This is a genomic window from Embleya hyalina, from assembly GCF_003967355.1.
GTDB lineage: Bacteria > Actinomycetota > Actinomycetes > Streptomycetales > Streptomycetaceae > Embleya > Embleya hyalina.
In genome coordinates, this window is the sequence record NZ_BIFH01000014.1 from 532442 (window position 1) to 647784 (window position 115343).

The 115343-nt window shown below is 71.1% G+C and carries 74 protein-coding genes, 1 tRNA gene and 2 pseudogenes (1 of these 77 cut by a window edge); 54 read left to right on the forward strand and 23 right to left on the reverse strand.

Features of this window, described 5'->3' with window-relative positions; genetic code table 11:
* The first annotated feature begins 442 nt into the window (after window positions 1-442).
* Both EMA17_RS06630 and EMA17_RS06635 read left to right on the forward strand, forming a co-directional pair.
* Window positions 443-1843, forward strand: a complete 1401-nt coding sequence (locus EMA17_RS06630; RefSeq protein WP_126635955.1) for a M1 family metallopeptidase — start codon at window positions 443-445, stop codon at window positions 1841-1843.
* Between the two features lie 102 nt (window positions 1844-1945).
* Complete coding sequence (locus tag EMA17_RS06635; protein WP_126635956.1) at window positions 1946-3007, forward strand: hypothetical protein; 1062 nt, start codon at window positions 1946-1948, stop codon at window positions 3005-3007.
* Window positions 3008-3094: 87 nt separating this feature from the next.
* On the opposite strand, the gene EMA17_RS06640 is transcribed toward EMA17_RS06635, so the two are convergent.
* The 7 genes from EMA17_RS06640 to EMA17_RS06670 form a co-directional block, all read right to left on the reverse strand.
* Window positions 3095-4606: an FAD-dependent monooxygenase gene (locus EMA17_RS06640; protein ID WP_218042675.1), complete on the reverse strand. Its 1512-nt coding sequence runs from the start codon at window positions 4604-4606 to the stop codon at window positions 3095-3097.
* A gap of 36 nt (window positions 4607-4642) precedes the next feature.
* Entirely contained in the window at window positions 4643-5776 is a 1134-nt protein-coding gene (locus tag EMA17_RS06645) for an MDR/zinc-dependent alcohol dehydrogenase-like family protein (protein ID WP_126635957.1), read from the reverse strand.
* Window positions 5777-5910: 134 nt separating this feature from the next.
* Window positions 5911-6849, reverse strand: a complete 939-nt coding sequence (locus EMA17_RS06650; protein WP_126635958.1) for a 3-oxoacyl-ACP synthase III family protein — start codon at window positions 6847-6849, stop codon at window positions 5911-5913.
* On the reverse strand, window positions 6846-7094 hold the full coding sequence (locus EMA17_RS06655; RefSeq protein ID WP_126635959.1) for a phosphopantetheine-binding protein: 249 nt from the start codon (window positions 7092-7094) through the stop codon (window positions 6846-6848). The genes EMA17_RS06650 and EMA17_RS06655 overlap by 4 nt, the downstream gene beginning before the upstream one ends.
* Window positions 7095-7125: 31 nt before the next feature.
* Entirely contained in the window at window positions 7126-7374 is a 249-nt protein-coding gene (locus EMA17_RS06660; protein WP_246126486.1) for a biotin/lipoyl-containing protein, read from the reverse strand.
* Window positions 7371-8369, reverse strand: coding sequence for an alpha-ketoacid dehydrogenase subunit beta (locus EMA17_RS06665; protein ID WP_246126487.1), 999 nt, complete (start codon window positions 8367-8369; stop codon window positions 7371-7373). Before EMA17_RS06665 ends, EMA17_RS06660 begins: the two co-directional genes overlap by 4 nt.
* Window positions 8366-9283, reverse strand: a complete 918-nt coding sequence (locus tag EMA17_RS06670; RefSeq protein ID WP_246126488.1) for a thiamine pyrophosphate-dependent dehydrogenase E1 component subunit alpha — start codon at window positions 9281-9283, stop codon at window positions 8366-8368. The genes EMA17_RS06665 and EMA17_RS06670 overlap by 4 nt, the downstream gene beginning before the upstream one ends.
* 620 nt (window positions 9284-9903) lie before the next feature.
* Here EMA17_RS06670 and EMA17_RS06675 point away from each other — a divergent pair.
* The 10 genes from EMA17_RS06675 (at window position 9904) to EMA17_RS06720 (ending at window position 35396) form a co-directional block, all read left to right on the forward strand.
* Window positions 9904-10122 carry an MbtH family protein gene (locus EMA17_RS06675; protein WP_126635960.1) on the forward strand — a complete coding sequence of 73 codons (219 nt, stop codon included), beginning with the start codon at window positions 9904-9906 and terminating at the stop codon, window positions 10120-10122.
* Entirely contained in the window at window positions 10119-11705 is a 1587-nt protein-coding gene (locus EMA17_RS06680; protein WP_126635961.1) for an amino acid adenylation domain-containing protein, read from the forward strand. Before EMA17_RS06675 ends, EMA17_RS06680 begins: the two co-directional genes overlap by 4 nt.
* A gap of 35 nt (window positions 11706-11740) precedes the next feature.
* Window positions 11741-11971 carry an acyl carrier protein gene (locus EMA17_RS06685; protein WP_078979655.1) on the forward strand — a complete coding sequence of 77 codons (231 nt, stop codon included), beginning with the start codon at window positions 11741-11743 and terminating at the stop codon, window positions 11969-11971.
* Window positions 11972-12057: 86 nt separating this feature from the next.
* The gene (locus tag EMA17_RS06690) at window positions 12058-13245 is read left to right on the forward strand and encodes an NAD(P)/FAD-dependent oxidoreductase (RefSeq protein WP_126635962.1); all 1188 of its coding nucleotides are present in this window, start codon (window positions 12058-12060) and stop codon (window positions 13243-13245) included.
* A gap of 43 nt (window positions 13246-13288) precedes the next feature.
* Entirely contained in the window at window positions 13289-21067 is a 7779-nt protein-coding gene (locus EMA17_RS06695) for a non-ribosomal peptide synthetase (RefSeq protein ID WP_126635963.1), read from the forward strand.
* 11 nt (window positions 21068-21078) lie between these two features.
* Complete coding sequence (locus tag EMA17_RS06700; protein ID WP_126635964.1) at window positions 21079-28875, forward strand: non-ribosomal peptide synthetase; 7797 nt, start codon at window positions 21079-21081, stop codon at window positions 28873-28875.
* A gap of 4 nt (window positions 28876-28879) precedes the next feature.
* Window positions 28880-32770 carry a non-ribosomal peptide synthetase gene (locus EMA17_RS06705; RefSeq protein ID WP_126635965.1) on the forward strand — a complete coding sequence of 1297 codons (3891 nt, stop codon included), beginning with the start codon at window positions 28880-28882 and terminating at the stop codon, window positions 32768-32770.
* A gap of 70 nt (window positions 32771-32840) precedes the next feature.
* Window positions 32841-33566, forward strand: coding sequence for a thioesterase II family protein (locus EMA17_RS06710; protein ID WP_126636135.1), 726 nt, complete (start codon window positions 32841-32843; stop codon window positions 33564-33566).
* 133 nt (window positions 33567-33699) lie between these two features.
* A complete protein-coding gene (locus EMA17_RS06715; RefSeq protein ID WP_126635966.1) occupies window positions 33700-34638 on the forward strand; it encodes an ATP-binding cassette domain-containing protein in 939 nt (312 codons plus the stop codon).
* Window positions 34635-35396 (forward strand): ABC transporter permease, encoded by a 762-nt coding sequence (locus EMA17_RS06720; RefSeq protein WP_126635967.1) that lies wholly within the window; start codon window positions 34635-34637, stop codon window positions 35394-35396. Before EMA17_RS06715 ends, EMA17_RS06720 begins: the two co-directional genes overlap by 4 nt.
* 18 nt (window positions 35397-35414) lie before the next feature.
* On the opposite strand, the gene EMA17_RS06725 is transcribed toward EMA17_RS06720, so the two are convergent.
* Window positions 35415-38558 carry an AfsR/SARP family transcriptional regulator gene (locus EMA17_RS06725; protein ID WP_126635968.1) on the reverse strand — a complete coding sequence of 1048 codons (3144 nt, stop codon included), beginning with the start codon at window positions 38556-38558 and terminating at the stop codon, window positions 35415-35417.
* Between the two features lie 519 nt (window positions 38559-39077).
* Here EMA17_RS06725 and EMA17_RS06730 point away from each other — a divergent pair.
* From EMA17_RS06730 to EMA17_RS06780, 11 genes and pseudogenes are all read left to right on the forward strand, one after another.
* Window positions 39078-39389, forward strand: coding sequence for a phosphopantetheine-binding protein (locus EMA17_RS06730; protein WP_126635969.1), 312 nt, complete (start codon window positions 39078-39080; stop codon window positions 39387-39389).
* The gene (locus tag EMA17_RS06735) at window positions 39386-40633 is read left to right on the forward strand and encodes a cytochrome P450 (protein WP_126635970.1); all 1248 of its coding nucleotides are present in this window, start codon (window positions 39386-39388) and stop codon (window positions 40631-40633) included. The genes EMA17_RS06730 and EMA17_RS06735 overlap by 4 nt, the downstream gene beginning before the upstream one ends.
* Window positions 40630-41367 carry a thioesterase II family protein gene (locus tag EMA17_RS06740; protein WP_126635971.1) on the forward strand — a complete coding sequence of 246 codons (738 nt, stop codon included), beginning with the start codon at window positions 40630-40632 and terminating at the stop codon, window positions 41365-41367. Before EMA17_RS06735 ends, EMA17_RS06740 begins: the two co-directional genes overlap by 4 nt.
* A gap of 70 nt (window positions 41368-41437) precedes the next feature.
* Window positions 41438-44527 carry a type I polyketide synthase gene (locus tag EMA17_RS06745; RefSeq protein WP_126635972.1) on the forward strand — a complete coding sequence of 1030 codons (3090 nt, stop codon included), beginning with the start codon at window positions 41438-41440 and terminating at the stop codon, window positions 44525-44527.
* Window positions 44528-44581: 54 nt separating this feature from the next.
* Window positions 44582-50152, forward strand: a pseudogene (locus EMA17_RS06750) (type I polyketide synthase); the annotation flags it as partial.
* 33 nt (window positions 50153-50185) lie between these two features.
* Window positions 50186-56725, forward strand: coding sequence for a type I polyketide synthase (locus tag EMA17_RS06755; protein ID WP_443093109.1), 6540 nt, complete (start codon window positions 50186-50188; stop codon window positions 56723-56725).
* Between the two features lie 2 nt (window positions 56726-56727).
* Window positions 56728-59853 carry a type I polyketide synthase gene (locus tag EMA17_RS06760; protein WP_126635975.1) on the forward strand — a complete coding sequence of 1042 codons (3126 nt, stop codon included), beginning with the start codon at window positions 56728-56730 and terminating at the stop codon, window positions 59851-59853.
* A gap of 256 nt (window positions 59854-60109) precedes the next feature.
* Window positions 60110-63430, forward strand: coding sequence for a non-ribosomal peptide synthetase (locus tag EMA17_RS06765; RefSeq protein WP_126636136.1), 3321 nt, complete (start codon window positions 60110-60112; stop codon window positions 63428-63430).
* A gap of 14 nt (window positions 63431-63444) precedes the next feature.
* On the forward strand, window positions 63445-64224 hold the full coding sequence (locus tag EMA17_RS06770) for a thioesterase II family protein (RefSeq protein ID WP_218042677.1): 780 nt from the start codon (window positions 63445-63447) through the stop codon (window positions 64222-64224).
* Window positions 64225-64443: 219 nt separating this feature from the next.
* A complete protein-coding gene (locus tag EMA17_RS06775) occupies window positions 64444-64908 on the forward strand; it encodes a hypothetical protein (RefSeq protein WP_126635976.1) in 465 nt (154 codons plus the stop codon).
* A 75-nt stretch (window positions 64909-64983) separates the two neighbouring features.
* On the forward strand, window positions 64984-65832 hold the full coding sequence (locus tag EMA17_RS06780; RefSeq protein ID WP_126635977.1) for a DUF4097 family beta strand repeat-containing protein: 849 nt from the start codon (window positions 64984-64986) through the stop codon (window positions 65830-65832).
* A 114-nt stretch (window positions 65833-65946) separates the two neighbouring features.
* On the opposite strand, the gene EMA17_RS06785 is transcribed toward EMA17_RS06780, so the two are convergent.
* Both EMA17_RS06785 and EMA17_RS06790 read right to left on the reverse strand, forming a co-directional pair.
* Complete coding sequence (locus EMA17_RS06785; RefSeq protein WP_126635978.1) at window positions 65947-66459, reverse strand: hypothetical protein; 513 nt, start codon at window positions 66457-66459, stop codon at window positions 65947-65949.
* Window positions 66460-66711: 252 nt separating this feature from the next.
* A complete protein-coding gene (locus EMA17_RS06790; protein ID WP_371862969.1) occupies window positions 66712-67920 on the reverse strand; it encodes a serine hydrolase domain-containing protein in 1209 nt (402 codons plus the stop codon).
* 310 nt (window positions 67921-68230) lie between these two features.
* Here EMA17_RS06790 and EMA17_RS06795 point away from each other — a divergent pair, with 310 nt between their 5' ends.
* The 6 genes and pseudogenes from EMA17_RS06795 (at window position 68231) to EMA17_RS06815 (ending at window position 71707) form a co-directional block, all read left to right on the forward strand.
* On the forward strand, window positions 68231-68674 hold the full coding sequence (locus EMA17_RS06795; protein ID WP_126635979.1) for a hypothetical protein: 444 nt from the start codon (window positions 68231-68233) through the stop codon (window positions 68672-68674).
* 1 nt (window position 68675) lies between these two features.
* Entirely contained in the window at window positions 68676-69680 is a 1005-nt protein-coding gene (locus tag EMA17_RS06800; RefSeq protein ID WP_126635980.1) for a tyrosinase family protein, read from the forward strand.
* A gap of 94 nt (window positions 69681-69774) precedes the next feature.
* A pseudogene (locus EMA17_RS56325) lies at window positions 69775-69858 on the forward strand (DUF7800 domain-containing protein); the annotation flags it as partial.
* A 70-nt stretch (window positions 69859-69928) separates the two neighbouring features.
* Window positions 69929-70207 (forward strand): hypothetical protein, encoded by a 279-nt coding sequence (locus tag EMA17_RS06805; protein ID WP_174861317.1) that lies wholly within the window; start codon window positions 69929-69931, stop codon window positions 70205-70207.
* A 112-nt stretch (window positions 70208-70319) separates the two neighbouring features.
* A complete protein-coding gene (locus EMA17_RS06810) occupies window positions 70320-71156 on the forward strand; it encodes an AraC family transcriptional regulator (RefSeq protein WP_126635981.1) in 837 nt (278 codons plus the stop codon).
* Window positions 71157-71239: 83 nt separating this feature from the next.
* Window positions 71240-71707, forward strand: coding sequence for a cupin domain-containing protein (locus tag EMA17_RS06815; RefSeq protein WP_126635982.1), 468 nt, complete (start codon window positions 71240-71242; stop codon window positions 71705-71707).
* A 213-nt stretch (window positions 71708-71920) separates the two neighbouring features.
* On the opposite strand, the gene EMA17_RS06820 is transcribed toward EMA17_RS06815, so the two are convergent.
* From EMA17_RS06820 to EMA17_RS06830, 3 genes are all read right to left on the reverse strand, one after another.
* Window positions 71921-74650, reverse strand: a complete 2730-nt coding sequence (locus tag EMA17_RS06820) for a M28 family peptidase (RefSeq protein WP_246126492.1) — start codon at window positions 74648-74650, stop codon at window positions 71921-71923.
* A 229-nt stretch (window positions 74651-74879) separates the two neighbouring features.
* Window positions 74880-75239 (reverse strand): hypothetical protein, encoded by a 360-nt coding sequence (locus EMA17_RS06825; protein WP_126635983.1) that lies wholly within the window; start codon window positions 75237-75239, stop codon window positions 74880-74882.
* A 191-nt stretch (window positions 75240-75430) separates the two neighbouring features.
* On the reverse strand, window positions 75431-76357 hold the full coding sequence (locus tag EMA17_RS06830; protein ID WP_174861319.1) for an RNA polymerase sigma-70 factor: 927 nt from the start codon (window positions 76355-76357) through the stop codon (window positions 75431-75433).
* A 170-nt stretch (window positions 76358-76527) separates the two neighbouring features.
* On the opposite strand from EMA17_RS06830, the gene EMA17_RS06835 reads away from it, so the two are divergent.
* Window positions 76528-77442 (forward strand): MBL fold metallo-hydrolase, encoded by a 915-nt coding sequence (locus tag EMA17_RS06835; RefSeq protein WP_126635985.1) that lies wholly within the window; start codon window positions 76528-76530, stop codon window positions 77440-77442.
* 143 nt (window positions 77443-77585) lie between these two features.
* On the opposite strand, the gene EMA17_RS51645 is transcribed toward EMA17_RS06835, so the two are convergent.
* Window positions 77586-77750, reverse strand: a complete 165-nt coding sequence (locus EMA17_RS51645) for a hypothetical protein (protein WP_160161332.1) — start codon at window positions 77748-77750, stop codon at window positions 77586-77588.
* A 149-nt stretch (window positions 77751-77899) separates the two neighbouring features.
* Here EMA17_RS51645 and EMA17_RS06840 point away from each other — a divergent pair, with 149 nt between their 5' ends.
* Both EMA17_RS06840 and EMA17_RS06845 read left to right on the forward strand, forming a co-directional pair.
* Window positions 77900-80104: a hypothetical protein gene (locus EMA17_RS06840; protein WP_126635986.1), complete on the forward strand. Its 2205-nt coding sequence runs from the start codon at window positions 77900-77902 to the stop codon at window positions 80102-80104.
* A gap of 341 nt (window positions 80105-80445) precedes the next feature.
* Window positions 80446-82194, forward strand: a complete 1749-nt coding sequence (locus EMA17_RS06845) for an HAL/PAL/TAL family ammonia-lyase (protein WP_218042679.1) — start codon at window positions 80446-80448, stop codon at window positions 82192-82194.
* 373 nt (window positions 82195-82567) lie between these two features.
* On the opposite strand, the gene EMA17_RS06850 is transcribed toward EMA17_RS06845, so the two are convergent.
* From EMA17_RS06850 to EMA17_RS06860, 3 genes are all read right to left on the reverse strand, one after another.
* The gene (locus tag EMA17_RS06850; protein WP_126635987.1) at window positions 82568-82984 is read right to left on the reverse strand and encodes an actin-binding ADF family protein; all 417 of its coding nucleotides are present in this window, start codon (window positions 82982-82984) and stop codon (window positions 82568-82570) included.
* 68 nt (window positions 82985-83052) lie between these two features.
* Window positions 83053-83580, reverse strand: coding sequence for a GNAT family N-acetyltransferase (locus tag EMA17_RS06855; protein ID WP_126635988.1), 528 nt, complete (start codon window positions 83578-83580; stop codon window positions 83053-83055).
* 57 nt (window positions 83581-83637) lie between these two features.
* Complete coding sequence (locus EMA17_RS06860; protein WP_126635989.1) at window positions 83638-83847, reverse strand: hypothetical protein; 210 nt, start codon at window positions 83845-83847, stop codon at window positions 83638-83640.
* Between the two features lie 139 nt (window positions 83848-83986).
* Here EMA17_RS06860 and EMA17_RS06865 point away from each other — a divergent pair, with 139 nt between their 5' ends.
* On the forward strand, window positions 83987-85483 hold the full coding sequence (locus EMA17_RS06865) for a DUF11 domain-containing protein (protein ID WP_126635990.1): 1497 nt from the start codon (window positions 83987-83989) through the stop codon (window positions 85481-85483).
* 264 nt (window positions 85484-85747) lie between these two features.
* On the opposite strand, the gene EMA17_RS06870 is transcribed toward EMA17_RS06865, so the two are convergent.
* On the reverse strand, window positions 85748-86281 hold the full coding sequence (locus tag EMA17_RS06870; protein ID WP_126635991.1) for a hypothetical protein: 534 nt from the start codon (window positions 86279-86281) through the stop codon (window positions 85748-85750).
* A 153-nt stretch (window positions 86282-86434) separates the two neighbouring features.
* Between EMA17_RS06870 and EMA17_RS06875 the strand changes: the two genes are divergently transcribed.
* The 3 genes from EMA17_RS06875 to EMA17_RS06885 all read left to right on the forward strand — a co-directional run bounded on the left by EMA17_RS06875 (window position 86435) and on the right by EMA17_RS06885 (window position 88980).
* Complete coding sequence (locus tag EMA17_RS06875; RefSeq protein WP_126635992.1) at window positions 86435-86836, forward strand: DNA cytosine methyltransferase; 402 nt, start codon at window positions 86435-86437, stop codon at window positions 86834-86836.
* A gap of 187 nt (window positions 86837-87023) precedes the next feature.
* Window positions 87024-88166, forward strand: a complete 1143-nt coding sequence (locus EMA17_RS06880) for a DnaB-like helicase N-terminal domain-containing protein (protein WP_160161333.1) — start codon at window positions 87024-87026, stop codon at window positions 88164-88166.
* Window positions 88167-88485: 319 nt separating this feature from the next.
* Window positions 88486-88980, forward strand: coding sequence for a DUF6461 domain-containing protein (locus EMA17_RS06885; RefSeq protein WP_246126493.1), 495 nt, complete (start codon window positions 88486-88488; stop codon window positions 88978-88980).
* Between the two features lie 48 nt (window positions 88981-89028).
* Here the strand turns inward: EMA17_RS06885 and EMA17_RS53835 are convergent, their stop codons facing one another.
* Window positions 89029-91350 carry a hypothetical protein gene (locus EMA17_RS53835; protein WP_126635995.1) on the reverse strand — a complete coding sequence of 774 codons (2322 nt, stop codon included), beginning with the start codon at window positions 91348-91350 and terminating at the stop codon, window positions 89029-89031.
* 2211 nt (window positions 91351-93561) lie between these two features.
* On the opposite strand from EMA17_RS53835, the gene EMA17_RS06895 reads away from it, so the two are divergent.
* From EMA17_RS06895 to EMA17_RS06915, 5 genes are all read left to right on the forward strand, one after another.
* Window positions 93562-94194: a helix-turn-helix domain-containing protein gene (locus EMA17_RS06895; protein ID WP_246126494.1), complete on the forward strand. Its 633-nt coding sequence runs from the start codon at window positions 93562-93564 to the stop codon at window positions 94192-94194.
* A 293-nt stretch (window positions 94195-94487) separates the two neighbouring features.
* Window positions 94488-94706 carry a helix-turn-helix transcriptional regulator gene (locus EMA17_RS06900; protein WP_126635996.1) on the forward strand — a complete coding sequence of 73 codons (219 nt, stop codon included), beginning with the start codon at window positions 94488-94490 and terminating at the stop codon, window positions 94704-94706.
* A gap of 23 nt (window positions 94707-94729) precedes the next feature.
* On the forward strand, window positions 94730-95935 hold the full coding sequence (locus tag EMA17_RS06905) for a tyrosine-type recombinase/integrase (protein ID WP_307721527.1): 1206 nt from the start codon (window positions 94730-94732) through the stop codon (window positions 95933-95935).
* A 411-nt stretch (window positions 95936-96346) separates the two neighbouring features.
* Window positions 96347-96847 (forward strand): GntR family transcriptional regulator, encoded by a 501-nt coding sequence (locus tag EMA17_RS06910; RefSeq protein ID WP_126635998.1) that lies wholly within the window; start codon window positions 96347-96349, stop codon window positions 96845-96847.
* A complete protein-coding gene (locus EMA17_RS06915) occupies window positions 96847-97401 on the forward strand; it encodes an HD domain-containing protein (protein WP_126635999.1) in 555 nt (184 codons plus the stop codon). The genes EMA17_RS06910 and EMA17_RS06915 overlap by 1 nt, the downstream gene beginning before the upstream one ends.
* Before the next feature lie 2 nt (window positions 97402-97403).
* Here the strand turns inward: EMA17_RS06915 and EMA17_RS06920 are convergent, their stop codons facing one another.
* Window positions 97404-97874, reverse strand: coding sequence for an NUDIX hydrolase (locus EMA17_RS06920; RefSeq protein WP_126636000.1), 471 nt, complete (start codon window positions 97872-97874; stop codon window positions 97404-97406).
* Complete coding sequence (locus tag EMA17_RS06925) at window positions 97874-98632, reverse strand: helix-turn-helix domain-containing protein (protein WP_126636001.1); 759 nt, start codon at window positions 98630-98632, stop codon at window positions 97874-97876. The genes EMA17_RS06920 and EMA17_RS06925 overlap by 1 nt, the downstream gene beginning before the upstream one ends.
* Window positions 98633-99189: 557 nt before the next feature.
* Here EMA17_RS06925 and EMA17_RS06930 point away from each other — a divergent pair.
* The 9 genes from EMA17_RS06930 (at window position 99190) to EMA17_RS06970 (ending at window position 108498) form a co-directional block, all read left to right on the forward strand.
* Window positions 99190-99456: a hypothetical protein gene (locus tag EMA17_RS06930; RefSeq protein WP_126636002.1), complete on the forward strand. Its 267-nt coding sequence runs from the start codon at window positions 99190-99192 to the stop codon at window positions 99454-99456.
* The gene (locus tag EMA17_RS06935; RefSeq protein ID WP_126636003.1) at window positions 99444-100823 is read left to right on the forward strand and encodes a hypothetical protein; all 1380 of its coding nucleotides are present in this window, start codon (window positions 99444-99446) and stop codon (window positions 100821-100823) included. The genes EMA17_RS06930 and EMA17_RS06935 overlap by 13 nt, the downstream gene beginning before the upstream one ends.
* Complete coding sequence (locus EMA17_RS06940; protein WP_246126495.1) at window positions 100820-101758, forward strand: adenine nucleotide alpha hydrolase family protein; 939 nt, start codon at window positions 100820-100822, stop codon at window positions 101756-101758. The genes EMA17_RS06935 and EMA17_RS06940 overlap by 4 nt, the downstream gene beginning before the upstream one ends.
* Before the next feature lie 105 nt (window positions 101759-101863).
* Window positions 101864-104095, forward strand: coding sequence for a cell division protein FtsK (locus EMA17_RS06945; RefSeq protein WP_126636004.1), 2232 nt, complete (start codon window positions 101864-101866; stop codon window positions 104093-104095).
* Window positions 104096-104236: 141 nt separating this feature from the next.
* Window positions 104237-104518 carry a hypothetical protein gene (locus tag EMA17_RS06950; protein WP_307721528.1) on the forward strand — a complete coding sequence of 94 codons (282 nt, stop codon included), beginning with the start codon at window positions 104237-104239 and terminating at the stop codon, window positions 104516-104518.
* An 85-nt stretch (window positions 104519-104603) separates the two neighbouring features.
* Window positions 104604-105668: a bifunctional DNA primase/polymerase gene (locus EMA17_RS06955; protein ID WP_246126496.1), complete on the forward strand. Its 1065-nt coding sequence runs from the start codon at window positions 104604-104606 to the stop codon at window positions 105666-105668.
* The gene (locus EMA17_RS06960) at window positions 105665-106855 is read left to right on the forward strand and encodes a DUF3631 domain-containing protein (RefSeq protein ID WP_126636005.1); all 1191 of its coding nucleotides are present in this window, start codon (window positions 105665-105667) and stop codon (window positions 106853-106855) included. Before EMA17_RS06955 ends, EMA17_RS06960 begins: the two co-directional genes overlap by 4 nt.
* 264 nt (window positions 106856-107119) lie before the next feature.
* Entirely contained in the window at window positions 107120-107335 is a 216-nt protein-coding gene (locus EMA17_RS06965; protein WP_126636006.1) for a helix-turn-helix domain-containing protein, read from the forward strand.
* Window positions 107332-108498: a site-specific integrase gene (locus tag EMA17_RS06970; RefSeq protein ID WP_126636007.1), complete on the forward strand. Its 1167-nt coding sequence runs from the start codon at window positions 107332-107334 to the stop codon at window positions 108496-108498. The genes EMA17_RS06965 and EMA17_RS06970 overlap by 4 nt, the downstream gene beginning before the upstream one ends.
* Before the next feature lie 77 nt (window positions 108499-108575).
* On the opposite strand, the gene EMA17_RS06975 is transcribed toward EMA17_RS06970, so the two are convergent.
* Window positions 108576-108649: transfer RNA gene (locus tag EMA17_RS06975), tRNA-Pro, on the reverse strand.
* A gap of 141 nt (window positions 108650-108790) precedes the next feature.
* On the opposite strand from EMA17_RS06975, the gene EMA17_RS06980 reads away from it, so the two are divergent.
* The 4 genes from EMA17_RS06980 (at window position 108791) to EMA17_RS06995 (ending at window position 113076) form a co-directional block, all read left to right on the forward strand.
* Window positions 108791-109738 carry a hypothetical protein gene (locus tag EMA17_RS06980; RefSeq protein ID WP_126636008.1) on the forward strand — a complete coding sequence of 316 codons (948 nt, stop codon included), beginning with the start codon at window positions 108791-108793 and terminating at the stop codon, window positions 109736-109738.
* A gap of 118 nt (window positions 109739-109856) precedes the next feature.
* Complete coding sequence (locus EMA17_RS06985) at window positions 109857-110657, forward strand: helix-turn-helix domain-containing protein (protein WP_246126522.1); 801 nt, start codon at window positions 109857-109859, stop codon at window positions 110655-110657.
* A gap of 37 nt (window positions 110658-110694) precedes the next feature.
* Complete coding sequence (locus EMA17_RS06990; RefSeq protein WP_170222115.1) at window positions 110695-111672, forward strand: DMT family transporter; 978 nt, start codon at window positions 110695-110697, stop codon at window positions 111670-111672.
* Between the two features lie 153 nt (window positions 111673-111825).
* Window positions 111826-113076 carry a M28 family peptidase gene (locus EMA17_RS06995; RefSeq protein WP_126636010.1) on the forward strand — a complete coding sequence of 417 codons (1251 nt, stop codon included), beginning with the start codon at window positions 111826-111828 and terminating at the stop codon, window positions 113074-113076.
* Between the two features lie 191 nt (window positions 113077-113267).
* Here the strand turns inward: EMA17_RS06995 and EMA17_RS07000 are convergent, their stop codons facing one another.
* Window positions 113268-115343, reverse strand: the 3' portion of a protein-coding gene (locus EMA17_RS07000) for a DUF8508 domain-containing protein (protein ID WP_126636011.1). Its footprint extends 363 nt past the window's final position; the window shows 2076 of its 2439 coding nt (coding positions 364-2439); the start codon falls outside the window, past its right edge — the gene reads right to left on this strand; its stop codon occupies window positions 113268-113270.

The following is a 115343-nucleotide window of genomic DNA, read 5'->3' on the forward strand; positions in this document are numbered from 1 at the left end:
ATCCGAGTCGAGATGCCCGGGCCCGGGTCCGGAACCTGGTGGCCCGGTGGTTCGAGTCCGGGTGTTTGGAGCCCTGTTGCCCCGGTGCAACCGGCTCGCGGTCCGTGGCCTCTCGGCTCCCCGGTGCCTCTGCGTGTCCGTGTCTTCCCGGCTCCGTGAGCCGGCGCGCACGCCGGGTGGCCGGTGGTGCGCCCGCGGTGACCTCGGACGATCCCCGGTCGAGACGCCGACGCGGTGATGCCCGTTCGTCACCCGGATGACCACGCGCAACCTGTTTATCGCCCGGGAGTTCGACCGTAGAGTGATGGCCGCCGCGGCGCGCCGGGCGGTTTATCCCGTTCCACGCGCGTCGCGGTGAGTCGATCGTGCGCCACGTCGGATCCGCCGCCGCGGTGTTGCTCAGCCGAGGCGGCACCCAGCCACGACACAGGAGGCCATCACCTTGGCATCGAAGATCGCCCGTCCCCTCCTCGCCCTCGTCGCGACTCCAGTGCTCGCCGCCCTCCTGGTGGGTGCCGGAACGCACGGGGGCGCCGCCACGCCCGGTGCTCCCGGGGCGGGCGACCCGTACTTCCCGGACTCCGGGAACGGTGGAATCCATGTCGTCCACTACGGCCTCGACCTGGACTACACACCCACCACCAAAAACCTCGCGGCCACCGCCGACCTCACCGTCACCGCGACTCGGAAGCTGAGTTCGTTCAACCTCGACCTGTCCGGACTGACGGTGGACAGTGTGCGGATCGACGGCCGACGGGCCGCCTTCAGCCGCGCGGGCAACGAGCTCACGGTCACCCCGTCCCGGGCGCTGGACAAGGGCCGCAGGTTCCATGTGGTCGTCACCTACTCGGGTGTACCGGCACATGTGTACGACCCGGACGGCTCCCCGGACGGCTGGATCATCCAACCCGACGACTCGGTCTTCGTGGCCAGTGAGCCCCAGGGCGCGATGACCTGGTTCCCCAGCAACAGCCACCCGAGCGACAAGTCCACATACGACGTCGAGGTCACCGTCCCCGACGGCTGGACCGCCGTGTCCAACGGCCGGTTGCGCGACCGGCGCAGCCGCGGCGGCAAGACCACGTTCGCGTGGCGCGAGTCGCAGCCGATGGCCGCCTACCTGGCGACGGCGAGCATCGGCCGGTTCCAGACCGAGCAGTACACCACCCGGAGCGGGCTTCCCGTATACAACGCGGTCGTCCCGAGCCAGGCCGCGGCGGCCAAGCCGGTGCTCGATCAACTGCCCGCCGTGATCGAGTTCGAGAGCAGGCTCTTCGGTCGGTACCCGTTCGACGCCGCGGGCTCGATCGTGCACGACGCGCCCGACGTCGGCTACGCCCTGGAGACCCAGACCAGGCCGATCTACGACCGGGCGCCGCGGCTGGACACCCTGGTGCACGAGACGGCGCACCAGTGGTTCGGTGACTCGGTGACGCTGACGAAGTGGCAGGACATCTGGCTGAACGAGGGCTTCGCCACCTACGCTGAATGGCTGTGGGACGCCGAGCACGGCGGCCCGAGCACGGCGCAGAGGTTCGCCGCCGACTACGCCCTGCCGGAGACCGACGCGCTGTGGTCCTTCCCGGCCGGCGACCCGGGCGACGGCGGGCACATCTTCGGCAAGCCGCCGTACGCGCGCGGTGCGATGGTGTTGGAGAAGCTGCGCCAGACCGTGGGCGACCGGGACTTCTTCGCCATCCTCCGGGCCTGGGCGAGCGAACACCGGTACGGCCACGCCGACTCGGCCGGGTTCATCGCGCTGAGCAAGCACATCTCCGGCAAGAACCTGGACGCCATGTTCGCGACCTGGCTGTACGGAAGCGGCAAGCCGGCCACCCCGTAACACGATCGACGACACGACGGACCATGCCCCGAGAGCCCCGGGTCGGATGCGACATCCGACCCGGGGCTCTCGGGGCCCACCCCCCATGCATCGAGGAGAGTCGTGAACCATACGAGGAGCTTCACCCGAGGTGTACTGGCCACCGCACTGGTGGCGACGATGGTCGGCGCGACGGCACCCGCCGTCGCCGCCGGCTCCGCGACGAAAGCCTGCGCGTGGACTCCGGCCGTGCTGCCGATGCCCGCGGGCGCGCTCGCCGGCGACGTGTCGGCGACCGACGGAAGCGGTGGCTACGCGGGCACGATCTCGTACGGCGCGAATTCCGCGCAGGGCTCCCGGGCGACGTTGTGGAAGAACGGCAAGTTAACCGACTACGGATACCTGAACGTTCCCGGATACCAGAAGTGGGTCGAGGTCCTGGGCGTCGACAAGGCCGGGACGGTCGTCGCGAACGCCTTCCGAAACGGCGGACCGTCGAGCGCCGTCCGCTCGCGCGACGCCGGGCTGGAGCGGCTGCCCGAACCGCCCGGTGTCTCCGCCTCGCGGGCGACGGGCATCAACGACCACGGGGACATCGTCGGCGCGGTCGACGTCGGAACCGGCGGCGCGTCGTATTGGCGCGCGGTGATCTGGCCCGCCGACAAGCCCGGAACAGTGGTCGAACTGAACGGGTTGCCCGACGGCGAGGGTTACGCCACCGGTATCGATCAGGACGGCACCGTGCTGGTCGAGGTGGACAAGGACTTCAGCAGGAGGCCCTACCTGTGGAAGGCGGGTCGAGCGCGTGCGGCGCGCCTTCCCGCCGGGGCCACGGACGTTCTCACCCGCGGCATATCCAACGGCCGCATCATCGGCCAGGTCACGTATCGTTCGGGCAACGGCGCGCCGAGCGTGTTGTGGGATCGCGACGGCGTGCCGCGCGCCGTGTCGCGGGCCGCGGACGTCACGGGCATCAACCGCGACGGTCGCATCGTCGGTCGTACCGATGATCCCGATTGGCACGAATTCGGCGTCTGGCGGTCGTCGGCGCTCGAAGCCACGTTGAGCTACGCCCCCGACCGCGGGCTCGAATTCGCGGTCGCCGGTGACGACGGCACGATCGCCGGCCGGAGCTGGAAGATCCCCGGCGGCCGGGACGAGCCGACCGTGTGGACCTGCCGCTGACCCGACCGACCGCACGGGTGATGCCCGGTCCGGACGCCGAAGCGGGCCCGCGGCTCGACTGCCGCGGGCCCCCTCGGCGGTGGGCCGTCAGGGTCGGCGCGGCGGGCCGAACCAGGTGGTGAGGGCCTGGCGAAGGGCCCGGGTGTCCGGGGCGGTGTCGAGGTCGGCCCCCCAGGCGACGTGGCCGTCGGGGCGGATCAGGAGCGCGGCCGGGGCGGCGACCTCGCTGCCGGGCGGGACGGGCCAGTACTCGTCCTCGCTCCGGGCCTCGACGAGGTCGACCCGATCCGACCAGTCCCGGACCACCTCCGCCACCTCCGCGTCGCCCCGCAGATCGAGCAGGACCGGACGGGCCGCGTGCAACAACGCGTGGATCCGGCCGACGCCCTCGGACGTCTTGAGGTCGGCGTCGGGCACCCGCCGACCCACCAGCGCGTGGTCGCCGTCGATCGGGTACCGGATGTCCAGTGCGGTGAGCATGGCGCACAGATGCCGGTTGACGTCGTCGAACACGATGAGCGAGCCGAACACGTCGCGCAGCGCGTCCGTTTGCGGCCCGGGGCGGGTCAGGGCGGACTGCGCCCGGGTGTTGTGCAGCACCCGCTCGGCGACCGGGTGGCGTTCGTCGTGGTAGCTGTCCAACAGGTGCTCCGGCGCCCGACCGAGCACCACCGAGGCGAGCTTCCAGCCGAGGTTGACCGCGTCCTGTACACCCACGTTCAACCCCTGCCCGCCGGCCGGGAAGTGGATGTGCGCCGCGTCGCCCGCGAGCAGCACCCGGCCGACCCGGTAGCGGGCCGCCTGCCGCGCGGCGTCGCCGAACCGGGAGATCCACCGGGGGTTGCGCATGCCGTAGTCGGTGCCCGCGAGCCTGATCAGCGAGTCCCGGAGCTGCTCGAACGTCGCCGGTTCGTCGCGATCCGCGACCCGGTCGTAGGCGGACGTGATCACCCGGTACCAGCCCGGCTCGAAGCCGATCACCGAGAACTCGCCGTCCGTGCGACGCCGCGCCCAGATGTACTCCTCGTCCAGATCGGGGAGTTCGACGTCACCGATCAGCGCGGTCATGGTGGCCGGCGTGCCCGGGAACTCGATGCCGGCCAGCTTGCGCACCGTGCTGCGCCCGCCGTCGCAGCCCACCAGCCAGCGGGCGCGCAGCGTCGCGGGCTCGTCCGTGCCCAGCTCGACGGTCACCCCGGACTCGTCCTGGTGCAGCCCGGTGACCTCGGCCGATCGCCGTACCCGTACGCCGAGTTCGGCCGCCCACTCCTCGAGGAGTCGCTCGATGGTGGACTGCGTGATCATCAGCGGCAGGGGGTGCCGGGACTCGGACTCGTCGAAGTCCAGCCAGATGCCGGAGAAGTGGCCCACCGACTGGAGTTCGCCGAGCGCCAGGAACCGGTCCAGCACCCCGCGCTGGTCCAGCACCTCCAGGGTGCGGGAGTGCATCCCGCCGGCGCGCGCCTCGCCCGTGCGGTCCGCGCGCCGCTCGACCACCGCCACGTCGACGCCCGCCAGTCGCAGTTCGCAGGCCAGCATCAGACCCGTCGGCCCGGCGCCCGCGATCACCACGTCCGCGTCCATGCCGGTGTGTGCCACGTCGTTTCCCCCTGATTCCACTGCGTCTCCAACCGGTCAGAGCGGGTTCACGCGGTACATCGGGAAGTACGACCCGATCCGGGCGTTCGCGTAGTCGTCGGCCAACTCCGGTACCCGGTCGAAGTCGTAGATCACGTCCGATCCCTTCGGCGCGATCCAGCCCTCGGCCTCCTGGAAGTCGCGGATGCCCGGCGAGTCCGGCAGGCGCCACACGTGCGTGTTGACGAGGAGGTGCCGGCCGATGCTCTCCGCGCCGCGCAGGTGCGACAGGCGCATCCCCGCCTTCCAGCCGCACGTGGTGACGACCCCCTCGCGGGCCAGCGCGGTCAGGGTGATGTCGTACAGGGGCTCGCCGATGTTGTCCACGAAGATCGCGACCCCGTGGCCGTCGCTGAGTTCGTTCACCAACTCCAGGAACTCCCGGACCGACGTGCGCCGGCGCTGATGCCGCTCGCGGTCCGTGCGTTCCGCCCTCGTGGGCAGCGAGAGCGCGGGGAATCGGCGGCGATCCACCGGGGTGATGCCGTTCTCGCGCAGGAAGGCGATCCGATCGTCCGAGCCCGCCGTCATCGCCACGCGGAACCCGGCCCGCTTGGCCAGCATCAGTTCGGCGAAGGACACGCCGCCGCCCCAGCCGAAGACCAGATGGTTCGCGGGGTCGTCGTCGGCCACCTGGGTGCGCCAACACCCGTACGCCTTCTGCCAGTTGTCCCACGCAGTGAAGTACCGCCCGTACGTGGTCCACTGCGGCAGCGAGTAGGCGGTGCCGTCCGGGATCGGCAGCAGCAGCCGGGCGTCCATCTTCGTGCGCTTGGCCAGCAGGCCGATGGTGTGGGGGCAGTCGTAGGCGTAGGCCAGTTCGGCGTAGCCGAAGCGGTCGAGCTTCCCGAACGGCATGAGGAGACACAGGTCCCCTTCGCGGACCCGCACGTCCCGGCCGGGAGCGTGCACGTCGAGCACGCGTACCACGCCCAGGTTGCCGAGGACCACCGCGTCCTCACCGCGACTGCTGCACACGTCGATCGGTGAACGGGTCAGCGCGTGGTCCATGTTGGCCTCCCAGGAGCACAGGATCGGCTCCACCAGCGCCTCACCCTCCTCCAACGGGCCGAAGGCGAACCGATCGCGTTGCAACGCGCTCCCGGGACTGCCGTCGTGCGCACCGGTCATCGCACCGGAGCGCAGGACCCAGGCATCTGGCGAGTAGATGACAACCTCCTGTGATCGACTGTGTTCGCGAAGTCCTGAAGTCCCGAAGTCCCGAAGTCCCGAGTACCGAGTGCCGGAGGACCGAAATCCCGGCGCTACCCGCCGGTGACGGCCGGCACGCGGTAGCCCACCGACACCCCGCCCCATGCCTCGCCCGCGCCGTAGGCCACCGCTCCGAGTCGGCCCACGGTGGGCACGGAACCGGCCGCCAGTTCCTCGGCGAACGCCAGCGGGATCGTCGCGGACGACGTGTTCCCGGAGTGCTCGATGCGATTCACGAACGGCACGCCGAGATGTGCGGTGAAGTTGCGGACCTGCTCCAGGATGCGACCGTTCGCCTGGTGACCGACCACGACGGTCGGCGCGGGGCCGTGGTCGAAGAGGTACTGCGCCGACTCCGTCATCCGGCGCACGGCGCGGTCGTACACCTGCATCCCGTCCAGGTGGATGCCGCCGCCGTCGAGTTCGCGCATCAGCGCCTCCTGGGCGCCGTCGCAGCCCGCCACCTGGCGGAACCCCTCGAACTCCGGGCGATCCGCCAGCAATACGGCCGCGGCGCCGTCGCCGAAGATGCACGCCGTCTGGCGGTCGGTCCGGTCCACCATCCGGGACATGGCCTCCACCGAGCACAGCAGGACCGACCGCGCCGATCCCGCGTCGCACAACGAGAGCCCGGTGACCAGACCGTAGACGAAGCCGCAACAGGCCGCGTTCATGTCGAACGTCAGCACCGAGGGCCCCAGTCCGACGAGCTGCGCCACCTTCTGCGCGATTCCCGGAACCCGCTGCCGCGACGAGGTGCTGACCACGATCAGGGCGCCGATCTCGGCGGAGTCCGCCATCCCGGTCACGATCGGCGCGCAGGTTTCCGCCGCCACCTCCGCCAACGAGGCCTCGTCCGGCAGCCAGGAGCGGGACGCGATGCCGCTGCGGCGCCGGATCCACTCGTCGGTGAGGCCGATCGACGTGAAGTGGTCGTTGTCGATCCTCCGGCCCGGCTTGGCGGTGGCGATGTCGACGATGCCCGCGCTCATCCCCGGTTCGCCAACTTCACGAAATAGGTGGTGAAATCGTCCAGGAAGGCGAAGCCGGCGGTCTCCTTCAGATCGCCCTTGACCTGGAGTTCGCTCTCCAACTGCTGGTGCAGCTCGACCAGGTCGAGGGAGTCGAGGTCGAGGTCGGCGATCGGCCGGGCGAGGTCGTCGGGACCCAACGCCGGGTCGCGCTCGCGCAGTTTGGCCAGCATGGTGTCCGCGATCCGGCTCTCGATGTCGCTCATGTCCTTCTCCGTTCTCCGTCCCCGGGGGGAACTACTCGGCCGCCAACCGGTACAGCACCTCGCCGGACTTGAGGATCGTGCCCACCGTCGCGGCGTGGGCCGTGATCCGTCCGCCGCGTTCCGCCTCGATCTCGGTGCTGGCCTTGTCGGTCTCCACGACCGCGACCACGTCACCGCGCTCGACCCGGTCGCCGACACCGGCGACCCACTCGATCAACAGGGCCTCGCCGAGGCCGTGTCCGAAGCCGGGAACCTGCATGTCCTCGGAGGAATCGCTCACTTCGTCATCACCAGCACCTCGTCCTTGATCTCCTGCACACCGATCAGGTATTCGCTCTCGAAGTTCGCCGGGGGATAGACGCGGCGTTCGGGGGCCAGCCGGCGGATCGGGCCCCGGAGCGTGTCGAAACCGCGCTCGGCCACCTCCGCGGCGATCTCGGCGCCGATGCCGACGTCCTTCGATCCCTCGTGCACGATCAGCAGTCGTCCGGTGCGGGTCACCGACTCCAGGACCGTGTCCATGTCGAGCGGGGCCACCCAGCGCAGGTCCACCACCTCGACGTCGACGTCCGGGGCGAGGTCGTGCGCCGCCTCCAGCACCTCGTGGGTGATCGCGCCGAACGTGGCGATCGTCAGGTCCGTGCCGCGCCGGACGATCCGGGCCGCGGTCGGCGACCGCGCCGGCTCGGGGTCCCGCACGGGCGTGTCCCGCCGCCAGTACAGCCGGATCGGCTCGTACACCACCACGGGCGAGCCGAGCGTCACCGCGTGGCGCAACACCTGGTCGGCGTCCTCGCCGGTGGACGGGCACGCCACCGAGATGCCCGGATAGCGGGCGAACAGCGCCTCGTTGGACTCGCTGTGGTGCTCGACGCCCCGGAAGCCCCCGCCGGTCGGGATGCGCACCACCAGACTCGGGCTCACCTGCCCGTTCCACCGGTAGCCGATCCGGGACGCCTGGGTCACCAGCTGGTTCACCGCGGGATAGGTGAACCCGTCGAACTGGATCTCGCAGATCGGCACGAGACCGCTCATCGTCATGCCGACGGCCTGGCCCACGATGGTGGACTCGGCCAGCAGCGCGTCGCGTACCCGCTCCGCGCCGAAGCGCTCCCGCAGGCCCCGGGTCACCCGGAACACGCCGCCGAGGCGGCCGATGTCCTCGCCGAGAAGCAGCAGTCCCGGCTCGTGTTCGAGCAGGTCGGCGAGGGTCGCGTTGATCGACTCCGCGAAGGTGGGGGTCCGCACGGTGCTCGTCTCGACGGTGCTCGTCACGCGTACTCCTTCATCAACCGTTCGCGCATCTCCCGTACCTCGGCCTCGACGCCGTCGAGCCAGGCGGTGTCCACCACGCCCAGGCCGCTCAGCCGGGCCGCGTACGAGGTCACCGGATCCGCGGCCACGCTGCGCGCGATGTCGTCGCGGGTGCGGTAGACCTCCTGCGAGTCGGTGGTCGTGTGGCCGCGGATGCGTCCGACCTGGATCTCGACCAGATAGGGCGCGCGTTCCCCGCGGATGTGGGCGGCGGCCCGCGAGCAGGCCGAGAACACGGTTTCCGGGTCCCGACCCGAGATCCGGACCGACTCGATCCCGAAACCCCGGGCCCGCTCGGCCACCGAGGTGCGCATCTGCTCCTCGGCCGGCTTCGAGATGGCCCAGCCGTTGTTCTGGCACACGAACAGCACGGACGCCGACTCGACGGCGGCCAGGTTCAGCGCCTCCGACATGTCGCCTTCGCTGGTGGCGCCGTCGCCCACGTACACGACGACGAAGTCCTCGCGCCCCTGGAGGCGTTGCCCGATCGAATAGCCGACCCCGTGCAGCGTCTGCGCGGCCAGGACCAGCGTGTAGGGGAAGAAGCGCAACCGGTACGGATCCCAGCCGCAGAACGTGCGGCCGGCCCACTGGGCCAGCAACTCGTCCGGCGCCACGCCCCGAAGCAGTGCGATGGCATGCTCCCGATAGGTGGGAAAGACCGTCGCCTCCGGACCCACGGCGAGCGCGGAGCCGACCTGCGCGGCCTCGTGCCCCTGGCCCGACGCCCACAGGATGAGCCCGCCCTGCTTCTGGAGCCGATGCGCCTCCTCGTCGAGACCTCTCGCCACCAGCATGTGGCGCAACAACGACCGCCGTGTGTCGTCGTGCAATTCGGTCGCGTACTCGTACTCGGATTCCGACTTCAAGACCATGGATCACCAGCCGTAGGTTCGTCGATGAGCTTTCTGTCGTCGTATCGCGGTTTCGCGCGCACCATCCCCGGGACCTCCGGGCGACGGTGAACCGTACGTCGGCGGTCGGGGTGCGGCTTTTCCGGCATTTCCCCGCCCGGGAGATCGGGCCTCGGCGGGCCGGCCGCGCAGACCCGTAATCGACTGCGCGCTCTCGATCGCCTCCGGGGAGGAGATTGGCTGAACCCGAATTCGAGCAGACCCGTCCACGGGCCGATGCCCGGTCATGGTGGCACAGAACTCGGTGGGGTACAGGTCCGGTGGATGCCCGGGAGGTCGGCACTCCCGCAGCCATTGTTCGGCGCGCCCGTCGCCATTGTGACGTGGGCGGTCGGGTTCTACGGTGTGGCGTCGGAACTCCGGTGCGGCCGGTGGATGCCGGGTGTCCCGTCGACGGGACGACGCCGAACGGCGAACCCGCGTCCCGGCCCGAAGATGTGCAATATCGAGTCGCCGGCGACGGCCGGGGGTGATGATCCCCCGCCGAATTGCCATCCGAGTCGCCCCGTGATCGCCTGGGGCGGCTCGGTCCTGGCATTTTTCCATTCCCAGTTGTGTCGCGACGATCAAGGACGGTGCCCGTGAGCACGAACCCCTTCGACGACGAGGACGGCCGTTTCCAGGTCCTGGTCAATGACGAGGAACAACACTCCCTGTGGCCGGTGTTCGCCGACGTCCCCGAGGGCTGGCGGGTGGTCTTCGGCGAGGCGGGCCGGGCCGAATGCCTGGAATACGTCGAGCGGAACTGGACCGACCTGCGCCCGAAGAGCCTGCGGGAGGCCATGGCGGCGGACCGGTGATCCTGCGGGGAAAGCGGGTCGCCCTGCCGCCGGATCCCGTCGTGCACCGGCGATTCGAGGCGCACGCGAGAACCACTCCGGACGCCGTCGCCGTGCGCTGGGCCGACCGGGAGGTGTCGTACGCCGAACTGGACGTGCGGGCCAACCGGTTCGCGCACCTGCTGATCGCGCGCGGACACGGCAGGGGAGCGAGGGTCGGCCTCTGCCTCGACTACTCGATCGACCTGCTGGTCGCCATCCTCGGCACGCTGAAGGCGGGCGCGGCCTACGTCCCGCTCGACCCGGCCTACCCGGAGGCGCGACTGCGGCTGCTGCTGGGCCAGGTCCCCGATCTCGCCATGATCGTGGCCTCCCCGGCGACGTTCGCCCAGGTCGAGTCGGCGACCGTCGAGGTGGTCGTGTTCGAGGAACTGGCCGACTACCTCGACGGGCTCGCCGGCACCGCCCCCGACGTCCCGGTCACCGGGGACGACGTGTGCTACGCGGTCTTCACGTCCGGCTCCACCGGTACGCCGAAGCTGACCGCGGTGCGGCACGAGGGCTGGTTCAACCTGTTGAACTGGCTGATGCTCGAATTCGGCCTGGACTCCGGGTCGGACAACCTCGTGGTCAGCGCGTTCGGGTTCGACCTGTCGCAACGCAGCCTGATGATGCCGCTGTTCTGCGGCGCCACCCAACACCTGCTCGCCAGCCGCAACTTCGACGCCGCGATGGCCTATCGGCTGCTGAACCGACACGGGATCCGCGTCGTGCACTGCGCCTCCAGCACGCTGTACCTGCTGGTGGACTGGGAGACGGCGCGCAAGGGCGACGCGCTCACCCGGCTGGACTACGTGATCTTCGGCGGCGAGGCGCTGCACGTGGAACGGCTCGCGAACTGGATGCGCCGCGAGGGCAATACGTGCACCCTCCTGCACCAGTACGGGGTCGCCGAGTGCACGGACGTCGCCTCGTCCTACGACCTGGCCGGCTACCGGGCGGGCGAGCACGACATCGCGCCGGTCGGCAGACCCGCCTACAACACCGACCTGCACATCGTCGACGAGCACTTGCGAGGCGTCGCGGCGGGGGAGTACGGCGAGATCTGCATCGCCGGGACCAGCGTGGGCGCGGGCTACCTCAACGGCACCGGACCCGAATCCGAGCGGTTCACCACGATCGAGGTGGACGGCGAACCGCGCCGGGTGTACCGCACGGGCGACCGCGGCCACGTCGACGCGAACGGCGATCTCGTCATCGCCGGCCGGATGGACGCGCAGGTGAAGGTGCGCGGGATGCGCATCGACCCCACCGACATCGAGCGTGCGCTCGGCCGGTTGCCCGGCGTCCGGCAGGCCGCCGTGGCGGTCGGGCGCACCGATTCGGGCGACGTCGAGCTGATCGCGTTCCTCGTCCCGACCGGCGACGAACTCGCCGAGGACGACGTGCGCGCCGGCCTTCTGGAGACGTTGCCGCGAAACATGGTTCCGGCCCGGTTCGTCAACACCGCGCGGATTCCGCTGAGTCCGCACGGGAAGGTGGATCGGCCGGCGTTGATCGAGGAGTTCCGGGCGAACTTCGCCGACAGCGGCACCCCGGCATAGTCGACGGACCTTGATGACAACCGAGAGGACCTGTGATGATTGCCGAAAGAGTGCTGTCCATCTGGTGTCGGGAACTCCGGCGCGACGATATCTCCGTCGACGACAATTTCTTCGCCCTCGGCGGCCAATCCGTGATTATGGCCGGTATCCAGGGCGCGTTCATCGATGAACTGGACGTCGAGGTTCCGATGGACCAGTTGTTCCTCAATCCGACGGTGTCGTCGATTTCCGCGTACATCGAATCCATGGGCGCGACGACCTCATAGCGTCGGCCGGTCGTCCCGGCGACCACGACGACTTTCCGGCTGCGGCCGCTTCGGGATCCAGATAACCACCAAGTGAGAGAGGCACCATGTACGACGTCATTGTCATCGGTGCCCGTTGCGCGGGTTCGCCAGCGGCCATGTTGTTCGCGCGTCAGGGATATCGAGTCCTGCTCCTGGAGAAGGCACGATTTCCCCTGGACACGCTGTCCTCGCATTACATCCACCAGCCGGGAGTGGCGCTGCTCGGTCGCTGGGGTCTGCTCGACGACCTCCGCGCCGCCGGTTGCCCGCCGATCGACCACGAGAGCTACGACGGGCCGGGGGTGCGACTGGACGGCTTCTCGCTGCCGGTCGACGGCTACCGGACGACCTACGCGCCCAGGCGGTTCGTGCTCGACCCGATCCTCGCGCGCGGAGCGGTGGCGTCCGGTGTGGACTTCCGGGAGTCCTGCGCGGTCACCGACCTGATCTTCGAGGACGATCGGGTGGTCGGGGTGCGGTACACCACGCCCGAGGGCACCGAGGCGACGGACCGGGCCCGGCTGGTGATCGGCGCGGACGGCATGCGCTCGCTGGTGGCCCGCAAGGTCGGCGCGCAAAACGTCGTCGAGCACCCGCGGGCGACCTGCGTCTACTACAGCTACTGGGCCGACGTCCCGTCGAGCTTCGAGCTGTTCGAGCGGCCGGGGCGGTGGATCGCCGCGATCCCGACCAACGACGACCTCACGCTGATCATGACCTACTTCCCGCAGGACGAGTTCCCCACCGTCCGCACCGCGGTGGAGCCCGCCTACCTGGAGGCCGTGCGCACCACCAACCCCGTGCTGTTCGAGCGCATGGCGGCGGGCAAGCGCGTGGAGCAGATGTACGGCACGGGGCACCAGGAGAACTACTTCCGCAAGGCCTACGGGCCCGGGTGGGTCCTGCTGGGCGACGCGGTGCACCACAAGGACTCGATCACCGCCCGCGGGATCACCGACGCCTTCATCCAGGCCCAGACGCTCGTCGACCACATCGGCGACGGCCTGCACGACGACGCCGTGCTCAAGCGGGCGTTGCGCCGCTACGAGAACGACCTGAACAACAACTTCCTCAACCTCTACCAGGGCGTGCTCAACGTGGCCGAGCTCAAGCCCGAGGGGCGCACGGAGATGTTGCGCAAACTGGTCGGCCACCAGGACCTGATCGACCGCTACTTCTCCACGGTCTCGGGTGCGTGCTCCCTCGACGACTTCTACAACGCCGACCTCTTGACGGTGCTCGATCAGAACTGAGTGGCGGATTGCTCCTGTGTAGTTCTGCCGATTTGGAGACACAATGATTCCGTTGTCGTTCGCGCAGCGTCGGCTGTGGTTCGTGGACCGCTTCGAAGGCCCCTCGCCGACCTACAACGGCGCGTTCGCCCTGCGGTTGACCGGTGAACTGGACGTGCCCGCACTGGAGTCGGCGCTCCGCGATGTCGTCGACAGGCACGAGGTCCTGCGCACGGTGATCGTCGAGGACGGCGACGGAGTCCCCCATCAGCGGGTGCTGCCCGCCGATCACGAGCCGTTGCGCCTGCCGGTCGTCGAGGTCGCCGAGGAGGGGCGGGCGGCGGCGGTCGACGAGGTGGCCGGCAAGTGCTTCGACCTGTCCGCCGACATGCCGATCCGGGCCGGGCTGGTGCGGTGTGGTCCGCGCGAGCACACCCTGGTGGTGGTGGCGCACCACATCGCCGTGGACGGGGAGTCCTTCGGGCCGCTGTTCCGCGACCTGACCGCGGCCTTCGCGGCGCGCCGCGCGGGCGAGGCGCCGGTGTGGGAGCCACTGCCGGTGCAGTACGCGGACTACACGCTGTGGCAGCGCGACGTGCTCGGCGACGAATCCGACCCGGAGAGCGTGGCGGCGCGGCAACTCGCCTACTGGCGCGAGGGGTTGGCCGACATGGTGCAGCCGCTGGCGCTGCCGACGGACCGCCCGCGGCCGAGGATGATGACCCACCGCGGCGACGCGGTCGGGTTCGCCATCGACCCCGACCTGCTCCGCTCCGTGGAGAAGTTGGCCGCGCAGGCGGACACCACGGTCTCGATGGTCATGCACTCCGCGCTCGCGGTGCTGCTGCACCACCTCGGCTGCGGCGACGACGTGCCGATCGGTGCCCCGATCGCCGGCCGCACCGACGAGGAACTGCGGGACCTGGTCGGCTTCTTCGTCAACACCTGGGTGCTGCGCGTCGACCTCTCCGGGAACCCGACCTTCGTCGAACTGCTGCGGCGGGTGCGGGACCGGGCGCTGGCCGCCTACGACAACCAGGACATGCCGTTCGAGCGGCTGGTGGAACTGCTGAACCCGGACCGGTCCACCGCCTACAACCCGTACTTCCAGGTGATGCTCTCCTGGCAACCGCCGGTGCCGGCGCTGACCATCCCGGGTCTGGAGGTGCGCGCCGAGCGGTTGGAGACCCGAACGGCCAAGTTCGACCTGTTCTTCGACCTGCTCCCGAACGCCTCGGGCGGGGCGCGGTGCCGACTGGAGTACCGCACCGACCTGTTCGACCGGGACACGGTCGAAACCCTCGCGCGGCGGTTCGTGCGCGTGCTGGGCCGGCTCGCCGCCGACGCGGAGCGCGGGATCGGCGGGATCGACGTGCTGGACGCGGCCGAGCGGGAGCGGCTGCTCGTCACGTTCAACGACACCGCCACGACGCGGACCGAACTGACCGTCCCGGACCTGTTCGAAACCCAGGTGGCGAAGACACCGGACGCCCCGGCGATCGTGTGCGACGAACGCACGCTGACCTATCGCGAGCTGGACGACCGGGCCAACGCCGTCGCGTGGGAGCTGATCCGGCGCGGCGCCGGACCCGAGGACCTGGTGGTGCTGGCCCTGCCGCGCACCGAGGACCTGGTGGTCGGCCTGCTCGGCATCCTCAAGTCCGGTGCCGGATACGTGCCGATGGACCCGCTGTACCTCGGCGGCCGAGCGGAGACCGTGCTCGCCGAGGCGGCGCCGCGGTTCGCGGTCACCGACGCCCGGACGTGGCCGGACATGCCGGCCAACGACATCACGACCGTCGACCTGGACCGGCGCGCGGAGTGGGACCCGCCCGCGGGGGCGCCGGACGACGCGCGCCGGATCTCGCCGTTGGCGCCGGACCACCTGGCGTACGTCATGTACACCTCCGGCTCCACCGGCAAGCCCAAGGGCGCCGCGATCACCCACCGCAACGTGGTCAACGGCGTGCGGGAGCTGGTCCGCGTGCTCGACGCACCTCCCGAATGGCGGATGTTGGCCGGCACCTCGGTGAACTTCGACGTCTCGGTCTTCGAACTGCTGACCACCCTGTCCACCGGCGGCACGGCCGAGGTGGTGCCCAACGTGCTGGCCCTCGGCGAGCGTCCCGGCTGGGCCGGCCACGTGATCAGCGCGGTCCCCTCGGTGCTCGGCGAACTGGTCGGCCACCTGGAGAAGACCACCGACGTGCGCACGGTCGTCTTCGCCGGCGACATCCTCCCGGCCCGCCTCGTACGGCAGGTGCGCGAGGCGCTGCCCGGCGTGCGGATCGTCAACTCCTATGGGCAGAGCGAGAGTTTCTACGCCACCACGTTCGCCCTCGGCGGGTCCGAGGAGTGGACGGAGGGCGAGGTCGCGCCGATCGGCACCCCGCTGGGGAACATGCGCGCCTACGTGCTCGGCCCGGGACTCGCCCCGGTGCCGCAGGGTGTGGTCGGCGAGCTGTACGTGGCGGGGACCTGCCTGGGGCGCGGCTACCACGGCCGCCCGGGCCTGACCGGGGAGCGGTTCGTGGCCGACCCGTTCGGCCCGGCCGGCGGGCGCATGTACCGCACGGGCGACCTGGCCCGTCGGAACGCGCGCGGGCAGTTGGAATGCCTGGGCCGCGGCGACGGCCAGGTGAAGGTGCGCGGCTTCCGGATCGAGACCGCCGAGGTCGAGGCGGCCTGCGCGGCGCACCCCGGGATCGGCGAGGCGGTGGTGGTCGCCCGCGAGGTGCCCGCCGGCGGCCGGCGACTGGTCGCGTACGTGGTGCACACCGAAGGGGAGCGCGTCGGCGACGACGGCGCCGGCGGGATCGGCGACGTGGACGTACAGTCCGGCGCCTCGGCCGCCGAACTGCGCAGGTTCGTCGCCGCCCGACTGCCCGACTACATGGTGCCGTCGGCCTTCGTGGTGCTGGGCCGGATGCCGCTCGGGCCGACCGGCAAACTGGACCGCTCGGCGCTGCCCGAACCCGAGTTCGTCGGCGAGAGCTACCGGGAGCCGCGCACCGAGGCCGAGGCGATCGTCGCCGCGGCGTACGCGGACGTGCTCGGTGTGGAACGCGTCGGCGTCGACGACGACTTCTTCGCGATCGGCGGGGACAGCCTGCGGTCGATCCAGGTGGTGGCCCGGACCCGGGCCCGGGGCCTGGAGCTGACCACGCGGGAGATCTTCGAGTGCCGTACCGCGGCCCGACTCGCCGAGGTGGCCGGCGCCCGCCGGGACACGATCCCGGCGCTCGCGGAGCACGAGGGCGGCGGTGTCGGCCCGATGCCGTTGCAGCCGGTGGCCCGCCAGGTGTTCGAACACGGCGGCGGCATCGACCGGTTCGCCATGGCGATCACCCTGGAACTGCCCGCCGGCATCGACGCGAGCGGCCTGGCGGCGACGCTGGACGCCGTACTCGACCGGCACGACCTGCTGCGCGCGCGACTGGTGCGCGGCGACGACGGATCCTCCCTCGTGGTACGCCCCCGGGGCGCGGTGCGGGCGGCGGAGCTGATCCGCCGGGTCCCGTGCGACGGCCGGTGGGAGGAGCCGAAGCTGCTCGATCTGGCGCGCACGGAACTGGACGAGGCGACCGGACGCCTGGACCCGGAAGCCGGGACCATGGCGGACTTCGTCTGGTTCGCCGCCGAGTCGGGCGCCGGCCGACTGCTCGTGGTGCTGCACCACCTCGTGGTGGACGGCGTGTCCTGGCGGATCCTGATGGCCGACCTCGCCGAGGCGTGGCAGCAGGTCCGCTCCGGTCGTACGCCCGAACTGCCCGCCGTCGGCACCTCGGCCCGCCGCTGGGCGTCGGCCCTGGAAGAGGTGGCGCTGAGCCCCGAGCGGGAAGCCGAACTGTCGTTCTGGCGCGACATGTTGGAAGCGCCGAACCCGCCGCTGGGCACCCGCGCGTTCGACCCGGCGGTGGATGTGATGTCCACGCTCGACAGCGTGCGCGTGCAGTTGCCCGCCGACGTCACCGAGGCGGTGCTGACCACGCTCCCCGCGGCCTTCCGGGGCACCGGGACCGATGTGCTGCTCGCCGCGCTCGCCCTGGCGGTCAACCGGTGGCAGGGCGCGGAGCGCTCCACCCTGGTGCGGTTGGAGGGACACGGCCGCGAGGAGGACGTCGTCCCCGGCGCCGACCTGTCCCGGACCGTCGGCTGGTTCACCGGCATGTACCCGGCCCGGGTCGACGTGCGCGGCGTGGACCCGGCCGAGGTGTCGGCCGGCGGCCCCGCCGTCGCGCGGGCGATCAAGCTGGTCAAGGAGCAACTGCGGGCCATCCCCGACAAGGGCGTGGGATTCGCCCTGCTGCGTCACCTCAACCCGGAGACCGCCGAACAACTGGCCGAACTCCCGGTGCCGCAGATCGGGTTCAACTACCTCGGCCGGATCTCCGACACCGACGTGCCCGAACACCTGCGCGCGCAGGGGTGGGGACCGGCGTCGTCCTGGTCCGCCGAACTGGTCCCGACGCCCGACCCGGACCTGCCCGCCCTGTCCGCTCTGGAGGTCAGCGCGGTCGCCACGGACACCCCCGACGGCACCCGGCTGCAGGCCGCCTTCATGTTCCCCACCGGCCTGCTCACCCGCGAGCGCACCGCCGAACTGGCCGAGCTGTGGGTGCGGATGTTGCGCGGGATGGCCGCGCACGCCGCGCAGTCGGCGATCGGCGGACTGACACCGTCGGACAACCCGCTGGTCACGGTGGGACAGGACGAGATCGAGACCTGGGAGGAGCGCTACGGCCGACTGGCCGACGTGTGGCCGATGCCCCCGTCGCAGTCCGGCATCCTGTTCCAGGCGGCACTCGCCGACGGCTCCTTCGACGTCTACCACATGCAGTTCGTGCTGCACCTGTCCGGACACGTGGACCCGGAACGCACCCGGGCGGCCGGGCAGGCACTGCTCTCCCGCTACCCCAACCTGCGCTCCGCGTTCCTGACCGGAGCCGGCGGCGAGCCGATCCAGGTCGTGCCGGAACACGTCGACATCCCCTGGCGGCACATCGACCTGACCGGCCGCGACGAGGCCGACCAGGACGCCGAACTCGACCGCTTCCTCGCCGCGGACCGGGTCGACCAACTCGATCCCACCCGGCCGCCGCTGCTGCGCCTGGCCCTGCTCACCTGCGGGCCGCGGCGGGCCAAGCTCGTGATCACGGCGCACCACGCGCTGTTCGACGGCTGGTCGTCGCCGGCGGTGATCACGGACCTGATCCGGCTCTACTCCGGCGCCCACGAGTTGACCCCCGTCCGCAGCTACGGCGACTACCTGGCCTGGTTGTCCGCACAGGACCGGGAGACGTCGGCCGCCAAGTGGGCCGCCGAACTCGCCGGATTCGACCGGCCGACCCTGGTCGCGCCGAACACCGCGCTCCAGGAGGCGGCGTCCGCGCTGGGCCGGGTCGAGGTACCGCTGTCGATCGACAAGGGACGTGAACTCGCCCGCCGCGCCGCCGAACTCGGGGTCACCCTGAACACCCTGCTCCAGGCCGCGTGGGCGATCCTGCTCGCCAAGCTGACCGGGCAGCAGGACGTGGTCTTCGGCGCCGCCGTCAACGGCCGCCCGGCGGACCTGCTCGGCTCCGACGAGATGGTCGGCCTGTTCATCAACACCCTGCCGATCCGGGTCTTCTGCCGACCCGACCAGCGCGTCGCCGACGTGGTCACCGAACTGCAGCAGCGGCAGACCGCGCTGCTCGACCACAACCACTACGGGCTGGCCGACATCCAGCGCGGCGTCGGACTGCCCGCGCTGTTCGACACCATCGTGGTCTTCCAGTCCTACCCGATCGACCGCGAGGGCATGTTCGAGGCGAACACCTCGGCGGGCTTCACGATCGACGCCATCCGGCCGTTCGCGGGCTCGCACTACCCGCTCACGCTCAACGCCTCCGACCCCTACCTGCGACTGTCCCTCGACTACCAGAACCACCTCTACGACCGCGCCGCGGCCGAGGAGGTCGGCGCCCGGCTCGTCCGGGTCCTGGAACAGGTGCTCGTCGACCCGACGGTGCCGGTCGGCGCCGTCGACGTGCTGACGGCGGACGAACACGAGCGGCTGGTGCGCCTGGTCAACGACACCGCGCACCCGGTGGCCCCCGACACCCTGCCGGGCGCGTTCGAGGCCCAGGTGGCGCGGGAGCCCGATCGGATCGCGCTGATCGGCGACCGGGAGACGCTGACCTACCGGGAGTTCAACCGGCGCGCCAATCAACTGGCGCACTGGCTGATCGTCCAGGGCGCGGGCCCCGAGCAGACGATCGCGGTGCGGATCCCCCGCTCCGTGGACCTGATGGTGGCGATCTACGCCGTGGTCAAGACCGGTGCCGGCTACCTGCCGGTGGACACCGACCTGCCCGAGGACCGCGTGCGGCACGTACTGGACGGCGCGAAGCCGCTCCTGGTACTCGACGGCACGCTTCCGGACGTGTCCGGATACCCGGTGGTCGACCCCGAGCGCGGGTTGTCGCCGGACAACGCCGCCTACATCATCTACACCTCCGGGTCCACCGGCGGCCCCAAGGGCGTCCAGGTGTCGCACCGGTCGATCATGAACCGGCTGAAGTGGGGCCTGGCGCACTTCGACGTCGACGCCCGGGACCGGGTGCTGCTCAGCACCTCGGCGAGCTTCGACGTGTCGGTGCCCGAACTGTTCGCCCCCCTCCAGGTCGGCGCCGCCGTGGTGATCGCCCGGCCGGACGGACGCCGGGACCCGGCCTACCTGGCCGAGTTGATCCGGCGCGAGAAGGTGACCGGCGCCGACTTCGTGCCCTCCCTCCTGGAGGCGTTCGTCGCCGAACCCTCGGCCAAGGCGTGCACGAGCCTGCGCTGGATCGAGGTCGCCGGCGAGGCGTTCCCGGCCACGCTCGCGAACAAGGTGGTCGAACTGCTGCCCGACTGCGGGGTGCACAACCTCTACGGGCCCACCGAGGCGGCCGTCGAGGTCACCGCCTGGCAGCACGTACCCGGCGCGGACCGGGTCCCGATCGGGGCACCGGTGTGGAACACACGGGTGTACGTGCTGGACGCGGCGCTGCGCCCGGTCGCGCCCGGCGTCGCGGGGGAGCTGTACCTGGCCGGCACCGGCCTCGCCCGGGGCTACCTCGGCCGCACCGACCTGACCGCGAACCGGTTCGTCGCCTGCCCGTACGGCGCGCCGGGAAGCCGGATGTACCGCACCGGCGACCTGGTGCGCTGGAACGAGGACGGCCAGGTCGAATACCTCGGCCGCACCGACTTCCAGGTCAAGGTCCGCGGCTTCCGGATCGAACTCGGCGAGATCGAGGCGGCGCTGACCGCACACCCCGACGTCGACCACGCCGTGGTCGTGGTGCGCGAAGAGCGCGCCGGCGACCAGCGGCTGGTCGCCTACGTCGTCCCGGGCAAGGACCCGGGCACCGCGCGCGCGGCCGACCTCGACATCGCCGCGCTGACCGACCTGGCCCGGGAACGGCTGCCCGAGTACATGGTCCCCTCGGCCATCGTGCCGCTCGCCGAGTTCCCCACGAACGCGAGCGGAAAGCTCGACCGCAAGGCCCTGCCCGTGCCCGAGCGGACCGAGGTCGCGGTCGGACGCGGGCCGCGCGACAAGCGGGAGGAAGTGCTCTGCCGGTTGTTCGCCGAACTGCTCGGTGTGGAGGAAATCGGCATCGACGTCGACTTCTTCGAGCACGGCGGGCACTCGCTGCTGGCCACCCGGCTGACCGGTCGCATCCGCAACGAACTCGACGTCGACGTGAAAGTCACGACGGTATTCCGCAATCCGACCGTCGCCAAGCTGGCGGAGAGCCTCGGCGAATCGACCGCCTCCAGCCGCCCGCAGCTGCGCCCGATGACCACATAGGAGAAGCGTCGATGATCCCGTTGTCCTTCGCCCAGCGTCGGCTGTGGTTCCTCCACCGTCTGGAAGGCTCGTCCGCGACCTACAACATTCCGTTCGTGCTCCGCCTGGACGGGCCACCGGACACGGCGGCCCTGGCCGCGGCGGTGACGGACATCGTCACCCGGCACGAGAGCCTGCGCACCCTGATCGTGGAGGACGCCGACGGAACGCCGGAGCAGCGGATCCTGGCCCCGGAGGAGGCCGTCCCGAGGTTTCGGGTGGTCGACGTGGCGGCGGAGGCGGTCGAGGCCGTGACGCGGGAGGTCGCCTGCGAGGGGTTCGAACTGCACACCGACCTGCCCCTGCGGGTGACCCTCCTGCGGGTCGCCCCGCAGGAGCACGTCCTGGTGTTCGTGTTCCACCACATCGCCGCCGACGGATCGTCGATGGCGCCGTTCCTGCGGGATCTGGTGTCGGCGTACGCGGCCCGGCGGCAGGGGAGCGAGCCGGAGTGGACGGCGCTTCCGGTGCAGTACAAGGACTACACGCTGTGGCAGCAGCAGTTGCTCGGCGACGAGGCCGACCCGAACAGCATCGCCGCGACGCAACTCGACTACTGGCGAGGGGAACTGGCCGGAGTGCCGCAGCCGTTGCAGCTGCCGCTCGACCGGCCGCGACCGACGGTGGCCGGCCACGACGGCGGCCACGTCTCCTTCGAGCTGGAACCCGAGTTGCTCACCCGGCTCGGGAAGTTGGCCGCGGACCGCGGGGCGACGGCGCCGATGGTGGCCCAGGCGGCGCTGGCGGTGCTGCTGCGCACCCTCGGCGGCGGCGACGACGTGACGATCGGCAGCCCGATCGAGGGGCGCACCGACGAGGCCCTCGCCGATCTGATCGGGTTCTTCGTCAACACCTGGGTGCTGCGCGCCGATCTGTCCCGCAACCCCACGTTCGGCGAACTGCTGGAACAGGTGCGGGACAAGTCCCTGGCCGCCTACGACAACCAGGACGTGCCGTTCGAGCGACTGGTGGAACTGCTCGACCTGGAACGGTCCACCGCGTATCAGCCGCTGTTCCAGGTGATGCTGGCATGGCAGTTCGTGTGGCCGCCGATCGAGATACCCGGTCTGCGGGTCACACCGGTGCCGGTGGGCACCGACACCGCCAAGGTCGACCTGTTCCTCAACGTGGTCCCGGACGCGACCGGACGCGCGCACGGCCGACTCGAGTACGCGACCGAACTGTTCGACCGGGCCACGGCGGCCGACATCGTCGAGCGGTTCGTCCGCATCCTGGAACTGGTGGTCGCCGATCCGGGGGTGGGCGTCGGCGACCTCGACGTGCTCGGCGCGGACGAGCGTGAGTGGCTGCTGCGCACGGCGAACGACACGGTCGAGCCGATCCCCGCCGCCGACCTCGTGGAGACGGTGGCACGGCACGCCCGCGCGACCCCCGACGCGCTCGCCGTCATCGACGAGGAGCGGTCGCTGACCTATCGGGAGTTGGACACCCGGGCCAACCGGCTGGCGCACCGGCTGATCGAGCGCGGGGTGCGGCCGGAATCGCCGGTCGCCGTCCGGCTGCCCCGCTCTGCGGACCTCGTGGTCGCGCTGCTCGCGACACAGAAGGCCGGTGCCGCCTACATCCCGATCGACCCGGAGCACCCGGGTTCCCGGATCGACCACATCCTGGCGGACTCCCGTCCGGTGCTCGTGCTGGACACCGGGACATGGGCCGGGATGGACCTGTCCTCGGGCCCGGACTCGGCGCTGGCCGTGCGGGTGTCGCCGGACAACACCGCGTATGTCATCTACACCTCCGGTTCGACCGGCAACCCGAAGGGTGTGGCGGTCCCGCGCGGCGCGCTGACGAACTTCCTGGCCACGATGAGTCGGCGGGTCCCGCTGTCGCCCGCGGATCGACTGCTCGCCGTGACGACGATCTCGTTCGACATCGCGGCACTGGAGCTGTACCTGCCGTTGACCTCCGGGGCGGCGGTGGTGCTCGCGAACAAGGACACCGTGTCCGATCCGTCCGCCGCCGTGGCGACGATCGGCCGGCACGGGGTCACCGTCGTGCAGGCGACGCCCGCGTTCTGGCAGATGTTGCTGACCCACGAGCCGACCGCCGCGACGGGCTTGCGGGTCCTGGTCGGCGGCGAGGCGCTGCCGCAGCGGCTGGCCGAGACGTTGGCCGACCAAGCCGTCGACGTGCTCAACGTGTACGGCCCGACCGAGACGACGATCTGGTCGACGAGCGCGAGCGTCGCGCCCGGATCCGGCGCCCCGGCGATCGGCACACCCATCGGGAATACCCGTGTCTACGTGCTGGATGCGCGGCTGCGGCCGGTCCCGCGCGGGGTCGACGGCGAGTTGTACATCGCCGGCGACGGTCTGGCCCGCGGATACCACGGGCGCCCCGACCTGACCGTCGGACGCTTCGTCGCCTGTCCGTTCGGTCCCGCCGGCGCCCGGATGTATCGCACCGGGGACCTCGTGCGCTGGGGCCGGGAGGGACGGCTGCACTACGTCGGACGGACCGACTTCCAGGTCAAGGTCCGCGGATTCCGGATCGAACTCGGCGAGATCGAGCATGTATTGGCGGCACACCCCGGCGTGACGCAGGCGGTGGTCGTGGTGCGCGAGGACGGGGACGACAAGCGGCTGGTCGCCTACGTGGTTCCGGAGCCGGATCCCGAGCCGGGCGCAGAACCGAACTCCGGGGCCGACCCCGGGGCCGACTCCGAGGTCGACGCCGCGGCGGACCTCGCGCCGGACCTCGTGCCGACCGAGGCCGATGCCCCGGAGCCGTCCCGGGACGGCACCCTGCTCGCCGACCTGCGCGAACACCTGCGCACCCGGCTGCCCGACTACATGGTGCCCGCCGCGATCGTCCCGCTCTCCGCGATTCCGCTGACGCCGAACGGGAAACTCGACCGGCGGGCGCTGCCGGCGCCGGACTACGCACAGGTGTCGACCGGCCGGGCGCCGCGGAACCGGCGCGAGCGGACCCTGTGCGCGGTGTTCGCCGAAGTGCTCGGTCTGGAGAACGTCGGGATCGCCGACGACTACTTCGCGCTGGGCGGCGACAGCATCCGCTCCGTCCAGGTCGTGGCCCGGGCCAAGGCCAGGGGCATCACGGTCGGCGTCCGGGAGATCTTCGAGCACCGCACGGTCGCTCGGCTCGCCGAGCTGGTCGCGGGGCGGGACGCCGAAGAGGGGCCGACCCTGGCCGAGTTGCCCGGCGGCGGCGTCGGCCCCGCCCCGCTGACACCGATGGCGGCGCACGTCCTCGCGCTCGGCGGTGGCATCGGGCGGTTCTCGATGTCGGCGATGCTGACCCTGCCCGAGGGCATCGACCGCGCGGAACTGCTCGCCGCGCTCCAGGCCGTGCTGGACCGGCACGACGTGTTGCGCTCGCGGCTCGACCGGGCCCGGCCGGGCCTGTGGATCGAGCCGCCCGGCAGTGTGGACGCCGGCGCGCTGCTGCGCGAGGTACCCAGCGGCGACGCCGATGTCACCGCCGAACTGGACGCGGCCGCAGGCCGGTTGGATCCGGACGCGGGGGTCGTGGCGCAGTTCGTGTGGTTCGCCGCCGACCCGGGCGCGGGCCGGTTGTTGATCGTGCTGCACCACCTGGTCGTCGACGGGGTGTCGTGGCGGATCCTGGTACCGGACCTGATCCGCGCGTGGCAACGGATCCGGGACGGCCGCGCCCCCGAACCGGCGTCGGCGGGAACCTCGCTGCGCCGGTGGGCGCATGCCCTGGCCGACGAGGCGGTCGACGCGGCGCGTGTGGCGGAACTGCCCGTGTGGCAGCGGATCCTGAGCGGCGACGAGCCCGTGCTCGGCGCCCGGGAACTCGACCGCACGCGCGATGTCGCGGCCACCGTGGACACGGTGCGGGTCCGGGTGCCGGCCGATGTCACCGAGGCGCTGCTGACCACGGTCCCGACGGTGTTCCGCGGCGGGGCCGACGACGCGCTGTTGGCCGCGCTCGCGCTGGCGCTGGCGCGGCGGCGCCGTACCCGGGGCGGGTCCGAGTCCTCGGCGCTGGTGCGGATGGAGCGGCACGGCCGGGAGGAGCACGTGATCCCCGGCGCCGACCTGTCGGGCACGATCGGATGGTTCACCTCCTCGTTCCCGGTACGGCTCGACCTGGCCGGGATCGACCTGGCGGACGCGTTCGCCGGCGGCCCGGCCGCCGGTCTGGCGATCAAGGCGGTCAAGGAGCAGTTGCGCGCGGTGCCGGACAACGGCATCGGCTACGGCCTGCTGCGCCGGCTCAACGAGGACACCGCCGGCACGCTGGCCGCCGAGCGGGAACCGCAGATCGGGTTCAACTACCTCGGCCGGGCCTCCGGCACCGACATCCCCGCGGACCTGCGCGGCCTGGGATGGGCGCCGGACACCACGCACCCGGACCTGATCGCCGCGCCGGACGCGGACATGCCGGTGCTCTCGGCCCTGGAGATCGACGTGGTGGCCACGCCCACCGCCGCCGGCGACGAGTTGACCGCCTACTTCGCCTTCCCCACCGGGGTGCTCTCCCGCGAGGACGTGACCGAGCTGGCCGGGCTGTGGGTCGAGGCCTCGACCGCGCTGGCCCGGCACGCCGCGACCCCCGACGCGGGCGGGCTGACCCCGTCCGACGCGCCGCTGGTCGAGGTGCGCCAGGAGGAGATCGACGGCTGGGAGGCCCGGCTCGGCCGGCTGACCGAGATCTGGCCGACCACCCCGGCGCAGTCGGGGATGTTGTTCCACACCATGCTGGCCGGGGCGTCCTTCGACGCCTACCACGTGCAGCTGGTCTTCCAACTCTCCGGCGAGGTCGACCCGGAACGCATGCGTCGGGCCGGACAGGCCCTGCTGGAGCGGCACACCAACCTGCGCGCGGCGTTCGTCGAGCGGGCCGACGGCGGCCTCGTGCAGGCGGTGCCGGCGCGGGGGGTGACCCTCCCCTGGACACACCTCGACCTGACCTCGGCCGGCGAGGCGGAGCGGACCGAGACGTTCGAGCGATTCCTCGTCCGGGACCGGGCCGCCCACTTCGACGTGCGCACCCCGCCCCTGATGCGACTGGCCCTGGTCACCCTGGAGTCCGGGCGGGCGGAGTTCGTGATGACCGCCCACCACGTGCTGTTCGACGGCTGGTCGATGCCGTTGCTGATGCGCGATCTGCTCCTGCTCTACGCCTCCGGAGGCGATCCGGCCGACCTGCCGGAAAGCCGCGGCTACGGCGAGTTCCTGGCGTGGCGGGCCCGGCGGGACGAGGACGAGACGGCCCGGGCGTGGGCGACCGAACTCGACGGGGTCGAGGAGCCGACCCTGCTCGCCCCCGGCTCCGCCGGCGTGGGCGAGGGCGCTCTCGACCAGCTGGAGATCGCCCTCCCGGTCGACGAGGCGCGCGAGCTGAGCCGCCGGGCCGCCGCGATGGGCATCACCGTCAACAACCTGGTGCAGGGCGCCTGGGCGCTGCTGCTCGGCCGACTCACCAACCGTCGGGACGTGGTCTTCGGCGCCACCGTCTCCGGGCGCCCGCCCGCGGTGCCGGGCGTCGAGTCGATGGTCGGGATGTTCATCAACACCGTTCCCGTCCGTGTGCGCCACGCTCCCGGCGACACCGTCGGCGAGGTCCTGGACCGGTTGCAGGGCCGACAGGCCGACCTGATGGAGCACCACCACCACGGGCTCACCGAGATGCAACAGGCCGTCGGCCTGCCGTCCCTCTTCGACACCCTGGTGGTCTTCGAGTCGTATCCCATCGACCGCGAGGGCCTGACCGCCGCCGGCGCCGCCGCGGACGGGATCACCTTCACCGGTCTGCGCCCGAACAACGGCACCCACTACCCGCTGGCCCTGATGGTGGCCGCCGACCCGCACCTGGAGTTCATCCTCCAGTACGCGCCGGGCGCCTTCGACCGGGCCGCCGTGGAGGCGATCGCGGCCCGCTTCCTGCGCATCCTGCGGCAGCTCGTGGCCGACCCCGGACGCAAGGTCGCCCGGGTCGAGACGCTGGATCCGGCCGAACGCGAGCGCCTGCTCGTCGCGTTCAACGACACGGCCGTGCCGACCCCGGACATGAGCGTCACCGAACTGGTCGAGGCCCAGGTGGCGCGCACCCCGGACGCGGTCGCGGTGGTCGCCGAGGGCGAGTCGCTGACGTACCGCGAGCTGGCGGCCCGGGTCGATCGTCTGGCGCGGGAACTGGTCGAGCTCGGGGTGCGCCCGGAGTCGCCCGTGGCGGTGTCGCTGCCGCGCTCGGCCGACCTGGTGGTCGCACTGCTCGCGGTCCTGAAGGCCGGCGGCGCGTATCTGCCGGTCGATCCCAAATACCCCGGCCAACGCCTGCGGGCCATCCTCGAGGAGGCGCGCCCGCGCCTGGTCCTGACCGACTCCGCGACGGTCGCGGCGCTGCCGGAGCACGACGCGCCGGACGTGTTCCTCGACGCGCTCGACCTGTCCACCGCCCGCGCCGCCCTCGAACGGCCGCCGTACGCCGAGCAGTTGGCGTACGTGCTGTACACCTCCGGATCCACGGGCAAGCCCAAGGGCGTCGCGATCACCCATTCCAACGTGGTCAACGGCGTACTGCGGCTCGCATCCCGGGTGGGCATGGAGCCGGGCAAACGCCTCCTGGCGGGCACGTCGATCAACTTCGACGTCTCGGCGTTCGAGATCTTCACCACCCTCGCCGCCGGCGGCGTCGTCGACGTGGTCCGCGACGTACTGGTGCTGGACGAGCGGGAGAGCTGGAGCGGCGCGGTCGTGTCCACCGTGCCGTCGGCCTTCGCCGAACTCGTCGACCGGATCCGCGACCGGGTCGAGGTGGAGACGGTCGTCTTCGCCGGCGAGGCCCTGCCGCCGTCGCTCGTCGACAAGACGCGCGAGGCATTCCCCGGCGTACGGATCGTCAACGCCTACGGGCAGAGCGAGTCGTTCTACGCCACCACCAGTACCGTCTCCGGCGACACCCGGGAATGGGCGGGCAGCGCGCCCGTCGGCACCCCGCTCGGCAACATGCGGGCCTATCTCCTCGGCCCCGACCTCGCGCCGGTGCCGCCCGGCGCGGTCGGCGAGTTGTACGTCGGCGGGAACGTCGGCCGCGGCTACCACGGCAACACCGGATCGACCGCGGAGCGCTTCCTCGCCGACCCGTTCGGCCCGGCCGGCTCGCGCATGTACCGCACCGGGGACCTGGCCCGCTGGAACACCGAGGGCGAACTGCGGTACGTGGGCCGGGGGGACGCGCAGGTCAAGCTGCGCGGCTTCCGGATCGAGCCCGCCGAGGTCGAGGCCGCGCTCACCGCGCACCCCGACATCGCGCGGGCCGCCGTGCTCACCCGGGGCACCGGCGTCGGCACGCGGCTCGTCGCGTACCTGGTGTCGTCGGGCGAGGCCGACGCCGACGCCGTGCGCGGGTTCCTCGCCGAGCGGCTGCCCGAGTACATGGTGCCGTCGGTCCTGATGTTCCTGGACCGGCTGCCGCTGATGCCCAACGGCAAGCTGGACCGGTCCGCGCTGCCCGAGCCGGAGATCGGCACGACCGCCTACCGGGCACCGCGCAATGCCCGCGAGCAGGCCCTGGTCCGACTGTTCGCCGAGGTGCTCGGCATCGACCGGGTCGGCATCGACGACAACTTCTTCGCGCTCGGCGGGCACTCCCTGCTCGCCACCCGGCTGATCAGCCGGGCCCGCGCCGACCTGGGGATCGAGATACCCATCCGCAAGATCTTCGACCTGCCGACAGTGGCCGCGCTCGCACCGTGGTCGGAGGAACCGACGGCTCCCCGCCGCCCCGGTTTGCGCAAGATGACCGTAGAGGAGTGAGGCAATGATTCCGCTGTCATTCGCACAGCGTCGCTACTGGTTCCTGCACCAACTGGAGGGTGGGGAGACCTGGAACATGGCGGCGGCGTTCCGGCTGACCGGGGCGCTGGACCGGGACGCCCTGGCCGCGGCGGTCCGGGACGTGGTCGAGCGGCACGAGGTCCTGCGCACCACGTACGTGACCGACGACGACGGTGAACCGCACCAGCGGATCCTGCCCCTGGCGCAGGCACTGCCGCAGGCGCGGATGCCGGTGGTCGAACTGGCCGCCGAGGACGTGTCCGGCGCGGTCGACGAGGCCGTCGCGCACGGGTTCGACCTGGCGACCGAAATCCCGTTTCGGGCCAGCCTGTTCCGCTGCTCGCCCGAGGACCACGTGCTGGCCGTGGTGATCCACCACATCGCCACCGACGGCAGCTCGGGCGCGCCGCTGGCCCGAGACCTGGGCGTGGCCTACACCGCGCGCCGCGACGGTCGGGCACCGGAGTGGGAGCCGCTGCCCGTGCAGTACAAGGACTACACGCTGTGGCAGCGCGAGGTCCTCGGCGACGTGGACGACCCGGAGAGCCTGGTCGCGACCCAGATCGAGTACTGGCGCGACGAACTCGAAGGTGTCCCCGAGCCGTTGAACCTGCCGCTGGATCGCCCGCGATCGGTGGAGACGGACACCGCCGGCGACGCGGTCGCCCTCGTGGCGACCCGGGAGGTGTCGGCCGGGCTGGAGAAGCTGGCCACCGAGCGCGGCACGACGATGGCGATGGTCGTGCAGTCCGCGGTGGCGGTGCTGCTGAGCAGGCTCGGCGCCGGGGACGACGTGCCGATCGCCACCCCGATCGCCGGCCGCACCGACGACGCGCTCGCGGACTTGATCGGCTGCTTCGTGAACAACCTGGTGCTGCGCGTGGACCTCTCGGGCGACCCGTCCTTCGTCGATCTGCTCACCCGGACGCGCAACAAGGCGCTGTCCGCCTACGAGCAGCAGGACGTGCCGTTCGACGTGCTGGTGGAGACGCTCAACCCCGACCGCTCGGCCGAGTACCGGCCGCTGTTCCAGGTGATGTGCGGCTGGCAGAACTACGCCCGGCCCAGCTTCGAACTCCCCGGGCTCCGGGTCGAGTTCCAGCAGGCGCTCACCCAGAAGACGATGGTCGACCTGTTCTTCAGCATGGGCATGGACGAGGCGGGCCGACTGCACGGCGACATCCAGTATTCGGGCCGACTGTTCGACCGGGGCACGGTCGAGGACATGGCCGCCCGGTTCGTCCGGGTCCTGGAGCAGGTGGTGGCCGACCCGGGCGTGCGCGTCAAGGACATCGACGTGCTGGTCCGGGGAGAGCGCGAACAACTGCTCGTCGAGGTCAACGACACCACCGAACCCAGCCTGGACCAGGGGCTGTTGGCGGTGATCCACCGGCAGGTGGAGGCGACACCGCAGGCCCTCGCCGTGATCGGCGAGGAGGAGACGCTCACCTATCGGGAACTGGACGTCCGGTCGAACCGGCTGGCGCACTGGCTGGTCGAGCGCGGCGTGCGGGCCGAGTCCCTGGTCGCGGTGTGCCTGCCGCGCACGGTGAACCTGATGGTGGCGATCCTCGCGGTGCTCAAGGCCGGCGGAGCCTACGTCCCGGTCGATCCCGACCACCCGCGCTCGCGGATCGACCACGTCCTCGGTCAGGCGGATCCGCTCCTGGTGCTCGACGCGGACACGTTGGCCGGCGCGGATTGTTCGGGATACCCGGACTCGGCGCCGGAGGTGGTCGTACGGCCCGACAACACCCAGTACGTGATCTACACGTCGGGCTCGACCGGAACCCCGAAGGGGGTGGCGATCCCGCGCGGCGCGCTGGCCAACTTCGTGGCCGCGACGCGGCGGCGGTTCCCGCTGTCGCCCGACGACCGCATGCTGTTCAGCACGACGGTGTCGTTCGACATGGCCAACACCGAGCTCTACCTGCCGTTCGTCTGCGGCGCGACCATGGTCATGGCGACCAGGGACACGGTCACCGAACCGTCGAGGATGGTGGCGTTCCTGCGCCGGCACGGGGTCACCGTGGTGCAGGCCACACCCGCGTTCTGGCAGATGGTGCTGACCCACGAGCCGACCGCCGCGCGGGGCCTGCGGATCATCACCGGCGCGGAGGCGGTACCGGTACGGCTGGCCGAGGCGCTGGCCGACCAGGCCGTCGAGGTGGGCAACTGGTACGGCCCCACCGAGACCACGACGTGGTCGACCATGGCGCCGGTCAAGGCCGGGGCGGGGGTCGCGATCGGGACTCCGGTCGGCAACACGCAGGTGTACCTGCTCGACGCGCGGCTGCGCCCGGTGCCGCGCGGGGTACAGGGCGAGCTGTACATCGCCGGTACCGGTATGGCGCGCGGCTATCAGGGTCGGCCGGACCTGACCGCGGAGCGGTTCGTGCCGTGCCCGTTCGGCCCGGCCGGGGCGCGGATGTACCGCACCGGGGACCTGGCGCGGTGGAACCGCGACGGCCTCCTGGAGTACATCGCGCGCACCGACCACCAGGTGAAGATCCGGGGCTACCGGATCGAGTTGGGGGAGATCGAGCACGCGCTGGCCGGGCATCCCGCGGTCGCGCAGGCGGCGGTGGTGGTCCGCGAGGACCGGGAGGACGACCGGCAGATCGTGGGTTACGTGGTGCCCGCGTCCACCGTCGGCGGATCGGCCGATCCCGGCGCGGCGGCCGGCGAGGGGCCGCGCGTGTACGACGACGAGGCGACCGTCGCGCTGCTCGCCGAACTGACCGAGCACCTGCGCGGGCGCCTGCCCGAGTACATGGTGCCCGCCTCGGTGATCGCGCTCTCGCGGATCCCGCTGACGCCCAACGGCAAGCTCGACCGGGCGGCACTGCCCGCGGAGCAGACCGGCGCCGCGGTCGGCGAAGGGCCCCGCGACGTCACCGAGGAGAAGTTGTGCGCGCTCTTCGGCGAGTTGCTCGGCCGGGAGAGCGTCGGCATCCACGAGGACTTCTTCGCCCTCGGCGGGCACTCGCTGATGGCCACCCGACTCAGCGTGCGCATCCGCGCCATGTTCCACGTCGACGTGCCCCTCAGGACGATCATCAAGTTCCCGACGGTGGCCGAGTTGGCCTCGCTCGTGCTCATCGGCGGCATCCCCGTGGGCGACAACGTCGACCCGTTCGGGGTGGTGCTGCCGCTGAACAACGATCCCGGGACGGGCAAGGAGCCCCTGTGGTTCTTCCACGGGGGAGGCGGCCTGGGCTGGGCCTACTTCAGCTTCGTGATGCACGTGCCGGACCGCCCGGCCTACGCCCTGCAGTCACGCGGCTCCAACGGCGTGGACGCCCTGGCGGGCTCCGTCGAGGAGATGGTCGACGACTACATCGCCGAGATGTTGAAGATCCAGCCGGAAGGCCCCTTTTACCTCATCGGCTGGTCCTACGGCGGCACCGTCGTGCAGGCCGTCGCGGAGGGGCTCGACCGGCGCGGGCACGAGGTCGCCCTGGTGGCCATCCTCGACTCCCAGCCGGGCGGCGAGGGCTTCTCGGAGATCCACGCCGGCAAGACGCTGGAGGACTACCGGGACGAACTCGAGGAGTTCTTCGGCCAGTACATCGGCACCGACAACCAACAGGACTTCCTGGACACCATGTCGAAGGTGTTGGCCAACAACACCCGGCACATCATGTCCTTCCAATCGCCGGTCTACCGCGGCGACGTGGTGTTCTTCAGCGCGACGCTCAAGGACGATCTCTACGCGCACATGTGGCGACCGCTGGTCCTGGGTGACATCGAGGTGCACGACGTGCGCGCCACGCACCACGAGATGAACATGCCCGCGCCCGTGGCCGAGGTCATGGAGGTCGTGGTCCGCAAGCTCGCGGACGCGGAGCGAACGGCCGTCGACCGACCGTAGCGGGATCTCGCCGGATTTCCATGAACGATCGAATACATGATTGGGGTTGGTCGGGGTGAGCGCACCCGGCATGTCCGCGCCGGACCGGGAGCAAACCGCGCTGTTGTGCGTGCCGTTCGCCGGAGCGGGACCGTCGTTCTTCCACCCGTGGCGGGCACCGGCCGCGGACCGGTGGCGGGTGGTCCCGGTCGAACTGCCGGGCCGGGAACGGCGGATCCTGGAGACGCCGTATCGCAACGTGGTCGAGGCGGCCAAGAACTCGGTCGACGAGATCGTCGCGAACCTCGGCCGGGGGACGCGGACCGTGTTGTTCGGGCACAGCCTGGGCGCGGTGCTGGCATACGAGTTGGTGCATCTGCTGAGCACGCGCGGGGTACCCGTCGAGCGGCTGGTGGTCAGTGGCTCGCCGGGTCCGTGGACCCAGCGCGAGCGGCGGGCGACCGGTCTGCCGGACGAGGAATTCCTGGCCCGGGTGGAGGAGTTCGCCGGGTTTCGGCACGAGGCTCTGGACCATCCGGAGATGCGCGAGCTGATCCTGCCCGTGTTGCAGGCCGACTGCGAGATGCACGAGAACTACCTTCCGAGCACCGACGACCCCGTGTCGGTGCCGATCTGCTCGATTCGCGGCAGCCACGACGGCCTGGTCGACGCGGACCAGGCCCGGGAGTGGCGGGACGCGACCACGAGCACGTTCGAATACGCGGAATTCCCGGGCGATCACATGTATCTGGTCGATCACGCCCGGGAGATCCTGGATCTGATCGAGGCACAATCCGCCCACGACACCACGCGGTGACGAGCGGCCGCCTGCCGGAGGGGCGGTGCCCCGACCCGGGGCGATACGACGGAATGCCATGTCGGCGGCCATGTCAGCGGCCGTGTCAGGGGTGTGACAGTCGGGTGACAGTCACCGTGGAAATGGTGGATGCATGAAAAGTTCGGCGATCGCAGTTTCCGGGCTGCGCAAGGCATACGGCGACCGGACGGTGCTCGACGGCATCGACTTCGAGGTCGCCGAGGGATCGGTTTTCTCCATGCTCGGCCCGAACGGGGCGGGCAAGACGACGACGGTGAACGTTTTGGCGACGTTGCTGAAGGCCGATTCCGGAACGGTGCACGTCGCCGGGCACGACGTGGTGACCGCGACCAGGCAGGTACGCGCGGCGATCGGGGTGACCGGTCAATTCGCCGCGGTGGACGAGTTGTTGTCGGGTCGGGAGAACCTGCAACTGATGGCGGACCTGAAGCGGGTGCGCTCCGGGGAACGGGTGGTCGAGCGGCTGCTGGAGCGCTTCGACCTGGTCGAGTCGGCGGACAAGCGCATCTCGACCTACTCCGGCGGCATGACCCGCAAACTGGACCTGGCGATGACGCTGGTCGGCGACCCGCGGATCATCTTCCTGGACGAGCCGACCACGGGCCTGGACCCGCGCAGCCGACGCACGATGTGGGGGATCGTCCGCGAGTTGGTGGCCGACGGCACCACCATCTTCCTCACCACCCAATACCTCGACGAGGCCGACCACCTCTCCGACCGGGTCGTGGTGCTGGACCACGGCAGGCTCGTCGCCGAGGGCACCCCCGACGAGCTCAAGCGTCAGGTCCCCGGAACGCACGTCCGGCTCCGGTTCGCCGACCTCGACGAACTCGACGCGGCGGCGCGCGTGCTCGGCGGCGGCACCAGGGACGACCAGGAACTGCTCCTGCGGGTGCCCAGCGACGGCCAGTCGAAGTCGCTGCGGGCCCTGCTGGACCGGCTCGACGAGTACCGGCTCAACGCCCAGGAGTTCTCCGTGCACACCCCGGACCTCGACGACGTCTTCCTCGCCCTGACCGGGCACGCCGGCGAGGAGGCGATCGCGTCATGAGCAACGTCGCCACCGCGTGGGCCGACTCGACGATCATGTTGCGCCGCAACCTCAAGCACACCATGCGCAACCCCCTCGTGCTGTTCAACGCGATCCTGTTCCCGATCGTGCTCCTGCTGATGTTCGTCAAGGTGCTCGGCGGCGCCTTCGAGGTCGGCGAGAGCTACATCGACTACTCCACGCCGGGCATGCTCGTGATGGCCGTCAGCTACGGGCTCGGGTCCACCGCGACGGCCGTCAACGACGACATGACCAAGGGCATCATCAACCGCTTCAAGGCGATGGACATCTCCCGCGGCGCCGTGCTCACCGGGCAGGTCATCGTCACCACGGTGCGCTGCCTGGTGGCCTGCACGGCGATCGTCGCGGTGGCCTTCGCGATGGGGTTCGACCCGGACGCGAGCGCGCTCGACTGGCTCGGCGTGCTCGGCTTCGTCGTACTGCTCACCGTCGCCGCCGCCTGGCTCACCGTCGCGGTGGGACTGGCCGCGAAGACCGCGGAATCGGCCGGCCTGGCCACCGTGCCGCTGATCATGCTGCCGTTCCTGAGCAGCGCCATCGTGCCCGCGGACACGATGGGCGCCGGAGTGCGTCAGTTCGCCGAATACCAGCCCTTCACCCCGATCATCGAGACGCTGCGCGGGCTGTTGGCGGGCGACCCGTCGACCGGCGACGCGCTCGCGGGCATCGGCTGGTGCCTGGGGCTCGCCATCGTCGGCTACGTGTGGGCGATCTCCACCTTCAAGAAGCGGGCGTGACCTCGACCGACACCGGCTTCACGAAGCGAGCGTGACCTCGACCAAGCGGGACCAGTTCGTTCGTGTCCCCTCCCGAGCCGCCTCGGCGAAACCCCCGTCGCCGAGGCGGCGTCGCGCGTTCTGCTCGATCCGCGCCGCGTCCGGGTGGGAGCGGTCCGGCAACCCGCGTACGTCCGCGCTCGCCGCGAGCAGCCGCGCGGCCTGTACGGGATCGTCGCCACGCAGCGCCAGGTCCGCGACCCCGACGAGCACCTGAGCGATCACCGGGGCGTGTCCCGCCTCGGTCGCCGCCCGACAGGCCGCCGCCCGATGCTCGCGCGCCTCGTCGAGATCCTCGGCCAGATAGCCGAGCAGATCGTGCGTCGCCGCGCGGACGTACGGATGCCGCGCCTCCTCGCCCAACATGGCCGTCGCCACGTCGAGTTGCCGGCGCGCCTGCTCGGTGTCGCCGCCCCACCGGGCGAGTTCCGCCCGGGCGAAGGCCAACTCGGCCAGCGCGTCCGGCCAGGTGACCCGCTTCGCGTGCCGCTGCGCCTCGGCCATGGCGGCCGCGCCCGCCTCCGCGTCGCCCAACAGCCAGTACAGCTGGGCCTGCCGCGAACGCATCCGGATCACGTCCTCCAGGGCACCGACCTCGGTGACCACCGCGATCGCCTGCTCGTAGTGCTCGCACGCCCCGGCGAACTCGCCGCGCACGGCGATCCGATCCGCCAGTTCGGTCTGGGCGAACGAGATCCCGAACCGCTCGCCGATCTCCCGGAACTCGGCCAGCGCCATCTCCAGATACGCGTCCGCGTCCCGCCCGCCCTGGCCGAGCATGATCCGCATCTTGCCCAGGTGCAGCCGGGCCAGCGCGCGCACCCACGGGTCCTCGTTGTCGAGCAGCGGTTCGAACGCGGGCAGGAACGCGTCGGGCGCCTGCAACAGGCGCTCCAGCGCGGCGACGAGCCCGAGCAGCGGATACCTGCGCCGGCTGCGCAGGCTGAACCGGTGCGCCTCGCGGATCCACACCGCCGCCTGGTGCTCGTCGCTGCGCCCGGAGCTGACGAACAGCACGACCAGCGCGTACACCATGGCCCGGATCTCGTCGGTCACCTCGCCCGGCGTCCGGGTGGCCGCGATGATCAGCTCGATGCCCTCGGTCCGGTGTCCGCTGAGCCACCAGTACCAACCCGTGCCCGCGGCCAGCCGCATCGCCGCCTGCGCCTCGCCCGCGGCCAGTGCGCCGCGCATCGCCGCGCTGATGTTGTCGTGCTCGGTCTCCAGCGTGGCGAGCCATTCCAACTGCTCGGCGCGGCGCAGATGCGGCTCCGCGGTCTCGGCGAGTTCGGTGAACCAGGCCAGGTGCGCGTGGCGCGCCCGGTCCGATTCCCCCGCCTCGGCGAGCCGGTGCCGGGAATACTCCTTGATCGTGCCGATCATCCGGTAGCGCTGGGTACGATCGCCCTCGACGAGCAGCAGCGACTTCTCGGTCAGCGCGGTGAGCAATTCGAGCACCTGCTCCGGGTCGACCGCGTCGCCGGCGCAGACCCGTTCGGCCGCCTCCAGGCTCGCCCCGCCGGCGAACACCGAGAGCCGGCGCAGGACCACCCGCTCGACGTGCGTGAGCAGTTCCCAGCTCCAGTCGACGGCCGCGCGCAGCGTCCGGTGCCGGGGCAGTGCGGTCCGACTGCCGCTGGTCAGCAGCCGGAACCGGTCGTCGAGCCGGTTGGCGAGCTGGTAGATCGACATGGTGCGCAACCGGGCCGCGGCCAGTTCGATCGCCAGCGGCATACCGTCCAACGCCCGGCACACGCGCGCCATCGTCTCCGGCGCGGGAGCCTCGACCCACAGGTCCCGGCGCACCGCCCCGGCCCGGTCGCGCAGCAGCCGCACGGCGGGCGAGGACTCGATCTCGTCGGGGCTCGCGTCCGCGCCCGGCAGGGCCAGCGGCTCGACCAGCCACAACGCCTCGCCGGTGATGCCCAGCGGCTCCCGGCTCGTGGCCAGGATCCGCAGCCGCCGGCACTCCCCGAGCACCCGGTGGGCGAACACCGCCGCGGACTCGATCACGTGCTCGCAGTTGTCCAGGATCAGCAGCGCCTCCCGCTCGCGGATCGCGGCGATCAGCCGGTCCGTCGGCTCCACGCTGGGCGCCGCGCCGAGCAGCGCGTCGCGCAGGCCGAGGCCGGCGAGGGTGGAGCGGGCCACGTCGCCGTCGGCGCCGATGGCGGCCAGCTCCACCAGCCAGACCCCGTCCGGCAGGTCGTCGAGCAGGGTGCGGGCGGTCTCCGTGGCCAACCTGGTCTTGCCCGCCCCGGCCGGCCCGATCACCGTGGTGAGCCGGTGCTCGGTGACGAGTTCGCGGACCGCGGCGATGTCGGCGTCCCGCCCGACGAAGGTGGTCAGCTCGGCCCGCAGGTTGCTCCTGCGGCTCTCCTCCCGCCGCCCCAACTCGCCCCGCAGCAGCGCGACATGCAACGCGGCCAGCTCCGGCGAGGGGCCCACGCCCAGCTCGTCGGCCAGGGCCTGCCTGGTGCGCTGGTACACCAGCAGCGCGTCGCTGTCGCGCCCGGTCGCGACCAGCGCGCGCATCAGCGCGGTGGCGAACCGTTCCCGCAGCGGATGTGTGGTCACCAGGTCGGTCAACTCGGTGACCACCTCGGCGCCGCGCCCGAGGGTGACCTCCGCGTCGAACCGCTCCTCGGTGGCGGTCAGGCGTAAACCTTCCAGGCGCACGATCGCGGCGTCGAACGCCGCGCTGTCCGACAGGCCGACGTCCTGCATGGCCGCACCGCGCCACAGGTCCAGGGCCTCGCGCAGCAGACGCACCCGCCGGGAGGCGTCCTCGGTGCGCAGGCGCCCCGCGGCGACGAGGCGTTCGAACCGCACCGCGTCGACGGCGTCGGGTTCCACGGTCAGCCGGTAGCCGTCCGGCTGCCCCTCGATCAGCCCGTCGGGCAGCGCCTTGCGCAGCCGGGACACCAGGCGTTGCAGTGCGTTGGTCGCGTCGACGGGCGGGTGTTCGCCCCAGATCCAGTCCACGAGCACGGCCTTGGGGACGGGGTGGCCCGGTCTGAGCGCGAGGGCGATCAGCAACGCGCGCAACCGCGCGCCCGGCACGTCGGCCGAACCGCCGGCGTCCGTGCGAACCTCGAAAGGACCCAGCATCCCGATCTGCACCCGCCGATTTTGCCACGGTTGTTCGGCCCGCCCGACCGGGCCCCGAAACCTTGACGGACCCGGGACGCGATATGGCGCGTCCGCGTGTCGATACCGCGCGGGAAATTCGGCACCGATTTCGGGGCGATCGGCGACGGCCGCCGAAAAACCGGGCGGCGCCGGAATCAATGCCCGAGCGATCCACGGCAATTCATCGAGGCCGGGCGGCCCTTGAACGGCCCGTGCCGTATTACTGTCCTGTCGGCGGGACATCGGCGTCCGTCGGTGTGCGCGGACCACCGTCCCTTGCACCGGGTTTCCCCGGCGATTTATGTTGGCGACGCGAGTTTGCCCCGACAGCCGCCCACCGTAACGCTCTTCGGTCGGCGTGCACAGGCGGTCGCTTTTCACCTCGGGGTCCCCGGTGCCGCCGGCACGAGCCAATCGTCGAACAGCGGGCGCAACGCCTGCGGATGGCGTCGTCATGCCGGTTCGCCGGCGCATTCCCGATCCGTTCGGCGGAGGAAGGAGAGGCTGGCCATGGAATCGCTGCCGCGTATCCACGAACGAGGCGGACAGGACGAGACATCGGAGGGGCGGGCGGCGCCGACGAGTGCGCCGACGGCCCTCGTACGGGAAATCGCGGCGCTGTGGGGGGAATACCTCGACGGTCGCGAGGTCGCGGCGGACGACGACTTCTTCGCGATCGGCGGCAATTCGCTGATCGGGATCAAGATCATCGATCGGGTGTCCCAGGACTACGGCGTCGCGCTGTCCGTGCGTGGGTTCTACCTGGCCCAGACCCCGGCCCGGGTCGCCGAGTTGATCGAACAGGAAAGGGCGCGAACGTGAGGTTGACGCCGGGTGCCGCACGCGAGATCGACCTCGACCGCGTCGACCTGTTCGACCTGGACCTGTACACCTCGGGCGATCCGCACCCGATCTGGGACGTGATGCGCGCCGAGGCGCCGCTGCACCACCAGGTCCTGCCGGACGGGCGCGAGTTCTGGTCGGTGACCCGCTACGACGACGTCTGCGCCGTGCTCGGCGACCACCGGAGGTTCACCTCCGAGCGCGGCACGGTGGTCACCCACCTCGGGGAGGACGACGTCGCGGCGGGCAAGCTGATGACCTCCACCGATCCGCCGCGGCACACCCAGGTGCGCCGGGCGATCGGCGCGCGGCTCACCGCGCGCGCGGTGGCCTCGTGGCAGGACCGGATCCGGGAGGCCATCGTGCGCTTCCTCGAACCGGCCCTCGACGGCGGCACGTTCGACCTCGCGGAGAAGGCGCACCGGCTCCCGATGATCGTCGCGGGACCGCTGCTCGGGATCCCCGAACGGGACTGGGACGAGCTGGTACAGCTGACCGCGATGGTCACCGCGCCCTCGGACCCGCACTTCCGGCACGGCAGCGAGGCCGCGACGCTGGCCATCTCCCACCACGAACTCGTCACCTATGTCACCGAATGGGTCAAACGGCGGCGGATCGCCGGGGGCGAGGACGGCAGCCTGCTCGACCACCTGATGACCGTGAAGGCGGGCGACGCGCCGCTGACCGACGAGGAGATCGCGCTCGACGGCTACAGCATCCTGCTCGGCGCCAACGTGACCACGCCGCACACCGTTTCGGGCACGGTGCACGCGCTGATCGAGCGGCCCGAGCAGTTCGCCAAGGTCCAGGCCGACCCCTCGCTGGTGCCGTCCCTGGTCGAGGAGGGCCTGCGCTGGACCTCGGCCGCGTGCAACTTCATGCGCTACGCGGTCGACGACACCGAGATCGGCGGCGGTACGATCCCCGCCCGCGGCGCGGTCGTCGCGTGGATCGGGTCGGCCAACCGGGACGAGTCGCAGTTCACCGACCCGCACCAATTCGACGTCACCCGGCGCGAGAACCGCCACGTCGCGTTCGGATTCGGGCCGCACTACTGCATCGGCGGACCGCTGGCCCGGCAGACGCTGCGCATCTTCTTCGAGGAACTGCTCGGTCGATTCGGGTCGATCGAACTCGACGGCGAGCCGCAACATCTGCGGTCGTACTTCATCGCCGGGATGACCCACCTCCCCATCGTCGCCCAGAAACGAACGACGCCATGACATCCGGCACCGCCCCCGCCACGTCGCCGTGGTTCGTCCGGCCGCCCGCCGGCGAGTACCCGGCCCGGCTGTTCTGCTTCCCCTACTCCGGCTCCGGCGCCTCCGCGTTCAGCGCCTGGCCGGCCACGATCGACGACGTCGAGGTGTGCCCCGTGCAGTTCCCCGGCCGGGAGAGCCGGCTGGCCGAACCGCACTACGGCACCTACGAGGATCTGGCCGCGGCCCTGGTGGAACCGCTGGCGTCGCGCCTGGACCGGCCGTTCGCGTTCTTCGGGCACTGCGCGGGCGCGCTGCCCGCGTTCGAGACCGCGGTCCGGCTCGCCGAACTGGACCTGCCGGGACCGGACCGCCTGTTCGTGTCGGGCCAACCCGCGCCGCACGACGCCGCGAGCGATCGCATGCTCACCATGACCGAGGCCGAACTGCACGCCGAATTGGTGTCGGTGGTGCGCGGCCGGGGCATCGAGCCGCGGCCGGACATGGTCGAGGTGGGGATGAGCGTGCTGCTCGACGACCTCGCCGCCGCGCGCGCCTACCGCAGGGTCGAACCGGTTCGGCTGGACTGTCCCATCGTCGTCCTGCACTGGCGCGAGGACCCCGACGTCACCCCGGAGCAGCTGGAGGGCTGGCACCGGTACGCGGATTCGGTCGAGATCCGGGTCGTCGAGGGCGGCCACCACGACTTCATGAACGCGCCGGACGAGCTGCTGGAACTGCTGACCTCCCGGCGGTGACGGCGGCAACGGCGGTGACGGCGGGGCGGCCCGCGAGCGCCGCCCGGCGAGGGAATCGGAAGGAATTCGTATGAGTGGCGCAGCCACCGATATTGCCGTCGTCGGGATGTCGTGCCGCTTCCCCGGTGTGCACGGTCCGGACGAGTTCTGGCGCCTGCTGGTCGACGGCGGGTCCACCATCGGGACCTTCCCCGAGCGGCGGGCCGCCGACGTGCGGCGCTCGACCCACCCGGACGCCGCCACGGTGAACGCGGGTTCCTTCCTCGACGCCATCGACGGGTTCGACGCGGAGTTCTTCGGCACGGACGCGGCGGAGGCCACCGCGATGGACCCCGTGCAGCGACTCGGCCTGGAACTCGCCTGGGAGGCCGTCGAGGACGCCCGGATACCGGCGTCCGCGCTGGCCGGCCGGGAGGTCGACGTCGTGGTCGGCAGCGCGCCCTCGGGCTACGAGGTGCTGCGCAGGCTGTCCGGCGGCGACCGGGACGACCACTACGCCGCGCTCGGCTCCGGCGGCGCGTTGATCGCGAACCGGATCTCGACCCTGTTCGACGTGCGCGGGATGAGCCTGTGCGCGGACTCGGGCCAGTCCTCCTCGCTCGTGTCGTTGGCGCTCGCGTGCGATCGGATCCGCGCCGGCGCGGTCGAGCTGGCGCTCGCGGGCGGCGTGCACCTGATCGCCGACCCGGAAGCGGGCCTCGGCCTGGCGAACCTGGGCGCGTTGTCGCCCGAGGGCCGCTGCTTCCCCTTCGACGAACGCGCCGGCGGCTTCGTCCGGGGCGAGGGCGGGGCGTTCGTCCTGCTCAAGCGGCTCGACCTGGCCGTCGCCGACGGCGATCACATCTACGCGGTGGTGCGCGGCTGGGGGGTGGGCAGCGGCGGCGCGACCAGCCGGATGCCGGATCCCAGCCCGGCCGGGCAGGCGGCGGTGATCCGGGCCGCGCTGGAGCGGTCGGGCGTGCCGTTCGACACCGTCGACTACGTCGAGGCGCACGGCACCGGGACCCGGGTCGGCGATCCGGCCGAGGCCGCCGGGCTGCGCGAGGTGTTCCGGGCGACCGGGCGCGATCGCCCGCTGGTGATCGGCTCGGCCAAGACCAACGTCGGGCACCTGGAACCGGCCGCCGGCATCGTCGGCTTCGTCAAGGCCGCGCTGTGCCTGGACCGTGCGCACCTGGTGCCGCACCCGAACTTCCGCACACCCAACCCCGCCATCCCGGACTTTCACCGGCACTTCGACGTCCTGCGCGCCGCCCGGCCCTGGCCGAGCCCGGCCGCGGGGCCGCGACGGGCGGGGGTGTCGGCGTTCGGTCTGGGCGGGACGAACGCGCACGTGATCCTCGAACAGGCGCCGCCGGAGCGAGCGCGTGCCCGCGCCGCCGACACGGGGACGGTGCCCTGGGTGTTGTCGGCGCGTACCGAGCCCGCCCTGCGCGAGCAAGCGGCACGGTTGCGGGACCGGCTGAGCGCGGACGCGTCGCCGTCGGCGGCCGATGTGGGTCACTCGCTGGTCTCGACCCGAGCGTCGTTCGCCCACCGGGCGGTGGTCCTGGGCACCGACCGCGAGGAGGCCCTGAGCGGGCTCGATCTGCTTGCGGGGGGCGGCGATTCGGCCCGTGTGCTGCGCGGGGTCGCCGCGAACCCGCCGGGCCCGATCGTCTTCGTCTTCCCCGGCCAGGGGTCGCAGTGGGTGGGCATGGGCAGGCGGTTGTACGCGGAGTCGGAGGTCTTCGCCCGCTCGATCGACGAGTGCGCGCGGGCCCTGGAACCGTGGCTGGACTGGTCGTTGTGCGACGTGGTCACGGGTTCGGACCCGGCGGCGCTGCTCGAGCGCGGCGACGACGTGGTGCAGCCGGCGCTGTTCGCGATGATGGTGTCCCTGGCCCGGGTCTGGCGCTCGCTGGGTGTGGTCCCCGACGTGGTGGTGGGGCACTCCCAGGGGGAGATCGCCGCGGCCTGCGCGTCGGGCGCGCTCTCCCTCGACGACGCGGCGCGCGTCGTCGCGCTGCGCAGCACGGCGCTGACCGAACTGGCCGGACTGGGCGGGCTGAACGCGGTGTTCGCGCCGCCGGACTGGGTCGAGGAGCGGTTGCGGCCGTGGTCCGGGCGGTTGTGCGTGGGCGCGGTCAACGGGCCGGGCTCGGTGGTGATCTCCGGCGACCTCGAGGCACTGGCGGAGTTCGCCGCGATGGCGGCCGGCGACGGTGTCCGGGTGCGCCGGGTCAGGATCGAATACGCGTCGCACTCGCACCAGGTCGAACGTATCCGGGACCGGGTGCTCGCCGCCGCCGAGGGCATCTCCCCCCGGGCATCGGTCGCGGCGTTCCACTCCACGGTCACCGGCGGCCCGCTCGACACCCGCGGGCTCGACGGCTCGTACTGGTACGACAACCTGCGCTCCAAGGTGCGGTTCGGCGAGGTGATCGAAGACCTGATGCGCGAGCCCGGCGGCGTGTTCGTGGAGATCAGCCCGCATCCGGTACTCGCCGTGGCGATGGCGGAGACCGCCGACGCGCTGGCCGCCTCGCCGGTGGTGTCGGGCACCCTGCACCGGGACGACGGGAGTCTGGGTCGGGTCCTGGCGGCATCGGCCGAACTGTACGTGCGCGGCGTGCCGGTGGACTGGACGGCCTGCTTCGGCGCGGCCCGGCCGGGCCGGATCGCCCTGCCGACCTACCCGTTCCGGCGGCAGCGGTATTGGCTGACGCCGCCCGCCGACGCCACCCCCACGGAGCCGAACTCCCGTACGGATGACCTGGATTCGGAGCTCTCGGTGCGCAAACTCGTGTGCGCCGAGACGGCCGCCCTGCTGAGCGCGCCCGACGCGCCCGTCACCGGCGCCGAACTCGCCGCGAGGTCGACCGAGACCTTCAAGGCCCTGGGCTTCGAGTCCTCGATGGCGGTACGGCTGCGCAACCGGCTCACGGCGGCGGCCGGGGTACGACTGCCCGCCACCGTCGCGTTCACCTACCCGACCCCACAGGCGCTCGCCCGGCACATCTTCGCCCTGCTCGGACCGACGGTCCCCGAAGTCCCGGAAACGGCGCCGGAATCGCCGCCGCAGACCTCGTCGGCGGCTCCGAACCCGGTGCCGGAGACACCTTCGGCGAGCCGCAGCGACGACGAATTGTACGAACTGATCGACCGCGGATACGTGTAGCGCCACCCGTTCGTCCGAGCAATCGTTGGGGGAGTTCCCGTGGAGGATGTCGACAAGCTCCGGTCCTACCTGCGCCGTGCCGTCGGCGACGCGCAGGTGTTGCGCGAGCGGGTACGCGCGTTGGAGGAGTCCGCTCGCGAGCCGGTCGCGGTGGTGGGCATGGGGTGTCGTTACCCGGGCGGGGCGAACTCCCCCGAAGGGTTGTGGGACGTGGTCTTCGGCGGGGTCGACGCGGTGGGTGACTTCCCGACGGATCGCGGCTGGGACCTGGAGGCGCTGTACGACCCGGACCCCTCGGCACAGGGGAGGACGTACACCCGCTCGGGCGGATTCCTCCCCGATCTCGCCGAGTTCGACGCGGCGTTCTTCGGGATCAGCCCCCGTGAGGCGCTGGCGATGGATCCGCAGCAGCGGGTGATCCTGGAGACGTCGTGGGAGGCGCTGGAGCGGGCCGGGATCGACCCGGCCGGGTTGCGGGGCTCGGCGACCGGGGTGTTCACCGGGATCTACGCGGTCGACTACGGTCCGCGGATGGGCGGCGGGGCGGCCCCCGAGGTGGAGGGCCACTCGATGGCCGGGACGTACACCAGCGTGGCCTCGGGCCGGGTGGCGTACGTACTGGGCCTGGAGGGCCCGGCGATCTCGATCGACACCGCGTGCTCGGCGTCGCTGGTCGCCGTGCACCAGGCCGTACGGTCCCTGCGCTCGGGGGAGTGCACGTTGGCACTGGCCGGCGGGGTGTCGGCGCTGCCGAGCCCCGGGATGCTGGTGGAGGCCGCCCGGCAGCGCGGCCTGTCCGCCGACGGGCGGTGCAAGTCCTTCGCCGAGGCGGCCGACGGCACCGGCTGGGGCGAGGGCGCCGGCGTGCTGGTCCTGGAGCGGCTGGCGGACGCGCGGCGCCACGGCCGGCGGATCCTGGCGGTGATCCGGGGCTCGGCGATCAACCAGGACGGGGCCTCCAACGGGCTGACCGCGCCGAACGAACTGGCGCAGCGGCGGGTCATCCGCGCCGCCGTGGCCGACGCCGGGCTCTCGCCCGCCGACGTGGACGCGGTGGAGGCGCACGGGACCGGCACCCGGCTGGGCGACCCCATCGAGGCGGAGGCGCTGCTCGCCACCTACGGGCAGGGCCGTGCCGCCGGACCGCTGTGGCTGGGCTCGCTCAAGTCGAACATCGGCCACACGCAGGCCGCGGCGGGCGTCGGCGGCATGATCAAGATGATCATGGCGATGCACCACGGGGTGTTGCCGAAGACGCTGCACGTGGACCGCCCGACCCCGCACGTCGACTGGTCGTCCGGCGCGGTGGAACTGCTGACCGAGGCCCGGGAATGGACCGCCACACCCGGACGGCCCCGGCGCGCGGGCGTGTCGTCCTTCGGGATCAGCGGTACGAACGCGCACGTCGTGCTCGAAGAGGCACCCGAGGCATCGGAGGCACCCGAGACGGAGGAGCCGGCGACCCCGCCCGTGCCGGAACCGCGTCCGGGGGCGGTGCCGTGGGTGGTGTCGGCGCGCTCGGCCGAGGCACTGCGGGAGCAGACGCTGCGGTTGCGGGACGGCCTGGCCGCGGACCCCGATCCGTCGCTCGCGGGCGTGGGTCGCGCGCTGGTGACGACACGATCGTTGTTCGAGCACCGCCGGGTGGTGATCGGCGCCGGCCGCGACGAGCTGCTCGCCCGCCTGGGCACCGACGTCGGCACGACCAGGAATCCGCCCGGGGTGGTCTCCGGCACCGTCGAACCCCTCGGCAAAACGGTGTTCGTCTTCCCCGGCCAGGGCTCGCAGTGGGTCGGCATGGGCCGGGAACTCCTGGAGGCGTCCCCGGTTTTCGCCGAGGGGATGAACGAGTGTGCCCAGGCCCTCGCGCCGTGGGTGCCCTGGTCGCTGATCGACACCGTGCGCGGCGAGCCGGAGGGCGCGGACCTGGAGCGCATCGAGGTCGTGCAACCCGTGCTGTTCGCGGTGATGGTGTCGCTGGCGCGGGTGTGGCGCTCCTTCGGGGTGACCCCCGACGCGGTGATCGGACACTCCCAGGGCGAGATCGCCGCCGCCTGCGCGGCCGGCGCGCTGAGCCTGCCGGAGGCGGCCAGGATCGTCGCCCTGCGCTCGCAACTGCTGGCCACCGCCACCCAGGACGGCGGCCTGGCCGGAATCGTGCTGCCCGAACGGCGGGTCCGGGAAATGCTGGAGCGGGTCGGTCCCGGAGTGGTGATCGCGGGCATCAACGGCCCCTACTCGACCACCGTCGCGGGCGAGGCCGGCGCGGTCCGGGAGGTGGTCGCGCTCTGCGAGGCCGAGGGCGCCCGCGCCCGGTGGATCCCGGCGAGCGTGCCCGGGCACTCGCCCCTGGTGGACCGGTTCGAGGGGCCGCTGCAAGAGATCCTCGGCCGGGTCGCCTCCGTGTCCTCGCCGGTGGCCTTTCACTCGACCGTCACCGGTGGGCCGCTCGACACGGCGGGACTGGACGGCGCGTACTGGTTCCGCAACATGCGCGAACCGGTGCAGTTCGAGGCGGCCATGCGCAGCCTCCTCGACACCGAGCACGGCGCGTTCATCGAGATGAGCCCGCACCCGCTGCTCACGATCAACATCCGCGACATGCTCGACCACACCCCCGGCGGCGGTGGGGTGGTGGTGGGCTCGCTGCGCCGCGGCGAGGGCGGGCCGGCCCGGTTGTACCGGTCGATGGCCGAGGCATTCGTGGCGGGTGTCCCGGTGTCGTGGGAGGCGGCGTTCCCGGGCGGCGACGGGCCCGCGGTCGAGTTGCCCACGTACGCCTTCCAACGGCAGCGCTACTGGCTGGACGTGCCCGTGGAGGGCGCCGCCCCGGGCAACTCGGACCACCCCCTGCTCGACACCGTGATCGACCTGCCCGACGACGGCGGACAGGTCCGACTGGTGGGCAGCGGGCGGTTGTCCCCGCACCGCCATCCGTGGCTCGCCGACCACGTGGTCCACGGCGCCCCACTGGTGCCGGGCACGGCGCTGGTCGAACTGGCCGCGTGGGCGGCGCACAGGGTGGGCTGCGACGTCGTCGACGAACTCACCCTGGAGACACCGCTGGTGTTGTCCCACACGGCCGATCGGGAGATCCGCGTGGTGATCGACGGCAAGCGCGGGCTCGCCGTGCACTCCAAGGGCGCGGGCGAACCCGAGTGGACACGCAACGCCGTCGGGGTCATCGGAACCGACACCGGGGCCGGCCGGCGCGCCCCCGACCTCGTGGCGTGGCCGCCCCCGGGCGCGGTCGAGGTGCCCGTCGAGGAGGCGTACGCCGGGTCGTCCGCGCTCGGATTCGACCACGGGCCGCTGTTCCGCGGTCTGCGGCGGGTCTGGCGCCGCGACGAAGTCCTCTTCGCGGAGGTCGAGTCGCCGGCCGCCGACGGCGCGGACCCGAGCCGGTTCCGGATCCACCCGGCGCTGCTGCACGCCGCGTTGCTTCCGATCGGCCCGGGGGACGGCGACGAGGGCCGGCTGCCGCATCGCTGGACGGGCATCCGCCTGACCTCCGCCGCGCCCACCGTGCTGCGCGTACGGCTGGCACCCACCGGCGAGGGCGCCCGGTCCGTGGCCATCGCGGACCGTCACGGAGCCCCCGTCGGCGGCGTCGAGTCGCTCACGCTGCGGCCCGTGGACGTCGCGGAGCTGACCGAACTGGGCTTCGATCGGCGGGACTCGCTGTTCCGGGTGGACTGGGTCCCCCTCGCGGTCCGGTCCGGAAAGGCCGCGGGCCGGTTCGCCGTGGCCGGGCCGCCCGACGAACTCGTCGCCTCCCTCGGATCGCACGGGGCGCTGTTCGCCGACCTCGACGAACTCGCCGCCTCCGAGGGCCCGATCCCCCCGATCGTGGTGACCACCATCGAGCGCGCCGATCCGGGAGTCGACAACACCCCGGCACTGGTCGAGCGCAACCTGCACCGGGTGCTGCGGTGGACCCGGCGCTGGCTCGCCGAGGACCGGTTCGCCGACTCGCGCCTGGTCGTCGTGACACGGGAGGCGGTCGCCGCCGACCCGGCCGACCGCGGCGATCCCGCCGCGGCGGCGATCTGGGGATTCGTCCGCACCGCGCAGACCGAGAACCCGGGCCGGTTCACGCTCGTGGACACGGACGACCGCCCCGACTCGTGGGCGCGCATCCCGGCGGTGGCCGAGACCGGGGAAGCCCAGCTCAGGATCCGGGCGGGCGTGGCGACCACCCCGCGACTGGCCCGTGTACCGGGCACTTCCGCCGAGCACCGGGCCCGGGGCCTCGGCTCCGGGACGGTGCTGATCACGGGCGGAGTCGGCGGCCTGGGCGCGATGTTGGCCCGGCACGTCGTGGAGCGGCACGGGGTGCGCCGGTTGTTGCTGGCCGGCAGGCGGGGCCCGACGGCTCCGGCCGCCGCCGCACTGCGGCGGGAGTTGATCGAGGCGGGAGCCGAGGTCGAGATCGTCGCCTGCGACGTCACGAGCCGCGAGTCCGTCGCGGCGCTGATCGCCGGCGTGCCGGCGGAGCACCCGTTGACGGCGGTGATCCACTGTGCGGCCGTGCTGGCCGACGGGGTCGTCGAGGCGCTGACCGAGGAGCGGGTGGACGCGGTCCTCGCGCCGAAGGTACGCGGCGCCTGGTACCTGCACGAACTGACCAGGCACCTGGACCTGTCCGCGTTCGTGCTGTTCTCCTCGATCGCGAGCGTGCTCGGCACGGCGGGGCAGGCCAACTACGCGGCGGCCAACGCGTTCCTGAACGGACTGGCCGAAGCCCGTCGGGCCGAGGGGCTGGCGGCCGGCTCGCTGTGCTGGGGCTACTGGGCGCAGCGCACCGAGGCGGGCGCGGACATCGGCGAGCTGGACATCGTGCGCCTGCGACGACAGGGCGTGCGGCCGATGGCCACGCACGAGGGGCTGGCGCTGTTCGACGCGGCGATCGCGCGGGACGAGCCGGTGCTGGTGCCGGTGCGGCTGAGCCTGCCGGCGCCGGGCGCGCCGAGTGTCGGGCAGGAGTTGTCGCCGCTCCTGCGTGCGCTGATCGGCACGCCCGCGGGGCCGGGTGTTTCGGGCGCGGGCGCGGGTGCGGGCTCGGGCTCGCCCGTGGGGGAGGCCGCCGACATCGGACTCGCGCGGCGGGTCGCCTCGCTGCCCCCGGCCGAGGCCGAGGCACTGTTGCTCGACGCCGTGCGCACGCAGACCGCGAGTGTGCTCGGCCTCGCCGACGCCGCGCGGGTCGGTCCCGCCTCGGCGTTCAAGGACCTCGGGATCGACTCGCTCATGGCGCTGGAGCTGCGCAACAGGCTGACGGCGGTGACCGGTCTGAAGTTGTCCGCCACGCTCGCGTTCGACTATCCGAACCCGGCCGCCCTCGCGGGGTTCCTGTACGCGGGCGTCAACCCCGACTCCGTCGCCGACCCGCGGTCCCCCACCGATCGCCTGACCAGGGAGATCGAGGGACTGGGCGCCCGGCTGGAGGACGCGTTCCGCGACCTCGCGGCGGCGGACAAGGCCACCATCACCACGCTGCTCGGCGAGTTGCAGGGCCGCGTACGGGCCCTGGCGGGCGACGGATCGCCGGTCGGGATCGCCGACCGGATCAGTGCGGCATCGGCCGGCGAGCTGCTTTCGCTGCTGGACAAAGAGCTCGGCTAGGGGAGAGCGATGACAAACGACAACAACGCCGATGTGCTCGACTACCTCAAGCGGACGTCGATCGAACTGCTCGACACCCGTCGGCGCCTGCAGGAGCTGACGGAGGCCGCCGCCGAGCCCATCGCCGTCGTGGGCATCGCCTGCCGCTACCCGGGCGGGGTGACCTCGCCGGAGACGTTGTGGGACCTGGTGCGGGCGGGCCGGGACGCGGTGTCGGACTTCCCCGACGACCGCGACTGGGACCTGGACCGGCTCTACGACTCGGACCCGGACCGGCCGAACACCTGCAACACGCGCGCCGGCGGATTCCTCTACGACGCGGGCGACTTCGACGCGGAGTTCTTCGGGATCAACCCGCGCGAGGCGCTGGCCGCGGACCCGCAACACCGGTTGTTGCTGGAGTCCGCGTGGGAGTCGCTGGAACGGGCCGGCATCGACCCGCACACCCTGCGCGGCAGCGCCACCGGCGTGTTCGCCGGTCTGGCCTACTTCGGCTACGGCAACCACTTCTCCACCCCCGAGATCATCTCCGGCTACGGGCAGACCGGTTCGCTGCTGAGCGTGGCGTCGGGACGGGTGGCGTACGCACTGGGCCTGGAGGGTCCGGCGGTATCCACCGACACCGCGTGCTCGTCGTCCCTGGTGGCGGTGCACCAGGCGGTGCAGTCGCTGCGGCAGGGCGAGTGCGGGCTGGCCCTGGCCGGGGGCGTCACCGTGATGGGGACCACGCAGGTGTTCCGGGAGATGGCGCGGCAGCGGGGGCTGGCGGTGGACGGCCGGTGCAAGGCGTTCGCGGACGCCGCCGACGGCACCGGATTCGCCGAGGGCGTCGGGGTGTTGGTGCTGGAGCGGCTGTCCGACGCGCGGCGCCACGGGCGACGGATCCTGGCGGTGATCCGGGGTTCGGCGATCAACCAGGACGGCGCGTCCAACGGGCTGACCGCGCCGAACGGCCCCGCGCAACAGCGGGTGATCCGGGCCGCGTTGGCGAACTCGCGGGTGCAGGCGGGCGACGTGGACGTGATGGAGGCGCACGGCACCGGTACCACGCTGGGCGATCCGATCGAGGCACAGGCGCTGCTGGCCACCTACGGTCGCGACCGCGACCCCGAGAACCCCCTGTGGCTGGGCTCGTTGAAGTCGAACATCAGCCACACCCAGGCCGCGGCGGGCGTCGGCGGCATGATCAAGATGATCATGGCGATGCGGCACGGGATCATGCCCAGGACGCTGCACGTGGACCGGCCGTCGACGCACGTGGACTGGTCGGCCGGGGCGGTGGAACTGCTCACCGAGGCCAGGCCGTGGCCGAGCACACCCGGGCGGCCTCGGCGGGCGGCCGTGTCCGCCTTCGGGGCCAGCGGCACCAACGCGCACGTGATCCTGGAGGAGGCGCCCGAGGAGGTCGCGTCCGAGGAGACGGCGCCGGAGCGCGCGGATCATCCCGTCGAGGTGATCCCGTGGGTGGTGTCCGCACGTTCCGAGGCGGCGCTGCGGGCCCAGGCGGAGCGGCTGCGCGCGTTCGCGGCCGCCGAGCCGGATACGCATGTCGCGGACATCGCCCGGTCGTTGGTGGCGAGCCGGTCGAAGTTCGAGCACCGCGCGGTGGTACTGGGTCGGGACCGGGACGAGTTGCTGAGCGGTCTGGCGGCACTCGGCGAGGGCGCCGAATCCGCGGGACAGGTGCGCGGCGTCGTCGGCGAACCCGGCGGCACGGTCTTCATGTTCCCGGGGCAGGGCTCTCCCTGGGCCGGTGTGGCCCGGGAGCTGTACGACACCTTCCCGGTCTTCGCACGCGGCATCGACGAGGTCTGCGCGCGCTTCGACACCCACCTCCCCTTCGCGCTGAAGACCCTGCTGCTCGCCGAGGCGCCCGAGGAGGCCCGGGCGCAGCGCACCGACGTCGCGCAGCCCGCGCTGTTCGCCCTCCAGGTCGCGCTGTACCGGCTCCTGACCGGGTTCTGCGGGCAGCCGAACCACCTGATCGGCCACTCCGTCGGCGAGATCACCGCCGCGTACGTGTCCGGCGTCCTGGACCTGGACGGCGCGACCGCACTCGTGGCCGCGCGCGGCCGGCTCATGCAGACGGTCACCGAGCGCGGCGCCATGCTGGCGGTGCGCGCCTCGGAGGACACCGTCGCCGCGCTGCTCGACGGATACGACCGGCTCGGCGTCGCGGCGATCAACGGCCCGGAATCGGTGGTGGTCTCCGGCGCCCGTGAACAGGTCGTCGAACTGCGGGATCGGCTCGTCGCCGAGGGGAGTTCGGCCAAGCTGCTGGACGTCGACCACGCGTTCCACTCGCCGCTGATGGACCCGATCCTGGACGAGTTCGCCGCGTCGATCGGCGAACTCCGCCCGGGGCGCCAGGAGATCCCGATCGTCTCGACCAGGACCGGGCGCGAGAGCACGGTCGAGGAACTGACGTCCGTCGAGCACTGGGTGCGGCATGTGCGCGAACCCGTGCGCTTCTTCACCGCCGTGGAGAGCGCCCGGGCGGCCGGCGCGGGCGTCTTCTACGAAATGGGCCCGGGATCGGCCCTCACCGGTATCGCCAAGGAGGCGTTCGCCGCCGTCGGCGGGCCCGACGCGGTCGCCCTGTCGGCGTCGCGGCGCAACCGCGGGCCGGTGCGGACCCTGATCGACTCGCTGGCCCGGTTGCACGTCCGCGGCGCCGCCGTGGACTGGGCGGCCCTGCTCGGCGGCCCGCGGCGGTCGGTGGACCTGCCGACCTACGCGTTCCAACGGCAGCGCTACTGGCTGGACTTCCGGGCCGGGACCGGCACCGCCGACGTGGCCTCCGCCGGTCTCTCGGCCGCCGAACACCCGCTGCTCGGCGCGGTGGTGGAGCACCCCGGTACCGACGAGGTGGTGTTCACCGACCGGTGGTCGCTGCGCACCCACGCGTGGCTGGCCGATCACGCGGTGTTCGGCGCGGTCGTGGTACCGGCCACGGCGTATCTGGATCTGGCGCTGTGGGTGGGCGACTTCGTCGGGTGTACGGCGATCGGGGAACTCTCCCTGGAGGTCCCCCTGATCGTCCCCGACACGGGCGAGGTACGGGTACGGGTCGTGGTCGGCGCGGCGGACGAGACCGGACGCCGCGCGCTGGACGTGTACTCCGGCCCCGACGGCGACGAGGACCGCGCCGGCGGCGGATGGACGCGGCACGCGACGGGGAGCCTGGCGCCGGGCACCGCACGGGCCGAGGACTCGGGCGCGCCGGCCGCGTGGCCGCCGGTGGAGGCGGAACGGGTCGACATCGGCGCGCTCTACGACTCCTTCGCGGACGCGGGCTTCGACTACGGCCCGGTGTTCCGCGGGCTGCGCGAGGTGTGGCGGCACGGCGACGACCTGTTCGCGACGGCCACACTGCCGACCGACGCCGACGGCTCCGCCGCCGGCGGGTTCGCCCTGCATCCCGCGCTGCTCGATGCCGCGCTGCACGCGGTGGTGGCCGGCGAGGTCGTCGAGATCGGGGCCGACCGGGGCTGGATGCCGTTCTCGTGGTCCGGGGTGGAGCGGGTCGGGGAGTGCGGCTCGACCGTACGGATCCGGCTCTCCCCGGCCGGCGACCCGGCGGCCGGCGACCGTGCCGTGTCGGTGGCGATCGCCGACGAACGCGGCCGCCCGGTCGCGCACGTCGGGGCGCTGACGTTCCGACCGGCGAGCGCCGAACACCTGCGCGCGGCACGCGGCGAGCGGTCGTTGTACGAACTCGCCTGGCGACCGGCCCGTGTGGTCGAGTCGGCGCCGCCGCCCGGACGGTGGGCCGTGCTCGGCGCGCCCACCCGACCGGCCGCACCGGGCGTCGTGTTCCACGCGAGCCTCGACGAACTGCTCGCGGGGGAGGCGCCGCGCCACATCGTGCTCCGCCCGGACGACGTCGCCGCGCCCGGCACCGACCTGTTCGCCGCCGTCGCCGACACCGACACCCGCGTCCTGGAGTGCGTCCAGCGGTTCCTCGCCGAGGACACGCTCACCGAGTCCACGCTGGTGGTGCTCACCCGCCTGGCCGTGGACACCGGTGGCGGGGAGCGGGTGGACAGCCTGCCCGGCGCGTCCGTCTGGGGCCTGATCCGGTCCGCCCAGACCGAACACCCGGGCAGGTTCCGCCTGGTGGACGTCGAGGACGTGGCCGCCGCGTGGCCCCGCATCCCCGACGCGCTCGCCCTCGACGAGGAGCAACTGGCCCTGCGCGGGGACACGTACCTGGTGCCGCGCATGACGGCCGCGGCCCCCGCGAGCAACCGGATCGAGCCGCCCGAGACCGGCGCGTACCGGCTGGGCATCCCGACCAGGGGCACGTTGGAGAACCTGACCTGGATTCCCTGCCCAGAGGTGGAGGCGCCGCTGACGAGCGGTCAGGTGCGCATCGCGGTGCAGGCGGCCGGCCTCAACTTCCGCGACGTCACGATCGCCCTGGGACTGGTGGAGCGCACCGCCCTGGACGCCGGAATCGGCGGCGAGGGCGCCGGAACCGTCCTGGAGGTGGCCGACGACGTCACCGAACTCGCCCCGGGCGACCGGGTGATGGGCATCTTCTCCGGTGCCTTCGGCCGCGTCGCGGTGGCGGACCACCGCCTGCTCATGCCCATCCCCGACGGGTGGACCTACACCGAGGCGGCGTCCGTACCGGGCGCCTATCTCACCGCCTACTACGCCCTGTTCCACGTGACCAATCTCGGAAAGGGCCAACGGATCCTGATCCACGCCGCGGCCGGCGGCGTCGGGATGGCGGCCGTGCAACTGGCGAAGCACGTCGGCGCCGAGATCTACGGCACCGCGAGCCCGGCCAAGTGGCCCACCCTGCGGGCCCTCGGGCTCGACGACGCACACCTGGCCTCGTCGCGGAACCTGGAGTTCGCGGACACCTTCCTGGCCTCCTCCGACGGTCGCGGCGTGGACGTCGTGCTCAACTCCCTGGCCCACGACTTCGTCGACGCCTCGCTGCGACTGCTGCCCGAGGGCGGCAGCTTCGTCGAGATGGGCAAGACCGACATCCGTGACCCGCGGCGGGTGGCGGCCGGGCAACCGGGCGTCGACTACGCGGCGTTCGACCTGTACGAGGCCGGCCCGGACGTCATCCACGAGGTGTTCCGCGCGGTCATGGAACTGTTCGCCGACGGGCGGGTGCGGTTGAACCCGATCGCCGTCCGCAACATCCGCGACGCGCGCGGGGCGTTTCGCGAGATGAGCCAGGGCCGGCACATCGGCAAGATCATCTTCGACATGGGCAGCGGATTCGGCGGCGGTACCGTCCTGGTCACCGGCGCCACCGGCGGCGTCGGCTCGCTCGTGGCCCGCCACCTCGTCGCCGAACACGACGTGCGCAGCCTGGTGTTGGCGAGCCGCCGGGGCCCGGCCGCCGACGGGGCGGCCGAACTGGTCGCGGACCTGGAGGCGGCCGGCGCCCTCGTGCGGGTCGTGGCCTGCGACGTCGCGGACCGGGCCGCGGTGGCGGACCTGCTCGCCGACATGCCGCCCGGATACCCGCTGACCGCGGTCGTGCACGCGGCGGGTGTACTCGCCGACGGCACCCTCGAAGCGCAGACCGCGCAGAGCCTGGACCGCGCCCTGCGGGCCAAGGCCGGCGGCGCGATCAACCTGCACGAGCTGACCCGCGAACACACCCTGTCCGCGTTCGTGCTCTTCTCCGCGCTCGCCGGCACGCTCGGCACCGGCGGCCAGGCCAACTACGCCGCCGCGAACGGCTTCCTGGACGGCCTGGCGGCCCGCCGCCGCGCGTCCGGGCAGGTCGGCACGTCCCTGTGCTGGGGCTGGTGGGAGCAGCGCAGCGGGATGACCGAGAACCTGGACGAGGTGGACCTGCGGCGCATCCGCCGCCTCGGCATCGCCGAGATGCCCGGCGCCGAGGCACTGGGCCTGTTCGACGCCGCGTGCACGATCGACAAGCCGGTGCTGATCCCGGCCCGACTGGACCTCACCGCGCTGCGCGGCCGCGCCGCCGACGAACTGCCGCTGCTCCTGCGCGAACTCGTCACCACCGGCCGCCCCACCCGCACCCGGGCGAGCGCCACCGCCGCCGTCGGCTCCCTCGGCCTGCCCGCCCGCCTGGCCGGGCTGTCCGAGGGCGAGGGCGAGGCGGCCGTGCTCGACTGGGTCCGCGACCAGGTCGCCGTCGTCCTCGGACACCCCGCCGGCACCGCCGTCGACGCCGACCAGGCGTTCACCCACCTCGGGTTCGACTCGCTCACCTCGGTCGAACTGTGCAACCGGCTGGCGTCCTCGACCGGGCTGCGGCTGGCGTCCACCCTCGTCTTCAGCTACCCGACACCCCGCGAGCTGGGGCGATACGTCTTCGACCTGCTGCGCCCCGCGGAGCGCGCGAGTGCGGACGCGGACGAGGACGCGCGGATCCGCGAGGTGCTGCGCACCATCCCGATCGACCGGCTGCGCGGCGCGGGCCTGCTGGAGCAGGTCCTGGCGTGCGCCGCCGCGCCGCCGGACCCCGACGGCGGATCGCCCGACGCGGACGCCGGCGCGGACGAACTGGCGGCGCTGGACCTGGAAGCACTCGTCGACCTGGCTCTGGCCGAGAAGGGCAAGTGACCATGAACACCCCCGCGAACAAGGCCGCGGAACGGCCGGCGGACGGCGCGGACCGGGTCGCCCAGGCGCTCCGCACCCTCCTGGAGGAGCGCGACCGGCTGCGGCAGGAGAACGACGCGCTCAAGGCCGCCCGCGTCGAGCCGATCGCCGTGGTGGCGATGGCCTGCCGCTACCCCGGAGGGGTGTCCTCGCCCGAGCGGCTGTGGGACATGGTCCGCGACGGCGTCGACGCGATCGACGAGTTCCCGGCGGACCGGGGCTGGCGGGATCTGTACGACGAGGACCCCGACACGCTCGGCGGCTCCTATGTACGGCACGGCGGATTCCTCTCCGACGCCGCCGACTTCGACCCGGAGTTCTTCGGCATCAGCCCGCGCGAGGCGTTGGCGATCGACCCGCAGCAGCGTCTGCTGCTGCAGACCTCGTGGGAGGTCCTGGAGCGGGCCGGCATCGTGCCCGCCGACGTGCGCGGCGGCGACGTCGGCGTGTTCGCCGGGGTGGCCTCGTCCGAGTACGGATTGCGCTTCCTGGAGGGCGGCGCGGGCGAGTTGGAGGGCTACCTGCTGCACGGCAGCGCGCTGAGCGTGGCGTCCGGCCGGGTGGCGTACGAACTGGGGCTGACCGGGGCGGCGGTGTCCGTGGACACGGCGTGCTCGTCGTCGCTGGTGGCCCTGCACCTGGCGATCCAGTCGTTGCGCTCGGGGGAGTGCTCGCTGGCGCTGGCGGGCGGGGTGTCGGTGATGGCCACGCCCGCGATCTTCGTGGAGTTCTCCCGGCAGCGCGGTCTGTCGGCCGACGGCCGGTGCAAGTCCTTCGCGGACACCGCCGACGGGACCGGCTGGGCCGAGGGCGCGGGTGTCCTGCTCCTGGAGCGGTTGTCCGACGCCCGCCGCAACGGCCACCCGGTGCTGGCCGTCGTGCGCGGCTCCGCGGTGAACCAGGACGGGGCCAGCAACGGGCTGACCGCGCCCAACGGCCGGGCCCAGGAGCGGGTGATCCGACAGGCCCTGGCCAACGCCGGGGTCGAGGCCGCCGAGGTGGACGCGGTCGAGGCGCACGGCACGGGCACCGTGCTCGGCGACCCGATCGAGGCGGGCGCGCTGTTCGCGACGTACGGGCGGGACCGGGCCGAGGGCCGGCCGCTGCGGCTCGGATCGATGAAGTCCAACATCGGGCACGCGCAGGCCGCCGCCGGAGTGGCCGGGGTGATCAAGATGGTGATGGCCCTGCGACACGGCTACCTGCCGAAGACGCTGCACGTGGACACCCCCTCCCGGCACGTCGACTGGTCCTCGGGCGCGATCGAACTGCTGGTGGAGGGGCGCGAATGGCCCCGGGCGCACGGTCCGCGCCGGGCCGCGGTGTCGTCGTTCGGCGTCAGCGGGACCAACGCGCACGTGATCCTGGAGGAGGCACCGGAGCCGGCGGACGACGGGCGCGGCCCGACCGCGGGCGTCGTCGGCGGCCTGGTGCCGTGGGTGTTGTCGGGCAAGAGCGCCGCGGCCGTGGAGCGACAGGCGGCCCGACTGCACGAGTTCGTCGCCGCCGACCCGGACGCGGACGTCGCCGACCTCGGCTGGTCGCTGGTGTCCAGCCGGTCGCGGTTCGACCATCGCGCGGTGGTCCTCGGCCACGACCGGGACGAACTGCTCGGCGCCCTCGCGGCGTTGCGCGACGGTACCGAGTCGGCCGAGGTGGTGCGCGGGGTCGCCGACAACCTCGGCGGGGTCGTCTTCATGTTCCCCGGGCAGGGGTCCCAGTGGGTCGGCATGGGGCGGCAGCTCTACAACGCCTTCCCCGTGTTCGCGCGAACCCTGGACGAGTGCGGGGCGGCGCTGGCCGAGTGGACCGACTGGTCGCTGCTCGACGTGGTGCGAGGCGCGGCCGGGGCGCCGACGCTGGACCGGGTGGACGTGGTGCAGCCGACGTTGTTCTCGGTGATGGTGTCGATGGCCGCGCTGTGGCGGTCCTGGGGCGTGGAACCGGCCGCGGTGGTCGGGCACAGCCAGGGTGAGATCGCCGCCGCCCACGTGTGCGGCGCGCTGTCGCTGCGCGACGCCGCCAAGGTGGTCGCGTTGCGCAGCAAGGCACTGGTGGACCTGATCGGTCACGGCGGGATGGCCTCGGTCGCGGAATCCGCGGATCTCGTCGCGGCCCGGCTGAGCCCGTGGAAGGACCGGGTGGGCATCGCCGTCGTCAACGGACCCCGCTCGGTGGTGGTTTCCGGGGAACCGGACGCGCTCGACGAATTCGTCGAGAAGATGAAGGCGGAAGGCGCCCAGGCGCGGCGAATATCGGTCGACTACGCCTCGCATTCCCACCAGGTGACCCGGGTCCGCGAGCAGGTGATCGCACCGCTGGCCGACCTGGAACCGAAAACCTCGACGCTGCCCTTCTACTCGACCCTGCACGGCGAAACGATCGACACCGCGAAACTCGACGGAGAATACTGGTACACCAATCTCCGGGAGAAAGTCCGCTTCGAATCCTCGATCCGGCGATCGGTCGACGACGGATTCCGGACCTTCATCGAGATGAGCCCGCACCCCGTATTGACCGTCCCCGTACAGGAGATCGTCGAGGACGTGGACGACGCGGTGGTGCTGTCCTCGTCCCGCCGGGACCGGGGCGAGGCGGAGGCCGTGCTCGGCTCGCTGGCGCACCTGCACACCCGGGGCGGGACGGTGGACTGGGACGCCCTGTTCGGCGCGCGCCGCCGGGTCGACCTGCCCACGTACGCCTTCCAACGGCAGCGCTACTGGCTGAACTCCGCGCACACCGCGCCGACGGCGGAACCGTCCGTGATCGAGGCCCCCTCGGACGAGGAGCAGGCCGTCCCGCTCGTGGACGTGCTGCCCACCCTGTCCGCCGACGACGCGGCGGCATTCGTGCTGGACCACGTCCTGACCAGGGTCGCCGTCGTGCTCGGGTACGCCTCCGGCACGGCGGTCGACCCCGACCGGGAGTTCAAGGAGCTCGGCTTCGACTCGCTGCTGTCGGTGGAACTGAGCAAACGCCTCGCCGCGACGACCGGCCTCAAACTCAGGGCCAACCTGGCGCTGCGGCACCCGTCGCCGCGACTGGTCGCGGCGCACATCCTGTCGTCGATGGGCGGGCACGCGGCGTAGCGTTGCCGCCGTGACGGGGGCGCGCGCGACGCGGCCACACCGGGAACGAGGTGCGGGCGCGCCGCGCGGGTGCGCCGAACCTCCGCTGTTTCGACCGGGATTCCGCATGCCGGGGGTGTCCCGCCGGCGGGACACCGCGGATACGACGCGGCACGGCCCGTTCCGGCACCCGTTGTCTTGACCGGCCGATCACACTTCCGTGAAGGTGGAGGTGATCTGCGAATTCATTCAGGTTCCTGGCCTGTTTGCCGAGGGGATGATCCCTGTGCGTTCGTTCGGTGCGTCGTCGGCGCATAAAGGATTGTGGCTGGCCCAGAAAATGTCTCCGGACATGCTCAACCATGCGCTGAGCATGTGGGACGTGGACGGTGAAATCGACACGGCGGTCATGGAATCCGCATTCCGGCACGTGCTGGCGGAAGCGGAAGTGCTGCGGATCGATTTCGTCGACGACGGCGAGGGCAATCTGCTTCTGGTGCCCCGGGAATCGACCGACTGGCAGCCGTTCTTCCTGGACGTCGGCGCCGAGGCGGATCCCGAGCAGGCCGCGCGCGAGGCGCTGGCCGACATGATGAAGCAGCCGTTCGACCTGGAGCGCGATCTGCTGCTCCGGCTCGGCGTGGTCAGGCTCGGGCCCGCCCGCTCCCTCGTGGTGATCGCCTACCACCACCTCGTCTCGGACGGGTACGGCGCCGGCGGCCTGCTGTCCCGGCGCCTCGCCGAGGTGTACACCGCGCTGGCCCGGGGCAGCGCGGTGCCGGAGCCGGAACACCCCTGGGACATCGAGTCGTTCGCCGGCGACGCGGCGCGATACCAGGCGTCTGCGAAGTTCGCCGAGGACACCGGGTTCTGGCGCGAATACCTCACCGAGGCGCCCGCGCCCGCGCAGGTGCCGCGGATACCGCTGTCCGACGCGGCGCGCTCCGCGCTCGCCGAGCCGATGAGCCGGGTGGACCGCTGGGCGCAGCTGGCCGACTCCATCGGCATGGTCAGTCGTACGCTGACCGTGCCGCGCGCCGAGGCGGACGGGTGGATCGAGGCCGCCGAGTCCATGGGCGTGTGGATGTCGTCGCTGCTGACCGCGGCCTCGGCGGCGTACTTCCGACACCGGTGCGACCGGCCCGAGTTCCTGCTCTCCCTGGCCGTGGCCAACCGGGCCGGCGAGGCGAGCCGCACACCCGGCCTGGCGGTGAACGTGGTGCCGATGCGGGTGAAGGTGCCGTTGGGCGCGACGTTCGCCGACATCGCCGACGCGGTCGTGGACGAGACCTACGAGATCTTCGGGCAGACCGCCTGCCACTACTCGGAGATCCAGCGCGCGAGCGGCACCGTCCTGAGCGGACGCGGCAGTTTCGGCGCGGTCCTGAACATCGTCGAGTTCGCGGAGCAACTGCACTTCGCCGACCACCGCGCGCGCTACCTCGGCGGAACGAACGGGGTCTTCGACGAACTGTCCATCGGCGTCTACACCGACGGCAGCGCCGACAGCGACCTGTTCGTGCGACTCGACGCCCCCGCCGGCCTGTACACCGGGGCGGAACTGCGTTTCATCGGCGCCGAGTTGATCGAATACATCCACGCGGTCACGGCCGATCCGCAGCTGCGCGTCGGCGCGTTGGACGTGCTCGGCGGCGACGCCCGCGACCTGGTGCTGACCGCGCCGAACGACACGGCCGTGCCCCTGCCGGGGTCGACGGTCCCGGAACTGTTCGCCCGCCGGGTGGCGCAGGCCCCCGACGACGTCGCGGTGCGGTTCGGCGAATCGACGCTGACATACCGCGAGTTGCACGCCCGATCCGGGCGCCTGGCGCAGACGCTGCGCGGACGCGGCGTGGGCCCGGAGACGGTCGTCGCGGTGGCGCTGCCCCGGTCGGTGGACCTGGTCGTCGCGCTGCTCGGGGTGGTGAAGGCGGGCGGAGCGTACCTCCCGATCGACCCCACGTCCCGGGCGGAACGGATCGTGCCGGTGGTGCGCGACTCCTCGGTACGGGTGCTGCTCACCGACGCGGCGACCGCCGAGGGGGCCGCCGTGGCCCGGGACGTCGCGGTGATCCTGTTCGACGACGTGCGCCCGGAGACCGGCGCCGACAGCGGCGACGACGCGCCGGAGGCCGCCGCCCCGTCGCGGCCGGACAACCTGTTGGCCGTGATGTACGGCTCCGGACCGACCGGCAAGGCCGCCGGCGTCGCCGTGACGCACCGGAACATCGAGCGCCTGGCCCTGGACCGCCGGTGGCACGAGGGCGGCCGAGGCACCGTGCTGTGGCACTCGCCGATCACCGCCGACGCGCTCGCCCTGGAGCTGTGGGTGCCGCTGCTGAACGGCGGCCGGGTACTGGTGGCCGGGCCGGGGGAGTCGGCCGTGGACGCGCTCGCCGCGTCGACGTCGATCACGGCGGCGTGGTTGTCGGCCGGCCTCTTCTCGGCGATCGCGGCGGAACACCCCGAGCGCCTGGCCGGGTTGCGCGAGGTGTGGACCGGCGGCGACCGGGTGTCCTCGGCCGCGCTGCGCCGGGTCCGCGAGGCCTGCCCCGACTTGACGATCGTGCATGGCCACGGGCCGACGGAGACGACCGTGCTCGCCGCGTGCGACCGCCCGGTCGAGGGCGAGGCGGCGTACCACGCGGGTTCGATCGGCCGCCCGATGGACAACACCGCCCTGTACGTCCTGGGCCCGGGCCTGGCGCCGGTCCCCGTCGGGGTGACCGGTGAGCTGTACGTGGCCGGCCCCGGGGTGACGCGCGGCCGCCCCGGGCGCCCCGGGCAGACCGCGGAGCGCTTCGTGCCCTGCCCGTTCGGCCCGGCCGGCGGTCGGATGTACCGGACCGGGGACCTGGTGCGATGGGGAACCGACGGCGGGCTCGAGTATGTCGGCGCGGCCGATGCCCGCTTCGACGTGCGCGACGTTCGGGTCGAGCCGGCGGAGGCCGAGGAGGTGCTGTCCGAACACCCCGGCGTGGCACAGGCGGTGGTGGTCGGCCTGGCCGACGAGTCGGGGCAGCGGCGTCCGGTGGCCTACGTGGTTCCGGTCGGCGGTGCGGGAGAGGGCGCGGCGAACTCCGCCGGGCTTCCGAGCGCTTCGGGATCGGCGGACTCCTCCGACTCCTCCGACTCCCCGGACTCCGGCCCCTCGGGCCTGTCGGGCGAGGAACTGCGCCGGTTCGCCGCCGAGCGGCTGGCGGAGTCCGTCGTGCCGACGGCCTTCGTACTCCTCGAACGCCTGCCCGTGACCGCGGGCGGTCGGGTGGACCGGGCCTCCCTGCCGAAGCCCGAGTTCGACGGCGGGTCCTACCGGGCCCCGCGCAACCGAACCGAACGGGTCCTGGCCGCGGTGTTCGCCGACGTGCTCGAACTGGACCGCGTGGGTATCGACCAGGATTTCTTCGACCTCGGCGGGAACTCGCTGCGGGCGATCCGGCTGGTCGGCCTGATCCGGGCGGAGCTGAACCTCGAGGTGTCCATCCGCACGCTGTTCGCGGCGCGCACCATCATCGGCCTGTCGGACATGTGGGGAGACCTCACCCGGTCGAGCCGGCCGGCCCTGCGCAGGCGGACGAAGGACGGCAAGGCGCTCTGAGAGGAAACCCGAGAATGACGAGTATGACGAGCCCGGCGGAAGAGCGGTGGCTCCGCCGCTTTCGTGACGACGACGCGTGCGCGACCAAGCTCGTCTGCTTCCCCCACGCCGGCGGCTGGTCCAACGCCTACCGCACCTGGGCGCGGGGACTGCCTTCGGATGTCGGCCTGCTCGCCGTCCGGTATCCGGGCCGCGAGGATCGGCTCGCCGATCCGTTCCCGTCCGGGCTGGAGGCGCTCGCCGACGACATCGTCGACGCCCTCGTCGGGTTGACGCGGTATCGGCTGGTGTTGTTCGGGCACAGCATGGGGGCCTCGGTGGCGCACGAGGTGGCGCTGCGCCTGCACAAGCGCGGGTGCCCGCCGGCCGCGTTGTGCGTGTCGGGCAGGCGTCCGTCGCATGCGCTGGAAGGTTTGCGGCGACACTTCGGCACGGACGAGGAGATCATCGCGGACGTCGTGCGCTTCGACGAGAGCCGCGCCCCGGTGTTCGCGGATCCCGACCTGCGGGAGATCCTGCTCCCCGCCGTCCGTGCGGACTACCGGATGGTGGACGACTATCCCGCCGGCGACCGCCCTCCGCTCGACTGTCCGGTGTACGGCTACACCGGCGACCACGATTCCGAGGTGAGCCCGGAGCTGATGCGCCGCTGGGCGGATACGACGAACGCCGGATTTCGGATCCGGGTCTTTCCCGGTGGGCACTTCTACCTCCGCGCCGAGGAGGACATGCTGCTGGCGGATCTGCGGGATGTATTGGATCGGGTCAAGCGTGGCGTGGGGGCCGCGTCGTGACCCGGCGGGTGCGGCCCTGGCCCCTCGACCGGCTCGGCGAGGTGCCGATCCGGATACCGTGACACGCGAGCGGCGTTCGGCTCGCGGTGCCGCGCGGGTGCCGCCCGGGCCCCGGTGACCTGCCCGGATACCCGCCCGGGCCGAGCCGGCATGGCGCCGATGGCGCCATCCGGGTCATGACGACTTGTGATGGCGCAACATTTGCGCCATGATGACGTCATGGATGTGAGCCCGTTCGTGGACAGGTTCGGGCGCGAGTTCGCCGCGCTCGCCCGGACCGACAGTGGGGACGCGGTCGTGCCGGAGGCGCGACTGCTGGAGCCCGTGATCCGACGCATGTTGTTCGACGCGCTGGCCGCCGCCGCGGACGAGATCAATCGCGAATTCGCCCCGGGCGCGGTCGAGATTCGGCTCCGCGAGGGCGAGCCGTACTTCGTCGTGCTGCCACGCGCGCCGGAGACCGCGCCCGAGGCCGGTGCGAACGGCGCCACGGCACGTGCCGACGTGCGCGTTTCCCGGCACCTGAGGGAGTCCGTCGAGCGGGCCGCCGGTCGTGAAGGGCGTTCGGTGGAGGACTGGTTGGAGCAGGTGCTCTTCGCCGCGGTGCGGCACGAGCACATACCCCGCGCCGCGGACCGGCGCGGCAAGCGGGCCCGGCAGCGCTACACCGCCTGGGCACGCTGAGCCGACCGGACCGACATCCCCGCCGCCACGGGGGACACCCGCGACACCCGCCGGAAATGACGAGGAAGGAAAACCATGCCTGTTTTCGATACCCCCAAGCCGATCTCCGTCGAGTTCGAACTCGGTGTCGGTGACGTGGAGATCACCGCCGAGGACCGCACCGACACCGTCGTCGAGGTACGGCCGACCGACGAGAAGGACGCCTCGGACGTCAAGGCGGCCGACCAGATCCGCGTCGAGTACGCCAACGGAGTGCTGCTGATCAAGGGGCCCAAGCACGGGGTGCCCGTGGTGGTGGACTTCTCCCGGAAGTCCCGCTCGGTGGACGTGTCGATCGTGCTGCCCACGGGCTCGCGCGTGCGTGGCGAGGCGGCGATGGCGGACCTGCGCGGCTCCGGACGACTCGGGGAGTGCACGTACAAGACGTCCACCGCGAACATTCGCCTGGAGCACGTCGGCCGGTTGAACCTGCGCACGGCGGGTCACATCGGCGTCGGCCGGGTCGACGGGGACGCCGAGGTCGCCACCGCCACCGGGCGGATCCGGCTGACGGAGGTCGACGGCGCGATCGACGCCAAGAACTCCAACGGCGACATCGAGATCGGCCGGGTCACCGGCGACGTGCGCGCGCGTACCTCCAACGGCGACATCACCGTCGGCCACGCCTCGGGGGGTACGACCGAGGCCAAGACCGCCAACGGCAACATCCGGGTCGGGGAGGTGACCCGCGGCGCGCTCGTGCTCAAGACCGGGTCCGGCGACCTGGAGATCGGCATCGGTGGGGACAGCCCGGCGAAGCTGGATCTGAACACCGGATACGGGCGCGTGAACAACACGCTGGAGGAGGTCGCCAAGTCGTTCGGGGAAACGATCGAGGTGCGGGCGCACACCTCCTACGGGGACATCACGATCCACCGGGCCTGACGGGCGGGATCGTACGGCCGGGGCCGTCGTGCCCGGTCGCGCCGGTCGGCGCGACCGGCCGGTCGGCGATCGCACGGCAGGCCGGCACACGGGTGGGCCGCCGCGTCGGCGCGGCTACTGCACCCAGCCGTTGAACTGCTGCTTGCCGCGATGGGACCGCTTGCTGTTGGACAGCGCCGCGGCGGAGGCGCGGACCATCCACGTGTTGACCGAGACGCCCTGGCGGGTCGCGGCCTTCTCGATCTCGTCCTTCATCTCCTGCGGCGGCCGGAAGTTGATCCGGGCCGTGGCGCCACCCCTGGTGCCACCGAACTCGCCGGTCGACCAGTCGCTCGCCGGGTCACCGCTCTCCTCCGGGGCGTCCTGGGCGGGGCCGTGGTCGCCCGAGGGCGGAGTCACCACGAAGCTGGGGTCCATCCCGCGCAGGCGCAGGTCCACCGAGCCGGGCGCCAGGTCCCGGGTGATCTCGTCGGCCGCCGCCGACAGAACCTTGAGCAACGTGAGCCGGACGGCCGACTCCAGCGGGGCGACGAGCCGCTCGGCCACCGCGCGGGTCTCGGCATCTCCGGCCGCGGAGGCTGCGACCAGCTCGTCGCGCAGCGCCTCGACATACTCGCGTAGTTCCATGGGCCCCATCATGGCACAGCGATTGCGCCGCACGGCGCCTACCTGGCCCGATGCCGAAGTGTGCGCCCTCGGCCCAGGTGGAAGGCGGCCGGCCCGAACGGCCGACGGCGCGGCCCGGGCCGCGCCGGACTGCCGGCCCCGGCCGGATCCGGTCGACCTGCCGCCACGGTTGGCGCCATGGCCGCGCCACCGCGGTACGGGTGGGCGCGGGTCGGGCGGCGCCCCGTCGTGCCGCCCGGCCCGGCGCTCGCCTCAGCGTGTGTCGGAAGGCGGGCCCGAAGGCGGGTCCGCAGGCGTCGGGCAGAACTCGGCGTTCACGATCGGCAGGATGGTCTCCGCCGCCCAACTTCCGTTGTAGTTGAACGCGAGTCGATGCCGGCCGTCCTCGGTCAGGGCGACCATGGTGATCGACCCCGGCGCGCCGCCGTCGTGGTACCACAGCGTGACGCCGCAGCCCAGCGTGAACCGTTCGATGCCGAGGCCGTAGGACGCACCCGGGAAATCGGGGTTGTCGACGGTCGTCTTCAGCTCCGCCAACTGCCGTGGCGGCAACAACCTTCCGCGGATCAGGGCCGCGAAGAACCGGTTCAGATCGTCCGCGTCGGAGATCATGTCGCCGTTGCCCCAGGACTGGGACGCGTTCGTCTCGGTGACGTCGTCGATCCGATCCGGCTGCGCCGCGAAGAGCTTGGCGTAGCCGCGGCTGCTCGGCCGGGGCAGCCGGACCCGGTTGCCGGGGTTGGACGTCGCCCCGAGCCCGAGGGGTTCGATGATGCGATCGCGCACCTCGTCCTCGTACCGCCTGCCGGCGACGCGCTCCACGATCAACGCGGCCAGGACGTCGTTGGTGTTGGAGAACGAGTGCCGGACACCGGGCCCGAACGGCGCCTGGTGGGAGAGTGCCACCCGGACGCGCGTCTCGGGGGTCAGCGTGTCGTACCGGTGCCGGAGGAAGCCGTCGCCCGCGAGATACGTGGCTCCGTACTCCGGGTCGAGGGCGTAGTCGAACAGCCCGCTGGTGTGGTTGAGCAACTGCCGTACGGTGATCGCCCGCCCGTCGTTGCCGTTGCCCCGGACGACGCCCGGCAGATGGCGCTCGACGGTGTCGTCGAGGTCCAGGCGCCCCTCCGCCTCCAGTTGGAGCAGAACGGTCGCCACGAACGTATCGGTGACGTTGCCGACCCGGAACCGATCGTCCCGACCGCGCGGCGCACCCGTCCTCAGGTCGCCCACCCCCGACGCCGACCGCCAGACCCCTCGGTCGTCGCGCACCTGGGCGGTGACCCCGGGAACGCCGGCCCGCACGGCGGCCTCGATCGCCCGCCGCGTCTGCTGATGCCGGCCCCCGGACCGGTCCGCCTCGTCCGCCGAGGCCCGTGCCGACCCGGTGAACACGGTGGCCACCATCGCCATCACCGCCACGCCGACCACGCCGCCCCGCGCCCTCTTCCACGCCACCACGCCGTACCCCCGAACGTCGTCCACACTCGCCCGTCGGCGGCAGCGTAGGTCACCCCCGGGCCGCATGGGGGTTTCCCGTGCCAAGACCACACCCGACGACGAAACGACGCGCGAACAGCGCGTCGGCACCCGGGAATCGCCGGCTCGAACCCCCACCGCACGACCCCTGTGTCTCGCCGCCGGGACACCCGGGATCCGGCCCGGCGCGGCAGGAGTTGCAGCGGGTGGCGGATGAGCGTCTCCTGGACATGTACCAGGCGTTTCGGGCACGCGAGGCGACGGCGTGTTTGTGGTCTTTGGGAGATTTCTGATGGATCACCAGGACATGGGTCGTCAGGACTTCGCCGCGGGCGCCGAGCCGGCCGTCCTCGCGCGATACATCGCGGATCTGCCCGTGCCGGACCTGATGCCGGGCTCGATGGACAGCGTTCGCGAGGACGAGTTCGAGGGCCACCGGATCGTCGTCCGGACCAGGTACGAGATCACCGTGGACGATCGAGCGGTCACCGCCCACCTGATGGTGTCGAACAACGGCGAGGTGCACTGCCACGCGCTGCCGGCGTACCAATTCCTGTCCGCCGTGGACACGGTGAAGGCCCTCATCCAGTACTTCCCGGACGAATTCCCGCCCGACGCCGGAGGCCACGGCGGCCCGGCGGGCCCGGGGGGAGACGACGGAGGCGCGCACGAGGGGCACGGTCACGAGCACCACCACGAGCACGGCCACGGGCCGGATCACCGCGGAGGTGGCTGAGATGGCGGTCGTACGCAGGAACGTCATCACCGATCTGTCCGCCCGGGACGCGTACATCCGCGGCGTCAACCTCCTCAAACAGGAGAACACGACGCTGCGGACGACCGCGTTCGGGATCCCCGGCCCCGCCGCGCCGGTGCGTACCTACGACCTGTTCGTGATCTGGCACCACCGGGCCATGACCACGCCCGTGCCGCCGACCGGGGACTGGATGGTCCGCAACGGCGCCCATCGCGGACCGGTGTTCCTGCCGTGGCACCGCGTCATGCTCGCCTACCTGGAGGCCAACCTCCAGCGCGTCCTCGACGACCCCGGCTTCGCCCTCCCGTACTGGGACTGGTCCGTCGACGGCTCCCTGCCCACGCCGGCGGGCCAACCGATCTGGACGGAGAAGTGGATGGGCGGTCCGGGCAATCCCATCTCCACGGGGCCGTTCGTCTTCAAGGCCGCCGACCCGAAGAGTTTCCGGGTCCGCGTGGAAACCGACAGCTCCCTTCGACTCGTCCAGGCGAACCGGGGCCTGCGCCGGGGCCTGGGAACCCTTCCCCCGCTGGGCACCGCCTCGTCGACCACCCTCCCGACCGCCCTCGACGTGGGCGCCGCGTTCAACACCATGCCCCTGCTCGGCGGCGATCCCGACCTCGCCACCTACGACTTCGCCCCCTGGAACGCGGACTCCAAGGGGTTCCGCAACCGCCTGGAAGGATTCATCGGAACCGGACTGCACAACCAGGTACACCGCTGGGTGGGCGGCGACATGGGCCCGGCATCGTCCCCGAACGATCCGATCTTCTACCTGCACCACTGCAACGTGGACCGGCTCTGGGAAGGCTGGATGCAACACCACGGCCGCTCCTACGCCCCACCCATGACAGCCTCCCCCACCCTCCTGGGCCACCGCATCGACGACCCGATCGTCACCCCCCTGGGCCCGACCGCCCCGGGCGGCACCCCCCGCCTGACCCTCGACTTCACCACCAGGTACACCTACGACCTCGTCCCATAACCCCCGAAACCCCCTACGCCCACCTCCCGATCCGGCGACGTGGTCGTCGGTGGATATCGCGGTCGGGTGGGGTGGGCAGGGACAGGGGGCGGGGGTGTCGACGTGGACGGTCTTCGGCCACCACTACGCGCTGGTACCGGTCGAGGGGCTGACGCCGGGGCGGTCGCGGGAATACCGGGTGCCGCCGGACGAGCGGGTGTGCCGGCCGGACGAGCGCTCGGGCTATCCGCCGAGCGTGCTGCGCACCCGTGCACAACTCGGTCCCGCCGGCGATCCGGATCGGCTTCCGCTTCGGGTGGGGACGTACGGCGACCCGGATCGGGCGCGCCCTGGCCGGGCACGCGCGGCTGACGCCGCTGCCGGTCGAGTGGACGAAGCCGGGCGGACCATGGTTCGGCAACCACCTGATGACGCTCACCCTGCGCGGGCGCCGCGCCACGCTGTCCCTGGACCGGGCCGAGAACGGCCGGCGCAACCGCGCCGCACGGCTGCGCCGCGTCGGCCGCGCGGTGCTGCGCGAGGACTGACCCGGCGCCGCGGCCCGGTTCGGCGATTCCGCCCGCGCCCGCCGGCCGGCCGGTCGCCACGGCGCTCCGGACGGTGATCTTGCCTGGCTCGCCCGCTCGTACACTGGGGAGCGTGGTGAATCGCACGACCGCCGGGACCGGTGCACGTCCGACGGCCGCCCTGCGGCCGTACGTGGACTCGTACGTCGGTTTCGACCTCCGCGGGTTCCCGGAGGGGGTGCACTGCGGTCCGCCGGGTCGGGGACTCACCACGGTGATCAGCCTGTCGGACCCCTTGGAGGTGGCGACGGGCGTCGACGACGGGTCGCCGATCACCCGGTACGACAGCGTGGCCTGCGGTCTGCGGAGCCGGTCCGTCGCGATCCATCACAACGGACGGCAGCAGGGTGTACAGATCTCGCTGACACCGCTCGGCGCCCGGGCCGTCTACGGTATGCCCGCCGCCGGACTCGCCCACCACCTCGTGCCCCTCGACGACCTTCTCGGATCGCTCGGCGTCGAATTGGTCGACCGGCTCCGAACGGCGACGACGTGGGCGACACGGTTCACCGCACTGGACGAACTGCTCCTTCGAGCCGTCGCACACGGCGCCGGCGGCGACCGGGCGCACCGGGCGCGCCCCGAGGTGGTCGAGGCGTGGCGCCGGCTCGTCGCCACGCGGGGCCGCGTCCGGGTCGGGGCGGTCGCCGCGGAACTCGGCTGGAGCCGCCGTTACCTCACCGACCGGTTTCGCGACGAACTGGGGTTGTCGCCGAAGACCTTCGCCCGAGTCCTGCGCTTCGAGCACGCGCACGAACTGGCAACGGCGCGAGCCCCGCTCGCATGGGCCGACGTGGCGACCGCGTCCGGCTACGCCGACCAGGCCCATCTCGTCCGGGACTGGAACGAGTTCACGGGCCGATCACCGACGGCCTGGCGTCGCGGCGAAGTCCTCCTCGCGACCGGATAGCCGCCGACCGACCCCCCGTCGACCCGGCCGCTGTTCCCTTTCGTTCAAGACCACCCGATCGCCGACGCGGCACGATCGTGGGCATGAGACTCCTCAACGACGAACACGACGCCGTCGACCTGCGGACCACCCCCGTGCACCTCGGGCTGGGATCGAGGGCCAAGCCCATCGAGGGCTTCGCCTGGAACCCGGAGGTGCTCCGGGCATACGGCGCCGCGGCCGCGGCGGACGGCGCCGAGGGCCGGATGGTGATGATCTTCGACGGCGACGGTCCCGGCGACCACTGGGAGCGCCACCCCGCCGGCGACGAGCTGGTCGTCTGCCTGAGCGGGTCGGTGACGGTCATCCGCGACATGGACGGGGTACGCGACCACGTGCGGCTGCGGCCGGGCGAGGCCACCGTCAACCCGGCCGGCGCGTGGCACGTCGTCGACATGGCGGGGCCGACGTCCATCCTGACCATCACCGCCGGCCTCGGTACCGATCACCACCCGCGCACCGACACCCACCCGAGCGAACACACCGGCACACCCGACGCGGACACGCGGTGAAGACCCGCGTCGTGTGCCCCGGTGACAGCCTCACCCGCGCACGGAACAGCCGCGGCGCCGAGGTCGTCGACGCCGCCCTGCCGGCCCGGGGCACGTAGCGGATGCCGGCCCCGCACGGTCGGCGCGGCCCACCGGGTACGGCGTGGCCGAGTGGGGGTGGCGATCACCGGTACCGGTCCGCTCCCGACGGCCGGTACCGGTGATCGTCGAGGGCTACGTGGTGGGCGTGGTGACGCTCACCGAGGTCTGCCAGATCGCGTATGCCACGCCGTCGGCGCTGCGGTTGAGCACCGTGGCGTCGATGTTGCTCGTGGTGTCACACGCGGAGTGGTAGCACGCGTCGTACGATCGGCCGGCCTGGCCGCCCCACTTGGCCGCCTGCGCCGAGGACTTGGTGGCACTGGCACCGGCCGCGTAGCCGGAGGTGGGGATGCCGGCCCGCTGGAAGGAGTAGTCGTCGGAGCGGCCCTGGCCCTCGACGTTCTCCTCGGGACGCAGGTTCAGCGTGTCCCAGTACGCCTTGAGCGGCGCGGCGGTGGCCGAGTTGATGTTGTTGACGAAGTAGCCCGCGTTGCGTGAGGCGACCATGTCGAAGTTGTAGTAGCCCCTGATCGCGGAGCGCTGCGTCGAGGTGAGTTGGCTGACGTAGAACTGCGAGCCCTGGAGGCCCTGTTCCTCGCCGGCCCACCAGCCGAAGCGCACGTGCTTGGTGAGGGTGGGGTTGGCCCGGGCGAGCGCGAGGGCGTTCTCCAGGAGCGTGGCCGAGCCGGAGCCGTTGTCGTTGATGCCGGGACCGGCGCTGACGCCGTCCAGGTGGGCGCCGAACATGACGACCTGGTTGGTGGGGCCGCCGGGCCAGTCGGCGATCAGGTTGTTGGAGCGGTATCGGCAGGTGGTGCAGACCTGCTCGGACACGGTGAAGCCGGCGGCCTGGAGCTTGCCCTTCACGTAGGCCACCGACGCGGTGTAACCGGGGCTGCCCGCACGGCGGTTGCCGCCGTTCTGGTTCGCGATCGCGTTGAGCTGGGTCAGGTGCGCCTGGACGTTCGCCACGTTGATGTCGGGCGGCGCCAGGCTCGCGTTGCCGGGACCCGTGACGGTCAGGGTGTACCGGGCGGTGTGGGTGGCGGTGGGGCTGCTACCGGTGACGGTCACCGGGTAGGTGCCCGCCGGCGCGGTCGAACTCGCCGACAGGGTCAGCGTCGAGCCGCCCGCCTGGCCGGACGCCGTGCCGAAGGTCGAGGTCACACCGGTGGGCAGACCGCTCGTGGACAGGGTGACGTTCGGCCCCGCGCCCGCGGTCACGGCCGTGCTCACCGCGGTCGTGATCGAGTCGCCCGGTGTCACGATGCCCGACGGCGAGGTGAAGGCGACCGAGAAGTCGTCGAGGCCCGAACTCGCGGTGCAGGTGGGGTCACCGGACTGGGCGGGCACGCTGATGGCGTTCCACGCGGCCTTGGTCTTGTTGAACAGACCGCACGTGGGGTCGAGGGTCTTCGCCGATTTCAGGGTCGCGGTGCGGTACTTCTTGTAGGTCATGCCGCTGGTCTTGAGCAGCATGCCGCCGTAGAAGACCTTGCCGGCCTTCTGGATGCCCACGCCGGTGAGCGTGGTGTTGTTGCAGGTGGGGCTGGCGGGCTTGCCACCGCCGGGGTTGGTGCCCTCGGCGAGCAGGTAGAACCAGTGGTTCAGCGGTCCGGCCGCCGCGTGCTCCTCGGTGTTGGGGATCGACGAGCTGTAGCAGTTCGGGTCGCCGTTGGTGGACGGCTTGTACATGTAGCGGATCGGGCCCTGGCCCACGAGGTCGACGGTCTCGCCGACGGTGTAGTCGGGGGTGTCGTAGGGCGAGGATTCGTTGGTGTACGCCTCGGTCAGCGCGCCCATGATGTCGCCGGTGGCCTCGCCCAGGCCGGGCTCGGTGCCGGCGCCGCCGGGCGTGTACTGGTCGATGCCGTGGCCGAACTCGTGGCCCACGACGTCCATCGAGCCGATCCACTTGTTCGCCTGGTTGTGCCCGATCGAGATGGACGAGCCGTCCCAGTAGGCGTTGACGTCGTTCAGGCCGACCTTGACCGGCCAGCTGCCGCCGTTGCCGTTGTGGCCGTTGCGCCCGAGCCAGTCCTTGAGCATGTTCCACTGCTTCTGGGCCGCGAACATGACGTCGGCGCAGCCGGTTTCCTTGCTGGAAGCCTGGCCGTTGCCCCACGAGTCGGTGGACTTGGAGAACACCGTCCCGGTGGAGTAGTCCGCGCAGGACAGACCGGGCCGGCCCGGGTCGCGAAGCGAGTACTTGGTGCCGGACTTGGTGGTGTCGATCGGGATGTTCGGGCCGTTCCACTGGCTGTTGCCGGTGCCCGCCTTGACGTCGTCGACCTTGTCGAGCACCGTGCCCGTGCTCGCGTCGACGAACACGTGCAGCCGGCTGGGCGCGGTCGCGGTGCGGCCGACGAGCACGGTCTCCCAGGCGAGATCGCTCCGACCGTCCCTGACCCGGACGACCAGGCGGTGCGACTCGACCCGGTCCACCGACGCGAGTTCGGCCCTGGAGGTGGCCTCCGCGGCGTCGGCCGTCACGATCGGATGGACCGCGGTGGATATCTGCGCGTCACTCGCGGACTGGGTCGCGAGGACGCGGCCCTTGCCGTCGGCGAGGACGACGGCGTCGCCGCCGACGACCGGCAGGCCCCGGTAGGTACGCTCGTAGGCGACGGAGTACAGATCGTCGCTCCACGGCGTCACCGCCTGTCGTTCGTACTGCTCGTCGGGTCCCTTGGCCAGGACGTCCAGGCCGCTTGCGGCGGCCCGGTCGGCGGCGGAGACGGCCGCCGCCTGCGAGCCGGACGGCGCGGGCGGGTCGGCCGCGGCCGACTGGGTCGCCGCGCCGACGGTGAGGCCGGCGAGTAAGGCGAGGACTGTCCCGGTGGTGGTCACTCTTCGATTCATCGAGGCTCCTGGGGTGGAAGGCAGACCTCGACCACGACACCGACCTGCTGTCGCGGGCACTCGTGAAGGCCGCGAACGACCGGGCAGGACGGGGTTCGTGCCCGAGCAAGCGAAACACTCACACAGGCGCCCGTGCCGGGCGAAGAGATCCGGCCGAACCGTCAAATTCCGGGAAACGGACCCTCTTCGGGCGCGGTGCGGCCACGATCGGGCCGGCGCCGCCGACGAGTCAGGAATCGGCGTCGGCGTCGCCCGGGTCGTCGTCGGCTTCGTCCGGGGCGGCGTTCATGAGTTCCAGGTCCGGCGGCGCCAGAGTGGTGGACTCGACCAATCCCGTGAGCAGGTTGTGCAACAGGGTGTTGTCGCTGGGCACACTTTCCGAATCCCGGTCGTGCAGCAGGGGATACGGGAACGCGGCCCGATCGAGTCGGCCGTCGGGGGAGTCCGGGAGCCCGGGACGGTCGAAGCGCAGACTCACCTGGATGTCGTCGGTTGTGCTCCGCCAGTCGCAGGCCCAGCCACCGAACGGGGGATCCGGGTTCTTGGCGTCGATCCCGGGAACGACACCGAATGCCTTGGCATCGAGCATGGCGCAGGCGTCCCGATACAGGAGGGAGGGCTTCGGCGGTTGCGGTGAACGCCTGGCGAGTTCGCCGCGTTCGTGAGTCTGGGTCTGCTACGGGCTCGCCGAGCCGCCCGGCGGCGGCGTTTTTCCGCTCTCGTGTCCTCGAGAAGTCCGGACGTCCGCACGACCCGGCCGGTCGGTGTGGCGAAGGGTGTTCAACCGCGCAGCGATGCCAGGTAGGGCGCCAGCTTGGCCGTGTTCATCAGCCACATGATCCGGTCGATCCCCTCGGCGGACACATCGACGGAAAGGAGGGCCACGGCGTCCCCGCCAAAGGAGACGACCACGGCGGGACGACCGTTGGCCTCGACCCACCGCACCTCCGATCCGGGCCAGAACCGGGGGGCGAAGGCCACGAGGTACCTGGAGACGTGCGGGCGTCCGACGACCGGGATCCTGGACGCGCCGCGCAGCCCTCCGCCGTCGCTGTAGCTGACGACATCCGCGGCGAGCACGTTCTCCAGCGCCGCCAGATCACCCTTCTGCGCGGCGGCGAGGAACACCTCCAGGAGCCGGCGGTGATCCGTCGCGCCGACGCGTTCCCTGCGCTCGGCGGCCAGGTGTTTGCGCCCGCGGCTCACCAGTTGACGGGTGTTCGCCTCGCTCGTCTCCAGGATTCCCGCGATCTGCGCGTAGGGGTAGTCGAAGGCTTCGCGCAGGACGTAGGCGGCACGCTCCATCGGGTTCAGCCGCTCCAGCAGGAAGAGCACCGCCAGTTCGACGGCTTCGGCTCGTTCGGCGCCCACCTGCGGATCCGCGCTGGTGTCGACCGGCTCGGGAAGCCACGGGCCGACGTAGGACTCCCGCCGCACTCTGGCGGACCGGGCCAGGTTGATGGCCAGACGGGCGGTGACCGTGGTCAGGAACGCCGTCGGGTCGAGGACGTGCGCGCGGTCCGCGTTCTGCCAGCGCAGCCACGCCTCCTGGACGATGTCCTCCGCCTCCACGGCGCTTCCGAGCACCCGGTACGCGACACCGAAGAGCCTCGGACGCACCGCGAGGAAGTCCCTCGCCGCCCGATCGAGAGAATCGGCGTCGGGCCCAGCGTGCACGGTTGCCCCCTTCGACTTCGGCGCCGCCATGCTACAAGCCACCTCACCGGCGAGGGGCCGGCCGTGGTGACGAACTGCGCGGCCGACCGCCTGTGACTGTCACAAACCACGGAGCCGTCCGGTCCTAGGGGATGACCGGACGTCGTCCCCCATGGCGCCGTCGGTGTCTTCGGTTCACACGTTCGATGAGGAGAAACACCATGAGCCAGGTCCACCTCGCACACGCCCACGCACCGGGGCACGACGAACCGGTTCCGTCGCGCTACGCGCTGAGGATCGGCGACATCGACGTGGTCGTGATCAGCGACGGCGTGCTGCCGATCACCACCACGACGCTGGCCACCAACGCCGCCGAGGAGGAACTGGCGGCCTGGCTCGGCGACATGTTCCTGCCGCCGGAGGTGTGCAACTGGCCGCTGAACGTCGCCGTGGTGCGCAGCGGTGACCGGACCGTCCTCGTCGACGCGGGACTGGGGACGGAGTTCCCGGGCTTCCCGCGGGCCGGACGGCTGGCCGCGCGACTGGACGCCGCCGGGATCGATCCCGCGTCCGTGACCGACGTGGTGCTCACCCACCTGCACATGGACCACATCGGCGGACTGCTCGTCGAGGGGCTGAGGGGCCGGTTGCGTCGGGACCTGCGCGTCCATCTGGCGGCCGCCGAGGCCGAGTTCTGGGACGCGCCCGACTTCTCCCACACCGTCATGCCGACACCGGTTCCGGACGTGCTGCGCAGGACCGCCGCGCGGTTCCTGGACGTGTACCGCGGCCTGTTGCGGCCGTTCGAGACGGAGTACGAGGTCGCGCCGGGAGTGGTGATGCAGCGCACCGGCGGGCACACCCCCGGCCACAGCGTCGTCCGCCTGGAGTCCGGCGGCGATCGGCTGACGTTCGCCGGCGACGCCGTGTTCCAGACCGGGTTCGACAGGCCCGACTGGCACAACGGCTTCGACCACGACCCCGAGGAGGCCGCCCGCGTCCGGGTCCGCCTCCTGACGGAGCTCGCGCGGAACGGCGGGCAACTCCTCGCCACCCACCTGCCGTTCCCGTCCGCCTGCCACGTGGCGGCCGTCGGCGACACCTTCCGTTTCGTACCGACCGTCTGGGAGTACTGACCGCACCTCGGCCGGCACCCGAAGCCGTCGAACGTGTGCGCACGCGGTGCCGTGCGAACGACCCGCGCGCCGCCCGAGCGAGGGCGCGGCGTACGTCGGGCCCGGGTGCGACCCGGGCTCGACGACGGCCGGCCGGGCTTCCCTCATGCCCCGCGCAGGGACGTCCAGGCCACGCTCGCGGTGCCGGCCAGGGAGATCAGCGTGAGCGCGAATGCCGGGGACACGTACAGGTTCAGTCGCAGGTGTCGGCCGACGGTGAGGTCGAGTCCGCGACGCGGGGTGGAGCGGTCGGTGGTGGGCTTGGTCATCGGGTCCTCCGGCTCGGATTGTTGCGATTCGGCGAAGTCCCCGGTGGGGGCGCCGTGATTCCACGATGCCCCTGCGCGGGACGGCCCTTCACGGGTTGGATGTTGTCCGGGGACAACGTCGGGTTGTCCGGCACAACCGGGGGTGTCGCGTGGGGCGACGGCACGACGACCGGGGGCGGGGAGGCAGGCCGTACGCGCCACCGCCGCGGGGACAGCGGCAGGAAGCCAACGAACTGGCGGCGCTGATGCGCGGATGGCTCAGGGAACCCGGGCCCGGCAGGGCCCCGCTGAGCGGGGCCGATCTCCGCGGCCGGCTGGTTCCGGAGCACTTCGCGGACCGGAAGGTCCCCAGCCGCAACGCGGTCTACACCCTCCTCAAGGGGCAGGGCCTGACCTGGGAGTTCGTCGAGGCCGTCGTCGACGTATGCTCCGACGACCACACCACCGGGCGGCGACGCCTGGACGAGGCCAGGGTGTGGTGGGACCGACTCCACGCCGAGCCGGCCGCACCGGGCCCGGCCCGGGACACCACCGAGGTCGTCCACCTGCAACGACGGGTGATCGCCGCCCAGGACGAGATCGCCCTGCTCCACCGGGCGCTGGGGGAGAGCGAACGAGCCCGCGACCGCATGACGCAGGTCGCCCGCTTCCTGCGGATCGTCGTCCACCAGGCCACCCTGCGCATGGCCGACCTCACCCGCGAGCGCGACGCCCTGCTGACCCGCGACGGCGACGGCGGCCCCGAACTCGCCCGCCTGCAACGCCGCCTGCACGAGACCGAGGCCGGGCGCGCCGAGGCCCGGGCCCAACGCGAACGCGCCGAACGCGACCGCGACGCCGCCCAGGACATCGCCGACCGCCTCGCCCACCAACTCGCCACCCTGCGCCTGGAGGTCGAACGCCTGCGCCGCCGGGGCGAGGCGCCGGCCCGGCCCGAACACGACCCGGCACCCGAGGGCGACACGTCGCCGGTCGAGTGGCGGCCGGACCCCGTCGACGACTTCGTCGAGGACGCCCGCGCCGTCCTCGACCGCACCCGCGCCCTCATCGAGGACGGCGAGAACACCCTCCGCGCCACCCGCGAACACCTGCACGATCCGGCCGGGGAAGAGTCCGACCCCACCGTCGTCGCCGGCGAGGTCGTCGACGAGATGTTGTCCGGGACAACCCCGAACAACCCCGCCACCAGCCCCGGGACCGACATCGTCCGCAGCGCCGACCACCACGGCCCGGCCATTCCGGATCTGCGCACGGATCCCCGGAGGTTCGCCGCCTACCTGAAACACCTGCGCCGTACCGGCCGGGATGCCGTCGCCGATCGGGTCATCGTGGTGGTCGCCGAACCGGTGTCCGAGCTCGAAGCCCCGGTCGGCGAGTACGTGCTGCGAGTCCTGGGCAAGTCCCGCCCCGCCGACGCCGCCGTCCTCGGCCTGCTCGCCGAGGCGGCCGGTGGTACACCGCCTCCCGCGGCGCTCCTGCGGCGCGCCGCCCGCAAGGCGACGGACCGGGAACTGCCGAACCTGCTGGGCGCGAGCGAGCGACCCCCGCGCCGGGCGGCCAAGACCGAGATCCTGAGAGCGATCGCTCGGCGCCCACCCGCGCGGGTGCCTCCGTACAGCCGCCTCACGAGCACCTTCCTGGTCGCCCTGCTCGTGGCGGGAGGGGCCCTGAGGACCGTCCCCGACGACGCCTCGGGCGGGGGTGACGCCGGCCTGATCCTCCTCGGCGTGACCGCCTTCCTCGCCGGCTGGGCGTGCCTGTCGATCATGCTGGTGGGCCTCGTCCGCGTCGCCGTCCTGCGTGTCGCGCGCCTTCCGACCTGGGTCGGAGCGTGTCGGACCCTCCACGACGCGGGCCGCGCGGACGACGTGCGCGCGATCCTGCGCGCCATGCCCAAACGACGGCACGCGGATGTCAGACGAGCACTCGCCGGCGGACCGCTTGCTCCGTACCGGCACCTCGTCGCTCCCCGGGCACCACGAGGGCTCGGCCCGCCGCGACTGTGGCTCGGGCCGCAGCCCCCTTACGGGGAGGAGGGATCCTTCCGGCTCCTCGCACCCACGCTCGTCCTCGTACCCGTCCTCTTCGCGGCGCGATCGGCCGATTGGATCGTCGCGCTCGTCTTCGCCGCGGGCACCGCTTCGCTCACGTTCCTCCTCCTCGCCGCACGCCCGCGACCGGACCGTACCTGGTGGTACGGATTCGCCCGACAAAACCCTGCCCGGCAAAACCCCGCCCGGCGAAACCCTGCCCGACAAAACCCCGCCGGCCACGACCCGACCCGGCTCCGACAACCCGCCCGCACACCCGATCCGGACACCGGTCCCGCCGGAACACCGCCGCAGCCTCCCTGACCCGAGCGCAAGGAATCCGGCCTCCCTTCGTCCTGCCGATGGCAAGACCGCCGACGGTCGGCCGATCGGCCCCGGCGGCGGATCCCCCTGGTACCCGCGGCGGGGTCTTCGCGCCGCATTCTCGTGCGATCGGCGTCGGCTCGCAGCGGCTCGCCGCGTGAACGCCGGCGTTCGGGGGCAATGCGGACGTCGGCCTTCAGCGTGCGGCGCGTGTGGCCGACGGCATAAGCATGAAAATCACTTCAGGCTGCGCCGGCGCCACCAGGGTGCCCATCCGGGCCTCGGCGGCACGACCCTTCCGGCGTCGACTTCGCCGGCTTCCCGCACCACGGGTGGCCCGCGTGGCCGTGGCCGTGGCGGGTGTACTCGTCCTGGTGTCGGGCTCGGCCGCCTCCGTCGGGCCGGCTTCGCGGGCTCCGGCCCACGCGCGCCTGGTGCCGGCGGGCGGGGATCCCTCCGGCGAAGGGCACCGCGACGTCGAGGGGCGCGCCGGCGGGGCCGTGGAGCTGGACGGCGCGCACCTGACGATGGCGCAGATGTCGGCGGTGTTCCGCGGCACGTCCGGCCCGATCACGCTCGCCGACAGCGCCGCCGCGGGCATGACCCGGATCCGCGGGGGCGCGCTGGCGGCGCTGGGCGAAGGGCAGCGCGTCTACGGCTGGAACCAGGCCCTGGGCCCGCTCAAGAACAACGCGCTCACCGACGCCGAGCAGGTCGAGTTCCAAAAGCACATCCTGCGCTCGCACGCGGCCGGTACCGGTCCGGAACTCTCCACCGGCGTCGCGCGCCTGGCCCTGGTCCTGCGCGCCAACGCGATGGCCCGAGGGCACATGGGGGTGCGCCCCGAGATGGTCCGGCGCATGCTCGCGCTGGTCAACGCCAAGGTGACGCCCGTCATGCCCGCGATCGGCTCGCTCGGCACCGGCGACCTCCAGCCCATGGCCGCCGCCGGACTCGTGCTCACGGGCGACGGCGCCACCGCTCGGCTGGACGGTGGGGAACCCGGCCCCGCCGGGGACGTGCTCGCCCGCGCGGGGTTGTCCAGGACGTTCGAGTTGCAGGCGGGCGAAGCGCTGCCGCTGATCAGCGGCAGCGGTGTGCTGACCGCGCGCTACGTCGGCTCCGTGCTTCGCTCCGAGGCCTTCCTCGACCAATTCGAGGGCGCCTTCGCCCTGTTCATGGAGGCCACCCGCGCCGAGGCCGGCTCTCTGGACGCCCGGACCCACGCCGAACGCCGCATCCCCGCCGAGGAGTACGAGGCCGGCGTGCTGAGTACCTTGACCGAGGGCAGCGAGTGGATGACCGAGCAGGGCCGCGCCCGGTACGGGGAAACGGCGCCGCGCATCCAGGACGCGGTCTCCGTGCGCTCCACGCCGCACATCGCCGGCACGCTGCGGCAGACCCTCGGCGAGGCCGTCGCGATCATCGAGCGCGAGGCCAATTCCTCGACGTCCAATCCACTCGTGTTCGAACGCTCCGACGGCACCCACGAGTTCGTGATGGGGGGCAACTACGACGACGCCCAGATCGGGCACGCCGTCGACACCCTCAACGCGCAGGTCACCGATGTCGCCGTACTCAGCCACGAGTTGTCGGCGCGCCTGATCGCCTCGAAATGGAGCTACGGCCTGCCCGACAACCTCGCGGGCCCACCGGTCGGCCTCAACTCCGGCATGGTGCAGGTGCAGACGGTCGCGGCGGCGCTCGTGCCCGAGATGCAGGTGCGGGCCATGCCCGCCGGAGTCCTGTCCCGCCCCGAGAAGTTCGGGCAGGAGGACCACAACACGATGGCCATGGCATCGGAGCGCAACCTCGACGACAACCTCGAACGCGCCGAGATCATCCTGGCCGTGCACTTCCTCCTGGCCGCACAGGGCATCGACTCGGCCCGTCCGCAGATGGGGAACCTGGCCCTGGGCAAGCGCACCGCCGAACTCCACGCCCGCTTCCGGCAACACGTCCCCGAGCTGGGTGAAGACCGGTGGATGACGCCGGACGTGGACAAAGCCGTCGCCCTCGTCACCCACGAACACCTGCGCACCACCCCGCCGCCGGCGACCCCGCCCCAATCCGTACCACACCCACGCTGACGCACCGCGCCACACGCCCGCAGCCCGATTCGAGCCGCCCCACGGGGTCGCGCCGTGTCGTCCTCGTTCGGCGGCCCGTCGTCAGGGGCGGCCGACGGCCATTCCGTGGCCTGCCCCGTGCGTGCCGAACCGGTGCGCGCTTCGGCAGGGCGCCACGGAGTGCGTCCTCCCGGGGGCATGCGCGCGTTGCCATCCCGCGTGGCCGCCGCCGTGCGGCGGCCACGCGGGCGGCGGGGTTCAAGTCGCGGCCGAGACGAGTGTCCGTCTTCCCGGCCCTGAGCCCCGCGCGCGACCTCGGTCGGCGGGGGGACGCGAGTTTCCGGCGGGAGCGTCGAACGCCACTTCCCCGAGCCGGAGTCGGGCGTTCCCCGGGTCAGTTGCCGCGGTTCGCCTTGTCGAGGACGGATTCGTAGGCGACCTCGCTGTATTCGGTGCCCTGGATTTCGACCGCGATGCCCACCAGCGAGCGTCGCAGGGCGTCCTTGGAGGAGGCGAAGAGCATCTTCTGCTTGATCTTGGCCGTGTCCGGTGCCCACGAGACGAACGTGAGCCTGTTCCGCTTGCCGGCCCCCTCCTTCTCGAACTCGAAGTCGTAGACGGCCCAGCGGCATTCCGTCTCCGGAAGGTCGGCGATGAAGTCGTCGTAGTCCTGGGAGGTGGAGGTCTTCTCGACGACGATCTCCGTGTTGTCCTTGTTGAGGTTGAAGACGACGTACCTGTAAGTCTTCTTGAGCTTCAGGGCCTGGTACTCCTGGAGGCACTGGTCGTTGACCCCGACACCTGATGCCATGACGTTCTCCGCTCACGAAGGATTGCACTGGGCATCCGAATGCTAACGGAACGTCAGGAGTGTGGTGCTCACATCGGGCGCGAGTGCAGGCGAACCGGCCCCTCGGGCCACCGGGCGTCCTCCCGCAGCAGCGGGAACCACATCGTCCGCAGCGGCATCACCGCCGGGCCGTCGGGCTGCTCCACCTCCACGTCGCCCACCACGTCCCGCCAGCCGAGCCGACCGTAGAGGCGGGCAACGTCGGGCCGGCAGAACAGGATCGCGAAGTCGAGCCCCCACCCCCGAGCGTGTTCCATCGTGCCGCTCACCACTTGCCGGGCGAGCCCACGACCGCGCCGATCCTCGACCACGCCGACGCCCCCGAGACCCACCACGCGCATCCGGCCGTCGCCGACCGACAGCGGCAACACGACCAGGCCCGCGTGGGCGACGAGGCGACCGTCGACCCTGATCCCGAAGTGGTGATCCTTGAGCCGCCAGACCAGGCCCCACTCGGCGACGCGGGACGGGTCGGCGGTGTCCCCGAAGATGTCCCGGTTGTCGTAGGTCTCCAGACGGACCACGGCCGGTGCCGACGAGTAGCGGTGCCCGGTCATCGAACGATGGTGACATGGGCCGGGCCCGGCCGCCGGCTTCCGTGCACGGGCGGCCGGTCAGTGGCCGTGGGTCGGGGTGTGGGTGTCGGGGTGGACGGTGGGTTGTTCGGGGAGGGGGGTGGGGGCCGGTTCGGGGTGGTGTTCGGTCGGGACGTGGCCGGCGTGGACCTCCATGGGGCCCGCCATGTAGGCCAGGAGGGCGGCGGAGACGATGAACGCCATGTGGATGATCTCCTCGGCTCGGGGACCCGGCGCCGCGCGATTCATCCTTTTTTCGTTCTGAATGGCCGGATTTCGCGGTTTCCGACGGGCGTCGACGCCCATAATCTCGGGATGTTCGCGAATACGGAAAGTCGATGGTTCGTGACCCTCGGTTCCATGTTGTATCCGGCTTGGGAGGAGACCGATGGCGCAACAACACGCGCAGTTCCCGATCGTCGAATCGTTCACCGAGGACATCCCGACCAATCCGCACTGGCAACTACTGGGCAGCGCGACGCTCAACGGCAGTCTGGAGCTGACGCCCAACGCGCAGGCCAAGGCCGGCACGGCGTTCCTCGACCAGCCGTTCTCCTCGACTCTCGGCGTCACCATCGACTTCGACTACTCGTGCGAGGGAGGAGGCGGGAGCGGCTTCGGAGACGGCTTCAGCGTCTACCTGATCGACGGCGCGCACACCACCGCCCCCGGCGGCCGGGGCGGCGCGCTCGGCTACTCGACCACGAAATCGGGTTCGACCATCGTGGCCGACGGGGTCACCGCCGGTTATGTGGGCATCGGATTCGACAATTTCGGCAACTTCTCCGCTCCGGCGGCCGGTCCCGACGGCCCGGGCCCGCAGCCGAACACGGTCGGTGTCCGCGGCTCCGGCAACCTGAAGCAGGGGTTCCACTGGCTTGTCGGGGAGCAGGTGGAGGGCGGCTTCCGGGGTGGATGGGAGAAGGGCGCCCACATCCAGGTGTCCGTGATCGCCGGCCGGCTGACCGTGCGGGTCGCGGATCGGGCGAACCCGAACGGCACCCTGGTGATCGGCGACTTCGACCTCGTCGATGCCCCCGGCCAGGTGCCGGTGCCCGACACGTTCAAGCTGGGCTTCGCGGCGGGCACCGGCGGCGCCATCGCGGCGCACCGGATCCGGGATCTCGTCGTGGCGCTGCCGGTGAACATGCCGTTGGAGATGAGCGGTCCGCTGACCGCCGAGTCGGGCGATCGCATCGCCTACGACATCGGTGTGCAGAACCTGGGTCCCAACGACGCGCCGGACGCCGTCGTGGAGGCCGAGTTCCCGCCGGAGTTGACCGACGTGGAGTTGTCCGCGCGAGGGGAGAACGGCGCGTTCTGCGGGACCGGTTCGGTGCGCGACGGCCTGCGGCTGCCGATCGACCTGCCCGTGGGCGGCAAGGCGATGATCGGCCTGACCGGCGCCATCGCGGGGGATTTCCAGGGCCGGCTGACGACCTCGAGCCGGATCACCTCGCCGACCCGCGCCAACACGGCCGAGCAGTACTCCGATTCGGTCGACACCGAGGTCGAACCGCCTCGGGTCGGCATCGAGTACGAGCAACTGCCGGGATTCGGGCAGACCTACCCGGAGGACGCGAAGGGATGGGTGATCCCGTACGACCTCACCCTCGTCGCGAACGAGGACCGGGTGCTCCGGTGGGAGGTCTTCTTCGAGATCCCGCCCGGCGTCGGCCGGATCAACCCGATCCAGCAGTACTGGTTCACGGTGACCGAGGACGGCGGTGAAGGATCGGTGATCCTCACCTCCCCCGACTCGGGACACACCATCGAACCCGGTGATCCGCTCACCTTCCGCGTGCAGGTGCTCTACAAGTCCCAGTTCGACGCCGGCGACGGCGTATTGCGCAACGTGCGGGCCACCGAGGTGACCCGGCCGTAGCCGCGCCTCCCGGGTTCCGGGCCCAGAGCGGGTGTTCGGCGGGGTGTCGTATCCCGCCGGACACCCGGCACCACGACGAACCCGCGGCGGTCCGTGAGCGCTTCGACTTCGCGCGGCCCGGGCCGATGACGGGCGGGTCGCCCTGCCGGGGTTTCGGAGCCGACGTTCGGCGAGCGGCCGTCCCGAACGCCGAGGGGCGCACCGGTACGCCGCTCGATCCGGACGCGATGCGCGGCGGCCCGGTGCGTCGGTTCCATCCGGAAACTAACCGGGGGGTCGGCTCGGGTCGTGTGTTCGTGTGCCGGTTCGCGCGTCCAGGTGATCCAGAAGCAGCGATCGCAGGTCCGGAGTCAGGGCGATGACGTCCTCGCTCGTCGGGACCAACGTCAACCCGCCTCCCTTGGGAAGGCCGCGGTGAGATGCCGCGTCGACCCTGCGGGCCTCGAACAGACGCCCGTCCGGAGACAGCACGAGGGTGTGTTCGCCGCAGCCGCTCTCCGCTGCGAGCGTCGCCAGTTCCCAGCCCTTGCCGACCGCCTCGAAAACCCGCACCGACTCCGTCCTGCGGCCGAACAGGCCGGCCTTCTGCTCGCGGGTGTCGACGTGCAGGAACAGTGATACGAGCTTGCGTTCGGGCAGTTGCCCGGCAAGGTCGGTCAGGAAGGCGGCGAGCTCGGCGGTCGTGCGAACTCCACGGCGCGCGTCGATGCCCCAGAGTCCGAGGCGCTCCCGTTCTTCCGCGACCCTGGTCTGTTCGATCTCGTGCTCCCGCCTTCGAGCGTCCTCGACCGGCCCCATCCGTCCTCCCCGCGTCTTCAGTCCCGGGCACGTTAGTCCGCGAGGGGCCGCCGTGACTCACGAATGGCGAAGAACCGTCGCGTGTGAGGGGACGGAGCAAGTCGAGCACCGGCCGGTCGGTGGGTGGCCGGCGCGTTCCCCGATCGGACCGGCATGCGCGGCGACGAGTTCGGCGTCGACCGCCCCTCGTGGGCGCTGACCGGAACCGCGCGAAGCTGGGTCCTGCGCAGCAACTCCCAAGCGCGCGCGGCGATCCGGCGCCTCGACGAACCGGCACCCACCCTGTTCTTCGGGCATCGCGCGAACGAATCCCGATGGGAGGCGACCGGCGAGGCATCCCACCGGACGGCGTCGATTACACCGCGCGATCCCGAACTGCGACTGACCACCGCCCAGGCCGCTGTTCTCCAGACGTTCCCCGCCGACTACCCCTGGCAGGGTGGGCGCTCACGGCAATTCGAGCAGATCGGCAACGCCGTTCCACCGTCGCTGGCCAGACAACTCCTCGCCCCGCATGTGCCCACGGTGCACGCAGATCTGGATCTCGCCGCGTAACCCCGCCCCGGCTATGAGCGATATCCCGCCCCCGCCCTGTCCGACCGCATCCACAGATGCCCCCGCCCTCCGCAGACCACTTCCGCTTCGCCGCCCTCGCTGATCGATTCCGACACGCCGCGCATCATCCTCGATGCCTCGACTCTCGGAGCCCGCAGCCGAACCGGCCAGGACAGGAGAGAACGTCGTGTACCCCCATCTCCACGCCGAACAGGCCCTGTTGGGCGCCCTCCTCCTCGAACCCGCCCGCATCGAGGACGTGCGCGAACACCTGCTGCCCGACCACCTCTATCGAGCCGCACACGGTGCCCTCTACCGAGCCCTGCTGGGACCTCTCCCCGACGCCCACAACGCCGAGACCACCGTGGCGGCGCGGGTGATGGCCCTGGTCCAAGCCGCTGGCAAGCACGCCGCAGGGATCACGCCCGCCTACGCCCACACCCTGATGGCCGCCTGTCCCCACCCACGCAACGCGCGCCTGTACGCGCGCATGATCGTCGAAGCCGCCGATCACCGAGCCGTCGCCCGTCATGCCATCCGCCTCGGGCAAGTCGCTGCGGCCGACACCGACCGCGACGGGATCGCCGACACCCTCACTCACCATCGGGCGCTCCACGCCGCACTCGACGACCTCGCCCGCCGCTGGGGAGAGCCCCACTCCGCCCCTGCGCCGGGACCCGCCCGGACGGCGCCGCCCGAACCGCCGTGCCCACGCGACCTGATCGAGGAACATGCACTGGTGACCACGCTGATGGCAGACGCCCGCCCTCTGGGCGAGATCGCGCGTTGGCTCGGACCGGGGGACTTCGCCGACCGCGCGCACGCGGCGCTGTACCGATGCGTCGCCGCCCTCGTTCACCGGGGCGACGTGGTCGATTCGCTCACCGTCCTGTGGGAGGCGCAACGCCGAGGGCACCTCGCCGACGGCAGCCTCGTCCCCGAACTCGTCCTGCGCATCGGCGCATCCGGAGTACCGGGCAGCACCGAGTACTGGGCCAAGCGCGTCCTGCGCGCGGCAGTCCTGCGCACCGCGACCGCCGGCTCCCACGCCGTGCGCGGCCTCGCCGACGACCGGACCCTGCCGATCCTTCGACTCGTCTCCTCCGCACGCGAAGTCCTCGCTCCGCTGGACGCGATCCACAACCGATGGAACACCGCCACCCGACCACCCTCTGTCGGCATGCCGGCCGGAGGGAGCCCGGCACCGGCATTTCTGACCAGGACAGCCGCACGCTCACGCACCACCACGACCACATCCCCACCCCCGCCCGGACCGGTACCGGGCGGGCCGACCACAGCGACTACCTCGGCGGCCAGGAGGCGCCTGTGATCGACCCCCTGCTTCGACTCGTACCTGTGCGACCCGCTTCACATCGCCCGAGTTGTCGACCGGATCCCCTCGTGTCGTCACGTCGTGGAGGGCGCCGTGGACATCCGTCGTGCGCGCCACCGAACCCGGTGCGTCGGGATTGTAGAATTCGCGGGTCTGGAAATTTACGATTGGCCGACCGAAGTTTCCGCCGAAATCGGGGGGAATCGGCCGTTATGTGCTGCTCCGTTTCGGCGGCCGTGGAGAGAGCGGGTGACGCGTCTTGTCCTCTCGGGACTCGGAGAGCTTACAGTCTTTATTCGGCGAGGAAGCATGTGTCATGTTCTGTGACTCACTTCCCCCCACGGACGTCCTTCGCGTGTTCGATAGTGGAACGGGACAGCCGCTGCTCATGTCCTACGAGCAGTCTCTCGATGCGGCTCTCTACAGCGACACGAATATTCTGAGGGCCGGTGTCTGCGGCGGGTGGACTTTCTGCCAGGAGTCCTTCGGGTGTACCGGGCTCGCGGGCGACTATCTGAGTCGCCTTTCCGAGTCGGGTCAGGCACTCCTGTTTTTTTGGAATCTCGAGGCGATGACCTGGTTCGCCTACGCCTGCCGAGGGCGGGTGGAGGCTTCCTTTGAACCGAGAATGCAAGGGGCGATGGTCTCGTCGGCCGACACCCCGTTCATGCGACGTATTCGAGCATTGAGCGCCGACCGGGACACCGGCGGACTCAACGATCTCTATCTGGCGGCGCGGGAAATACTTTCCCTGGATCCGAAGAAATCCGACGTCGAGGGGGATCTGCCGGCTCTTCGGATTGCGAGATGACGTCCACCGTGGGGAGGGTGGTTTTCTCCCCACGGTGGACGACGTGCACTATCGCATGGACGTCATGGCGTGAAGTCTTTCGGGAGAAACTTGACCGTCGGGGCCGAGGACGCTTTCCAGTGGAACGGAGTCGCGCGCTATCTCGAGTTGTTCCCGCAGGGTCTTGTTGATCCATTCCGCAGGAGTGATCTGCCGGTAATCCGCTCGGCACAGACCTGTGGTCGCCGCGACCGCGTCTATCTGCCCGCCCGGGGTGTACGTGTACTTACCGAGGCAGCCGCCCTGGAAGGCTTGGAAGGTGTAGAGGTTGCCGATCGGAAGGCCGGGATCGGCGGCGTGGTCCTTGGTCGGGAACCCCATCCAGGAGTTCGGCCCCGTATAGGCTCGCCAGGATGCGATGACGAAGTGGGTCCCGGACGAGGGGCCCCACAGAAACCTCAGGAGCAGATAGGCCTTTCCTTGCTGGTCGATGCCGGCCGTGTATTGCTCGATTCCTCCGCTGCCTCCGGTGCCGCCGGCGTCGCCGACGGGATAGCCGCTGGCCCGCTCGGCGCCGAACGTCAACCATTTGTCCCGAAGCGCGGAACGTATGTATCCGATGCCTACTTTCGGGTGCCAATAGATGGAGTCGTCGTCCGCGGCGGCGGTCGGCTTTCGGAAGTGGTTGAACCGCCCCTGGCCGTCCGGGGTTCCCGATTCATCGGTGCTGGGATATCCGACGTTCGTTTCCCAGCCGAGGGCCGCCCACTTGTCGCGGATGGCTCCCCCTATCTGATGCGCGCCGGTGACGTTCGTCCAGTAGATCGAGTTTCCTCCCTTCGAGAAATGAGCGAAACGCCCACGCCCGTCCGGGGTTGCGGCTTCGTCCGCGGTTGGATAACCGAGTGCCTTCTCCCTGTCGAGAGCCACGTATTTATCACGCACCGCACCCGACAGGACGTGCGCCCCGGTGGCGGAACTCCAGTAGACGGAGCCATTGGAAAAATCGTTGTACCTGCCGGCCCCACCGTCCTGCTGGGCGGTGTCGTTGAGCGGATATCCGAGGCCGTTCACGCCCCCAAGGGCGAGCCATTTGTCTCGGATCGCCCCGTCGATGTAATGGGCACCTGAGGTGGGGCTCCAATATATCGAGCCGGTGATCTCGGAGTGACCGCTCAGGCGTAGGTCGACATATTTTCCGATGCCATCCGGAGCCTCCTTCTGACCGGTCGGGAATCCGATCTTCGTGACACCGGGGCCGTCGAGTGCCGTACGCAAGGGTCCGCATACGGCGAGGGTGCTGCGTGTGCCCGCCGCGTTTCGGCGAGGCGTGGCCACGGGCACGGGCTCCCAGTAGCTGCCGCAGTCCGACCATCCCGGGGGCGCCGCGTTCAGCCAGTATTTGTCACCGCGCAGGAACCGTTCGCGCGAGATGAAGGCACTGCCGGTCTGTCGGCCCACGGCACTGTTCTGCGAATTCGGGATGGTGCCGCGCACGCAGGGGACGTCGTCCTTCCATATGCCGAGCCCGATGAGTTTGACGCCGGTGTAATCGCCGGCGGCGTTCTTGGTGGCGACCATGAGGTTGCACTCCCGACCGTCGACGATCTTCTGGAGCGCCGGATACCCTCCGCCTCCCGCGCTCTGGTAGGCCGAGGCGAAAGGGAACTCGTCACAACTGGGTTGATCCGTGGAGCCTGCCGGAAAGGTGACGCTGGGGTCTTTCACCAGGGAGCCGCAGACGATCGCCCGGTTCTTGCCGTTCCACGTCTGCTGGTCCGCCGGTTGGGTCGCGGATTGGTAGGAAAGAGGTTCTCTGCTCCATTCCAAAGGGCGGCCCATGTCGTTCGCGAGCCTGAGGCCGGGCGGGCTCCACATCGACATGTGATAATAGTTGATCATGGCTGCGGCGGACCCGTACTGGTTGACATCGGATATGTCCACGGTGGGGTAATACGTCGGGAATGTGCAGCCGGCTCGACTGGTGACGACCGTGTCGCACCTCGGGCTGTCGTTGGTCGAGTACACCACGGGGTCGTGGGCCGTTGGCGCCGACGTATGTGCCTCGATGGTCCATTGGATTTTCAGATCCGATTGCGTCACCCCCGGCGGAGGCGCCCACGTGATGTCATTGTGGAACTCCAGATGCATCCCGTTGCCGGCGGTGAGGATCGGCGACGGCGCCACGACGCATGGTGAGCAATCCGCCTTGACCTCTACTGTCAGCGTGCCGAGCGCGGCGTCGACCTTGACGAAGTCCAGACGCGTCTCGTTGTAGATCTTGTCACTGCTCTTCGCCAGTAGGATGCCGTGGCTGAGGAATGCCGTGGCGGTGCCCACCACCTTTCCTGTCTCGACATCGTAGGTGACCAGTTCGAAATCTCCGAGCACACACCAGGAGAAACGCTCGAAGTGGTCATCCTTGTTGTCGAACGGGGGAGTGCAGGTACCGTAATCCGGGTTGGTGTTCCCGGGGGGCGGTGTGAAGGGCAGTGTGGGCGGTATCGCGACGTTCTGCGATGTGGTGGATCTCGCCGAACGATACGTACAGGTGAAGGTCGGATTTCCTTGAACGCGCGCCCTGCTGCGGAGTTGCGCAGAGTTGGGACATCCGTCTCCGACGATGCCGCGAGACGTGCGCGCGGGCCCGTCGTTCCGCGAAGGGTCGTTCTGGGACGCCGGCACGGGGATCGTCGTTCGTGATTGCTCGGGCGGCGGAGTAGGCGATACCGGACCGCCGGACTCCTCTGGCGTTCCTGTCGGAGGTGCCGGAATTTCGGCTGCGTGGACGGGCGCCGGGGTGCCGGGGAACGCAGATGCCGTGCGAAGACTTCCGGAAGGCCGGGATGCGGAGCTCGGTTGGGCCGCTAAAAGAGTAACGATGGTCAACAGGGAAAGGAGTAATCCAATTCCTCTGTACCGATATTTTCCCGTGTTCGACACTGGGCTCGCCTTCGATTCTGCATGAAGCAACCGGTTGGCTGCATCAGGCAAGGTATCGAGCCCAAGATGGGGTCCCAAGCCCACTTCGCGCCGATGTCGGGATCGTTCCGGCCGGCAGAACCACCTTGCGCATTACCTGGATATCAGGATATTTATTCTCATTCCGCAATAATTGGTGTCCTCGTGAGATGGCAGAAGCATTGGTCCGCCCGTCACGACGGAGTTGTCGCCCGCCGCTCACCGGGTTGTGCTCGTCGAGTGGGGGCACGAGTGAGAAAAGCGCCGCCCCAATGCCACGAGGACGTGCCTCGCGGCCACGCACCGCTCGTGTCGTCGACAACGCTCGATCACGCGGTACGTCGTGACCTTCGCTCGCCACGTCTGCTTCGGATCGCGCGTCCGATCCACGGGTCGCCCGCGGACGGCTACGATCGCACGTTGGCCGACCTGGCCCTGCCGGGGACGGTGGACGAGCAGGGCCAGCCCACGCCGCCGGCTGCCGAAGCCGACCGGAAGATCGATCCGATCGCGCAGTCGGCACCTCCGGGTGATGGTGTGCGCCTGTATGTGCCCGGCGCCGCACCTGGTGTCGACACGCCAACTCGGCCGGGTCGTCGAAATACTCACTGGTACTGTCGCTCCCCCGCGAGATTTTCTGCGTGTACGGCGACACCGGACACGCCAAGACTGTCGCCGCCGACCAGGCGCTGCGTCTGGTTGTCGAGGCGGGTGCCGGTTCAGCGAGCACAGGTGGCGGTCAAACCTGCGCTGCCCCGTTTGCGCGCCGCGCTTGCTTACCGCGTTCGGCCTGCCGGCCACCCACCTGACGAACCGCACGGATGCGGCCAGCTGCGTGCTCGTCGACGCACTGAACGTATCGCCGCTCCCGAACAGGACCACCTGCGCCTCTTGGCGGACGCCCCCACGACCCACACCAACCTGGTGCTGTGCGGCGCCGGCGTGGAACGCACCCTCGCCCGGGCCCCCGCGCCGGCGTCACGCGTGCTGCCCCGGCAACACAGCTGTCCCGCCTGGACGTGCGTCCCAAGTTCCCACCGTGCTGCGCTTGTTCCATCCCCCGTGGGGCTCCGCCTCGGACGCCGATCTGCTTCATGTGGACCACACGCGCGTGAAAGGGACCTTCCTTACCCGGGCGAAGATGTGGGCCCACCTGTACGCGGCCCGTCACCGTGGACGCGGCAGGAACGTGGGCCGTGTCCTGTCGGCTCGGGCCTTGCTCCCGCCTGGGCCTGCTCCCGTGACGGCGCACTCCGCCGGGTACCGTCGGCCGCGATCGAAGACGAAGCATGGACCCGAACGGCACCCGCCCACCCTTGCGCCAGCCGGTCGGCGAGGTCCGGTCCGGTCCCGCCGCCTCGCCAGGCCAGGGCTCGACGCCGTTCGGTGGCGAGGTGTCGGGCTCCGACGAGGCAGGCCATGTCGATTGATCCGCTGATGCCCAGGGTCGGATTGGTGGTACCTGGAGTTGACGGTAGACAGACGAGGAACTCCTCACCTGCCGTCGGTGCCAATTACTGTCTGTGTCGTCAGGGAGCAACTTTCGCGCCTGGTCTGACCATCGATGCTATCTGGGCTAGATAGGTCTCTTCATGAGACATAATCATGGTGTATTGTTCGATCATGTTGCAAAATGAACGGGTGCTGAACCTGGTGGAGGTTGTTGCCGGTGAAGTGCGGCGCCATCGCAAGGCGCGGAAGATGAGTGCGCAGCAGCTCGCGGACGCGTGCACCGCGTTGGGCGTGGAGATGCAGCGTGGGGTGTTGGCGAATCTGGAGATCGGGCGGCGCGAGTCGCTGGACGTGACGGAACTGGTTGCCCTGGCGCAGGCGTTGGGGGTGCCGGCGATCAGTCTCTTGTTCCCTGTGGGTGACGTGGCCACGGTTTCGCCGACTCCCGGTGTCGTCGTCGACACGTGGGACGCGCTTGCGGCCTTCACCGGTGAGACGGCGCTGTCCGAGTTGCCGCCGTCGGATTCGCCGCGTGCGCGGCTCGAGGCCTTTCGGCGGCACGCGGTCGCGGTCGAGGCGGCGTTGGCGTCCGAGCGACTGGCGCGGGACCGGCGTCGGCTGGCCACGGTCAATCTCGATCCGGCCGAGCACGAGCGGTTGGGGCAGGTTGCGGCGCAGTACGAGCGGTTGGCGTTCGAGGACACGCTGGCGTTGCGCGATCTGCGGGTGCGAATGCGCGATCTGGGGCTGGAGCCGCCCGTGCTTCCCGCGAGGCTTGCTCATGTAGACGACGGCATCGCGCCGGAAGCGTCCGGCGCCTGAAGGACCCGACGTGCCGACGCCGTTGCGGCGATCCGCAGAAGGCGGCCGGCTCCGTGCGACGCCGGCCTCCTGAAGCGGCGCGCGCAAGTACGTCCTGAACAGCCCACGCGGCGCGCGAAGTTCGCGTCGGAGGACGACGTGGGCGGTTGGTCTAATCGATGAGCGAGCGCAGGCCGCTTCGGAAACATGCATCGATAACTGGCCGATGCAAGGAACGACATGTAAGGACAGGGGTGGTGTTGGTGCGTCATCTGCATCGGACGCGGGTTCGGCCGGAGAGTGCGGAGCGGGACATGGCCGGGGTGGGGATGTTGGAGGGCGGCTGGTACTCCACCGAGGAGGTTGCCGAGCTGCTGGGGGTGGATCCGTCGACGTTGCGGCGGTGGCGGACCGGGAAGCCGGTGCAGGGGCCGCCGTTCGTGCCGTTGTCGGCGCGGACGACGGTGTACAGCGTGGCGGATGTGGAGGCGTGGCTTGCGGGTCGTCGGGTGGACCCGCAGCTGGCTGCCTGATGCCACCGCCGCGAATACCGGCCGTGGGCCTCAATCTGTCGGCGGATATCGAGTTTCGTGAGGGGCGGCCGACGCCGTTCCGGGCGCGGTTGCGGTGGGTCGATCCGGCGGGGCGGGGACGGCTGTCGGTCTCGGAGGCGCACGACACGCAGGAGGAGGCGGAGGCGTGGCTCGAGCGGCTGAGGAAGTTGGCCGCAGCGGGTGTGGATCCTGTGATGGCCGTGATGCCGTTGGGCGAATACGGCGACCTGGTCATGGACATGGCCATGCGGGGGCTTGAGCGTAAGACGAGCGACCCGTATCTGGCGGGGTGGCGGATGCGGGTCAAGCCGTGGTTGGGGCATCTGCCCGTGCACACGGTTACATACGGTGCGGTGGACCGGGCGGTGTACGGGTGGATCGAGGACGGGGCGGGGCTGTCGACCGTCAAGAACACGATTGCGATTCTCGTGCGGGTGATGCAACAGGCCCAGCGGGACGGGCTGATCGAGACGAATCCCGCTCGGGTCACCGGGTGGCAGCACTCGTACCGCACGGCCGAGGACGAGCTCGACAATTCCCGTGCGCTCGCCTTGAGGGACTGGGCCGCGCTCGACGGCCTGGCCGACGCTCTCGTTGCCCGCTCGCACGGGGGCTACAGGGGGTGGGGAGACGTGGTGCGGTTCGCCGGCTGCACCGCGGCCCGCATCGGTGAGGTGTCCGGGGTACGGATCAAGGACGTCGACACCACGACGTGGATGTGGAACTTGTGCCGTCAGACGACGACGTCCCCGGGCGGGCTGGTGGACAAGGGCACCAAGGGCAAACGAAGACGCTGGGTACCGATCATCCCGCAGGTGCGCCCGCTCGTGCTCCACCGGATCGCGCTCGCCGGCTCCGATCCCGACCCGATGACACGGTTGTTCACCGGGCCGCGCGGCGGGCGGATCACCACGGCGATCCTGCGTGATGCGACCCACTGGGACGAGGTAGTCGCCGCGCAGGGTTACGAGTTCCTGCTGCGGCACGGATTGCGGCATACCGGGCTGACGTGGATGGCCGACGCAGGCGTCCCCGTACACGTTCTCCGAAAGATCGCCGGGCACGGATCGCTCTCGACGACGCAGCGATATCTGCACCCGGAACTGCGGTTGGTGACCAGCGCGTCGGAGGCGCTTCAGGTGCATTTGAACCCTGGCTGGTCCCCAAATGGTCCCCAGGAGGTTTCCGGGGCCTCTTCCAACCGGTAAGTGGTCTAAACCTGCAAGAGGCGCTGACCTGGGCTTTTGCCCAGGTCAGCGCCTCTTGAACACCGTCGGGACGACAGGATTTGAACCTGCGACCCCTTGACCCCCAGTCAACTCGGGACGTGATGCCCCCACGACTTACGAGCCGCCGGACCTGCCGAAACAGTCCCGAGAGGTACGTGGACGTCCGGCAACGTACGCCCCCGTTGTCACGCAGTTGGACACGCAGACAAGGCTGCGTTCCGCAGGTCGCAGGGGTGTTCCCGGAGCAAGGCAGCACACCCACTTGGCACATTCTTACGCCGAAATTTGTGCACTATTTTTGGCATCGGAGCCAAAATTTGGGCACCGTGGGTAGCGGCTGGGCGTTGAGACCCCGCCGGGGTCACAAGAAGCCGAACGAGGGGAGAGCTGGTGAGCGGCGCTAGTCCGCGCGGTACGTACCTCACCATCGCCGATGCGCTGCGGCACGAGCTGGATGCTCCGTCCGCAACGCGGGCGGTACTGTCCGAGTCCGGCGTCCAAGCGCGCTTCGGTGTGTCCCGGACGACCGCACGGCGGGCTCTCGGCACTCTTGCCGAAGAGGGGCTGATCGAGCCGCGTAAGGGCATTGGGTGGCAACCCCGGCAAGCGGAGGGCCAAGCGTCCGAACCACTCCACGAACGCATCCTCGCCGACCTCGCCCACGCGGTTCGGCAAGGGGAACTTGCCGTAGGCGACGCCATCCGCAGTGAAGCCGAGTTGGCCGGCACCTTCGGGGTTTCGCGCGGCAAGGTGCGCCAAGCCTTGGCCTACTTGGAAGGTATGGGCGTGGTAACTGCCGTTCCTGGCAAGGCTCGACAGCTGTCCGCCGACCCGAAGCCCGCGCGCGAGGCGGATAGCGCAGCTCTCGATAGCACTCGTAGCGTCGAATGATGGAACTGACGGATTGGGCGTACGAGCTTGCCGGGAACGTCCTGTCGGACGCCTTGCCCCGGCGCTGGGAGCACTCCAAGGGGGTTGCCGCCTGCGCCCAAAGGCTTGGGCCCATGCTCGGTGGGGACGCGGAACTGCTGTATGCCGCTGCCGTCCTGCACGACATCGGCTATGCCCCTGATCTGGTGGAGACGGGTTTTCACCCGCTGGATGGTGCACGCTTCCTTCGGGATCGAGCGAGTGCGGACACTCGGGTGATCAATCTTGTGGCTCACCATTCCTGTGCCTTGCTTGAGGCTGAGGAACGGGGCCTGCGCGCCGAGTTGGCTGGTGAGTTCCCAATCGAGCGCGATGACTTGGTGGACGCTCTCATCTACTGCGACATGACGACGACACCGGATGGGGTGACAACGACCCCTCCCGAGCGTGTAGCCGAAATCGTTGGGCGGTACGGTCCCGACAGCCTCATCGGCCGATTCATCAGGCGTGCCGAGCCGGAGATCTACGCAGCGGCTGCCCGGGTCGACCGGCGGCTCGCGGAATACCGGTCGTAGCCTTACCCGATGTACGGCTTAGGCAGGTGGGCGAGCCCGTGCGTGATGCGGAGCCGGATCGACTCGTGGATGTTGAGCGTGTCGAGATTGGACGGGTCCACCCAGCGCACCGCCTTGGACTCGTTGCTCGTCCGCAGCGTTCCGCCAACCGGGCGGGCCCGGAAGCACAGCGAGAACTGCTGGCGCACCTCGCCGTCGTCGTAGGCCATGACATGTCGTGGATCCGTGTACGTTCCCACCAGGTCGAGCACTTCAACGTCGATGCCGGTTTCCTCGCGAACTTCTCGCACGACTGTTTCGGCGATGGACTCCCCGATGTCGTGCCCACCTCCGGGGATGGCCCAGAGATCGTTGTCCGTGCGATGAATCATCAGCAGGCGTCCGCGAGCGTCCACCACGATCGCTGTCACGGAAGGCACTACCGAGTTCGCCGCCGGGGCGTCGGGATCGTGGAAGTAGTCGATGCGGGCCATCAGTGATCTCCGAAGTCGGTAGGGCTGGACAAGGGGCGAGCCTCAGACCACACCCGATCGATGCTCTCGGCGTAGGTCGCGAACATCGTCCCTTGGGGCAGGCGGCGAATGTGCAGTACAGGTGCGAGGTAGGCGCCCACACCGTGTACGTGGGTATTGACGAGCAGTTCATTGTCCGCGCGATAGATCGAGTTGTAGAGCACCGTGCCGTGCACGCGGAACTCGACTCTGGGCAGTCCGAACAGCTTGGTGTAGTTCACCAACGCGTTTCGGATTTTGCTCGCCATGGCGTCGCCGATGCCTTCATCTGCCCCTCGCTGCGCGACCGACTCGCTGTTCGGATCGCCGAGTAGGAATCGCACCCGGGCGCCGGCCTGCGCTTTCTCTCGGACGATCCGCAGGAAAAGAGGATCCTCCGAGAGCCAGAACCCGGCGTACACCAGCACGTCGATGTTCTCGATTGCTCGGCTGTAGAGGTCAGTCCACGCGCTGTTGGGGACGACGGAGCGGTGGGGGTAGAGGGACACCAGCTCTGCTTGACCGACTTCTGTAGTCGCTTGCGGGCTCTGCTCGTCCGCCCACAGGTACGAGACGTCGCGTCCGAGAACGGAGGCCAGGGCGTACCGGTTGCGGCGATGCGGTGGGCGTCCCGCAACCCACTTCTCGATCGTCTTGGGGTCCACCCCCACCCTCGCGGCGATGGTTGCCAGGTTCAGGTCACTGCTGAGAATGGCCGCCCGCAGGCGCTCGTTCGACACGTCCAACCCCCTTGGCGTTTCGGAACGTTGTCGACAGTAGAGGCAGACGTCCCAACGTGGCTACAAGGCGGGGTGATCACGACCCGGTCTCATGCGTCAACGTTGAGTCATCGACGGAGACGTCGAAAGAAAATCCCGAACGGACTTGACGAAGGTACGCCGCAGCGCCAATCTGAGATACATGTTCAACATGTATCGCATGTTGAACGACCCCGTAAGGGGTGGGCGGATCCTTGCTGTCTCATGCCGGCGGGGCGATGCACAACGTACGAAACAGGAGCCCCGGACAGAGGGGGCTGAGGGCACCGGATCCCTGGTCAACCGGATGGCATTGAGGCCGAAAGGCCATGTCCCTGCCTACCAACAGGAGCGCGTTCGTTCCTGGAAGGGGACAACTGCACGAGTGCTCTTGGTCCTCGGCGCGCGGTACGTCGGCGCGTCGGGGGCCAAGGCCACTCGTCTCTCGGGACGGGGCACACCGATGTGTGCCGGGGCGCCCGCTTCCGGCAAGTCGTCGGGCGCCCCGTAGGTCGTTTCTCCAGTGAGGGAGTACGACCGTGAGAACCATTGTGAACGGCCGTTGGGTCGTGACGAAGTTCGAGTTCACCGAATCGGCGTTGGGCGTCGACCCGGAGCTGTTCCTGGGGGTCGACGGGGAGTCCGCAGAGGAGCGGGCGGCTCGGGTCGACGCCGCGTGCGACATCCTGGCCGCGCTGCGGCGCGAGGAGCCCGAGTTGGCCGAGTACGCCGAGCTGTTGCTCTGCGAGTCGGCTCGCGTTCTGGTCATGCCGCGCCGGTTCGAGGCTCGGCGGTGGGCCGCATGAGCACGGACACTGTGTATTCGATGCGGGCCGGTCGTCAGCTCGACAAGGCCAAGGTGGCCGAGGCGCACGCCGCCGCGCAGGCCGTTCAGGCCGAGTCGGCGCTGAAGCAGGCGGAAGCCGCCGCGCGGATCGCCGCTGTGCAGCGCGAGGCGGAGCGGGCCGAGCGTGCGGGCGCCGAGCAGGACAGGGCGTCCGCTCGTGCGGAGCGCAACCGCCGGTGGCGCAAGCGGTTCGATGCGGTGCTCGCTCGGCGCGACTTCGTGATGGTGACCGCCATCATGGTCGCGTCGGTGGGCACGGCGTGGCCCGCGCAGATGTCGTTCTATCTCGCGCTCGGGATGAATCCCGCGCTCGCCGTGCTGGTGACCGCGATGTCGGAAGGCGCCGCGTGGGCGGGCGCCGCGATGGCCTCCCGGGCGATCGAGGACGGTCGTCCCGCCGGGCTGTACCGGGCGATCACTTGGGGCTCGGCGCTCGCCGCCGCAGTGCTGAACGTCGCCCACACGATCCATCGGAGCGTTCCGCTCGCCATCGTGCTCGGGATCGCGTCGATGCTCGGCGTGCTGCTGTGGGAGTCCTACGCGCACAGCCGGACCGAGCACGAGGGCGGGAAGACCGGCGCGCAACTGCGGGCCGAGCTGTACCGGTCGGCGCGGTTCCGGCGGGTGAGTCGGCGCATGCGTGACCTGCTCGCGTCGGTGCCCGGCCTGACTGAGGATGCGGCGTGGATCATCGCGTGGCGAGCCATCCATGGCGCCGACCCCGGGGTGACCCGCCGGACGCTCAAGCGTCATCACAAGGCAGCAAAGCGGGTGCGTGACCTGCTCGCCAAGGCGCCCGAGTCGGCAGTCGAACCGGTCGCGTTGTCGGTGGTCCAGACTCCGACTGCGACGCTCGCCGACATCGCGCCGGGCGGGTCGGTGCTCGACTCCGACAAGGCTGTCCGGGACGCGCTGATCCTCGCGTTCGACTCCGCGCGGCCGGTAGCCGAGCTGCTCGGCAAGGTCCGGTCGACCGACCCGACCGACGCCGACCGGTCGACCCCTGATCAGGGCATTTCATATCAAAACGACAAGGCCGAGTCGGGCGCGGCCCGGTCGACCGGTGCGCGTCCGCGCAGGTCGACCGGCAAGGTCCCGACGGCAGCGAAGTCGACGGGGCGGACCCGCTCGACCGATGAACTGCTGGATGAGGCAAGGATGTTGACCGCCGGATGGCCGGTCGACCGGCTGACGGGTGAGGCAGTCCGCAAGGCGGTCCGCACGTCGTCGGCGAACGGTCGCACGCTGCGGGATGCGTTGCTCGCGGAGCGATCGGCCGCCGGGCTGCACCTGGTGGTCGACGGCTCGCAGGCGGGTGCGTCGTGACGGCCCCAGCCCTGCGGATCCTGTCGCTCGGCGCCGGGGTGCAGTCGACGGCCGTTCTGCTGCTGGCCGCCGAGGGTCGCATCCCGACCTACGACTACGCGATCTTCGCGGACACCGGGTGGGAGCCGCCGGAGATCGGCGCGCATCTCGACCGACTTGAGCACGAGGTCGCGGAACCGGCGGGGATTCCACTCCTGCGGGTTCGGGCCGAGGCGGGCGACAGTCACCGTGTGAGCGGGAACCTGCGCACCGACTCGCTCGACCCCGCCGGGTGGATGCGAATCCCGGTCTTCGTCCCCGACCGCACCGGCACCGGCGCGGCCATGGCCCGGCGCCAGTGCACCGAGGAATACAAGGTCAGGCCCATCAAGACCGCGATCCGCGACCTCCTCGGTTACCCGCACCCTCGGCCCGTTCCGCGCGGGGTGTTCGCCGAGCAGGCGATCGGCATCAGCCGCGACGAGATCGGCCGCGCGAAGGATGCTCCGGTGAAGTACCTGCGCAATGTGTTCCCGCTGCTCGACCTCACCGGCGCGGCCGACGGCGGCACCGGCTGGACCCGCAACGACTGCATCCGCTACCTCACCGCACAGGGCTGGGGTGCCACCCGCAAGAGCGCCTGTATCGGCTGCCCGTTCCACGGCAACGCCGCATGGCGCGACATGCGCGACAACCACCCCGACGAATGGGCCGACGCCATCGCGTTCGACCGCGAACTCAGGGCGATGAAGCTGCGAGGGATCAAGGGAACCCCCTACCTGCACCGCAGCCTGCTCCCCCTCGAACAGGCCCCCATCGACCGCGTCACACGCGGCGAATGGCGCAACCGGCAGGTCGACATCTTCGACGCCGTCGCCGACCAGCTCGAAGAAGACGGCGAACCCGACGGCTGCTCTCCCTGGACCTGCCGATCCGGCACTCCCGAAGCCGCCTGACACCACCACACGTACAGCGCCATCACCTGATTCGTGCGGGCACCGGCTCTCGCCTGGCAGCTTCCGCCGGTGCCCGCTCTCCACTCTTAAGAGGAGAGGTTCAGCATGACGCACGACACCTTCGACCGTCCCGACATCGAGGACGACGAACACACCCGCGACGACGACACCCCGCCCGGCGGCGAGGTGATCCCCTTCCCGCGTGAGACCGCCGTCGACCCCGACGCCGAGATTGACCACGACCAGGACGACGACACCGACGGCGAGACCGACCAGGACGACGACACCGAGGTTCGGGTACCGGTCGACCCGCCCGGCCGGAGCCGACCCACGTGGAGCGAATCCGTTCGGGGCGAGCAGCGCCGGGACGTTATCCCCGCATGGCTGCGCTCGCGCGAGGCGTTGCGCGAGCAGAGCGCGTGGGTGCTCGATCACTACAAGCACGTGTTCGCCTTCCACGCGGTGCGTACTCCGGTGTATGCCGGGACGCTCGCGCTGCGCTCTCCGCTCGGCGCGGCCCGGCTGGTGGGTGGTGCGTTGCGGTGGGTGTCCGACGCCGACGGGCGCCCGGTCCGTGCGGAAGCGGTCCGCAAGGCGGACGCGGCCGAGTACCTGAAGCTCGCCAAGCACCGCGACGGAAAGGTGAGGTTGCGCGGGACCATCCTCGCCGCGGCTGTCCTCGCCGCCGGTGTCCTGCTGACCGCGCTGCTGCTCGCCGGGCCGACATGGGCACTGGTGGTCACCCTGCTCGGCGTGGTCGCCGGGTTGGGGTGGGCGGGTGCGCCGGAGGATCGGCCGGTGATCGGTCCGGCGGTGGTCAAGGCGCAGGCCGAGAAGCTGTCCAGTGGGATGGTCCTGCGGGCGCTCGGCGCGCTGGGGATCGCCGAGATCAACAAGGCCGTGGCCAAGGGTTGGGGTCCGCGTGCGTTCGTCGCCCCGATCACCCGCGACGGGCCCGGATGGCGCGCGGACATCGACCTTCCCTACGGGGTGACCGCCGTCGACATCATCGAACGGCGCGATCGTCTCGCGTCCGGCCTGCGCCGCCCGATGGGCTGCGTGTGGCCGGAACCGGCGTACGACCAGCACGCCGGACGGCTGGTGTTGTGGGTCGGGGATCAGGACATGTCGCAGGCCAAGCCCGCCGTGTGGCCACTCGCAGCGTCGGGTTCGGTGTCGCTGTTCGACCCGATCCCGTACGCCACGGACCAGCGCGGGCGCGTCGTGTTGATGAGCCTGATGTACGCGAACATGCTGATCGGCGCGATGCCCGGCATGGGCAAGACGTTCGCCCTGCGCATCGCCCTGCTCGCCGCCGCGCTCGACACCACCGCCGAGTTGCACGTGTGGGAACTCAAGGGCACCGGTGACCTGTCACCGCTCGAACAGGTCGCCCACGCGTACGGCTCCGGCGCGGACGACGACACGATCGCCGGGACGATGGACTCGATCCGCTACGTCCACACCGAGCTTGAGCGCCGGGCAAAGGTGATCTCCGGCCTGCCGCGCGACGTGTGCCCCGAGAACAAGGTCACCCCGGAACTCGCCGCGAAGAAGCGGCTGCGACTGCACCCGCTCGTGCTGGCGGTGGACGAGTGCCAGGAGCTTTTCACGCACGAGAAGTTCGGCAAGGAGGCCGACACCAAGCTCACCGCGATCATCAAGCGCGGTCGGGCGCTGGGCATCATCCTCCTGCTGGCCACCCAACGCCCCGACAAGGACTCGTTGCCCACCGCGATCAGCGCGAACGTCGGCATCCGGTTCTGCCTCAAGGTCATGGGCCAGACCGAGAACGACATGATCCTTGGCACGTCGTCGTACAAGAACGGGCTGCGGGCTACGACGTTCACGCTCAAGGACCGGGGCATCGGCTACCTCGTGGGCGCCGGTCCCGAAGCGTCGACCGGCCGCTCGTTCTACGTCGACAACCCCGGCGCCGAAACCGTGTGCACCCGCGCCCGTACCGCGCGCATCGCCGCCGGGACGCTGACCGGACAGGCCGCCGGAGAGAGCGCCGACACCGACCGCACGCCCGTTCACGACCTGCTCGCCGACATCCTCGCCGTGGTCGAACCGACCGAGGCGAAGGTGTGGAACGAAATCGTGGTCGACCGCCTCGCCGAGCTGCGACCGGACGTCTACGGGCCCTGGGCGACGCTCGACAGTCAGGCCAAGCCCGCGCAACTGACCACCGCGCTCAAGCCGTTCGGCGTCGCCGTCGGTCAGGTCTGGGGCACGCCGGTCGACGGCGGGAAGGGTGCGAACCGGCGCGGCATCACCCGCGACGACATCACCGCCGCCGTCACCAAGCGTGACGGAAATCGTGCGGCCGACTGATCACGATTCGGTGCTAGGTCTAGCAGGCCACCTTGCTAGACCTAGCACCCCTGCTAGCACCCAATCCCCGCACTGACCAGAGCACTAGTCCCTAGCACTGCCATGCCCGGAACCAGCGAAAACCCCTCTGGGAGGCACCTCGTGACCCTCACGATGCTCGTTGCGGCGGCGATCGCCGCCTACGCTCTCGGTTACAGCCTGTTGTGCTTCGTCTCGCCGTTCGGCCCGTGCCGACGCTGCGACGGCACCGGCAACCACATCTCTTGGCTGGACAAGCGCCGCGCCGCGAACGGCACGCCGAGCAGGCCCAAGCGCCGGATCCGCAAGCCGTGCCGCCGCTGCAAGGGCACCGGCGCCCGCCTGCGGATCGGCCGCCGCATCCACAACCACGCCCGGCGGATCCACGCCGACGGCACCCGCTGAACTCGCCCCGGGGCGACCGTCTTCCGCCAAGACGACCGGTCGCCCCGGGCTCCCACACCCAAGCAGGAAGCAGGAGGCATCCAGCATGACCCATGCCCACGTGAACCGTCCCCTCTCGCACCCGCCGAGCAAGACCGTTGCGGTGTGCTCGCGCTGGTCGGCCGACCCGTGCCCGGCGACTGAGGGGGTGCGCCGCTACATGCACGGCTACTTCTGCCCCGCCCACGCACCCGCCTCCCCGTCCGGCCCGGCCCGGCAGGAAGCGCTGCCGTCGGTGTCCGTCGATAACCCGTTGAAGGCCACTGCGCTCCAGCTCGCCGCGCACGGTTGGAGCGTCTTCCCCATCACGCCCGGCAGCAAGAAGCCGCCCATGGTGCGGGACTGGGAGCACCGGGCGACCACCGACCCGGACCGCATCGCGCGCTGCTGGGACCACGGCCGGTACAACGTCGGGATCGCCACCGGCCCGTCCGGGCTGGTCGTGGTCGACCTCGACAGGCCCAAGTCCGACACCGACACCCCACCCGCCGAGTGGGCCGAGCAGGAAGCCGCCGACGGGTTCGACGTGCTCTACCTGCTCGCCGCCCAGGCCGAACAGCCCTACCCCGGCGACACGTTCACCGTCGCCACCGCGAGCGGCGGCCAACACCTGTACTTCCGCGCACCCGACGGAATCGACCTGCGCAACAGCACCGGCAAGCTCGGGTGGAAGATCGACACCCGCGCACACGGCGGCTACGTCGTCGCCCCCGGCAGCATCACCGGCGCGACCTCGTACCGCATCCTCAACGACACCCCACCCGCACCACTCCCGTCGTGGCTGCTCGAACGTCTGCGGCCCGCACCGATCGTGCGCGGCCCGGTGGCGATCCCGCTCGTCCGCCACGCGTCCGGGTACGCCGCTGCCGCATTGCGCAACGAGACCGCGAACGTCGCCGGGGCGCCGGAAGGCATGCGTAACGCGACTCTCGTTCGGGCCGCGCGGGCGCTGGGTCGGTTCGTGGCGTCCGGCGACCTGCCGCGCGGTGTGGTCGAAGACGCTCTTAAGGAGGGGGCGTCGGGGGCCGGCCTGACCGAGCGCGAGAGCGTCCCTGCCATCACCAGCGCGCTGAACTGGTCGATCGCCCACAACGTCACGAGGGCGGCATGAGCATCCAGACCCCCACCCTTAAGAGCAGCCCGTCCGTCCCCGATTCGGGAGGGGAAGGCGCGGCGTTGCTGGACGAAGTCGAGGCGTTTCACCGGCGGTTCAACGTGTTCCCGGTCGAAGCGGCGTTCGTGGCCGTGGCGTTGTGGGACGCTCACGCGCACCTGCTGGAGTGCTTCGACTCCACGCCGCGCATCGCGTTCCTCTCCCCCGAGCCGGGCAGCGGCAAGACCCGCGCTCTGGAGATCGTGGAAACGCTCGTGCCTAGTCCGATGCCCGCCGTGAACGCGTCCGCCGCAGCGCTCTTTCGCGCCGTGTCCGCCGGGGAGAGCAAGCCGACCATCCTCTTCGACGAGATCGACACGGTGTTCGGCCCCAAAGCCGGGGAGAACGAGGAGCTACGCGGCTGGATCAATGCCGGACACCGACGCTCCGGCGTCACCTACCGGTGCGTGGGGGACGGGTCGAATCAGACCGTGGTCGCGTTCCCCTCGTACTGCGCCGTCGCCGTCGCGGGACTGGGCTCCCTGCCGGACACGATCCTGACCCGCTCCGTCATCGTGCGCATGCGCCGACGCGCACCGAACGAGCACGTCACCCCGTTTCGCGCCCGCATCCACACCCCCGAGGGAAACGCGCTGCGCGATCGGCTCGCCAAGTGGGCGGACAGCGTCCGCGAACAGATCGCCGGAGCGTGGCCGGCGCTGCCGGACGGGGTGACCGACCGGCCCGCCGACGTGTGGGAACCCCTGCTCGCCGTCGCCGATGCCGTCGGCGGTCACTGGCCCGAACGCGCCCGCAAGGCGTGTGTGGAACTGGTCGCGGCGTCCAGGGCCAACGATAAGGGCTCCCTCGGAATCCGGTTGCTGACCGACCTGCGCGACCACGTGTTCAACGGCGCCGACCGGGTACCCACCGTCGCCATCCTCGCCGGGCTCACCGCGAAGGACGACGCTCCCTGGGGCGACCTCAACGGCAGGCCGTTGGACTCGCGTGGCCTGGCCCGATGGCTGCGCGACTACGTCACGGCCGACAACACCCCGATCGTCGCGCGGAACATCAAGACCGCCTCGGGAGCCGTGGTCAAGGGCTACTACGCGACCGACCTCCACGACGCGTGGACGCGCTACTGCCCCCCACCCCCCGAAAGTCCGCTACCTCCGCTACCCGACCCGCAAAACGGCGTCTGACCTGCGGAGATGAGGTAGCGGATGGAGCCGGATTCATCCGCTACCCATCCGCTACCGCCTCGCCACCCGCTACCGCCCCGACGGGCGCCGGTAGCGGACGCATCCGCTACCGCTACCTCATCCGCTACCGAAAACAGGGCTCTGACCTGCGCGGTAGCGGAGGTAGCGGAAGTAGCGCACTTCCGGGAACAGGGCCGGAGCACGAGTCCACCGTGCTTGCCCCTCCTCTTCCAACCGCACCCACCGTTTGGCTCTGGAGCCGCCATGTCCACCACTCTCACTTCGTTCGGATTCGAGCCCGTGCACTACCGCGTACCTGAAGCCGTGCGGATCCTTCGGTTGAGCCGGACCGTCGTCTATGACCTGATCCGCACGGGTCGGTTGCGTACGGTCAAGGAAGGCCGTGCTCGGCTGGTACCGGTCTCCGCCATCGCCGAGTACGCCGCGCTCTTGGAGCGCGAAGCGGAGGGCGCCAAGTGACCAAGCGCCGTAGCAGGGGAGACGGAGGTCTCCACTGGGATGAGAAGCGGCAGCGCTGGATCGCCACCGCGAGTCTCGGCTTCGACCCGAGCGGCAAGAGGATCGTGAAGCGGGGGAGTGGCAAAACCAAGACCGACGCCAAGAACAAGCTCAAGGAGGTGTTGCGCGACTTTGAGGATGGGCTTGCCATCGCGCCCACGAACTTCACGGTGAAGAACGCTGTCGACGACTGGCTTCTGTTCGGTCTGGCCGGACGTGACAAAGGCACGCTGGACTTCTGGTCCTCCCTCGGACATAACCACGTCATTCCGTCACTCGGCGCTCAGAAGCTTCGTGACCTTCGTGCGGAGCACGTGGACAAGTGGCTTGCCAAGAAGGCGAAGACGCTCAGCACGCGATCGCTACGGGGCATTCACGAGTGCCTGAACCGCGCGGTCAAGCGGGCCATGTCCCGAGACAAGGTGAAGCGCAACGTCGTTGAGCTGTGCTCGGTCCCCGCCGGGCTGAAAGGCCGCCCGTCCAAGGCACTGACGCTCGCGCAGGCTGAGGAAGTGCTGCGAGCCGCCGCGAACACCACGCTGTACGCCTACATCGTGGTGGCCCTGCTCACCGGAGCGCGCTCGGAGGAACTGCGACCTCTGACTTGGGATCACGTGTTCCTGAAAGGACACCCGGACGCGACTCCGCCGGTGCCGCCCTACATGGCGGTGTGGCGCTCGGTGCGCGCCGGTGGTGACACCAAGACTCGCAGGTCACGGCGCACCATCGCCCTGCCACAGCGGTGCTTGGACGTTCTCTGGGAGCACTGGGAGAACCAGGGCTGGGACCGGTTGGCCGCCGGGGACGACTGGGAGGAGAACGGCTTGGTGTTCGCGTCCGCTGTGGGGAAAGAACTCGACGCCAGCAACGTGCGGCGGGCTTTCCGGCGGGCGCTCAAGGATGTTGAAGGCGTGGACCCGAAGGAATGGACACCGCGTGAACTGCGGCACAGCTTCGTGTCGCTGCTCTCGGATGACGGCATGCCGATCGAGAAGATCTCGCAACTGGTCGGGCACTCGGGGACGGCGGTGACGGAGAAGGTCTACCGCAAGCAGATCCGCCCCGTGGTCCAGACCGGCGCCGTAGCGATGGACGACATCTTCGGGGTCACTCGGGAGCCGTAGTCACGCAGTTAGACACTCAGAACGAGTCAGGGCCGGTACCTCTCGCGAGATACCGGCCCTGACCTGCGTAAACACCGTCGGGACGACAGGATTTGAACCTGCGACCCCTTGACCCCCAGTCAAGTGCGCTACCAAGCTGCGCCACGTCCCGGTGTTCGGTTGGCCGAACACGGAAACCATATCGCACTCGGGGGGGTGGTCCGCCACGTGGTTGTTCGGTGGTGTCGGGGGTGGGGAAGGGGGAGCGGTCCGGGAAGATCTTCGGGTGGCTTATCCGGTGAATGTCGATGTCGTGCCCCTCGAGACCTATCCCGATCTGGATGAACTCCAGCGGCTGGGGGTCGGGGCGTTGCTGAGTGACGGGCTCGATGCCGTGGAGGGGTTCGAGGAGGCGGACGGGGTCGGGGTGGATCTGGTGGATCATCGGGTCACGCCTCGGTCGGATGGGGCCGGGGTGTTGTTGTCGGTGGACGCGCCGACACTGGAGGCGGCCGAGCGGACGGCTCGGCAGATCGTGCTCGCGGTGTTGGAGGCCAGCGTGTTGCTCGCGGATTGGCGGGTGGTGCGCAGCGAGGTGCAGCTGCACGACGAACTCGTGTACGAGAGTCTGATGGCCGCCGAGGGGCCGGACGCGCCCGCGGAGGATCCGACCATGCGGGCGCGGCGGCCGATGCCGGAGGAGCGGCTGCGGATCGAGCGGCAGGCGGCGGGGGTGCGGGCGTTCGGGCTCGACGCGTTCGGTTGTGAGCCCGATACCGCGCAGCCCGACGTGCCGGAGGAGAAGGCCCGGCTCGCGGCGGGCGCCGTGGCCGCCTCCGTCGGGGTGCTGATCGACCTCCTGTTCACCGACCTCGTCAATCTGCGCGAGGAGGACGGCGCCTCGTTCTTCGTCCTCGACGCGTTGCCGCTGACCGAGGAGGGGTTCGTGCGGCGCTTCGTGGTGGCCGCGGTCACCGTCACCGGGCGGCTAGCCGGGACCGAGTGGGCGCCGCCCGGCTGTTTCGCCGAGGAGATGGCGCTGCGGTTGCTGGTGGATCAGGCGGCGTCGCTGCTGGAGCGGCACGGGCTCTACGACGACGACGTCGAGGCCGCCTTCGTCACCTTCAGCGACGCGGCCTCCGACGACCCAGAGACCGTCGAGCCGCGCCTGTCGGATCCCGGTCCGGAGGAGTGGTTCGACCCCATCGTGCCCGGGCGGGCCGTACACGGATATCTGAGAGCGAACCGACATGAGTGGTGAGCCCGACCCCGGGGCACGACGCGTGGGCCGAGGCGGCGGCGACGTCCTCGGCCCCGCCGCCGTGGACCGCGCCGTGTGGACCCGCGTACAAGGCGTCCAGGACGCGCCCCTGGACCTGATGACCGCCCGCTTCCGGCGGCACCGCTACGCCCCGCACGCGCACGAGGAGTACGCGATCGGCGTCTGCGTCGAGGGCGTCGAGCAGATCAACTACCGAGGCGCAGTACACCGCTCCGGCCCCGGCGCCGTGGTCGTCGCCGAGCCGGGGGAGACGCACACCGGCGGGCCGGGCATCCCCGAGGGGTACGCCTACCGGGTCTTCTACCCCTCCACCACCCTGGTCGGCGAGGACCTGCCCGGCCCCGCGCCGCACTTCCCGTCGCTGATCGTCGCCGACCCGGCGCTCGCCGCCGAGATGGTCGCCGTACACGTGCACCTGACCACCGGCGGTGACGCCTTCGAGGGCGAGTCCCGGCTCGTGGAGGTGCTGCGCGCCCTCGTCGGCCGACACGCGGTCCGCGAGCAGGCGCGCCGGCGCACCTCGCCGGACGCCGCCCGGGTGGCCCGCGCCGTCCGGGATCGGCTGGCCGACCAACTCGTCGAGCCACCGTCGCTGAGCGAGCTGGCGGCCGGGATCGGCCTGTCCCGCTACCAGACCCTGCGCGCCTTCCGCGACGTGGCGGGCCTGCCCCCGTACGCCTGGCTCGCCCAGCACCGCGTCGCCCGCGCCCAGGCGCTCCTGGCCCGGGGGATGACGCCCGCCGGGGCCGCCCTGGCCGTCGGCTTCGCGGACCAGGCGCACCTGGGCCGATGGTTTCGCCGCGTGCTCGGCGTCACGCCCGCCGGCTACCGCAGCAGCGTGCTGCGCGACAGCGTGCCGTGCAACAACGTTCTAGACCGATCGGCCCCGTGTGGTTGATCATCCACTTCGATCCAGAGATTGAGGGGACACGGCCGTGAGTCGTCGTGGAGCGTTGTTGTTCGCGTGCATGTGCGTGATCTGGGGGATCCCGTACCTGCTGATCAAGGTCGCGGTGGACGAGGTGTCGCCGGGCGTGCTGGTGTTCGCGCGTACCGGGCTCGGCGCCCTGCTGCTGTTGCCGTTCGCGCTGCGCGGTGGGGGGATGCGCGGGCTGGCCCCGTACAAGTGGCCGCTGCTCGTCTTCGCGGTCACCGAGTTCGTCGGGCCGTGGTGGATGCTCTCGGACGCCGAGCGGCGGCTGTCCAGCTCGACCACCGGGCTGCTGATCGCGTCCGTGCCGATCTTCGGGGCGGTACTGGTCTACCTGACCGGCGGCACCGAGCGGATGGGGCCGGTGCGCTGGGCCGGCCTCGCGATCGGGTTCGGCGGCGTCGCGGTGCTGGCCGGGCCGACGCTGGGCGGCGGCGACCCCTGGGCGGCGGTCGAGGTATTGGCCACGGCCCTGTGCTACGCGGGCGCGGCGCTGGTGGCCGAGCGTCGGCTCAAGGATGTGCCGAGTCTGCCGATGACCGTGGTCTGCCTCGGCTTCACCGCACTGGTGTACACACCGCTCGCCGCCGTGCAGTGGCCCGCGCACGCGCCGGGCGGCAAGGCGCTCGGCGCGATCGGCGTACTGGCCCTGGTGTGCACCGCCATCGCGATGGTGATCTTCTTCGAACTGGTCCGCGAGGTCGGCGCGGCCCGCGCCACGGTCATCACCTACGTCAACCCGGCGGTCGCGGTGGCGGCCGGCGTACTGATCCTGGACGAGACGTTCACCCTCGCGATCGGCGCGTCGTTCGTCCTGATCCTGGGCGGGGCGGTACTGGCCACCCGCAAGAACGCCGCACCGGCCGCCACTCCGGCCGCCACTCCGGCCGGAGCGGCGGCGACGGAGACCGAGGTGACCGCCACGACCGCCGCCACCGACGAACTGCCCGGATCCATGGACGCCTCGACACAGAGCGGCTGACCCCCCCGGGCGGTGGCAGGCGCGTGCCCCCGCCCGGACCGCGCCCGGGACCACGCCCGCACCCTCGAAGGCGCCCACCCCCACCGCAACCCATCGGCAACAACCGCCCGTTCCCCCTCGGACGCAGCCCGCCCCGCATGGCATCGTGACGGGATGACGAGCCATGGGGGAATCGATCCGCGCCCGAGCGGCACCGGCCGAGGGCACCGCTCACGCCGGCCCGCCGAAGCCGAACTACGCGCCGTGATCGGGCCGTTGGCCGAGATCGAACGGCTGCCCACCTCGGCCGGCGAGCGGGAGGCCGCGCACCGGATAGCCGACCTGCTGCGCACGCTGGGCGCCACCGACGCCGCGGTCGAGGAGGAGCCGGCGTACACGTCCTACGCGCGCCCGATCGGCACCCTCACCGCCCTGGCCACCGCCGCCGGCCTGCTCGCCGGCCGCTCCCGCGTGGCCGCGACGGCGGTCGCGGTCGCGGCCACCCTGGGCATCGCCGACGACATCTCCTACCGCCGCCAATACGCCCGCAGGGCGCTCGGCGGTCGCCGACGCACCGCCCACAACGTGGTCGCCTCGGTCGGTGACCCGGACGCGCCACGCACCCTCGTGGTGACCGCCCACCACGACGCGGCGCCCACCGGCGCGGTGTTCGACGAACGGGCCGCACGCCTGCTCGCCACCCGCTACCCGCACCTGCTCGACCGGGTCGGCGAGAACCCGCCGCTGTGGTGGCCGGTCGTCGCCGGCCCCGCCCTGATCGCGCTCGGCACGGCCACCGGCGCCAAGAGCCTGCGCCGCGCCGGCATCGGCCTCGCCGCCCTGTCCACCGCCGCGTTCACCCAGATCGGCCGCAGCCGCGCGGTCCCCGGCGCCAACGACAACCTGTCCGGCGTGGCCGTACTGGTCGCCCTCGCCCGCACACTGCGCGACGAACCCGTGGACGGCGTCAGGGTGTTGCTCGTCTCGGCCGGCGCCGAGGAGGCCCTGCAGGAGGGCATCCGCGGCTTCGCCCGCCGACACTTCCTCGACCTCGACCGCGAACGCACCTGGTTCCTGAACGTCGACACCGTCGGGTCCGGAAACCTCGTACTCCTCGAAGCAGAGGGCCCGTTGCGCATGGAGCCCTACGACGTCCCGTTCAACAACCTGCTCTCCGAGTGCGCCACCCGCAACGACATCAAGGTCCTGACCGGCCTGCGCTCGCGCAGCTCCACCGACGGCGTGGTGCCCAACCGGCACGGCTACCCCACCGCGACGCTGGTCTCCATCGACGACCAGAAGCTGATCCCGCACTACCACCTGCACACCGACCTGCCCGAACACGTCGACTACGACTGCGTCGCCGACGCCTGCGCCCTGACCGAAGCCGCCGCCCGGGCGCTGGCGTCGGAGAAACCCGAGTAGGCACCAACCTGCACCCGCACCCGACCTGCACTCGCACCTGACCCGCACTCGCACCCGAGCCGCACTCGCACCCGACCCGCGCACGCACACGCACACGCACACCAGCACCAGCACCCACACACACCTCGCGCCCGATGCCGAAACCACCGACACCGGGCGCGAGTCGACGCACCATCACATCGAGGATCCGGCTACGAACGCTCGAACAACTCCTCCCACAACTGCTCCAGCCGATCCAGGAAGTCGTTGCCCGTACTCGGATGCACGCGCAGCACCTGCGGATCGTGATCGCTCGCCTGGTCCGCGAACGCCGCGTTCACGTGCACGATGTCGTACTCGAACCGGCTGAGCCGAGGGCTGGTCAGAATGTGGTCGAGCATCTGGCTGTTGCCGTTGAACACATACCCCCACCGCTCGTTCGCCGGCAGCGTGTCGACCATCGTGCGCAGCGCCCCGCCGTCCGTGAGCGTCTTCAGCGTCGGGGAGAACGCGAAGTCGTTCAGGTCGCCCAGGAGCACCAGGTTCGCCCGCGGGTCGGAGCGGAGCAGTTCGTCCACGAAGCCGCGCAGCACCTTCGCCTGCGCCACCCGCTGCACCTCGGAACCGCGCGTCGGCGGCTGGAATCGGCTGTCCAGCGCCTGGTCGCCGCCCTTGGAGGCGAAGTGGTTCGCGATCACGAACACGGTCTTGCCGCGGAAGCGGAACTCGCCCGCGAGCGGCTTGCGGCTGCTGTCCCACGCCGCGTCCGTCGGCGCCACCCGGCCGGGCGACTGGGTCAGCTGGGTACGCCCGAGCCAGTCCTTGCGCACGCCCACCGCGCTGGTCGAGCCGCCGCCGGGACGGTCCACGAACTCCACGCGCGTAGCGTCGAACAGGAACGCGGTGCGGATGTTCCCGCCCGGCTGGCCGCCGTCCTTGCCGTCGACCGGTTCGATCGAACGCCACGAATAGGCGGGCCCGCCCGCGGCCCTGATCGCCGCGACCAACTGGTCCAGGGTCTGATTCGCGGCCACCACACCGTCGTTGGTGGGTCCGCTGTTGTCCTGGATCTCCTCCAGGGCCACCACGTCGGGCGTCGCCAGGTTGGTGACGATGCCCTTCGCGAGGCGGTCGAACTTGGCCTGCGGGTCCTTGGGGGAGAGGTTCTCCACGTTGTAGGTGGCGACCGCGAGTTCGGACTTCTTCTGATCCCGCGTGGTCTCCGGCGTCAACGCGCCCTTGGTCACCTTGCCCAGGGTCGTCGCGGCCAGCGTGTAGCCGCCGAACTGGTCGTAGGTTAACGGGCCCGTGGTCTCGCCGGTGAGCGTGTCGCCGACGTTCGCCTGCGGGAACGGCTCCTGGGCGAACGGGATCAGCGAGGAGACCTTGATCCGACCGCTGTTCTGCGCGTCGTAGCCGGCGTACAGCGTGCCGCCCTGCGCGGTCGGGTTCTGCGTCGGCTCGACGGTGACCCACAACTCGCCGTGCGTGTTGCTCGGGCCGACCACACGCGAGTCGGCTACGCGCGTCAATTGGCCTTCGAGCGACTCGTACAGGTCCAGCGCGTACTTCGTCGGCTCCAGCGGCAGCGCCTCGATCGACGGCGCCCCGACGGGCACGTACACATCCGGCACGGAGGCCGCGTCGAGCAGCACGGGGGCGGGCAGCGCCTGACCGGACGCGTCGATCACCCAGGTGGCGTCGGCGAGTTGGGTCAGCGACTGGCCACCGATGTCCGCGCCGCCCGGATAGAACTCGTCGACCCGACCGGTCACCTTCACCGCGTCGCCGACCGCGACCTTCGGCGTCACCGCACCGGTGAACACGAACAGCCCCTCGGAGGTGCGGGGATCGTCGTCCGCCAGGGTGTCCTGGAACCAAAAGCCGCGCGCGGTACCGAAACCGCGAACGCCGGTGACCACGCCCGGCACGCTCGTCACCCGCGTGCCCTTCTTCGGCGACACCCGCGTGGTGCCCTGGATGTCGTGGATCCGCGCACTGGTCGGCTCCGGCTCGCCGCCGGGGTCGGTCGGACCCTGCCCGTGCGCGTTGAGCGGGGTCGGCGCGCCCGCCGCGAAGTCGGCGCCGTTGTCGTCGGTGTCCGCGAGCGCCGAAGTGCGGGCCACCGACGTGGAGTTCGTGGCGGCGGCCGCCGGGGTGCCCTCGCGGACCACCGCGTCGCCGTAGCCGACCACGTCCACGACCCGGCCGTCCGCGAGGCAGTCCGCGGCGGTCAGGCAGGTGAGCGCGGTGGTGCCGCGGACCAGGGCGACGGTGCCGGCGGTCCC

Excerpts from the sequence above, each read along its gene's own strand:
- EMA17_RS06965 (WP_126636006.1), top strand. The coding sequence starts at position 107,120 with ATGTCCACCACTCTCACTTCGTTCGGATTCGAGCCCGTGCACTACCGC.
- EMA17_RS06955 (WP_246126496.1), top strand. The coding sequence starts at position 104,604 with ATGACCCATGCCCACGTGAACCGTCCCCTCTCGCACCCGCCGAGCAAG.
- EMA17_RS06860 (WP_126635989.1), bottom strand. The coding sequence starts at position 83,847 with ATGAATCGCGCGGCGCCGGGTCCCCGAGCCGAGGAGATCATCCACATG.
- EMA17_RS06800 (WP_126635980.1), top strand. The coding sequence starts at position 68,676 with ATGGCGGTCGTACGCAGGAACGTCATCACCGATCTGTCCGCCCGGGAC.
- EMA17_RS06945 (WP_126636004.1), top strand. The coding sequence starts at position 101,864 with ATGACGCACGACACCTTCGACCGTCCCGACATCGAGGACGACGAACAC.
- EMA17_RS06705 (WP_126635965.1), top strand. The coding sequence starts at position 28,880 with ATGATTCCGCTGTCATTCGCACAGCGTCGCTACTGGTTCCTGCACCAA.
- EMA17_RS06960 (WP_126636005.1), top strand. The coding sequence starts at position 105,665 with ATGAGCATCCAGACCCCCACCCTTAAGAGCAGCCCGTCCGTCCCCGAT.
- EMA17_RS06870 (WP_126635991.1), bottom strand. The coding sequence starts at position 86,281 with ATGGGGCCGGTCGAGGACGCTCGAAGGCGGGAGCACGAGATCGAACAG.
- EMA17_RS06995 (WP_126636010.1), top strand. The coding sequence starts at position 111,826 with ATGACGAGCCATGGGGGAATCGATCCGCGCCCGAGCGGCACCGGCCGA.
- EMA17_RS06850 (WP_126635987.1), bottom strand. The coding sequence starts at position 82,984 with ATGGCATCAGGTGTCGGGGTCAACGACCAGTGCCTCCAGGAGTACCAG.
- EMA17_RS06760 (WP_126635975.1), top strand. The coding sequence starts at position 56,728 with ATGAACACCCCCGCGAACAAGGCCGCGGAACGGCCGGCGGACGGCGCG.
- EMA17_RS06650 (WP_126635958.1), bottom strand. The coding sequence starts at position 6,849 with ATGAGCGCGGGCATCGTCGACATCGCCACCGCCAAGCCGGGCCGGAGG.
- EMA17_RS06855 (WP_126635988.1), bottom strand. The coding sequence starts at position 83,580 with ATGACCGGGCACCGCTACTCGTCGGCACCGGCCGTGGTCCGTCTGGAG.
- EMA17_RS06875 (WP_126635992.1), top strand. The coding sequence starts at position 86,435 with ATGCGCGGCGACGAGTTCGGCGTCGACCGCCCCTCGTGGGCGCTGACC.
- EMA17_RS06920 (WP_126636000.1), bottom strand. The coding sequence starts at position 97,874 with ATGGCCCGCATCGACTACTTCCACGATCCCGACGCCCCGGCGGCGAAC.
- EMA17_RS06915 (WP_126635999.1), top strand. The coding sequence starts at position 96,847 with ATGGAACTGACGGATTGGGCGTACGAGCTTGCCGGGAACGTCCTGTCG.
- EMA17_RS06795 (WP_126635979.1), top strand. The coding sequence starts at position 68,231 with ATGGATCACCAGGACATGGGTCGTCAGGACTTCGCCGCGGGCGCCGAG.
- EMA17_RS06690 (WP_126635962.1), top strand. The coding sequence starts at position 12,058 with ATGTACGACGTCATTGTCATCGGTGCCCGTTGCGCGGGTTCGCCAGCG.
- EMA17_RS06645 (WP_126635957.1), bottom strand. The coding sequence starts at position 5,776 with ATGACCGGTGCGCACGACGGCAGTCCCGGGAGCGCGTTGCAACGCGAT.
- EMA17_RS06825 (WP_126635983.1), bottom strand. The coding sequence starts at position 75,239 with ATGCTCGATGCCAAGGCATTCGGTGTCGTTCCCGGGATCGACGCCAAG.
- EMA17_RS06815 (WP_126635982.1), top strand. The coding sequence starts at position 71,240 with ATGAGACTCCTCAACGACGAACACGACGCCGTCGACCTGCGGACCACC.
- EMA17_RS06715 (WP_126635966.1), top strand. The coding sequence starts at position 33,700 with ATGAAAAGTTCGGCGATCGCAGTTTCCGGGCTGCGCAAGGCATACGGC.
- EMA17_RS06745 (WP_126635972.1), top strand. The coding sequence starts at position 41,438 with ATGAGTGGCGCAGCCACCGATATTGCCGTCGTCGGGATGTCGTGCCGC.
- EMA17_RS51645 (WP_160161332.1), bottom strand. The coding sequence starts at position 77,750 with ATGACCAAGCCCACCACCGACCGCTCCACCCCGCGTCGCGGACTCGAC.
- EMA17_RS06885 (WP_246126493.1), top strand. The coding sequence starts at position 88,486 with ATGTTCTGTGACTCACTTCCCCCCACGGACGTCCTTCGCGTGTTCGAT.
- EMA17_RS06830 (WP_174861319.1), bottom strand. The coding sequence starts at position 76,357 with ATGGCGGCGCCGAAGTCGAAGGGGGCAACCGTGCACGCTGGGCCCGAC.
- EMA17_RS06820 (WP_246126492.1), bottom strand. The coding sequence starts at position 74,650 with ATGAATCGAAGAGTGACCACCACCGGGACAGTCCTCGCCTTACTCGCC.
- EMA17_RS06740 (WP_126635971.1), top strand. The coding sequence starts at position 40,630 with ATGACATCCGGCACCGCCCCCGCCACGTCGCCGTGGTTCGTCCGGCCG.
- EMA17_RS06685 (WP_078979655.1), top strand. The coding sequence starts at position 11,741 with ATGATTGCCGAAAGAGTGCTGTCCATCTGGTGTCGGGAACTCCGGCGC.
- EMA17_RS06720 (WP_126635967.1), top strand. The coding sequence starts at position 34,635 with ATGAGCAACGTCGCCACCGCGTGGGCCGACTCGACGATCATGTTGCGC.
- EMA17_RS06770 (WP_218042677.1), top strand. The coding sequence starts at position 63,445 with ATGACGAGTATGACGAGCCCGGCGGAAGAGCGGTGGCTCCGCCGCTTT.
- EMA17_RS06780 (WP_126635977.1), top strand. The coding sequence starts at position 64,984 with ATGCCTGTTTTCGATACCCCCAAGCCGATCTCCGTCGAGTTCGAACTC.
- EMA17_RS06785 (WP_126635978.1), bottom strand. The coding sequence starts at position 66,459 with ATGGAACTACGCGAGTATGTCGAGGCGCTGCGCGACGAGCTGGTCGCA.
- EMA17_RS06655 (WP_126635959.1), bottom strand. The coding sequence starts at position 7,094 with ATGAGCGACATCGAGAGCCGGATCGCGGACACCATGCTGGCCAAACTG.
- EMA17_RS06730 (WP_126635969.1), top strand. The coding sequence starts at position 39,078 with ATGGAATCGCTGCCGCGTATCCACGAACGAGGCGGACAGGACGAGACA.
- EMA17_RS06695 (WP_126635963.1), top strand. The coding sequence starts at position 13,289 with ATGATTCCGTTGTCGTTCGCGCAGCGTCGGCTGTGGTTCGTGGACCGC.
- EMA17_RS06765 (WP_126636136.1), top strand. The coding sequence starts at position 60,110 with ATGATCCCTGTGCGTTCGTTCGGTGCGTCGTCGGCGCATAAAGGATTG.
- EMA17_RS06700 (WP_126635964.1), top strand. The coding sequence starts at position 21,079 with ATGATCCCGTTGTCCTTCGCCCAGCGTCGGCTGTGGTTCCTCCACCGT.
- EMA17_RS06775 (WP_126635976.1), top strand. The coding sequence starts at position 64,444 with ATGGATGTGAGCCCGTTCGTGGACAGGTTCGGGCGCGAGTTCGCCGCG.
- EMA17_RS06670 (WP_246126488.1), bottom strand. The coding sequence starts at position 9,283 with ATGGTCTTGAAGTCGGAATCCGAGTACGAGTACGCGACCGAATTGCAC.
- EMA17_RS06710 (WP_126636135.1), top strand. The coding sequence starts at position 32,841 with ATGTCCGCGCCGGACCGGGAGCAAACCGCGCTGTTGTGCGTGCCGTTC.
- EMA17_RS06900 (WP_126635996.1), top strand. The coding sequence starts at position 94,488 with ATGGCCGGGGTGGGGATGTTGGAGGGCGGCTGGTACTCCACCGAGGAG.
- EMA17_RS06985 (WP_246126522.1), top strand. The coding sequence starts at position 109,857 with ATGACCGCCCGCTTCCGGCGGCACCGCTACGCCCCGCACGCGCACGAG.
- EMA17_RS06865 (WP_126635990.1), top strand. The coding sequence starts at position 83,987 with ATGGCGCAACAACACGCGCAGTTCCCGATCGTCGAATCGTTCACCGAG.
- EMA17_RS06835 (WP_126635985.1), top strand. The coding sequence starts at position 76,528 with ATGAGCCAGGTCCACCTCGCACACGCCCACGCACCGGGGCACGACGAA.